The organism is Curtobacterium sp. JUb34 (assembly GCF_003755065.1).
GTDB lineage: Bacteria > Actinomycetota > Actinomycetes > Actinomycetales > Microbacteriaceae > Curtobacterium.
The window spans coordinates 1-112,545 of sequence record NZ_RJVH01000005.1; the positions used below are offsets into that span (position 1 = coordinate 1).

Annotated in this window: 107 protein-coding genes and 2 tRNA genes (1 of these 109 only partly in view); 50 read left to right on the forward strand and 59 right to left on the reverse strand. The window is 70.1% G+C overall.

The genetic code is table 11. From position 1 onward, the window contains the following. Positions 1-89: 89 nt before the first annotated feature. From chvE to mmsB, 3 genes are all read left to right on the forward strand, one after another. Positions 90-1,217 carry a multiple monosaccharide ABC transporter substrate-binding protein gene (gene chvE / locus EDF63_RS16550; protein WP_123314107.1) on the forward strand — a complete coding sequence of 376 codons (1,128 nt, stop codon included), beginning with the start codon at positions 90-92 and terminating at the stop codon, positions 1,215-1,217. Between the two features lie 102 nt (positions 1,218-1,319). Continuing rightward, the gene (gene mmsA / locus EDF63_RS16555; RefSeq protein ID WP_123314108.1) at positions 1,320-2,870 is read left to right on the forward strand and encodes a multiple monosaccharide ABC transporter ATP-binding protein; all 1,551 of its coding nucleotides are present in this window, start codon (positions 1,320-1,322) and stop codon (positions 2,868-2,870) included. Continuing rightward, positions 2,857-4,038: a multiple monosaccharide ABC transporter permease gene (gene mmsB / locus EDF63_RS16560; RefSeq protein WP_111086259.1), complete on the forward strand. Its 1,182-nt coding sequence runs from the start codon at positions 2,857-2,859 to the stop codon at positions 4,036-4,038. Before mmsA ends, mmsB begins: the two co-directional genes overlap by 14 nt. Before the next feature lie 77 nt (positions 4,039-4,115). Here the strand turns inward: mmsB and EDF63_RS16565 are convergent, their stop codons facing one another. Beyond that, positions 4,116-5,453, reverse strand: a complete 1,338-nt coding sequence (locus tag EDF63_RS16565; protein ID WP_260233147.1) for an alpha-amylase family protein — start codon at positions 5,451-5,453, stop codon at positions 4,116-4,118. Positions 5,454-5,534: 81 nt separating this feature from the next. Between EDF63_RS16565 and EDF63_RS16570 the strand changes: the two genes are divergently transcribed. The 3 genes from EDF63_RS16570 to EDF63_RS16580 all read left to right on the forward strand — a co-directional run bounded on the left by EDF63_RS16570 (position 5,535) and on the right by EDF63_RS16580 (position 7,354). Then, complete coding sequence (locus EDF63_RS16570; protein ID WP_123314109.1) at positions 5,535-5,933, forward strand: DUF3253 domain-containing protein; 399 nt, start codon at positions 5,535-5,537, stop codon at positions 5,931-5,933. A 37-nt stretch (positions 5,934-5,970) separates the two neighbouring features. Then, positions 5,971-7,071 (forward strand): SDR family oxidoreductase, encoded by a 1,101-nt coding sequence (locus tag EDF63_RS16575; RefSeq protein WP_123314110.1) that lies wholly within the window; start codon positions 5,971-5,973, stop codon positions 7,069-7,071. 106 nt (positions 7,072-7,177) lie between these two features. Further along, entirely contained in the window at positions 7,178-7,354 is a 177-nt protein-coding gene (locus EDF63_RS16580) for a CsbD family protein (protein ID WP_123314111.1), read from the forward strand. 60 nt (positions 7,355-7,414) lie between these two features. On the opposite strand, the gene EDF63_RS16585 is transcribed toward EDF63_RS16580, so the two are convergent. Beyond that, a complete protein-coding gene (locus EDF63_RS16585) occupies positions 7,415-8,488 on the reverse strand; it encodes a spore photoproduct lyase family protein (protein ID WP_123314112.1) in 1,074 nt (357 codons plus the stop codon). A gap of 44 nt (positions 8,489-8,532) precedes the next feature. On the opposite strand from EDF63_RS16585, the gene EDF63_RS16590 reads away from it, so the two are divergent. Beyond that, the gene (locus EDF63_RS16590; protein ID WP_123314113.1) at positions 8,533-8,838 is read left to right on the forward strand and encodes a biopolymer transporter Tol; all 306 of its coding nucleotides are present in this window, start codon (positions 8,533-8,535) and stop codon (positions 8,836-8,838) included. Between the two features lie 93 nt (positions 8,839-8,931). On the opposite strand, the gene EDF63_RS16595 is transcribed toward EDF63_RS16590, so the two are convergent. The 4 genes from EDF63_RS16595 to EDF63_RS16610 all read right to left on the reverse strand — a co-directional run bounded on the left by EDF63_RS16595 (position 8,932) and on the right by EDF63_RS16610 (position 14,146). Further along, positions 8,932-10,761: a beta-galactosidase family protein gene (locus EDF63_RS16595; protein WP_123314114.1), complete on the reverse strand. Its 1,830-nt coding sequence runs from the start codon at positions 10,759-10,761 to the stop codon at positions 8,932-8,934. A gap of 87 nt (positions 10,762-10,848) precedes the next feature. Next, entirely contained in the window at positions 10,849-12,183 is a 1,335-nt protein-coding gene (locus EDF63_RS16600) for a sugar ABC transporter substrate-binding protein (RefSeq protein ID WP_185021482.1), read from the reverse strand. Positions 12,184-12,230: 47 nt separating this feature from the next. Further along, positions 12,231-13,202, reverse strand: coding sequence for a carbohydrate ABC transporter permease (locus EDF63_RS16605; protein WP_221180584.1), 972 nt, complete (start codon positions 13,200-13,202; stop codon positions 12,231-12,233). After that, a complete protein-coding gene (locus EDF63_RS16610; RefSeq protein ID WP_123314116.1) occupies positions 13,199-14,146 on the reverse strand; it encodes a carbohydrate ABC transporter permease in 948 nt (315 codons plus the stop codon). The genes EDF63_RS16605 and EDF63_RS16610 overlap by 4 nt, the downstream gene beginning before the upstream one ends. A 188-nt stretch (positions 14,147-14,334) precedes the next feature. Between EDF63_RS16610 and EDF63_RS16615 the strand changes: the two genes are divergently transcribed. Next, positions 14,335-15,366 carry a LacI family DNA-binding transcriptional regulator gene (locus tag EDF63_RS16615; RefSeq protein ID WP_123314117.1) on the forward strand — a complete coding sequence of 344 codons (1,032 nt, stop codon included), beginning with the start codon at positions 14,335-14,337 and terminating at the stop codon, positions 15,364-15,366. Positions 15,367-15,872: 506 nt separating this feature from the next. Here the strand turns inward: EDF63_RS16615 and EDF63_RS16620 are convergent. After that, positions 15,873-17,378, reverse strand: a complete 1,506-nt coding sequence (locus tag EDF63_RS16620) for an alpha-N-arabinofuranosidase (RefSeq protein ID WP_123314118.1) — start codon at positions 17,376-17,378, stop codon at positions 15,873-15,875. Positions 17,379-17,662: 284 nt separating this feature from the next. Here EDF63_RS16620 and EDF63_RS16625 point away from each other — a divergent pair, with 284 nt between their 5' ends. The 3 genes from EDF63_RS16625 to EDF63_RS16635 all read left to right on the forward strand — a co-directional run bounded on the left by EDF63_RS16625 (position 17,663) and on the right by EDF63_RS16635 (position 20,981). Beyond that, positions 17,663-19,018 (forward strand): extracellular solute-binding protein, encoded by a 1,356-nt coding sequence (locus EDF63_RS16625; RefSeq protein ID WP_123314119.1) that lies wholly within the window; start codon positions 17,663-17,665, stop codon positions 19,016-19,018. A 75-nt stretch (positions 19,019-19,093) separates the two neighbouring features. Continuing rightward, positions 19,094-20,065, forward strand: a complete 972-nt coding sequence (locus tag EDF63_RS16630; RefSeq protein ID WP_123314120.1) for a carbohydrate ABC transporter permease — start codon at positions 19,094-19,096, stop codon at positions 20,063-20,065. 1 nt (position 20,066) lies between these two features. Further along, positions 20,067-20,981, forward strand: coding sequence for a carbohydrate ABC transporter permease (locus EDF63_RS16635; RefSeq protein WP_123314121.1), 915 nt, complete (start codon positions 20,067-20,069; stop codon positions 20,979-20,981). 200 nt (positions 20,982-21,181) lie between these two features. Here the strand turns inward: EDF63_RS16635 and EDF63_RS16640 are convergent, their stop codons facing one another. Then, positions 21,182-22,021: a siderophore-interacting protein gene (locus EDF63_RS16640; protein WP_123314122.1), complete on the reverse strand. Its 840-nt coding sequence runs from the start codon at positions 22,019-22,021 to the stop codon at positions 21,182-21,184. A gap of 28 nt (positions 22,022-22,049) precedes the next feature. On the opposite strand from EDF63_RS16640, the gene EDF63_RS16645 reads away from it, so the two are divergent. Genes EDF63_RS16645 through EDF63_RS16660 form a run of 4 tightly spaced genes read left to right on the forward strand, consistent with a single transcriptional unit; the run spans position 22,050 to position 26,123 of the window. Then, positions 22,050-23,129, forward strand: coding sequence for an iron ABC transporter permease (locus EDF63_RS16645; protein WP_260233148.1), 1,080 nt, complete (start codon positions 22,050-22,052; stop codon positions 23,127-23,129). Next, positions 23,126-24,202, forward strand: coding sequence for an iron chelate uptake ABC transporter family permease subunit (locus tag EDF63_RS16650; RefSeq protein ID WP_260233149.1), 1,077 nt, complete (start codon positions 23,126-23,128; stop codon positions 24,200-24,202). The genes EDF63_RS16645 and EDF63_RS16650 overlap by 4 nt, the downstream gene beginning before the upstream one ends. Beyond that, positions 24,199-25,101 carry an ABC transporter ATP-binding protein gene (locus tag EDF63_RS16655; protein ID WP_260233150.1) on the forward strand — a complete coding sequence of 301 codons (903 nt, stop codon included), beginning with the start codon at positions 24,199-24,201 and terminating at the stop codon, positions 25,099-25,101. The genes EDF63_RS16650 and EDF63_RS16655 overlap by 4 nt, the downstream gene beginning before the upstream one ends. An 11-nt stretch (positions 25,102-25,112) precedes the next feature. Beyond that, complete coding sequence (locus EDF63_RS16660; protein ID WP_123314124.1) at positions 25,113-26,123, forward strand: ABC transporter substrate-binding protein; 1,011 nt, start codon at positions 25,113-25,115, stop codon at positions 26,121-26,123. Positions 26,124-26,221: 98 nt separating this feature from the next. Here EDF63_RS16660 and EDF63_RS16665 read toward each other — a convergent pair whose 3' ends face one another. Beyond that, the gene (locus EDF63_RS16665) at positions 26,222-28,276 is read right to left on the reverse strand and encodes a transglycosylase domain-containing protein (protein WP_260233151.1); all 2,055 of its coding nucleotides are present in this window, start codon (positions 28,274-28,276) and stop codon (positions 26,222-26,224) included. A 148-nt stretch (positions 28,277-28,424) separates the two neighbouring features. Beyond that, a complete protein-coding gene (locus EDF63_RS16670; protein WP_123314126.1) occupies positions 28,425-28,871 on the reverse strand; it encodes an NUDIX hydrolase in 447 nt (148 codons plus the stop codon). Between the two features lie 42 nt (positions 28,872-28,913). Here EDF63_RS16670 and EDF63_RS16675 point away from each other — a divergent pair, with 42 nt between their 5' ends. Beyond that, positions 28,914-29,144 carry a hypothetical protein gene (locus EDF63_RS16675; RefSeq protein WP_123314127.1) on the forward strand — a complete coding sequence of 77 codons (231 nt, stop codon included), beginning with the start codon at positions 28,914-28,916 and terminating at the stop codon, positions 29,142-29,144. Here EDF63_RS16675 and EDF63_RS16680 read toward each other — a convergent pair. After that, the gene (locus tag EDF63_RS16680) at positions 29,141-30,097 is read right to left on the reverse strand and encodes a phosphotransferase (protein WP_123314128.1); all 957 of its coding nucleotides are present in this window, start codon (positions 30,095-30,097) and stop codon (positions 29,141-29,143) included. The two genes, EDF63_RS16675 and EDF63_RS16680, sit on opposite strands and share 4 nt — an antisense overlap. Positions 30,098-30,159: 62 nt before the next feature. Here EDF63_RS16680 and EDF63_RS16685 point away from each other — a divergent pair, with 62 nt between their 5' ends. Next, positions 30,160-30,399 (forward strand): hypothetical protein, encoded by a 240-nt coding sequence (locus EDF63_RS16685; protein WP_123291904.1) that lies wholly within the window; start codon positions 30,160-30,162, stop codon positions 30,397-30,399. A 4-nt stretch (positions 30,400-30,403) separates the two neighbouring features. On the opposite strand, the gene EDF63_RS16690 is transcribed toward EDF63_RS16685, so the two are convergent. Together EDF63_RS16690 and EDF63_RS16695 are read right to left on the reverse strand one after the other, a co-directional pair. Continuing rightward, positions 30,404-30,652: a hypothetical protein gene (locus EDF63_RS16690; RefSeq protein ID WP_123314129.1), complete on the reverse strand. Its 249-nt coding sequence runs from the start codon at positions 30,650-30,652 to the stop codon at positions 30,404-30,406. After that, positions 30,649-31,155, reverse strand: coding sequence for a MarR family winged helix-turn-helix transcriptional regulator (locus EDF63_RS16695; protein ID WP_123314130.1), 507 nt, complete (start codon positions 31,153-31,155; stop codon positions 30,649-30,651). The genes EDF63_RS16690 and EDF63_RS16695 overlap by 4 nt, the downstream gene beginning before the upstream one ends. Positions 31,156-31,247: 92 nt before the next feature. On the opposite strand from EDF63_RS16695, the gene EDF63_RS16700 reads away from it, so the two are divergent. Then, positions 31,248-32,177: an NADP-dependent oxidoreductase gene (locus EDF63_RS16700; RefSeq protein ID WP_185021483.1), complete on the forward strand. Its 930-nt coding sequence runs from the start codon at positions 31,248-31,250 to the stop codon at positions 32,175-32,177. 6 nt (positions 32,178-32,183) lie between these two features. Here EDF63_RS16700 and EDF63_RS16705 read toward each other — a convergent pair whose 3' ends face one another. After that, a complete protein-coding gene (locus tag EDF63_RS16705) occupies positions 32,184-33,029 on the reverse strand; it encodes a pentapeptide repeat-containing protein (protein ID WP_123314131.1) in 846 nt (281 codons plus the stop codon). An 82-nt stretch (positions 33,030-33,111) separates the two neighbouring features. Between EDF63_RS16705 and EDF63_RS18450 the strand changes: the two genes are divergently transcribed. Continuing rightward, positions 33,112-33,300: a hypothetical protein gene (locus EDF63_RS18450; protein WP_148061809.1), complete on the forward strand. Its 189-nt coding sequence runs from the start codon at positions 33,112-33,114 to the stop codon at positions 33,298-33,300. Between the two features lie 30 nt (positions 33,301-33,330). Here the strand turns inward: EDF63_RS18450 and EDF63_RS16710 are convergent, their stop codons facing one another. The 4 genes from EDF63_RS16710 to EDF63_RS16725 are packed head-to-tail and all read right to left on the reverse strand — an operon-like array spanning position 33,331 to position 37,074. Next, a complete protein-coding gene (locus EDF63_RS16710) occupies positions 33,331-33,987 on the reverse strand; it encodes a response regulator transcription factor (RefSeq protein ID WP_123314132.1) in 657 nt (218 codons plus the stop codon). After that, positions 33,984-35,273, reverse strand: coding sequence for a sensor histidine kinase (locus EDF63_RS16715; RefSeq protein ID WP_123314133.1), 1,290 nt, complete (start codon positions 35,271-35,273; stop codon positions 33,984-33,986). Before EDF63_RS16715 ends, EDF63_RS16710 begins: the two co-directional genes overlap by 4 nt. After that, positions 35,270-36,166, reverse strand: a complete 897-nt coding sequence (locus EDF63_RS16720) for an ABC transporter permease subunit (RefSeq protein ID WP_185021484.1) — start codon at positions 36,164-36,166, stop codon at positions 35,270-35,272. Before EDF63_RS16720 ends, EDF63_RS16715 begins: the two co-directional genes overlap by 4 nt. Next, entirely contained in the window at positions 36,163-37,074 is a 912-nt protein-coding gene (locus EDF63_RS16725) for an ABC transporter ATP-binding protein (RefSeq protein WP_123314135.1), read from the reverse strand. The genes EDF63_RS16720 and EDF63_RS16725 overlap by 4 nt, the downstream gene beginning before the upstream one ends. 113 nt (positions 37,075-37,187) lie before the next feature. Between EDF63_RS16725 and EDF63_RS16730 the strand changes: the two genes are divergently transcribed. Both EDF63_RS16730 and EDF63_RS16735 read left to right on the forward strand, forming a co-directional pair. After that, positions 37,188-38,183: an alpha/beta hydrolase gene (locus EDF63_RS16730; protein ID WP_123314136.1), complete on the forward strand. Its 996-nt coding sequence runs from the start codon at positions 37,188-37,190 to the stop codon at positions 38,181-38,183. A 9-nt stretch (positions 38,184-38,192) separates the two neighbouring features. Continuing rightward, a complete protein-coding gene (locus EDF63_RS16735; RefSeq protein WP_123314137.1) occupies positions 38,193-38,759 on the forward strand; it encodes a GNAT family N-acetyltransferase in 567 nt (188 codons plus the stop codon). Between the two features lie 78 nt (positions 38,760-38,837). Here the strand turns inward: EDF63_RS16735 and EDF63_RS18790 are convergent, their stop codons facing one another. The 6 genes from EDF63_RS18790 to EDF63_RS16765 all read right to left on the reverse strand — a co-directional run bounded on the left by EDF63_RS18790 (position 38,838) and on the right by EDF63_RS16765 (position 43,785). Beyond that, on the reverse strand, positions 38,838-39,410 hold the full coding sequence (locus EDF63_RS18790; RefSeq protein WP_185021485.1) for a TetR family transcriptional regulator: 573 nt from the start codon (positions 39,408-39,410) through the stop codon (positions 38,838-38,840). Further along, entirely contained in the window at positions 39,407-40,258 is an 852-nt protein-coding gene (locus EDF63_RS16745; RefSeq protein WP_123314138.1) for an MBL fold metallo-hydrolase, read from the reverse strand. The genes EDF63_RS18790 and EDF63_RS16745 overlap by 4 nt, the downstream gene beginning before the upstream one ends. After that, positions 40,255-40,983 (reverse strand): alpha/beta fold hydrolase, encoded by a 729-nt coding sequence (locus EDF63_RS16750; protein WP_123314139.1) that lies wholly within the window; start codon positions 40,981-40,983, stop codon positions 40,255-40,257. The genes EDF63_RS16745 and EDF63_RS16750 overlap by 4 nt, the downstream gene beginning before the upstream one ends. 38 nt (positions 40,984-41,021) lie before the next feature. Beyond that, positions 41,022-41,393, reverse strand: a complete 372-nt coding sequence (locus EDF63_RS16755) for a VOC family protein (RefSeq protein ID WP_123314140.1) — start codon at positions 41,391-41,393, stop codon at positions 41,022-41,024. 107 nt (positions 41,394-41,500) lie between these two features. Beyond that, positions 41,501-42,196 carry a YafY family protein gene (locus EDF63_RS16760; protein ID WP_123314141.1) on the reverse strand — a complete coding sequence of 232 codons (696 nt, stop codon included), beginning with the start codon at positions 42,194-42,196 and terminating at the stop codon, positions 41,501-41,503. A gap of 107 nt (positions 42,197-42,303) precedes the next feature. Continuing rightward, a complete protein-coding gene (locus tag EDF63_RS16765; RefSeq protein WP_123314142.1) occupies positions 42,304-43,785 on the reverse strand; it encodes a mannitol dehydrogenase family protein in 1,482 nt (493 codons plus the stop codon). Positions 43,786-43,969: 184 nt separating this feature from the next. Here EDF63_RS16765 and EDF63_RS16770 point away from each other — a divergent pair, with 184 nt between their 5' ends. The 7 genes from EDF63_RS16770 (at position 43,970) to EDF63_RS16800 (ending at position 52,362) form a co-directional block, all read left to right on the forward strand. Next, a complete protein-coding gene (locus tag EDF63_RS16770; protein WP_185021486.1) occupies positions 43,970-44,608 on the forward strand; it encodes a TetR/AcrR family transcriptional regulator in 639 nt (212 codons plus the stop codon). Positions 44,609-44,682: 74 nt separating this feature from the next. Continuing rightward, positions 44,683-47,352 carry an MMPL family transporter gene (locus tag EDF63_RS16775; RefSeq protein WP_123314144.1) on the forward strand — a complete coding sequence of 890 codons (2,670 nt, stop codon included), beginning with the start codon at positions 44,683-44,685 and terminating at the stop codon, positions 47,350-47,352. A 227-nt stretch (positions 47,353-47,579) separates the two neighbouring features. Then, positions 47,580-48,020: a MarR family winged helix-turn-helix transcriptional regulator gene (locus EDF63_RS16780; RefSeq protein WP_123314145.1), complete on the forward strand. Its 441-nt coding sequence runs from the start codon at positions 47,580-47,582 to the stop codon at positions 48,018-48,020. Between the two features lie 51 nt (positions 48,021-48,071). Then, the gene (locus EDF63_RS16785; RefSeq protein WP_173169183.1) at positions 48,072-48,284 is read left to right on the forward strand and encodes a hypothetical protein; all 213 of its coding nucleotides are present in this window, start codon (positions 48,072-48,074) and stop codon (positions 48,282-48,284) included. 40 nt (positions 48,285-48,324) lie between these two features. Further along, a complete protein-coding gene (locus tag EDF63_RS16790; protein WP_123314147.1) occupies positions 48,325-49,416 on the forward strand; it encodes an alkene reductase in 1,092 nt (363 codons plus the stop codon). A 252-nt stretch (positions 49,417-49,668) separates the two neighbouring features. Then, a complete protein-coding gene (locus EDF63_RS16795; protein ID WP_185021487.1) occupies positions 49,669-51,795 on the forward strand; it encodes an acyltransferase family protein in 2,127 nt (708 codons plus the stop codon). Positions 51,796-52,023: 228 nt separating this feature from the next. Beyond that, on the forward strand, positions 52,024-52,362 hold the full coding sequence (locus EDF63_RS16800; protein WP_185021488.1) for a DUF4190 domain-containing protein: 339 nt from the start codon (positions 52,024-52,026) through the stop codon (positions 52,360-52,362). 40 nt (positions 52,363-52,402) lie between these two features. On the opposite strand, the gene EDF63_RS16805 is transcribed toward EDF63_RS16800, so the two are convergent. Further along, entirely contained in the window at positions 52,403-52,777 is a 375-nt protein-coding gene (locus EDF63_RS16805; RefSeq protein WP_260233152.1) for an HIT family protein, read from the reverse strand. Between the two features lie 36 nt (positions 52,778-52,813). Between EDF63_RS16805 and EDF63_RS18795 the strand changes: the two genes are divergently transcribed. Next, positions 52,814-52,972 (forward strand): hypothetical protein, encoded by a 159-nt coding sequence (locus tag EDF63_RS18795; RefSeq protein WP_185021489.1) that lies wholly within the window; start codon positions 52,814-52,816, stop codon positions 52,970-52,972. 11 nt (positions 52,973-52,983) lie between these two features. Here EDF63_RS18795 and EDF63_RS16810 read toward each other — a convergent pair whose 3' ends face one another. Next, positions 52,984-53,415 carry a hypothetical protein gene (locus EDF63_RS16810; RefSeq protein ID WP_123314151.1) on the reverse strand — a complete coding sequence of 144 codons (432 nt, stop codon included), beginning with the start codon at positions 53,413-53,415 and terminating at the stop codon, positions 52,984-52,986. A gap of 1,200 nt (positions 53,416-54,615) precedes the next feature. Between EDF63_RS16810 and EDF63_RS18460 the strand changes: the two genes are divergently transcribed. Then, positions 54,616-55,236, forward strand: coding sequence for a hypothetical protein (locus tag EDF63_RS18460; RefSeq protein ID WP_148061811.1), 621 nt, complete (start codon positions 54,616-54,618; stop codon positions 55,234-55,236). On the opposite strand, the gene EDF63_RS16825 is transcribed toward EDF63_RS18460, so the two are convergent. The 6 genes from EDF63_RS16825 to EDF63_RS16845 form a co-directional block, all read right to left on the reverse strand. Next, positions 55,205-55,615, reverse strand: coding sequence for a hypothetical protein (locus EDF63_RS16825; RefSeq protein ID WP_123314153.1), 411 nt, complete (start codon positions 55,613-55,615; stop codon positions 55,205-55,207). The genes EDF63_RS18460 and EDF63_RS16825 overlap by 32 nt on opposite strands. Further along, positions 55,615-56,415 (reverse strand): hypothetical protein, encoded by an 801-nt coding sequence (locus EDF63_RS16830; RefSeq protein WP_123314154.1) that lies wholly within the window; start codon positions 56,413-56,415, stop codon positions 55,615-55,617. The genes EDF63_RS16825 and EDF63_RS16830 overlap by 1 nt, the downstream gene beginning before the upstream one ends. Positions 56,416-57,777: 1,362 nt before the next feature. Continuing rightward, positions 57,778-57,900, reverse strand: coding sequence for a hypothetical protein (locus EDF63_RS19015; protein WP_260233153.1), 123 nt, complete (start codon positions 57,898-57,900; stop codon positions 57,778-57,780). Between the two features lie 261 nt (positions 57,901-58,161). Beyond that, positions 58,162-58,234: transfer RNA gene (locus EDF63_RS16835), tRNA-Arg, on the reverse strand. A gap of 110 nt (positions 58,235-58,344) precedes the next feature. Then, on the reverse strand, positions 58,345-59,130 hold the full coding sequence (locus EDF63_RS16840; RefSeq protein ID WP_123314155.1) for a dienelactone hydrolase family protein: 786 nt from the start codon (positions 59,128-59,130) through the stop codon (positions 58,345-58,347). Positions 59,131-59,158: 28 nt separating this feature from the next. Beyond that, positions 59,159-60,580 (reverse strand): glucose-6-phosphate dehydrogenase, encoded by a 1,422-nt coding sequence (locus EDF63_RS16845; RefSeq protein WP_123314156.1) that lies wholly within the window; start codon positions 60,578-60,580, stop codon positions 59,159-59,161. A gap of 76 nt (positions 60,581-60,656) precedes the next feature. Here EDF63_RS16845 and EDF63_RS16850 point away from each other — a divergent pair, with 76 nt between their 5' ends. From EDF63_RS16850 to EDF63_RS16860, 3 genes are all read left to right on the forward strand, one after another. Further along, positions 60,657-61,814, forward strand: coding sequence for a Gfo/Idh/MocA family protein (locus EDF63_RS16850; RefSeq protein WP_185021490.1), 1,158 nt, complete (start codon positions 60,657-60,659; stop codon positions 61,812-61,814). Then, positions 61,811-62,746, forward strand: coding sequence for a sugar phosphate isomerase/epimerase (locus EDF63_RS16855; RefSeq protein WP_123314158.1), 936 nt, complete (start codon positions 61,811-61,813; stop codon positions 62,744-62,746). Before EDF63_RS16850 ends, EDF63_RS16855 begins: the two co-directional genes overlap by 4 nt. Before the next feature lie 66 nt (positions 62,747-62,812). Continuing rightward, positions 62,813-65,155, forward strand: a complete 2,343-nt coding sequence (locus tag EDF63_RS16860) for a bifunctional UDP-sugar hydrolase/5'-nucleotidase (RefSeq protein ID WP_123314159.1) — start codon at positions 62,813-62,815, stop codon at positions 65,153-65,155. Between the two features lie 329 nt (positions 65,156-65,484). Here the strand turns inward: EDF63_RS16860 and efeB are convergent, their stop codons facing one another. From efeB to efeU, 3 genes are read right to left on the reverse strand one after another with little or no spacing between them, the layout of a single operon-like run. Next, entirely contained in the window at positions 65,485-66,786 is a 1,302-nt protein-coding gene (gene efeB / locus EDF63_RS16865) for an iron uptake transporter deferrochelatase/peroxidase subunit (RefSeq protein ID WP_123314160.1), read from the reverse strand. Beyond that, on the reverse strand, positions 66,783-68,006 hold the full coding sequence (gene efeO, locus EDF63_RS16870) for an iron uptake system protein EfeO (protein WP_123314161.1): 1,224 nt from the start codon (positions 68,004-68,006) through the stop codon (positions 66,783-66,785). Before efeO ends, efeB begins: the two co-directional genes overlap by 4 nt. Continuing rightward, positions 67,993-69,588, reverse strand: a complete 1,596-nt coding sequence (gene efeU / locus EDF63_RS16875) for an iron uptake transporter permease EfeU (protein ID WP_123314162.1) — start codon at positions 69,586-69,588, stop codon at positions 67,993-67,995. Before efeU ends, efeO begins: the two co-directional genes overlap by 14 nt. Before the next feature lie 69 nt (positions 69,589-69,657). Here efeU and EDF63_RS16880 point away from each other — a divergent pair, with 69 nt between their 5' ends. Both EDF63_RS16880 and EDF63_RS16885 read left to right on the forward strand, forming a co-directional pair. Beyond that, positions 69,658-70,443: a trimeric intracellular cation channel family protein gene (locus tag EDF63_RS16880; protein ID WP_123314163.1), complete on the forward strand. Its 786-nt coding sequence runs from the start codon at positions 69,658-69,660 to the stop codon at positions 70,441-70,443. 225 nt (positions 70,444-70,668) lie between these two features. Further along, positions 70,669-71,274, forward strand: a complete 606-nt coding sequence (locus EDF63_RS16885) for a TetR/AcrR family transcriptional regulator (protein WP_123314164.1) — start codon at positions 70,669-70,671, stop codon at positions 71,272-71,274. Between the two features lie 162 nt (positions 71,275-71,436). Here EDF63_RS16885 and EDF63_RS16890 read toward each other — a convergent pair whose 3' ends face one another. From EDF63_RS16890 to EDF63_RS16910, 5 genes are all read right to left on the reverse strand, one after another. Further along, complete coding sequence (locus EDF63_RS16890; RefSeq protein WP_123314165.1) at positions 71,437-73,782, reverse strand: DUF3488 and transglutaminase-like domain-containing protein; 2,346 nt, start codon at positions 73,780-73,782, stop codon at positions 71,437-71,439. Further along, positions 73,779-75,110 carry a DUF58 domain-containing protein gene (locus EDF63_RS16895; RefSeq protein ID WP_123314166.1) on the reverse strand — a complete coding sequence of 444 codons (1,332 nt, stop codon included), beginning with the start codon at positions 75,108-75,110 and terminating at the stop codon, positions 73,779-73,781. The genes EDF63_RS16890 and EDF63_RS16895 overlap by 4 nt, the downstream gene beginning before the upstream one ends. Further along, the gene (locus EDF63_RS16900) at positions 75,110-76,102 is read right to left on the reverse strand and encodes a MoxR family ATPase (RefSeq protein ID WP_260233154.1); all 993 of its coding nucleotides are present in this window, start codon (positions 76,100-76,102) and stop codon (positions 75,110-75,112) included. The genes EDF63_RS16895 and EDF63_RS16900 overlap by 1 nt, the downstream gene beginning before the upstream one ends. 172 nt (positions 76,103-76,274) lie before the next feature. After that, a complete protein-coding gene (locus tag EDF63_RS16905) occupies positions 76,275-77,279 on the reverse strand; it encodes a sugar phosphate isomerase/epimerase (protein ID WP_123314168.1) in 1,005 nt (334 codons plus the stop codon). Beyond that, entirely contained in the window at positions 77,276-78,496 is a 1,221-nt protein-coding gene (locus EDF63_RS16910) for a Gfo/Idh/MocA family protein (protein ID WP_123314169.1), read from the reverse strand. The genes EDF63_RS16905 and EDF63_RS16910 overlap by 4 nt, the downstream gene beginning before the upstream one ends. Before the next feature lie 97 nt (positions 78,497-78,593). On the opposite strand from EDF63_RS16910, the gene EDF63_RS16915 reads away from it, so the two are divergent. Then, positions 78,594-79,595: a LacI family DNA-binding transcriptional regulator gene (locus EDF63_RS16915; protein ID WP_123314170.1), complete on the forward strand. Its 1,002-nt coding sequence runs from the start codon at positions 78,594-78,596 to the stop codon at positions 79,593-79,595. 64 nt (positions 79,596-79,659) lie between these two features. Here EDF63_RS16915 and EDF63_RS16920 read toward each other — a convergent pair whose 3' ends face one another. Continuing rightward, complete coding sequence (locus EDF63_RS16920) at positions 79,660-80,109, reverse strand: MarR family winged helix-turn-helix transcriptional regulator (RefSeq protein WP_123314171.1); 450 nt, start codon at positions 80,107-80,109, stop codon at positions 79,660-79,662. 157 nt (positions 80,110-80,266) lie between these two features. Here EDF63_RS16920 and EDF63_RS16925 point away from each other — a divergent pair, with 157 nt between their 5' ends. Next, positions 80,267-81,463, forward strand: a complete 1,197-nt coding sequence (locus tag EDF63_RS16925) for an MFS transporter (protein WP_123314172.1) — start codon at positions 80,267-80,269, stop codon at positions 81,461-81,463. Between the two features lie 160 nt (positions 81,464-81,623). On the opposite strand, the gene EDF63_RS16930 is transcribed toward EDF63_RS16925, so the two are convergent. The 4 genes from EDF63_RS16930 to EDF63_RS16945 all read right to left on the reverse strand — a co-directional run bounded on the left by EDF63_RS16930 (position 81,624) and on the right by EDF63_RS16945 (position 85,961). After that, positions 81,624-81,712 (reverse strand) — tRNA-Ser (locus tag EDF63_RS16930). A 456-nt stretch (positions 81,713-82,168) separates the two neighbouring features. Continuing rightward, the gene (locus EDF63_RS16935) at positions 82,169-83,362 is read right to left on the reverse strand and encodes an LCP family protein (RefSeq protein ID WP_260233155.1); all 1,194 of its coding nucleotides are present in this window, start codon (positions 83,360-83,362) and stop codon (positions 82,169-82,171) included. Positions 83,363-83,655: 293 nt separating this feature from the next. Beyond that, a complete protein-coding gene (locus tag EDF63_RS16940; RefSeq protein ID WP_185021491.1) occupies positions 83,656-84,336 on the reverse strand; it encodes a GntR family transcriptional regulator in 681 nt (226 codons plus the stop codon). A gap of 170 nt (positions 84,337-84,506) precedes the next feature. Next, positions 84,507-85,961: an MFS transporter gene (locus EDF63_RS16945; RefSeq protein WP_311316894.1), complete on the reverse strand. Its 1,455-nt coding sequence runs from the start codon at positions 85,959-85,961 to the stop codon at positions 84,507-84,509. Positions 85,962-86,224: 263 nt separating this feature from the next. Here EDF63_RS16945 and EDF63_RS16950 point away from each other — a divergent pair, with 263 nt between their 5' ends. Together EDF63_RS16950 and EDF63_RS16955 are read left to right on the forward strand one after the other, a co-directional pair. Further along, complete coding sequence (locus tag EDF63_RS16950; protein WP_123314175.1) at positions 86,225-87,610, forward strand: AAA family ATPase; 1,386 nt, start codon at positions 86,225-86,227, stop codon at positions 87,608-87,610. Continuing rightward, positions 87,603-89,603, forward strand: coding sequence for a VWA domain-containing protein (locus tag EDF63_RS16955; protein ID WP_123314176.1), 2,001 nt, complete (start codon positions 87,603-87,605; stop codon positions 89,601-89,603). Before EDF63_RS16950 ends, EDF63_RS16955 begins: the two co-directional genes overlap by 8 nt. Before the next feature lie 335 nt (positions 89,604-89,938). Here the strand turns inward: EDF63_RS16955 and EDF63_RS16960 are convergent, their stop codons facing one another. Genes EDF63_RS16960 through EDF63_RS16970 form a run of 3 tightly spaced genes read right to left on the reverse strand, consistent with a single transcriptional unit; the run spans position 89,939 to position 91,977 of the window. After that, positions 89,939-90,697, reverse strand: a complete 759-nt coding sequence (locus tag EDF63_RS16960) for an SCO1664 family protein (protein WP_123314177.1) — start codon at positions 90,695-90,697, stop codon at positions 89,939-89,941. Further along, a complete protein-coding gene (locus EDF63_RS16965) occupies positions 90,694-91,221 on the reverse strand; it encodes a DUF3090 domain-containing protein (RefSeq protein WP_123314178.1) in 528 nt (175 codons plus the stop codon). The genes EDF63_RS16960 and EDF63_RS16965 overlap by 4 nt, the downstream gene beginning before the upstream one ends. 33 nt (positions 91,222-91,254) lie before the next feature. Then, entirely contained in the window at positions 91,255-91,977 is a 723-nt protein-coding gene (locus EDF63_RS16970; protein WP_123314179.1) for a histidine phosphatase family protein, read from the reverse strand. 90 nt (positions 91,978-92,067) lie between these two features. Here EDF63_RS16970 and EDF63_RS16975 point away from each other — a divergent pair, with 90 nt between their 5' ends. The 3 genes from EDF63_RS16975 to EDF63_RS16985 all read left to right on the forward strand — a co-directional run bounded on the left by EDF63_RS16975 (position 92,068) and on the right by EDF63_RS16985 (position 94,982). Then, a complete protein-coding gene (locus EDF63_RS16975) occupies positions 92,068-93,273 on the forward strand; it encodes an MFS transporter (RefSeq protein ID WP_123314180.1) in 1,206 nt (401 codons plus the stop codon). A gap of 71 nt (positions 93,274-93,344) precedes the next feature. After that, positions 93,345-94,490: an AI-2E family transporter gene (locus EDF63_RS16980; protein WP_123314181.1), complete on the forward strand. Its 1,146-nt coding sequence runs from the start codon at positions 93,345-93,347 to the stop codon at positions 94,488-94,490. A gap of 63 nt (positions 94,491-94,553) precedes the next feature. Then, on the forward strand, positions 94,554-94,982 hold the full coding sequence (locus tag EDF63_RS16985) for a BLUF domain-containing protein (protein WP_111084665.1): 429 nt from the start codon (positions 94,554-94,556) through the stop codon (positions 94,980-94,982). Here the strand turns inward: EDF63_RS16985 and EDF63_RS16990 are convergent. The 4 genes from EDF63_RS16990 to EDF63_RS17005 all read right to left on the reverse strand — a co-directional run bounded on the left by EDF63_RS16990 (position 94,945) and on the right by EDF63_RS17005 (position 98,979). Continuing rightward, positions 94,945-95,577 (reverse strand): ScbR family autoregulator-binding transcription factor, encoded by a 633-nt coding sequence (locus EDF63_RS16990; protein WP_185021492.1) that lies wholly within the window; start codon positions 95,575-95,577, stop codon positions 94,945-94,947. The genes EDF63_RS16985 and EDF63_RS16990 overlap by 38 nt on opposite strands. 96 nt (positions 95,578-95,673) lie before the next feature. After that, entirely contained in the window at positions 95,674-97,047 is a 1,374-nt protein-coding gene (locus tag EDF63_RS16995) for a sugar ABC transporter substrate-binding protein (RefSeq protein WP_123314183.1), read from the reverse strand. A gap of 27 nt (positions 97,048-97,074) precedes the next feature. After that, a complete protein-coding gene (locus tag EDF63_RS17000; protein ID WP_123314184.1) occupies positions 97,075-98,016 on the reverse strand; it encodes a carbohydrate ABC transporter permease in 942 nt (313 codons plus the stop codon). 15 nt (positions 98,017-98,031) lie between these two features. Further along, positions 98,032-98,979: a carbohydrate ABC transporter permease gene (locus tag EDF63_RS17005; RefSeq protein WP_123314369.1), complete on the reverse strand. Its 948-nt coding sequence runs from the start codon at positions 98,977-98,979 to the stop codon at positions 98,032-98,034. A 231-nt stretch (positions 98,980-99,210) separates the two neighbouring features. On the opposite strand from EDF63_RS17005, the gene EDF63_RS17010 reads away from it, so the two are divergent. Then, the gene (locus tag EDF63_RS17010; protein ID WP_395872310.1) at positions 99,211-100,443 is read left to right on the forward strand and encodes a Gfo/Idh/MocA family protein; all 1,233 of its coding nucleotides are present in this window, start codon (positions 99,211-99,213) and stop codon (positions 100,441-100,443) included. Between the two features lie 74 nt (positions 100,444-100,517). Continuing rightward, positions 100,518-101,531 carry a LacI family DNA-binding transcriptional regulator gene (locus EDF63_RS17015; protein WP_260233157.1) on the forward strand — a complete coding sequence of 338 codons (1,014 nt, stop codon included), beginning with the start codon at positions 100,518-100,520 and terminating at the stop codon, positions 101,529-101,531. A 56-nt stretch (positions 101,532-101,587) separates the two neighbouring features. Here the strand turns inward: EDF63_RS17015 and EDF63_RS17020 are convergent, their stop codons facing one another. Next, complete coding sequence (locus EDF63_RS17020) at positions 101,588-102,043, reverse strand: helix-turn-helix domain-containing protein (protein WP_123314185.1); 456 nt, start codon at positions 102,041-102,043, stop codon at positions 101,588-101,590. An 84-nt stretch (positions 102,044-102,127) separates the two neighbouring features. On the opposite strand from EDF63_RS17020, the gene EDF63_RS17025 reads away from it, so the two are divergent. Next, positions 102,128-102,823 (forward strand): SDR family oxidoreductase, encoded by a 696-nt coding sequence (locus tag EDF63_RS17025; RefSeq protein WP_123314186.1) that lies wholly within the window; start codon positions 102,128-102,130, stop codon positions 102,821-102,823. Positions 102,824-102,866: 43 nt separating this feature from the next. Then, positions 102,867-103,268, forward strand: coding sequence for a hypothetical protein (locus EDF63_RS17030; protein WP_123314187.1), 402 nt, complete (start codon positions 102,867-102,869; stop codon positions 103,266-103,268). A 10-nt stretch (positions 103,269-103,278) separates the two neighbouring features. Here EDF63_RS17030 and EDF63_RS17035 read toward each other — a convergent pair whose 3' ends face one another. The 4 genes from EDF63_RS17035 to EDF63_RS17050 all read right to left on the reverse strand — a co-directional run bounded on the left by EDF63_RS17035 (position 103,279) and on the right by EDF63_RS17050 (position 106,805). Continuing rightward, on the reverse strand, positions 103,279-103,842 hold the full coding sequence (locus EDF63_RS17035; protein ID WP_123314188.1) for a GrpB family protein: 564 nt from the start codon (positions 103,840-103,842) through the stop codon (positions 103,279-103,281). Next, positions 103,839-104,381: a GNAT family N-acetyltransferase gene (locus EDF63_RS17040; RefSeq protein ID WP_123314189.1), complete on the reverse strand. Its 543-nt coding sequence runs from the start codon at positions 104,379-104,381 to the stop codon at positions 103,839-103,841. Before EDF63_RS17040 ends, EDF63_RS17035 begins: the two co-directional genes overlap by 4 nt. A 215-nt stretch (positions 104,382-104,596) precedes the next feature. Beyond that, positions 104,597-105,916, reverse strand: a complete 1,320-nt coding sequence (locus EDF63_RS17045; RefSeq protein ID WP_123314190.1) for a HEPN domain-containing protein — start codon at positions 105,914-105,916, stop codon at positions 104,597-104,599. 214 nt (positions 105,917-106,130) lie between these two features. Beyond that, positions 106,131-106,805, reverse strand: coding sequence for a hypothetical protein (locus tag EDF63_RS17050; RefSeq protein ID WP_123314191.1), 675 nt, complete (start codon positions 106,803-106,805; stop codon positions 106,131-106,133). A 253-nt stretch (positions 106,806-107,058) separates the two neighbouring features. Between EDF63_RS17050 and EDF63_RS17055 the strand changes: the two genes are divergently transcribed. The 3 genes from EDF63_RS17055 to EDF63_RS18465 all read left to right on the forward strand — a co-directional run bounded on the left by EDF63_RS17055 (position 107,059) and on the right by EDF63_RS18465 (position 109,969). Further along, positions 107,059-108,159: a hypothetical protein gene (locus tag EDF63_RS17055; RefSeq protein WP_123314192.1), complete on the forward strand. Its 1,101-nt coding sequence runs from the start codon at positions 107,059-107,061 to the stop codon at positions 108,157-108,159. Positions 108,160-108,990: 831 nt separating this feature from the next. Beyond that, positions 108,991-109,326, forward strand: a complete 336-nt coding sequence (locus tag EDF63_RS17060; RefSeq protein WP_123314193.1) for a helix-turn-helix domain-containing protein — start codon at positions 108,991-108,993, stop codon at positions 109,324-109,326. After that, the gene (locus tag EDF63_RS18465; protein ID WP_148061812.1) at positions 109,283-109,969 is read left to right on the forward strand and encodes a hypothetical protein; all 687 of its coding nucleotides are present in this window, start codon (positions 109,283-109,285) and stop codon (positions 109,967-109,969) included. The genes EDF63_RS17060 and EDF63_RS18465 overlap by 44 nt, the downstream gene beginning before the upstream one ends. Here EDF63_RS18465 and EDF63_RS17065 read toward each other — a convergent pair. Together EDF63_RS17065 and EDF63_RS17070 are read right to left on the reverse strand one after the other, a co-directional pair. Further along, positions 109,909-111,048: a hypothetical protein gene (locus tag EDF63_RS17065; RefSeq protein ID WP_123314194.1), complete on the reverse strand. Its 1,140-nt coding sequence runs from the start codon at positions 111,046-111,048 to the stop codon at positions 109,909-109,911. The two genes, EDF63_RS18465 and EDF63_RS17065, sit on opposite strands and share 61 nt — an antisense overlap. Next, the gene (locus EDF63_RS17070; protein ID WP_148061813.1) at positions 111,045-112,070 is read right to left on the reverse strand and encodes an ImmA/IrrE family metallo-endopeptidase; all 1,026 of its coding nucleotides are present in this window, start codon (positions 112,068-112,070) and stop codon (positions 111,045-111,047) included. Before EDF63_RS17070 ends, EDF63_RS17065 begins: the two co-directional genes overlap by 4 nt. A gap of 232 nt (positions 112,071-112,302) precedes the next feature. On the opposite strand from EDF63_RS17070, the gene EDF63_RS17075 reads away from it, so the two are divergent. Then, on the forward strand, positions 112,303-112,545 hold the 5' portion of the coding sequence (locus EDF63_RS17075) for an MFS transporter (protein WP_148061814.1). Its footprint extends 342 nt past the window's final position; the window shows 243 of its 585 coding nt (coding positions 1-243); the start codon lies at positions 112,303-112,305; the stop codon falls past the right edge of the window.

A 112,545-nucleotide genomic window follows, 5' to 3' on the forward strand; every position in this document is an offset into this window, starting at 1 on the left:
GAGCGCTCACACGAGCACATCCCTCGGGGCACAGCAGCCCCGGCACCTGAGCGCGTCGAGGACGACGCGAGAGGAACAGAGGTACTTCGATGACGAAGCGCAGGATCATCGCGGGCGTTGCAGCCCTCGGCATCGCGATCGCACTCGCCGGCTGCTCGGCCGGTGGCCGTGCGTCCACCGACGGCGGCGGCAGCACCGACAACAAGGGCGCCCTGGTCGGCGTCGCCATGCCGACCAAGGTGTCGGAACGCTGGATCAAGGACGGCGACGCCGTCAAGAGCGACCTCGAGAAGGCCGGCTACAAGGTCGACCTCGAGTACGGCGACAACAAGGTCCAGCAGCAGGCCCAGCAGGTCAGCAACATGATCACGAAGGGCGCGAAGGTCCTCATCATCGCGTCGATCGACGGCGGAGCACTCTCCGACCAGCTCGACGCCGCCGCCAAGGCCGGCATCAAGGTGATCTCCTACGACCGCCTGCTGACGGGCAACAAGAACGTCGACTACTACGTGTCGTTCGACAACGAGAAGGTCGGCGTCGACCAGGCGACGAGCCTGCTCACCGGCCTCGGCGTCCTCGACGACAAGGGCGAGAAGACCGGCGAGAAGGGCCCGTTCAACATCGAGGTCTTCGCCGGCTCGCTCGACGACAACAACGCCAGCTTCTTCTTCAACGGCGCCATGAAGACCCTCAAGCCGTACCTCGAGGACGGCACGCTGAAGATCCAGTCGGGTCAGGACCAGCTCTCGCAGGCCGCCACGCAGCAGTGGGACCCGGCGACCGCCAAGGCCCGCATGCAGAACCTGGTCGCGAAGTCCTACTCGGGCGGCACCACGCTCGACGGCGTGCTCTCGCCGTACGACGGCATCTCGATCGGCATCATCTCGGCGCTGCAGGGTGCCGGCTACGGCACCAGCGACCGCCCGCTGCCGACCGTCACGGGCCAGGACGCCGAGGCGGCGTCGGTCAAGTCGATCATCGCCGGTCAGCAGTACTCGACCATCTACAAGGACACGCGCAAGCTCGCCAAGCAGTCGGTCACCATGGCCGAGGACCTGCTCACCGGCAAGAAGCCCGAGGTCAACGACACGAAGAGCTACGACAACAAGGTCAAGGTCGTCCCGACCTTCCTCTTCCAGCCGACGGTCGTCACGAAGGACAACTACAAGGAAGTCCTCGTCGACTCGGGCTACTACACCGAAGCCGACCTGAAGTAGTCGCAACCCACCTGTCGGACAGGAGGCACGGGTCGACCCCGCCCCGTGCCTCCCGTCCGCCCCATCCGCGCGCCACGGCGCGCACCACGGAAGGCGGTCGACGTGACGGACACGATCCTCGAGATGCGTGACATCACCAAGACGTTCCCCGGCGTGAAGGCCCTGCAGGGCGTCTCGATCGAGGTCGAGCGTGGCCAGGTCCACGCCATCTGCGGCGAGAACGGCGCCGGCAAGTCGACCCTGATGAAGGTGTTGTCGGGCGTCTACCCGCACGGCTCCTTCGAGGGGCAGATCCTGCTCGACGGCGCACCGGTCTCGTTCGCGGACATCAACGACTCCGAGGCCTCGGGCGTCGTCATCATCCACCAGGAGCTCGCGCTGAGCCCGTTCCTGTCGATCGCCGAGAACATCTTCCTCGGCAACGAGCGGTCCAAGGGCGGCTTCATCGACTGGAACAAGACGAACCTCGCCGCCGCCGAGCTCCTGCAGCGCGTCGGCCTCAAGGACAACCCGGTCACGAAGATCGTGGACATCGGTGTCGGCAAGCAGCAGCTCGTCGAGATCGCGAAGGCACTGTCGAAGAAGGTCAAGCTCCTCATCCTCGACGAGCCCACCGCCGCCCTGAACGACGACGACTCCGCGCACCTGCTCGAGCTCATCCGCTCGTTGCAGGCCGAGGGCATGACGGCGATCATCATCAGCCACAAGCTCAACGAGATCAAGGCGATCGCCGACAAGGTGACGATCATCCGCGACGGCAAGACCATCGAGACGCTCGACATGCACGCCGACGACGTGTCCGAGGACCGCATCATCCGCGGCATGGTCGGCCGCGACCTGTCGAACCGGTACCCCGAGCACGATCCCCGGATCGGCGAGGAGCTCCTGCGGATCGAGGACTGGACGGTCCACCACCCGCTCGACGGGTCGCGCGAGATCATCCACCAGGTCAACCTGAACGTGCGGGCCGGCGAGATCGTCGGCATCGCCGGACTGATGGGCGCCGGGCGGACCGAACTCGCGATGAGCGTGTTCGGCAGGTCGTACGGATCCGGCATCAGCGGGACCGTCTACAAGCGCGGCGAGCCGATCAAGACCCACACGGTGTCACAGGCGATCGACCACGGCATCGCGTACGTCACCGAGGACCGCAAGCGGTACGGCCTGAACCTGATCGACGACATCAAGCGGAACATCTCCGGGTCGGCGCTCGGGAAGCTCGCGAACTGGGGCTTCGTCAACGCGTCCGAGGAGACCACGGTCGCCGGGCAGTTCCTGAAGAACCTCAACATCAAGGCACCGAACGTCGACGTCGTCACGGGCAAGCTCTCCGGCGGCAACCAGCAGAAGGTCGTCCTGTCGAAGTGGATGTACACCGATCCCGACGTGCTCATCCTCGACGAGCCGACCCGCGGCATCGACGTCGGTGCGAAGTACGAGATCTACACGATCATCAACAGCCTCGCGGACCAGGGCAAGGGGGTCATCGTGATCTCCTCGGAGCTCCCGGAGCTCCTCGGCATCTGCGACCGCATCTACACGCTCTCCGAGGGCACCATCACCGCTGATGTGCCCCGCTCCGAGGCCACCCCAGAGGTCCTCATGCAGTACATGACCCAGGAACGGGAGACCCCTGTCAATGAACGCGCTTAAGTCCGCCGCCGGCTACCTCACCGGGCAGCTCCGACAGATCGGCCTGTTCATCGCGCTGATCGTCATCGTCGTCTTCTTCCAGGTGACGACCAACGGCATCACCCTGGCCCCGATCAACGTCTCGAACCTGATCGTCCAGAACAGCTACATCCTCATCCTCGCCATCGGCATGGTGATGGTCATCATCGCCGGGCACATCGACCTGTCGGTCGGGTCGGTCGTCGCCTTCACCGGCGCGATGGCCGGCGTGATGATCACGCAGTGGCACATCCCGTGGCCGATCGCCGTCGTGCTCTGCCTGGTCGTCGGTGCGCTCGTCGGCGCCTGGCAGGGGTTCTGGATCGCCTACTTCGGGATCCCGGCGTTCATCGTCACCCTGGCCGGCATGCTCGCCTTCCGCGGTGCGGCGCAGATCGTGCTGCACAACCAGCAGATCTCGCCGTTCCCGGACGGGTTCCGTGCCCTCGGGTCCGGCTTCCTGCCGTCGTTCGGCACCACCGGCTACGAGCCGCTCACGATGATCCTCGGCTTCGCCGCCGCAGCCGTCATGGCCGTCACCGCGTTCCGCGGCCGCGCCACCCGCCGCAAGTACCAGCTCGAGAGCGAACCGTTCGCCTGGTTCATCGTGAAGCTCGTCTTCGGCGTGGTGCTGGTCGTCTACGTTGCCCTCCTGCTCGCGAGCTACAACGGCACCCCGATCGTGCTCGTCATCCTCGGTGCCCTCGTGGTGATCTACTCGGTCATCATGCGGAGCGCGGTGTTCGGCCGCCACGTCTACGCCATCGGCGGCAACGCCCTGGCCGCGCAGCTGTCCGGCGTGAAGACCAAGCGCGTCACGTTCATGCTCTTCGTCAACATGGGTGTCATCTCGGCCCTGGCCGGCGTGGTCTTCACCGGTCAGCTCAACCTGGCGGCCCCCGGTGCGGGCAACGGCTTCGAGCTCGACGCCATCGCCGCGGTGTTCATCGGTGGCGCGGCGGTCACGGGCGGCATCGGCACGGTCCCGGGCGCCATCGTCGGTGGCCTCATCATCGGCCTGCTCAACAACGGCATGTCGATCCTCGGCGTCGGCACCGAGTACCAGTCCCTGATCAAGGGCCTGGTCCTGCTCGCCGCCGTCGCGTTCGACGTGTTCAACAAGCGTCGGGCGGCCGCCGCGCGCAAGTAGGGCGTCGGTCCGGGGTCACCCCCGCGAAAGCGACAGAGTGCTGCGGAACATCCGCGCACTTCTGTCGCTTTCGTGCGTCAGCGGGACAGGACCGCCCACCCCCGGGCCGGGAGGCGCATGGTCCCGTCCCCGAGATCGGCACCGCCCGCCTCCACCTGCGTCGCGTCGGCTGCGGGAACCTCGACGGGGTCGGCCGACAGGTTCAGGGCGGTCACCACGGCCGCGGCCGACGTCGCGGTGCGCAGTACGACCGCGGTGTTCGTCAGGTGGACGACGTCGGTGTGCGCCCGGTGCAGCCACGGGTTGCGGCGGCGCAGGGCGATGAGCGCCTCGTACGCGTGCGTCAGCGCGCCCGGTGCGGGTGGTGTGGGCGGGAACTTCGGTCGGACGGCATCGTCGCCGCCCTCGCGTTCCTCCTTCACCCCGGTCCAGCCGTACTCGTCGCCCGCGTAGACGATCGGCGTGCCGGCGACGGTGAACAGCACCGCGGCGGCGTGGCCGGCGAACGGCTCCCCAACGGCGCTCGCGACGCGGGTCACGTCGTGGTTGCCGATGAAGGTCGTCGGGGCGAAGGTCTCGAGCAGGGCGTCGTGCCGCTCGATCGCGTGCGCCAACTCGTGGCCGTTGCCGTCCGCGATGCCGTGCCAGATCCCCTGCCACAACTCGTACTGCGTCAACGAGTCCATGGTCGACTCCCGGGCGATCGCCGCCGCGTCGCCGTGGATCACCTCGCCGCTGAACCACGCGTCCGGGAACCGCTCCCGCACCCGCGGCAACACCCTGGCCCAGAACGCCGGCGGCACCGCGTACGCAGCATCGAGGCGCCAGCCGTCGATCCCCCGCTCCAGCCAGTGCGTCATCACCTGGACGACGAGGTCCTCGGTCGCTGCGCTGTCGTGGTCGAGCGCCACGAGGATGTCGTGCCCCTCGAACAACCCGACGGGCACCGGCTGCCCCGGGGTCCACCCCGCCCAGTCGATCGCGAAGAGGTCAGCGGTCGCTGCGTCCGGCCCCCGCTCCTCGAGCGCCCGGAACGCCGGGTGCTCGCGGCCGACGTGGTTGAAGACGCCGTCGAGCAGGACCCGGATCCCCCGCTCCCGCGCGGCGGTGACCAGGTGGTCGAAGTCGGCGTCGTCGCCGAGCCGGGGGTCGATGCGGAAGTGGTCCACCGTGTCGTAGCCGTGCGTCGAGCTCGCGAACACCGGTCCGAGCACCAGGCCGTTCAGGCCGAGGTCCACGACGTGGTCGAGCCAGGGCTCGATGCGGCCGAGGCGGTGCTCGACGGCGCGTTCCTCGACAGCAGAACCGGGTCGGACGTCCGCCCCGACGAACCCGAGCGGGTAGACGTGCCACCACATGACGTGCTCGATCCAGGAAGGCTCGGGCTGACGGACGGGGACGGTGTCGGAGGTCACCGCTCCGATGCTGCCAGCCGGACCCGCGCCGGGTGCGCTCGTGCTGAGAACGGACAGGAGCAGCAGGACGAAGATGACGGCATGGGACGCGCGATCAGAACGGAAGCGGACGCTGCGGCGAACGAGGCGGAGCACGCCGAGCGCACGTGCGCGTCGTGCGGTCGGACGATGCCCGCGTCCGCGGCCCCGGAAGCGCGGTACTGCTCCGCAGCGTGCCGGAAGCACGGAGTCGACGCCACCGACCGGGCCCTCGAACAGCGCATCGACGAGCTCCTCGCCGCGCGGGCCCGGACCTCGAGCATCTGCCCGTCCGAGGTCGCGCGTTCGCTCGAGCCCGATGACTGGCGGCCGCTCATGGAACCCGCCCGTCGAGCGGCTCGACGGATGACGGCCCGCGGCGAGGTCGAGATCACCCAGGGCGGCTCCGTCGTCGACCCCTCGACGGCGAAGGGCCCGATCCGTATCCGTCGCCCGCGGTGAGGGAACACCTGTCGTCCATCGTCGGTTGGGCACGGAGATGACTGCAACCGGATCGACCGCACCGACCTCCGCCCAGCCCCGAGCCCTCGTCGTGGGAGCCAGCGGCATCACCGGGTCCGCCCTGGTGGGCCACCTGCTCGACCTCGACTGGGACGTGACCGCGTTGTCCCGCCGGCCGCTCGCCGAGCAGGGCGTCCGGACCGTCGCAGCGGACCTGCGCGACCCCGAGAGCCTGGCGACCGCGCTCGCCGACGAGCAGCCGACCCACGTGTTCTTCACCGCGTGGCAGCGCCAGGAGACCGAAGCGGAGAACATCCGCGTGAACGGCGGTATGGTCCGCGACCTGCTGGCCGCGTTGTCACACGCTCCGCTCGAGCACGTCGCCCTCGTCACCGGCCTGAAGCACTACCTCGGCCCGTTCGAGGCCTACGCCGCGGGCGAGATGCCGGACACGCCCTTCCACGAGGAAGAGCCCCGACTCGACACCCCGAACTTCTACTACGCGCAGGAGGACGAGCTGTTCGCCGCCGCCGAGCGCCAGGGCTTCACGTGGTCGGTGCACCGCTCGCACACCGTGATCGGGCACGCCGTCGGCAACGCGATGAACATGGGCCTGACCATCGCGGTGCAGGCCACGCTGGCGAAGGAGCTCGACCTGGACTTCGTGTTCCCGGGCAGCGAGGCGCAGTGGAACGGCCTGACCGACATGACCGAGGCCGGGATCCTCGCCGAGCAGATGGTCTGGGCAGCGACCGCACCCGAGGGTGCCGACGAGGCCTTCAACATCGTGAACGGCGACGTCTTCCGGTGGCGCTGGATGTGGCCGCGGCTCGCGGCGCACCTCGGCGTCGACCCGGCGCGCGTGGTCGGCTACGAGGACGAGCCGCGGCCGCTCGAGCAGCAGATGGCACCCTACGAGTCCGAGTGGGCCGGCATCGCCGAGCGACACGGTCTGGCAGAGGCGGACATCACCCGGCTCGCCTCGTGGTGGCACACCGACGCCGACCTCGGTCGCGCGATGGAGGTCGTCACCGACATGGGGAAGAGCCGCGACGCCGGGTTCACGGCCTTCCGCCGGACCGAACGCGCGTTCGCCGACCTGTTCGCCCGGTACCGGGCCGACCGCCTCATCCCGTGATCAGCGACGCGCCTGTCCCGCCGCAGTGAACGGGGTACAGGCGCGTCCGTACTGTCGGTGGCACACCGCCGGGACCGCCGGTGATGCCCCACCGGAAGGAATCACCATGTCGCTCGGAGACAAGGCCAAGGACGCCACGCAGAAGATCGTCGGCAAGGTCGAGGAGAAGGTCGGCGAGCACACCGACGACCAGGAGCTGCACGCCCAGGGCAAGAAGGACCAGCACATGGGCGAGGCGCGCATGCAGACGGAGAAGGCGAAGGACGCCGTCGACGACGCGTGAGCACCAGCTCGTGAACGCACCGACGGCTCGACGTCTGCTGACGTCGGGCCGTCGGTGCGTTCAGAAGGCGTACCGGATGCGGCAGGACGGCAGGTGCTCGGCGACGAGTTCGCGGAAGCGCTCGACGAGCTGTCCCTTCGTGCCGGACCGGTAGCGGACGTTCACTGCGCCGTTCTGCGACACCTTCTGCTCCTGCAGGTCGGGGCGCCACAGCAGGTCCTCGGCCTTCGGGTGCCAGCCGAGGTTGACCTCGTGCAGGGGTTGGTTGTGCGTGAGGAAGATCACTTCCGCCGCGAGCTGCGCCTTGGCGGCCGGGGACAGCACGTCGTCGACCTGCCGCAGCAGTTCGGCCCAGTCGGCTTCCCAGGTCGGGGTGACGATGACCGGCGAGAAGTTCAGGTGGACCTCGTACCCGGCGTCGACGAAGTCGTTCACCGCGGCGATGCGCTCGGCGATCGGGCTCGTGCGGATGTCGGTGACCTTCGCGGTCTCGTGCGGCATGAGCGAGAACCGGATGCGGGTCCGGCCCATCGGGTCCCAGTCGAGCAGGTCGCGGTTGACGTACTTCGTCGCGAACGAGGCCTTGGCCGTCGGGGTCATCCGGAAGAGGTCGCAGAGGTCACGCACGTTGTCGCTGAGCATCGCGTCGACCGAGCAGTCGCTGTTCTCGCCGATGTCGTAGACCCAGGCTTCCGGGTCGCACTGGTTCGGTTCGGTCTTCGGTCCCTGCTTCGCGATGTTCCGTGCGACGTGCTTCGTGATCTGGTCGATGTTCGCGAACACCGTCACCGGGTTGCTGTAGCCCTTGCGCCGCGGCACGTAGCAGTACGCGCACGCCATGGCGCAGCCGTTCGCGGTCGACGGCGCGATGAAGTCGGCGGAGCGACCGTTCGGCCGGGTGACCAGCGACTTCTTCACGCCGAGCACGAGCGCCTCGGTCTTGATCCGGACCCAGCGCTGGACGTTCCGTTCGTCGCCGTGCACCTCGGGGATGTTCCAGTGCGACTCGACCGGGACGATCTCGGCGTCCGGCCAGCGCCCGAGGATCTCCTGCCCGCGCTGCAGTTCGAGGGCGGCCGGCTCGGCGTAGATGCGTCGGACGTCGAGCATCGGGCGGACGCGGTCGTTGCTCATCGGCTCCTGTCTACCCGACACCACCGACGGTGCAGACTCGGACCATGACCGCCGAGCCCGACGACCACTTCTTCGTCGTGGACGGCCGACGCTGGCGCCGCACCGACCCCGCGCTGCCCGAGGACATCGCGGCGGCGCTCCGGAGCCACCTCGGCCGTGGGCGGAACGCCGTCAAGCAGGCCAAGCGTGCGGACGATGACGGAGCACTGGCTGCGGCGCGGCACCGGAACGGCCTGGCGAAGCACGGCCTCGGCGAACGGGGCCCGGAGTGGTGGACGCGGCCCGAGGCCGATCGGATCGCCGACGCCGAGCGTGCCCTCGCCGACCTGGACGCGCTCGACCGCGACTGATCCTTCCCATAACGCCCGCGGTGGAAAGCAGAATCGGGCGTCCCTGGTCGAAACTTCCGACCAGGGACGCCCGATTCGACCAGGTACGCGCGGCTACGCCTCGGTGTGGCCCAACGCCGGCTCGAGGAGCAGGTGCGCCGTGCGGGACGCCGATGCGTGCAGCTCGAGGACGACGAGGTCGTTCCGGCCTGAGCGCAGGACCGGGCCGGGGATCGCCAGGGTCTGCTGCGGGCCGCGCGACCAGTACCGGCCGAGGCAGAACCCGTTGACCCAGGCGACACCCTTGCGGAAGCCGTCGAGCGACAGGTAGCGGTCGTCCACCGCGTCGAGGTCGAACGACCCGGTGGCGAACGTCGGTCCGGCGAGCACCTCGCCGTCGGCCGGTTCCACGGCGGACAGCGCCTCGAGTGCGGACGGGGCGATCGGGTCGAGCGCCAACGGCGACGCGGTCCAGCGCGAGAGCGGGACCCCGTCGACGGCGACCCCGCCGATCAGGCCCTTCGGCTCGCCGATGCGGATGCCGTAGTCGACCCGCCCCTGGTCCTCGACGAGCAGTTCGAGCGTGCCGGTCACCGGCGGCAGGACGATCGCACGGTCGTGGTGCTCGCGCTCCAGGACGCCCACGACCACACCGTCGACGGACACGATCGCGCGGTCGCGGACCTCGGTGCCGACGGTCAGCACGCCGCCGGACGGCAGGTCGACCTCGGCCCGGTACAGGACGAAGCCGCTCGCCGCACCGAGGGCGTCGAACGTCGGCGGCTCGTCGTGCGCCGACCACGTCGTGAGCGTGGGCAGCAGGGAGCGGAGCGACGCGACGCGGTCCAGGCGGACGGCGAGGTCCGTGGCGGGGACGACCCGGGCCTCCCGGTCGGCTCCGTCCGCAGCATCGGACGCGAGCCGACCCGATCCACCCGGCTCCATCGATGCCGGCAGCGGCGGCACGGGCGCGTAGCGCTCGATGACCGCGCGGAAGGCGTGGAACTTCGGGGTGGGCCGACCGGCCTCGTCGAGCGGGGCGTCGTAGTCGTAGGACGTCGCGATCGGACGGTAGACGCCCTTGTCGTTCGCGCCGTTCGTGAAGCCGAAGTTCGTGCCGCCGTGGAACATGTAGATGTTGACCGAGCCGCCGGCGGCGAGCAGGTCGTCCAGGTCCGTTGCCGAGGCAGCCGCCGGCGTGGTGTGGTGGTGCTCACCCCAGCTGTCGAACCAGCCGTCCCAGAACTCGGAGCACATCAGGGGGCCGGTGGGCTGCGCCTGCCGCAGGCGCTCGAGGCGGGCGACAGAGCGCGAGCCGAACGAGCCGGTCTTGTGCAGCGACGGCAGCGAGCCGTCCTCGAGCATCGTGCCCATCGGCTGGTCGACGCTCGTGAAGGGGACGGTGAGCCCGATCGCCCGGTGCATCTGCTCGAGCTTCGACAGGTAGACGGGGTCGGAACCGTAGGCGCCGTACTCGTTCTCGACCTGCACCAGGACGATGGGTCCGCCGTTGTCGATCTGCCGCGGGACCAGCACCGGCGCCAACGCGTGCAGGTACGAGGAAACGGCTGCGAGGAACCCCGGCTCGTCGCGTCGTACGCCGACGGTGCCGTCGGCGAAGAGCCAGTACGGCAGGCCGCCGTTGGTCCACTCCGCGCAGATGTAGGGGCCGGGGCGGACGATGGCGTGCATGCCCTCGGCGGCGACCAGGTCGAGGAACCGGCCCAGGTCGAGCCCGCCCGTCAGGTCGAAGACCCCGGGCGACGGGGCGTGCGCGTTCCAGGCGACGTAGGTCTCGATGGTGTTCAGCCCCATCAGCTTCGCCTTGCGGATGCGGTCGGCCCACAGGTCGGGGTGCACGCGGAAGTAGTGGATCGCGCCGGACAGGACCCGGTGCGGCTCGCCGTCGAGCAGGAAGTCGGTGTCGCCGATGGCGAATCGCATGGTGTGACTTTCTCATGGCCGGCCGGAGCCGGGCGTGGAGCGGGGCCGTGCGGACGTGTCCGCACGGCCCCGCCGAGGGTGCGGTGCCTACTTGGTCGAGACCGTGAAGCCCTGGTCCTTGCCGTACTTGGCGAGGGCCTTCTGCCAGGCCTCGAGGCCGGCGTCGAGCGAGGTGCCGTTCTCGTACGCCTGACCGACGGTGTCGGCGTAGACGCTGTTCGCGTACACCTGGTACGGCAGGTAGGTGAAGTCGTTGTCCGAGGACTTCGACGCGTCGACGAGCACCTTGTTGATCTGCTGGCCGCCGAAGTACTCCGGCTTCTCGTCGAGGAAGGCCGACGAGTCGAGGTCGGCGGTGGTCGAGGGGAACCCTCCGGACTTCATGAAGACGTCGGTCGACGCCTTCGACGAGTTCAGCCACTTCAGGAAGCCCGCGGCGAGGGCCGGGTTCTTCGACTGCTTCATGACGACCTCGGCGCTGCCGCCGTTGTTCGCGGTCTGGGCGGTGCCGCCGTCGTAGGTCGGCATCGGGGCGACGCGCCAGTCACCCGAGGCCTGGGCGACGCCGGACTCCAGGTTGCCGGGCATCCAGGCGCCGGTGATCATCGTGGCGATCTCACCGTTGCCGAGCTGCTTGTACCAGTCGTCGGTCCAGCCGACCGTCTTCGACAGCAGGCCCTGCTCGACGAGCTCGTTCCAGGTGCTGGTCCACTTCTTGGTGCCCGCGTCCTGCAGGTTGATGGTGACCTTGTCGCCGTCGGTGGTGAACGGGGTGCCACCGGCCTGGGCGATCATGCTCGTGGTGAAGCCGGCGTCGCCGGAGTCGGCTGCGATGTACGCGTTCGGGTCGGCCTCGTGCAGCTTCTTCGCGGCGGTGACGTACTCGTCCCACGTCTTCGGCACGGCGATGTCGTGCTTGTCGAAGACCGTCTTGTTGTAGAACAGCGCCATGGGGCCGGAGTCCTGCGGCAGGCCGTAGACCTTGCCGTCGATCGAGACCGAGCTCCAGGTGCTCTTCGCGAACTTGTCCTCGAGCGAGTCGAAGCCGTAGCCGGACAGGTCGAGGAGCGAGTCGGACAGGGCGAACTGCGGCAGCGCGAAGTACTCGACCTGGGCGACGTCGGGGGCGCCGGAGCCGGCCTTCACGGTGTTCTGCAGCTTCGTGTACTGGTCGGCGCCGGTGCCGGCGTTGACGAGCTTGACCTTCACCTTGGGGTACTGCTTCTCGAACGCGGCGACCTGGGCCTTGGCGGAGGGGGTCCAGGACCAGTAGGTCAGGGTGCCACCGTCCTTCAGGGCCTTGTCGATGTCGTCGGACGAACCGCCGGAGGACGAGCCGCCGGACGCGCAGGCAGCGAGGGCGATCGCTGCGGTGACGCCGATGGCGAGGGCGCTGAGCCCGCGCCGGAGACGCTTGTTCATGGGGGTGCCTTTCACTTCTTCGTGGAGAGGGGGTGGAGCTTGCTGTGTCAGGCCTTGACCGACCCGGCCGCGAGGCCGGACTGCCAGAAGCGCTGGAGGAAGAGGAACGCGACCACGATCGGGATGATCGTGAGGAGCGATCCGGTGACGACGAGGTTGTAGATCGGCTGCGCGCCGGACCCGGTGGCCTGGGCGTTCCACTGGTTCAGGCCGACCGTCAGGGGGTACCACTTCGGGTCGCTCAGCATGATGAGCGGCAGGAAGTAGTTGTTCCAGGTGGCGACGACCGCGAAGAGCAGGACGGTGACGACACCGGGAGCGAGCAGGCGGAGCGCGATCGTGAAGAAGATCCGGAACTCACCGGCGCCGTCCATGCGGGCGGCTTCGAGGAGCTCGGCGGGGATCGCGTCGACCGCGTAGGTCCAGATCAGGTACATGCCGAACGGGCTGATGAGCGACGGCAGGATGATCGACCACGGGGTGTTGGTCAGGCCGACCTGCGAGAAGAGCAGGAAGGTCGGGACCGCCAGCGCCGTGCCGGGGACCGCGATGGCACCGAGCACGATGGCGAACACCGCGCGGCGTCCGGGGAACTGGAACTTCGCCATGCCGTAGCCGGCGACGGTCGCGAGCAGCGTGGCGCCACCCGCACCGACGACCACGTAGAGCAGCGTGTTGCCGAACCACTGCAGGAAGATGCCGTCGTTGTACGTGACGGTGTCGACGATGTTCTGCCAGAGGTTGAAGTCCCCGCCGAACCAGAGGCCGAAGGTCGACAGCAGCGACGCCTGCGTCTTCGTGCTGTTCACGAGCAGGTAGAACAGCGGCGCGAACGAGTACACGACGAAGACGACCATGACCGCGGTCAGCAGGCCGGAACGCTTCGGCTTGCGTCCGTCCACGTGCTCCTCGGCCTTCCTGGAGGCGCGGATCGAGCGGGTGCGCGGCGCACGTTGCGTCGTGGTCGCCTCGGTCACCGTGGCCGCTGCGGGCCCGGCGGGGTGCTGGATGGTGCTCATCGGTTCTCCTCGCGGGTGCCGCGGACCTGGACGACGTAGGCGATCACCGCGGTGATCACGCCCATCACGATCGCGACCGTGGCGGAGTAGTTGAACTGCTGACCGCTGAAGGACAGCGAGTAGGCGTACATGTTCGGGGTGAAGGCGCTGCCGATGACGTTCGGTGCGAGCGTCTTGAGCAGGTTCGGCTCGTTGAAGAGCTGGAAGCTGCCGATGATCGAGAAGATCGTGGCGATGACCATCGGGCCGCGGAGCGCCGGGAGCTTGATCGAGAACACCGTGCGCAGGGGGCCGGCGCCGTCGAGCTCGGCGGCCTCGTACAGCTCACCGGGCACCGTGCGGAGTGCGGCGTAGAAGATCAGCATGTTGTAGCCGAGGAACTCCCACGTGACCACGTTGCCGATGCTCGTCAGGACCCAGGTGGGGCTGAAGGGCTGCAGCAGGTCGATGCCGAGGGCATCGTTCGCGGCGCCGGTGAGACCGAACTGGTTGCCGTAGATGAAGCCCCAGATCAGGGCCGCGACGACACCGGGGACGGCGTAGGGCAGGAAGACCGCGATGCGGAAGAACGACGTGCCCCAGAGTCGGGCGCTGTCGAGCGCGAGGGCGGCGACGAGTGCGAGCCCGAGCATGATCGGCACCTGGACGACCAGGAAGATCGCGACGCGGCCGAAGCCGGACCAGAACTTGGCGTCCTGGAAGAGCTGCACGTAGTTGGCGAACCAGACGAACTGGTTGCCGCCGATGAGCTGGTCGCGGAACAGGCTGAGCCAGAGGGCGTAGCCGATCGGGACGATGAGCATGGCGACGAGGACGACCACGAAGGGGCCGACGAAGAGCCAGCCGGTCCAGCGTCCGCGCGCCTTGGTCCGACGACCGGCCGGGCGGGGTGCTGCCGGCTGCGCTGCGGCTGCTTCGCCGGGCCGCGCTGCGAGCGTGCTCATGTGACTCCTTCGTCTGCTGCGTTCGGGTGGTCGATGTCGACGTCGCAGCCCCGGACGGATCAGAGGTCCGGGGTGAACACCGATGTTGACGTCAACATCGAACGTCAGGACGATAGCATGGCAACGTCAACATGCACTACCGTCCGGGGAGGCAGACTGCGCGAACCCGCAACGGAAGGAGCGAGCCGATGACGACCGAGTCCCCCGCCGGCACCCGCCGCTCGCCCTCGATGGCCGCCGTCGCCGACGCAGCCGGGGTCTCCATGCAGACGGTCTCGCGTGTCGCCCGAGGGTTCGACAACGTCAGCCCGGACACCCGCGACCGGGTCCAGCGCGCGATGGACGCCCTCGGCTACCGCCCGAACCGCGCAGCCCGTGCCCTGCGATCAGGGCGCTTCCGCACCATCGGCGTGATCATGTTCACCCTCGCGTCCTTCGGCAACATGCGCACGCTCGAGGCGATCGCCGACGCCGCCGGTGCCGCCGACTTCACGATCACGCTGCTGCCGATGGCCTCGCGCACCGAGGAAGGCGTCCGCTCCGCGTTCTCCCGCCTGCACGAGCAGGCCGTCGACGGCGTCGTGATCATCATCGAGTCGCACATCATCGACACGGCCGAGGTCGTCCTGCCCGACGGGGTGCCGATGGTCATCGTCGACTCCACCGGCAGCACGGAGCACCCGGCGATCGACACCGACCAGACCGATGGTGCCCGCCAGGCAACGCAGCACCTGCTCGACCTGGGCCACAAGACCGTCTGGCACGTCGCCGGACCGACCTCGTCGTACTCCGCCGCACGCCGGTTGGCCGCGTGGCAGGACACCCTGTCGCGCGCCGGACGGGTCGTCCCGCCGGTCTTCCACGGCGGCTGGACGACCGAGCACGGCTACTCGGCAGGGCTCGAGATCGCTGCACGCCCGGACATCACCGCGGTGTTCGCCGCGAACGACCAGACCGCCCTCGGGGTGCTCCGCGCCGCACACGAGTCCGGGCGGTCCGTGCCGTCGTCGCTCAGCGTGGTGGGGTTCGACGACTCCCCCGAGTCCGACTCCTTCTGGCCGCCGCTCACCACCGTGCACCAGTCGTTCGACGAGGTCGGTCGCCGAGCGGTCGCGAACCTGCTCGCCCAGATCGACGGCGAGTCCGTGCCCTCCACCCCCGACCTGGTGCCCGTGCGCCTGGTGGAGCGGTCGAGCACCGCGCCCCCGCCCGCGCGCTGACGCGGCCCGCCCGCGGGCCGGCCGCTGGCCGCTGGCCGCTGGCCGCTGGCCGCTGGCCGCTGGCCGCGGCCGCCGCGGCCCTGGTTCGCGGCCCTGGTTCGCGAAAGCGACTTTGTGCCGCCAACCTTCCGCGGAGAACTGTCGCTCTCGCGGACAGGACGGCGCAGCATGCCGCACATCTGTCGCCTTCGCGACCAACAGGCGGACGGGAGGCACGGTGCGGGCCCGCCACGGGCCTCCCGTCCGCAGCTCGGGGCGCACCCGCGAAAGCGACACTGTGCCGCCAACCATTCGCGGAGAACTGTCGCTTTCGCGGGCTGGACGCCGCAGCATGCCGGGAGACTGTCGCTTTCGCGGACCGGACCGGACCGGACCGGACCGACACGCGACACGCGACCGCCCCGCCCCGCCCCGCCCCGCGCGGGAACGAGCAGAGGACGTCGGGCGCGAGCGCCCGACGTCCTCTGTGCTCACTCGACGCCCGCCGCAGCGCACGCCGAGGCGTCTCAGCCGATCGACACGGCGGTCCAGGACACGGGCGGCAGCTCGATCGTGATGGTGTCGCCGTCGCGGCTGACCGTCTCGTTCGTGCGGAGCCCGACGCGCTCGGTGGACGACAGGTCGTTCACGGCGTGGATGTCGTCGTCCCAGATGCCCTCGGCACGGACGTCACCCGAGGCCGCCAGGCCCGCGAGGTCGATCGTGACGGTGGTCGACTCGGACGGGTGGCGGTTGATCAGGAAGACCGCTGCCTTGCCGTCCTCGGTCACGGTGGCGGCCGAGTCCACGACCGGCACCTCGCCGTACTTGCCGCCGTCGACGGTGTCGCCCGAGGCCTTGACCTGCAGCGACGTGCCGTTCGCCAGGCGCGACGTCAGCGAGAACGGGAAGAACGTCGTCTGGCGCCAGGCCGGGCCGCCGGGCTCGGTCATGATCGGGCCGATCACGTTGACGAGCTGCGCGAGCGAGGCCGAGGCGACGCGGTCCGCGTGCCGGAGCAGCGAGATGAGCAGCCCACCCACGACGACGGCGTCGGCGACGGTGTAGACGTCCTCGAGCAGGCGCGGGGCGACCGGCCAGTCCTGCGGCCCGAAGGTCTTCTGCTGCTCGTTCCACTTCGTGATCGACCAGACGTTCCACTCGTCGAACGAGATGTCGATGCGCTTGTCGGACTTCTTCTGCGCCTGCACGTGGTCGGCGGCGGTGGTGACCGTCTTGATGAAGTGGTCCATGTTCACGCCCGCGGCGAGGAACGACGGCAGATCGTCGCCCTCTTCGTAGTAGGCGTGCGCCGAGATGTAGTCCACGTCGTCGTAGGTGTGCTCGAGGACGGTGCGCTCCCACTCGCCGAACGTCGGCATCGACGCTCCGGAGGAACCGCAGGCGACCAGCTCGAGGTCGGGCTGGATCTGCCGCATCGCCTTCGCGGTCATGGCGGCGAGCTTGCCGTAGTCCTCGGCGTTCTTGTGGCCGAGCTGCCACGGGCCGTCCATCTCGTTGCCGAGGCACCACATCTTGATGGCGAAGGGTTCCTGGCGGCCGTTCGACTTGCGGTACTCGGACAGTGCGGTGCCGGCGTTGATGTTCGCGTACTCGAGGAGTTCGATCGCCTCGGCGGTGCCGCGCGTGCCGAGGTTGACAGCGAGCATGAGCTCGGAGCCGACCTGGTCGAGCCAGTGCTGGAACTCGTGCAGGCCGACCTCGTTCGTCTCGGTCGAGTGCCAGGCCAGGTCGAGGCGCTTCGGGCGCTGCTCGACGGGGCCGACGCCGTCCTCCCACTTGTAGCCGGAGACGAAGTTGCCGCCGGGGTAGCGGATGGCGGAGACGCCGAGTTCCTTGACGAGCTCGACGACGTCCTTGCGGAAGCCGTGCTCGTCGGCGGTCTCGTGCGCGGGCTCGTGGATGCCGTCGTAGACGTGGCGGCCGAGGTGCTCGACGAACCCGCCGAACAGGCGACGTCGCACCGGCCCCACGGTGAACGCGGCGTCGAGGACGAGGTGGGTGCGGGGCATGGATCTCCTTCGATCGTGCGAGAGCGGGTACTGCGGGTCATGCGGTGGGCGGGCACGGTCCGGCGCTCGGGAAGCGAAGCGGACCGTCACGAAAGTGAGCGCTCACCTGACCGAAACGCTACCGGGTTCCACGCCGACGCGAAAGGGGTGGCGGACAGCGAACGCGAGGGCTAATGTGAGCGCTCACGGAACAGCGACCCACTGCTCCGTGTCCGGAACAGCGATGCTCCGGCGGGAGCACCGACCCTGTTCCCGAGCCCGGCCCATCCCGATGGAGTGATGCCATGCCGAACCGCCCAGCAACACCCGCGTCGCGCCTCTCGCGCCGCGGCTTCCTCGCCGCAGGAGCGGCGGCCGCGACGGTCCTGCCGCTCGCCGCGTGCTCGAGCCCGATCGCAGCCGGCCTGGCCGGCAGTGCACTCAACCCCGAGACGCTCGTCTTCTGGAACCTCTTCGGCGGTGGTGACGGCCTCCGCATGCAGGCGATGGAGGACGGCTACGCGAAGCAGCACGGCGGATCGAGCTCGCTGCAGGCCACCACGTTCGCGTGGGGCAACCCGTACTACTCGAAGCTGACACTGGCCACCGTCGGGAACAAGCCGCCGGACGTCGCGGTCGCCCACCTGACCCGGGCGAAGCCGCTGTGGGACGGCGACCTGCTCGACCCGATCACGTCCGAGGACCTGGCGAGCGTCGGCCTCAGCGCCGCCGACTTCAACCAGAAGGCGTGGACGGCACAGAAGACCGACGGCAACAACATCGCCATCCCGCTCGACACGCACCCCTTCGTGCTCTTCTACAACGTCGACGTGTGCAAGAAGGCGGGCCTGCTCGACGCCGACGGCAACCTCAAGGACCTGTCCGGCATGGACACGTTCGAGAGCGCCCTCGCCGCGGTCGCGAAGGTCACCGGCGGCACGGCTCTCAACGTCGCCAACGTCGTGCCGGAGACCGCCACCCCGTGGCGCTTCTTCTGGACGATGTACAACCAGATCAACGACGCGACCCCCTTCATCAGCGACGGCGGCGCGAAGCTCACGGTCAACGAGGACGCCTACAACGAGGTCACCAGCCGCACCCAGAAGTGGGTCAAGCAGGGCTGGATGAACAAGGCGCTCGACTACGCCACGGCGCAGTCCCTGATGTTCGACGGCAAGGCCGGCTTCTTCATGCAGGGCGAGTGGGAGATCAGCACCGCGCAGTCCATCAAGGGACTGAAGTTCGGCATGGCCCCGATCCCGCAGCTGTACGACAAGCCCGCGACGCAGGCGGACTCGCACACGTTCGTGCTGCCGAAGAAGGACCGCACCCCGGAGCAGCGCAAGCAGCACATGCTCTTCATCAAGCAGATGCTCGAGCAGAGCCTGACCTGGGCCGAGGGCGGGCACGTGCCCGCCTACATCCCGACGTTCGACAGCAGCGCCTACAAGGAGCTCAAGCCCCAGTCGAACTACGCCGCCGCAGCCGAGACCGCCGTGTTCGACGACCCCGCCTGGTACGGCGGCTCCGGCTCGACCTTCGAGGGCACCGTCGGCGCCCAGCTGGCACTCGTGCAGCAGGGCAGCTCGTCGCCCGCGCAGGCACTCCGTGCCATCAAGTCGCAGCTCGCGACCTACCTGAACACCCCGAGCCCACTGTGACCGGGCCCGCGACCACCGGGCATGCACCTGCCCGGCACGTGAACGCCGTGAACACCGCGCGAAAGGCACGATGACGTGACCACAGCACCTGTCCTCGACCGGGCGACCGACGCGACCACCGCGCCGCGTCCGCGCCGGAGCCGCACCTACGGCACGAGCCTCACCCGTGGCCAGGGCCGCAGCGGTTGGCTCTTCCTCGCCCCGTTCGGCCTGTTCTACGTGGCCTTCCTGCTCGGCCCGACGGTCTGGATGATCGTCTCGAGCTTCTTCAACACCTCGACCGTGCGCACCGGCCTCGGCAGCTTCGCCGGGTTCGCGAACTACGCGGAGATGCTCGGACGCTCCGACTTCTGGTCGTCGCTCTGGCACACCCTGCAGTTCACGCTCTACACGACGCCGCCGCTCGTCATCCTGGCGTTCGTCTTCGCCGTCCTGACGAACCGGATGAACCGCGGCCAGTGGTTCTTCCGACTGGCGTTCTTCCTGCCGTTCATCCTGCCGTCAGCGACCATCTCGCTGATCTGGGTGTTCATCTTCACGCCGGCGACCGGCCTGTGGGCCAGCATGCAGTCGGCCATCGGCCTCACCCCGGGCTCCGGCATGCTGTCCAGCCCGAACACGGCGATGATCGGTGTCGCGATCGCCACCGTGTGGTGGACCCTCGGCTTCAACTTCGTGCTCTACCTGGCCGGCCTGCAGGAGATCCCGCGCGAACTGTACGAAGCGGCCGCCGTCGACGGTGCGTCGAACTGGCAGCAGATCAAGTCGATCACGCTGCCGCTGCTCGGCCGCACCACGACGCTGGTCATCCTGCTGCAGATCATCGCGAGCCTGAAGATCTTCGACCAGGTGTACCTGATGACGAACGGCGGACCGGGCATCTCCACCCAGGTCTCGCTGCAGCTCATCACGGGCGTCGGCTTCACCGACAACCGACTCGGCGCCGCCTCGGCAGCGTCGGTGCTCCTGTTCATCGTGATCGTCGCGATCGCGGTCATCCGGCAGCTCGTCGAGCGCGCTGCCGCCAAGCGAGAGATCGGGGCCTGACATGACCGCCACCGAGAGCATCACCACCGGCCGCGCCAAGCTCCGCACCGGCGTCTCGGCCGCCGCGCCCGCGAACGCCGCCAAGATCGGCGTCTCCGGCAAGGGCTTCAACCTGGTCGCCGGCATCATCCTGATCGTCTTCGCGATCATCTGGCTCATCCCCAGCCTGTTCGCCCTGAAGACGTCGCTGTCCGACAACGGCGTCGCCGCCCTCGGCGCGAACTCGATCCTGTCGAACTGGAACCCGACGCTGCACTCCTACGCGGCACTGTTCCAGGCCGGCGACATCTGGAACTGGTACCTCGCCAGCGCCATCACGAGCGTCGTCACGGCCGTCCTGACCGTCATGTTCGCCTCGATGGCGGCGTTCGCGTTGTCCCGCCTGGTGTTCCGCGGTCGGAACATCGCGTTCCTGCTCATCATCCTCGGGATCATGATCCCGACGCAGGTCCTGATCATCCCGATCTTCCAGGAGCTCAACGCCGTCGGCCTGCTGAACACCTACTGGTCGGTCATCTTCCCGCAGGTGCCGGCCGTGATCGCGGTGTTCATCTTCAAGCAGTTCTTCGACGGGATCCCGAAGGAGCTGGAGGAAGCGGCACGCATCGACGGCGCCAACATCTGGAAGATCTACTGGTCGGTCATCCTGCCGCTGTCGCGTCCGGTGATCGCCGCGGTGACGATCCTGACGTTCGTCGGTGTCTGGAACAACCTGCTGCTGCCGCTGTTCGTGCTGTCGAACCCGGACCTCATGACGATCCCGGTCGGACTCGCCACGGTCCAGGGCAGCTTCGGTCAGCGCTACGCGGACATCCAGGCCGGAGCGATCCTGGCGGCGTTGCCGCTGATCATCCTCTACCTGATCTTCCAGCGGCAGATCGTGGAGGGCGTGACGGGTTCCGGCCTCAAGGGCTGACGCCACCCCACGACGGACGGGAGGCCCGGTGCCAGCTGGCACCGGGCCTCCCGTCCGTCGGTCGGTCGCGTCTCGGGCGTGGGTCGCCTGCCGAGAACGGGCGTACCTGGCGGAAACGGGCGTACCTGGCGAGAAGTTCCGGGAAGGTACGCCCGGGAGCACCAGGCATCGCAGGCGCCAGGGGAAGGAACGAGCGCCGCTCAGGCGGAGACGGACTCCTTGGCCTCGTGCTTCCAGAAGCCCGAGAACGTGATGCGTGACTTCGGCAGACCCGCACGGTGCAGGTGCCGGCGCCCCTCGGTCGCGAGGGTCGACTCGCCGACCACGAAGGCGTAGCCCCGGTCGTCGACGGGCACGTGCCGCTGCAGCTCGGCGAGCGCGGCGCGACCCGGCACGGCGTGGTGGTCCACCTCGTCGCGGACGATCCACGTGACGGTCACCCCGCTGGGTGCGTCGATCTCGCGGACGTCCCCGGCAGTGGGGACCTCTTGGATGATGCGGCCGACGGTGTCCCGGGGCAGCGACGCGGCGATGCCGAGCACGCCGGGCAGGCCGGTCTCCTCGGCCGCGATGACGACCTCGCTGGTGTCGTCCGGGCAGTCGAAGATGCAGCCCTGGTCGAGCATCGCCAGCTGGTCACCCGGTCGGGCCGCACACGCCCAGATGGCGGCCCGGCCCTCGGGCTCGCCGTCGGCGTCGGTGTGCACGACGAAGTCGATGTCCATCTCGGCGGTGCCGTCGGGCATCGGGCGGAACGCGGCGACGGTGTAGTTCGCGCAGTGCGGGCGGACGTCCTCGGGGATGGCCAGGAACGTCGGCCACCACTTCTTGCCGTCCAGGTCCGGCATCCGGAACGCGTCCTGGTCCGGACGCCCGGTGAACAGGCGGAACCAGTGGTCGAAGCCGAGGAACGGGAACTCGTGCAGGTCGTCGCCGGTGACGGTGACGCGGTGCATCGACGGCGTGGTCCGCTCGGTCCGCAGGACCCGGGCGCGGAAGAGCCGGGGATTCTCGGGCAGGAGCCGCGGAGTCTTCGCCATGAGGCAAGGCTAACCTAAGATGTTCTCCGTGCCAGCCCCCTCTCCCACTCTGGCTTCCGTCCCGGAGGCCCGCGTCCCCGATGCGACCACCGCCCTCGGCGCCCACCGCACCGCCGTCCGCCGCCGCGTCCTGGTGATCGCCGCGCTGGTCGTCGTGCTGGTCCTGGTGGCGGTCGCGAGCATGCTCCTCGGCAGCAACCGGATCGGCGTCGACCGGGTGCTCGACGGCCTGTTGCGGACCGGGTCGACCACCGACGAGGCGATCGTCTGGGGCTCCCGGATCCCGCGCACGCTCATCGGTGCCGCAGTCGGTGCGGCCCTGGGGATCGCGGGGCTCCTGATGCAGGGGCACACCCGCAACCCGCTCGCCGACCCCGGACTGTTCGGGGTCTCGTCGGGTGCCGGGCTGGCCGTCGTCCTCGGCGTCTACGTGTTCGGCGTGACCAGCACCGGCGCGACGGTGTGGTTCGCCCTCGGCGGCGCGCTGGTCGCGAGCGTCGTGGTGTTCTCCGTGACCGTCGCGGGCAGCGGTACCGCCAGCCCGGTCCCGCTCGCCCTCGCCGGCGCCGCGGTCTCGGCCCTGCTGGGCGCGCTGACCTCGTTCGTCGTGCTGACCGACCAGGACTCGCTCGACGCGTACCGACTGTGGGTCGTCGGCTCCCTCGCCGCACGGCAGCTCGACGTCCTCGGCGCGGTGTGGCCGTTCCTGGTCGCCGGGCTGGTGCTCGCGGTCGTGAACGTCCGGGCCCTCGACGCACTCGGGCTCGGGTCGGACCTGGCGAAGGGCCTGGGCGAGAACGTGCTCGTCGCGCGGCTCGTCGGGCTCGGCGGCATCACCCTGCTCGCTGCCGGCGCGACCGCCGCCGCAGGCCCGATCGGCTTCGTCGGCCTGACCGTGCCGCACGTCGCCCGTGCACTCGTCGGGACCGGGCACCGGTGGACGCTGCCGGTGTCGGGACTCGTCGGCGCCGCGCTCGTCCTGCTCGCCGACGTCGTGGGGCGGCTCATCGGCGGGTTCTCGGAGGTCGAGGTGGGCATCGTCCTCGCCGTCATCGGCGGTCCGGTGTTCGTCGCCGTCGCCCGTCGCCGATCGCTGGTGTCCCTGTGACGGGCGCAGCGGTCCGTGCGCCCGGCCGCGCCGGCGTCCGCATCGGACCGATCGGCCTCGCCTGGCGCCCCCGGGTGTTCTGGTACACGGTCGCGTCACTCGGCGCCGTCCTGGTGCTCGTCGTCCTCGGCGTCGCGATCGGCTCCACCTGGATCGCCCCGGGCATCGTCGTCCGCTCCCTGGTCGGGCTCGAGACCGGCCCGGACGCCTTCATCATCACCACACTCCGACTGCCGCGCGTCCTCACCGGGGCACTCGTCGGTCTCACGCTCGGCATCGCAGGGGCGCTGACCCAGACCTTCACCCGGAACCCCCTGGGCACCCCGGACATCATCGGCGTGACGTCGGGGGCGAGCGTCGGCGCCGTGGCGGCCATCGTGCTCGGCGGTGGCACGTACTCGGTGTCCTCGCTCGTGCTCAGCGGCGGGATCCCGGTGGCCGCGACGATCGGTGCGTTGATCGCCGCCGCCGTCGTGTACGGGCTCGGCTGGCGCGGTGGGGTGCAGAGCTACCGGCTCATCCTGGTCGGCATCGGCGTCAGCGCGACCCTCGACGCGGTGACGAGCTACCTGCTCGTCCGCGCCAAGATCACCCTCGCCGCCGCCGCGTCGCAGTGGCTCGTCGGCAGCCTGTCGAGCACCTCGTGGTCGAGCGTCTGGCCGCTGCTCATCGTCGCCGCGGTCGCGGTGCCGATCGCCCTGGCGACGAGCGCGGCGCTCGGCATCGGACAGCTCGGTGACGAGGTCGCCACCGGGGTGGGGCTCGCCGTGCAGCGGCACCGCCTGCTCGTGATCGCGCTGGCCGTCGTGCTCACCGCGGCTGCCGTCGCCGCTGCGGGGCCGGTCGGCTTCGTGGCGTTCGTGGTCCCGCAGGTGGGGCTCCGGCTGGCCGGCACGAACCGCCCGCCCCTGCTGCTCGCCGGGCTGCTCGGCGCCGCACTCGTCCTCGCCGCTGACCTGCTGTCGCGCGCCGCGTTCCCGTGGCAGGTGCCCGTCGGCATCATCACGACCGTGATCGGCGCCCCGTACCTGATCTGGCTCCTCATCCGTCACCGCAAGGAGATGTCCCGATGACTCCCCTGTCCAGCACGACGCCGTCCACCGCCCCGCTGTCCACCAACCCGCTGTCCGCCCCGGTCCTCGAGGCCCGCGGCCTGTCCGTCGGCTACGACCGGCACCCGGTGCTGACCGACCTGGACCTGCGGGTCGAGCGGGGCACCGTGACGACGTTCCTCGGCGCGAACGGCTGCGGCAAGTCGACCCTGCTCAAGGCCTTCGGTCGGGTGCTGAAGCCGCAGTCCGGCGAGGTCCTGCTCGACGGCGCCCCGATCCGCAAGGAGCCGAACCGCCAGGTCGCCCGGAAGCTCGCGATCCTGCCGCAGTCCCCCGTCGCCCCCGCCGGCACGAGCGTGCTCGACCTGGTGATGCGCGGGCGCAACCCGCACCAGTCCTGGGCGAAGCCGTGGACCGCGGACGACGCCGACGTGGCCGAGCAGGCCATCGCGGCGACGGGGCTGACCGACGTCGCGCACCGCGATGTCGCGAGCCTGTCGGGCGGGCAGCGCCAGCGTGCGTGGATCGCCCTGGTGGTCGCGCAGCAGGCCGACACGCTGCTGCTCGACGAGCCGACGACCTACCTGGACCTCGCACACCAGCTCGAGGTCCTGCGCCTGGTGCGCCGACTCAACCGCGAGCAGGGCTCCACCATCGTGATGGTCCTGCACGACCTGTCGCTCGCGGCCCGGTTCTCCGACCGGCTCGTCGTCCTGCACGACGGCGGCGTCGCCGCCGACGGCGCACCGCACGAGGTGCTGACCCCCGCGTTGCTCGAGCGCGCCTTCGGGCTGCACGCGCGCGTGTTCCCGGACCCCGTGACCGGCGCCCCGATGATCGTGCCCGAGGCCGACGAGCACGACCCGTCGCTGCACCGTGAACGCGACACCGTGCTGGCGGGCGCGACAGACTTAGGTTAGCCTCTCCTAACGTGAAGCTCTCCCGACGCGGCTCCCTCCGAGCCACCCTCCTGACCTCCGTGGCCGTCTCGGCCCTCCTCCTCGCCGGCTGCTCGAGCACCGACTCGAACGACTCCGACGGTGACACCTCGGCGTCGAAGGCCTGGTCCTACGAGGACGCCACCGGCACGACCGTCAAGGTCGACCACACGCCGAAGCGCGTCGTCGTGCTGAACGACATCGCGATCTCGTTCATCGAGTACGGCCTGAAGCCGGTCGGCACCTTCGGCCAGCTGACCATGGCGAAGGACGCCCGCTTCGACGACCTGGACACCGAGGGCATCACGCAGCTCGGCACCGGGTACGGCGACATCGACCTCGAGAAGCTCGCCGCGCTGAAGCCCGACCTGGTCGTGACCTCGGTGTACCCGACCGACGAGAAGGGCACGCTCGACGACACGCAGCCCGGCTACGGCTTCAAGGACAACGAGCAGGAGAAGCAGATCGAGGCCATCGCGCCGGTCGTCCAGGTCAAGTGGGGCGGCAAGGGCGAGGACGTCATCGAGAAGATCGCCGACCTGAGCGAGTCCCTCGGTGCCAAGGAGTCGACGATCGAGGCCGCCGAGAAGCGCTTCGACACCGCCGGCGACGAGCTCGAGAAGGTCGCGAAGGAGCAGGACCTGTCGGTCGTCTCCATGTACGCCGACGGTGACGGCGCCTACGTCACCCGCCCGACCGACGAGCCGCTGCTGCAGATGTACTCGTCGTTCGGTGTCGACTTCGTGAACCCGAAGCCGAAGGGCTTCTACTGGGGCATCTACTCGTGGGAGAACGCGGGCCAGATCAAGGCCGACGTCCTGCTGCTGTCCCAGCAGGGCTACCAGGTCGCGGACCTCGAGAAGCAGCCGACCTTCGCCGACAACGCGGCACTCGAGGCCGGCCAGGTGCACAGCTTCACCTTCCCCGCGCTCGACTACGCCTCGCAGGCCGGCTACATGACGGAGCTCGCGGGCTGGCTCGAGGACAGCAAGAAGCTCTCCTAGGACGCAACCAACGATCAGACGGGAGGCCCGTTGCCAGCTGGCAACGGGCCTCCCGTCCGTTCTGTGGTGCGTCTCGGGCACGTGACCCGCTGCTGTCGTCAGCCCACCGGCAAGGCGGCGTTCACCGCGGTCTGCGCATCGCGCCAGACGGCTGCGCGGGACCCCGCGTAGGTGCCGCCCTGACCGTTCGAGTAGTACCGCAGGTTGTGCTTCCCGCCGTCGGTGTTGCCCTGCCAGTACGCGGTCACCGCGCGCGAGCTCCCGCCGACCAACCACACCTGGTCGGCGGCGTCGGCCGTACCGGTCTTGCCGAACAGCGTGGTGCCGTCCGGGGTCTGGCCGCCGCTCGCCGTGCCGCCCCGGAACGCGCCCTGCATGACCTCGAACGCGGTCGCCGCGGTCTGCGGCGAGACCGCCTGCGAGCAGGTGCGCGGCTGCCCGCCGAGCTCCGTACCGTCCGGTGCGGTGACCTGGTCGATGACGACCGGCGCGCAGTACCGACCACCGTTCGCGACGCCCGCGTACGCCGCCGCCATCGTCAGCGGCGCGATGCTCTCGGTGCCGAGCAGCGACGCGGGATTCCACGGCAGCTCGCCGCCGGCGGCCAGGTGCACACCGAGGCGCTTCGCGACGTCGCGGATGTCGCACAGGTCGAGCTGCGCCGCCATCGACTGGTAGGCGGCGTTCACGGACTGGGCCGTGGCCGAGCGGACCGAGTACGGCCCCTTCTGGCCGGGCGAGTCGTTCTTCGGCTGCCAGAAGGCCGTCGTCTGCTCGCCGCACGCCGTCCACGTGCTCTGCGGGTGCGGCGTACCGTTCACGACCGTGTCCGGGCTGCGGCCGGCCTCGAGCCACGCCAGCAGCGTGAACATCTTGTACGTCGAGCCGGTCTGGAAGCCCGTCGAATCGCCGTCGGCCTGGTCGACGGCGTAGTTCAGCGACGTCGCCGTCGGTGGCGCCTGCTCCGACCGGTCGTAGTCGGTGTTCTGCGCCATCGTGAGCACCCGGCCGGTGCCCGCCTCGACGGTGTTCAGCGTCGCGCCCAGCGCGAGACGAGTCTCGGTCTTCGGGTCGTACCGGTCGAGCAGTTCCTTCTGCTTCGCGTTCAGGTCGAGGTCGAGCGTCGTCTGGATGCGGTACCCACCCGTCCGCCAAGCATCGGCGCGCTGCTGCTTCGTCGCGCCGAGCTGCGGCAGACGTGCGGCGACGCGCTTGGCGTAGTCGCAGAAGAACTCCGCCCCGGTCTCGACGGCCTCGCACCCCTGCTGCGGCGCGGTGATCCGGACGGAGTCAGCCAGCCGCGACAACCGTGCCGTGCGGTACTCGTCGGTCGTCAGGTGCCCCTGCTCGTGCATCGAGCGGAGGATCACGTTCCGCCGCGCGGCGTTGTCGCGGTAGTGGTCCGGCGTGGACAGGTCGCGGCGCTCCGGCCACTGCACGATCGCGATGAGCGACGCCGCCTCGGCCGGGGTCAGGTCGGTGGCGGACTTGCCGTAGTAGTGCTGCGCGGCCGACTGCACGCCGTAGGTCTGGTCGCCGAAGTACGCGATGTTCAGGTACGCCGTCAGGATCTGCTCCTTGGTGTACTTCTTCGCAAGGCCGATCGCGAGCTTCATCTCGGCGAGCTTCCGCTGGGGCGACCGCTTCGTCGCCTCCTTGTAGCCGGCCCTCTGCTCCTCGAGCGTCGGCAGCTCGCTCGCCCGCTGGATCTTGATGTTCCGGACGAGCTGCATCGTGAGCGTCGAGCCACCCGAACCGCCCTCGCCCTGCGATGCGGCGACGCTCACCAGGGAGCGGACCATCGACGTCGCGTCCACACCACCGGTCTCGTAGAACCGCTTGTCCTCGCCGTCGACCGCAGCGTGCTTCAGCTGGTCGCTGATCTGGTCGAACGACAGCTCCTGCCGGTCCTGCGCCCACACGTTCGCCAGGTGCACCGGTTCGCCACCGCGGTACGCCCAGACCTGGTTGCGCTGCGGCAGGTCCCCGATCTCGATGTGCTCCGGCAGCGACTCGAACATCCCGATCGCCGACGTCGTGCTCACTCCGGCGACCGCGATCATCGGCGTCACGCCGACCCCGACCATCAACCCGGCGAGCACACTGCCGCCCACGAAGCCGAGCGCGGCTCCCCCTGCACGTCTCATCGTCATCGCTCTGGATCCCCCGTGGTGCATCACCGCACCGATCTGGTGCGGTCGTTCGGGAGCGTCCCAGCCGATCTCGGGCGGCCGCCGGGACTTCGCCGCGGAACACCGCCGTGTCCGCTGGGAAAGCGCCCGTCGTGACGGGATCGTGACGTCAATGGGTCGAGTGGTCACCTTGCGTCGCCGGGACGGTGCCTGCGAGCAGTTCGAGCACGCCGTCCGGGAACACCGGGACGTCCGTGTCGACGGGCGCCCAGCGCACCGGGCTGCCCTCGTCCAGCACCACGAGTTCAGCGTCGAGCGGCACCGCGTCCAGGTCGGCCAACCGGACGGCGAACACGTGGACGTACTCGTGTCCGGGCTGCCCCTCGTACTCGAACAGGTTCTCGAGGACACCGAGCAGCCGGACCTCGTCAAGGGCGACGTCGAGCTCCTCGCGGAACTCCCGGCGGAGCACCTGGACCGCGGTCTCGCCAAACTCGATGCCGCCGCCGACTGCACGGTGGAACCGGAGGTCCCGCACTCCGTCGAACGACTCGGACAGCAGCACGTGGCCGTCCTTGACCGGCAGCCCGACCGCGATGTTCCGGATGCTCCCCATCACGCCACTCTGCCACCGGTGCGGGTTCGGTAGGTTCGGACGATGCACCACATCCGCTCGATCGTCACCCTCGCGATCGTCTTCCTCGGTCTGGGCTTCCTGCTCACCGCCGGTGGTTCCATCTGGACGATCCTCACCCCGGACGGCACCGGCGTGAACTTCGCCGCGGGGTTCATGTACATGGGCGGCATGGTCGTCGGCATCGCCGGGATCGCACTCGGGGTCGCCGCGCTCGTGACCGTCGCCCGGGCGGCGAAGCGCTTCGGCCGCTAACCGGCGAGCGCCTCGGCAGCAGCAGCCCACCCGGTGGGGTCGTCTTCCGGAGGGATGAACAGCATCGTGTTCCAGAGCACCAGGACGTCCCACCACGCGAGCTCGTCGGCAGTGAGCGCACGCACCGAGCGGTAGCCGTCGAGCAGCTGCCGATGGACAGCTTCGGGGACCGGCCCCCAGTCGTGGAAGAGCGTCCCGAGCAGGACGGCCGACCGCGCCAGTTCGACGATGCGGTGGTCGAGCCGCAGGTCCTCGAAGTCGATGACGGCGACGACGCCCGAGTCAGCGCACAGGACGTTCGCCGCCCGGTAGTCCCCGTGCACGATCTGGACCGGCAGGTCGTCGGACGGCGCGGCCGTCAGCAACCGTCGCAGCGCCACCCGGGCACGGTCCGGCACGTGCGTCGTCGCACCGTCGAGCCAGCCTGCGATCTGCTGCAGGAGCGGGGTCGGCGGCGGGCGCACGCCGGCTGCACGCGCCCGATCGGGGCTGTTGCGCAGAGCGTCGTGGATGCGGGCGAGCGTCGCCCCGGCGGCGTGGACCTGTGCCGGGTCGCGGACGTCCAGCGGTGTTCCGTCGATGACGCGTTGGAGCCCCATCGAGACCTCGTCGTGCTCGACCTGCAGTCGTCCGTCGAGCGTCGGCACCGGGGCCGAGACGGGCAGGCCGCGCTCCCCGAGCCACGCCGTGAGGTCCGCTGCGAACGCCAGGCGCTCGAATCCCTCCGGCGCGATCGACCACTTCAGGAGCATCCGCCCCTCGGCGGTCGAGACCCAGGCGAGCGCGTTGTGGTCGCTCATCACGATGCGTTCGCAGGTATCGACGCGCACACCCCACCGCCGCTCGAGTGTCCGGACGACCCAGTCGTCCGCCGCAGCGGCGTCCGTGAAGCCGAAGCGGTCGCGCAGGACACGGGCTTCGTCGCCCCGTTCCCACAGCAGCTCGAGTGTCATCAGCCCACCCTCGCAGGTCGCGCTACCATCCGGTACCGGTACACGCACGGAAGCGAGTCGCCATGACCTCCCAGAGCACGAGGGTCCTGCACGTGATGTGCACGGTGTTCCTGTTGGGCGCCTTCCTGTCGGTCGGGATCGGTGGGTGGTCGCTCGCGAACGACACCGGGGGCGGTGCGAACATCGGCGGCGGCATCCTGATGCTGTTCGGCTACCTGCTCGGTCTGATCGGCATCGCGCTCGGGGTCGCCACGCTCGTCGTTGACACCGTGTCGCGGCGACGGTCACGCACGCGCAGTTGACGGCTCAGCGGCGGCGGGCTCGGAGCCGCTGGACGCCCACCCATCCGGCGACCACGAAGCACCCGAGCGCCAGGACGTACGAGACGAGCAGGTCGGCCCACGTGCGCGGGTTGATCGATCCGTCGGGCAGCCGCTCCTGGAGTTGGAACGACGTCGGGAACAGCCAGTACGACGTCGCGTAGACCGTCAGTGCCAGCCCCACGACGACGGAGCCGAGGGTGATCCACCGTGCGGTGCGCCGTTCGAGGCTCATGCGGTCGCCGCCTTCGCGGCACGCCGTGATGCCGACCGTGGCGGGTTCGCGCGGAGGTGCTCGCTGATGCGTCCGAGGATCCGGGCGAGGTCGCTCGCGTCGTCGTCGGAGATCGGTGCGAACAGGAGCCCGTGCACCGTGGCGATGTGGCCGGGGAACACGTCGGCCAGGACCGCGCGCCCCGCGTCGGTGATGGCGACGACGGTGCTGCGTTCGTCGTCGGGCGATGGCGACCTGGTGACCAGGCCGCGCTGTTCGAGCAGTTGTGCCTGGTAGGTGAGCCCGCTGCGGCTGTAGACGACGCCGTCAGCCAGGTCCGTCATGCGCAGGTGCCCCTCCGGAGCATCCCCCAACCGGGCCAGGAGCTGGAACTGCACGGTACTCAGCCCGCCGACGTCGCGGAGCTGCTTCTCGACGGCCGGACGGAGCAGCGCCCCCACCTCGGTGAAGGCGAAGTACGCGCCGAGCTGCGTCGGGGTCAGTGCCGTCGGAGTGTCCGTCATGCATCGATCCTAACGGTTGCTTCGAGTTCGAATCAGTGTTAGCGTCTCCGACAAGCGCTTCGAATTCGAAGCAAACAGGAGAGGGCATCACCATGAAGGCAGTGCAGTTCCACGAAGTCGGCGGACCCGAGGTCCTCCAGTACGGCGAGATCGAGCAGCCGGTCCCCGCCGCAGGGCAGGTGCGACTGCGCGTCGCAGCCTCCGCCTACAACGCGGCCGACAACGGCATGCGAGCCGGCTTCCTCCCGATCCCGATCGAGCTGCCGCACGTCCCCGGCTACGACGTCTCCGGCACGGTCGACGCGATCGGCGACGGCGTGACCGGTGTGTCCGTGGGCGACGCCGTGATCGCGTTCCTCCCCATGGAGCGCGACGGCGGCGCCGCCGAGTTCGTCATCGCGCCGGCCGAGGCCGTCGTGGCCGCCCCCACGGGCATGCCGCTGGCCGATGCCGCCGCCCTGCCGTCCGTCGCACTGACCGCGTGGCAGGCGCTCTTCGACGACGGTCACCTGCGCTCCGGGCAGCGCCTGCTCGTCATCGGTGCCGGTGGGGTCGTCGGCAAGTATGCCGTCCAGCTCGCGAAGCGCGCCGGGGCACACGTCATCGCGACGGCCAGCCCCCGCAGCGCCGACGCCGTGCGCGCCGCCGGAGCCGACCAGGTCATCGACCACACCGACACCGACGTGCTCGGCGCACTCGACGGTCAGGTCGACGTGCTGCTCAACCTGGCGGCGATCGATCCCGAGCAGTTCGCGGCGGACGTCGCAGCGGTCCGCGACGGCGGGGTCGTCGTGAGCACGACGGCGTTCATGGCCACCCCGGGTGACGAGTCCCGAGGCGTGCGTGCAGCGACCGTGTTCGTCCTGCCGAACCGCGAACGCCTGGCGGAGCTCGTCGCACTGGTGGACGCCGGGGCCCTGACAGTCGAGGTCACGCGGCGCATCCCGCTCGCCGAGCTCCCCGCACTGCACGCCGAGGGCGCGGCCGGTCGGATCGCCGGCAAGGTCATCGTCCTGCCCTGACCCGGATCACGGGACGGACCAGTGCCCGGGGCGCTCCAGATCGTCGGGGAGCACCGTGGACGCGTCGCCCTGGGCAGCGTTCACCTGGGGCTGAGTCAGGAACACCGCGTTCGACAGGTCCGCTCCCCCGAGCCGGGCATCGCGCAGGTCCGCCCCGAGCAGGTCCACGCCCGACAGGTCGCAGCCCCGCAGGTCCGCGGCGATCAGGACCGCACCGCGCAGGTCGGCCCCGGCCAGGGAACGGGCACGGAGGTCGCAGCCGGCCAGGTCTGCCGACGGGTGCAGGTCACCGACCGCGTCGCCGGCGGCGGGGTACCCACCTCGGGCCTCCGCGCTGACGTCGATCAGGACAGAACGGACCTCGGACCGGAGCGACTCGACGTCCACCGCGAGGACGTCGGCCAACTCGCCGTCGAGGATCTGCTGGATGCGGACCCGGAGCACCGTCGGCACTTCCGCCGACCCCAGAGTCGTCGAGCGGGACACCGCCTCGGCCAGGTACCAGAGCATCTCGTGGAGCTGCCGGGCGACGGCGAAGGCCCGGAACATCTCGGGCTTCGAGTCGGGTTCGTCGACCCAGCTCGTGCCGTCGAACAGGACCTGCGAGACGTACTGGCCGGCCCCGAAGCAGTCGAAGGTGGTGCATCCGGTGAAGCCCCGTGGGCGGAGGGCCTGGTGGATCGTGCAGGAGAAGTCGTCGGCCAGGTTGCGGCACGGTGTCCCTGCGGGCTTGTCGATCGGGAAGTCGCTGGACCGCTGGAACCCGAACGCGGTGCAGCAGAGGGCGAAGCAGTCACCGCACGAAGCGCGGAGCCCCGAGCGGTCGGCGGAACTGGGTGGGCTCTGCGTCACAGAGCGGGAGAACGTGTCACTGCGGCCAGGCTAGCGGCGCGCGACTGCGCCCGTCCGCAGTCCCGTCGCGTACGGTGCACCTGTGACCAGAACCCCGGCAAGACCGCACCGCCTCGTGCTGATCGCCGCCGCCGTCGTGCTGGTGATCGGCATCGTGCTCCTGTTCACCCCGTGGGACGGGCTGATCCCCGTGCTCGCCTGGGTGCTCATCGTGGCGTCCATCACCCTCGGCGCGATCACCCTGTTCTTCTCGCGCGCTCCCCGCAGCTGAGCACGCCCGCGCCGCGCGATCGGCGCCCCGTCAGGACCGCGGCACCAGTCCGTGCTCGTAGGCGAAGATCACCGCGTGCACCCGGTCGCGCAGCCCGAGCTTGCCGAGCACTCGCCCGACGTGGGTCTTGACCGTGGACTCGCTGGTCACCAGGTGCGCGGCGATCTCGGGGTTCGACAGCCCGCGGGCCATCGCGAGCAGCACGTCGCGCTCACGCGGGGTCAGGGGCTCCAGCGGGTCCGGACCCGCCGGCCGGTCGTCCGGCAGCACGGAGCCGAAGAGCTCGAGCATCCGCCGCGTCACCCGCGGTGAGACGGCGGCCTCGCCCGCTGCCACCGACCGGACGGCGTCGAGGAGCTGCGCGGCGCTCACGTCCTTCAGCAGGAACCCGCTTGCCCCGGCACGCAGGCCACCGAACGCGTACTCGTCCAGGTCGAAGGTCGTCAGCACGAGCACGCGGGTCTCGGGGACCTGCTCGACGATCGCGGCCGTCGCCGTGACGCCGTCGACGTGGGGCATCCGGACGTCCATCAGCACGACGTCCGGACGCAGGGCACGGACGAGCCGCACGCCCGCACCGCCGTCGCCGGCCTCACCGACGACCTCGATGTCGGGTTGCGCCTCGAGCAGCAGCCGGAACCCGGTCCGGATGAGTTGCTGGTCGTCGACGATCGCGACGCGGATCATCGGTCCTCCGTCCTGACCGGGATCGTCGCCCGGATCTGCCAACCGTCGGTGCCGTCGCGGGAGCCCGCGCGAACCTGCCCACCCAGCGCGCGGATGCGCTCCTCGATCCCGATGAGCCCTCGACCCGACCCCCCTGGGGCGTGCGCCGACCCGTCGGGCCGAGCCGGGTCTCCCGTCCGACCGTCGTCGGTGACGACCACGGTGACCTCGGTGGCGGACGCGGCCACCTGGACGTCCACCGATCGGACGTGCTGCGCGTGCCGGGCGGTGTTGGTGAGGCCCTCCTGCACGACCCGGTACACGGCGAGCTGCAGGGCGTCGTCCTCGGGGACGACGCCGACGAGCTCGAGGGCGACGGGCGTGCCCAGCGCACGGAACCGGTCGACGAGTTGCGGGACGTCGTGGACGCCCGGCTGCGGCGCGAGCGCGGGTTCCCCGTCGCCGCCGAGCACCCCGAGCATGCGGCGCATGTCCCCCATCGCGCCGCGGCCGACGTCGGCGACTCCGCGCATGGCCGTCGTCGCTGCGGACTCGGCCCCGCCGGACGACGGCCCGGCGGAGGCCCCGGCCGCCGCGCCCTCGGCCAGCCGCACCATCACCGTGAGCGAGTGGGACACGATGTCGTGCATCTCGCGCGCGATCCGGGCCCGCTCCGCGGCGGTGGCGAGCTGCGCCTGCTGGTCGCGCTCCCGGGCCAGCTGGTGCGCGCGGTCGATCAGGGCCTGCGTGTAGCGACGGCGGTTGGCGACGTTGATCCCGATCAGCACCGCTGCGAGCAGGAAGGCCGTGGGCTGGGGGTACAGGACGTCGGCGAGCCCGCCGGACCCGGGCGCGACCACCCAGACGCGCAGGGCCGTTGCCCCGGCGGCCAGCACCGTGGCGACCGCAGCCGTCCACCATCCGGCGGCACGCGACCACCACACGGTCGCGGCGTAGACGGTGAAGAGCACCGGCGAGTACCCGGCCTGGGTCCACGTCATCGCGACGACGGATGCGAGGCCGAGCACGGCCGTCGCCGCGGGGTGCGTGCGCCGGAGCGGGATGCCGGAGACGGCGATGACCACGAGGACGACGACCGTGAGCCGAGCGGCGGGGCTCCCGTCGACCTGCCACGCACTCCGGAACGCCACGAGGACCTCGATCGCGCCCCAGAAGACCATGAGCAGCGCATCGGTCAGGACCGGGTGGCGCGCCCAGAACCGCCGGAGTCGGCCGGGTGCGTCGGGCAGGGCGATGCCCCCGGCGCCGTCCTGGACGGCACCGGGGGCGAGGTCGGCAGAGGTCACGCGTCCCGCTTCTCGACCAGGGCGAGCGCCGTCACCGAGGCGACGACCACCCAGGCCAGCAGTACCGCGAATCCGCTCCATCCCCCCAAGGCTAGGACGCCGTCGTGCCACCCCGACGTCACCTCGGTGCCGAACTGCATGAGCGGTTGGCCGGCGTTCTGCGGCAGCAGGTTGGTCAGCGTGCCGAGCCACTCCGCTCCGGTGAACGACTGCACCAGCTGCACCACGACCGGGGCGACGAGCATCAGCCCGAGCACACCCGCGATCGCCCCGGCGGTGGAACGCAGGACCACCCCGACCGCGAAGGCGAGCAGCGCGATGAGCGTCAGGTAGACCGAGGCGCCGAGCAACGGCATCGCGACGCTCGCGTCCAGCGACGCCTCGACGTTCCGCCCCGCCGCGATCGGCAGGGTGATGAAGGCGGTTGCCCACACGCTCACGGCGCTCGTGACGAAGACGACCACGGCGAGGACGATCGCCTTCGCCGCCAGCGCGACCGACCGCCGCGGGACCGCCGCGAACGAGGAGCGGATCATGCCGGTGCCGTACTCGCCGGTGACCACGAGAGCGCCGATCACCGCGACGATCAGCGACGAGAGCATCGTGCCGCTCGTGCAGTACTGCACCAGGGCGTTCCGCGCCGCGTCGCCGGTGAGCCCCTGCCGGCCGGTGTCCGCGAAGGCCGCCAACAGCACGCCGATGCCGATCGGCAGGACGAGCACCAGCAGGAAGCTCCACGCCGTCGACCGCAGCGAGCGGAGCTTGATCCACTCCGAGCGCAGGACGCCGGAGAAGTGGATGCCGGACGAGTGGATGCCGGACGAGTGGACGCCGGACGAGTGGCTGCCGGCTCCGTCGTGCCGCGGCGGGGTGTTGCTCGTGACCGCGCTCACCGGGCCACCTCCGATCGGTACTCGACCTGGTCGTGCGTGAGTTCGAGGTAGGCCTGCTCCAGGCTCGCCTCGGTGGTGGCGAGCTGGTGCAGGACGATGCGGGCAGCACCCGCTGCCTCACCGATCTGCTCGGCACCGAGGCCGCGGACCTGCAACGACCCGTCGCCCTCGTAGCCGATGGTGACGTCCGGTCCGGCGATCGCGTCGAGGAGCCGCTCGGGCTCCGGCGTCCGCACGGTGACCGACCGCTCCGTGGCGGCGGCCACCAGGTCCGCGATGTCCGTGTCCGCGAGCACGCGGCCGCGGCCCATCACGACGATGCGGTCGGCGGTCAGGGCCATCTCGCTCATCAGGTGGCTCGAGATGAACACCGCACGCCCCTCGGCGGCCAGGCTGCGGGCGAGCCGACGCACCCACACGACGCCCTCGGGGTCGAGGCCGTTGACCGGCTCGTCGAGGATCAGCGTCTGCGGGTCGCCGAGCAGGGCCGCCGCGATCCCGAGCCGCTGCCCCATGCCGAGCGAGAACCCGCCGACGCGCTTCTTCGCGACGTTCTCGAGGCCGGTCATCCCGATGACCTCGTGCACGCGGGCCGCCGGGATCCGGTGCGTCGCGGCGAGCGCCGACAGGTGGTCGAAGGCGCTGCGGCCCTTGTGGACGGCCTTCGCCTCGAGCAGCGCGCCGACGCGACGCAGTGGGTCGCGCAGTTCACGGTAGGGGCGCCCGTCGACGTGGGCGGTACCCGAGGTGGGCCGGTCCAGCCCGACGACGGCGCGCATCGTGGTGGACTTGCCGGCGCCGTTCGGACCGAGGAAGCCGGTGACGACGCCGGGACGCACCGTGAAGGACACGTCGTCGACGGCGACCTTCTCGCCGTAGCGCTTGGTGAGGTTCTGGATCTCGATCATGCGGCAACGGTACGGAGACGGCCGGGTCCGGCACATCGCCGTCGCAGACGATCTCCGCGGGGCGGTCGTGGTACCCCGGTACCACCCGCAGCGGTGCCGGATACGGTGGGGACATGGTCGTCCAGCGCTGGCACGAGGACGTCCTCGGGGCGCCCTACGAGCGACTCGAACTCCCGCTCGGCACCGACCCCGAGGGGCCCGTCGTCGCCACCCTGGTCCGTCGTCGCCACACCCCGACCGACCTGTTGCTGCACGGGCGCGGACCGCTGCACGGCGCTGACGTGCTGTACGTGCACGGGTGGTCGGACTACTTCTTCCAGACGGAGCTCGCCGAGCGGCTCGAACGGCTCGGTGCCCGCTTCCACGCACTGGACCTGCGGAAGTACGGCCGGAGTCTCCGCCCGCACCAGACCCCGGGCAACGTCGACGACCTGGCGGTGTACGACGAGGACATCGCCGCTGCGCTCGACGCCGTCTCCGCCGAGCACCCCGGCCCCGGCGAGCGGCGGCTCGTGCTGATGGGGCACTCCACCGGCGGTCTGACGCTGTCGCTCTGGGCTGCGCGGCACCCGGAACTCGTCGACGGGATCATCCTGAACAGTCCTTGGCTCGAGTTCCAGGCGACCGCCGTGGGCCGGGCGATCGTCGCGCCCGTCATCAAGCTCGGCGCGAAGCGGAACCCCCTCGCTCCGATGCCGGCCGTCGACCCCGGGTTCTACACGCGCACCGTGTCGGCTGCCGGCGAAGGCACGTGGACGTACGACCAGCAGTGGCGGCCGGACCGCGGGTTCCCCCTGCACCCCGGGTGGCTCGCGGCGGTGTTCGCGGGACAGGACAAGGTCGAGCACGGGCTCGGCATCCAGGTCCCCGTGCTGGTCATGCTCAGCGACAAGAGCATGTTGCAGCCCCGGTGGGACCCCGGGATGGCGCACGCCGACGTCGCGCTGAACGTCGACACGGTGGCGCACCGCGCGCTGTCGCTCGGTGACGAGGTCACGGTGCGGCGGCTCGCCGGCGCGGTCCACGACGTGGTGCTGTCCGCGCCCGACGTGCGGGAGCAGGCGTACGACGCGATCGGGCGGTGGGCCACGACGTTGCTCCCCCGCTAGCGTGGCGGGATGACCGACCGCTCCGTCCGGCTGACCCGCCTCGACCCGACCGGGGTCGACCACGACGCCCTCGTCGACTTCCTGTCGACCGAGGAGTTCCCCTTCCACGTGCGGCGGACGTGGAGCCGGGCGGACGCCGTCGAGGCATTGGACTCCGGGTCCTACCGCGACGACGAGCACGACTCCTACTGGATCGACCACGCGGAGCACGGTCGCGTCGGGTTCGTCCGGCTCGAGGACCTGGAAGACCCGGTCCCGCTGTTCGACCTGCGCATCGCCGGTGCGTTCCGCGGTCGCGGACTCGGCGTCCCGACGCTGCGCGCGGTCACCGACCACGTCTTCGGCACCCTGCCGTCGGTGACCCGGTTCGAGGGGCAGACCCGCGAGGACAACACGGCGATGCGCCGGGTCTTCGTGCGCGCTGGGTGGGTCAAGGAGGCGCACTACCGCGAAGGGTGGCCGATCGAGGGCGGCCGCGCGGTCGCGTCGGTCGGCTACGGGATCCTGCGCCACGACTGGGAGACGGGCGAGACGACGCCGGTGCCGTGGGACGACGACGTGCTCCCCGACGACTGAGCGGACGGGAGGCCCGGGTGACGCCCGCCACGCATCCTCCAGCCCGCAGGGCGGATGCGTCCAGTGCGCGAAGCGCGATCAGCCGCCGGTGGCCGTCCGGAGCGCGCTGCACGTGCGCCGGAACGCCGCGCTGAGCGACTCCCCCGCTGGGTGCTCCGCCCACGCGTCGAACGCGGCGCGCAGCGCGAGCAGGGCCAACGGCACCGCGAACCGGTCGGCGCCCTGCCACGCCGACTGCAGCTCGAGCGTCCGTGCGGCGTCCCGCTCGAGCACGGCGGACAGCAGTGCCGGGTCGGCGACGAGCAGTGCGCGCACCCGGACCAGGCGGTCGAGGTCGTCGCTCCGGTCGCGTTCGAACACCACGAGCACCTCGGCGATCACCTCGGTCAACGCGGCGAACGTCACCGGGCCGGTCACGGCGTCGGTGACGGCGTCGTGGACGTCGCGCGAGACGAACAGGAACGCGTCGACCTTCGAGGCGCAGTACCGGAAGAACGTGCGCTCGGTGATGCCCGCCTCGGTGGCGATCTCGGCGCCGGTGACGAGGTCGAACCCGCGCGCGCCGACCAGCGCGACCGCGGCGTCCTCGACGGCACGCTCCGTCGCCCGGCGGTTCTGCGCTCGGCGGTTCTGCGCCCGGACCTCCGTCACGACACCGACCGCGCGGAGACCGTCTCGCGCTGCCAGAGCGCCGGCAGCCGGAGGTCGACACCGTCGGCGTCCGCCAGCCGTGTGAACGCGCGCATCGTGACGTCGAGGCGGTCGAGCTTCTTCGGCAGGGGCGTGAGCGGACGGGTCAACGGACGCCAGAACGCGTCCCAGTGCACCGGCCGGACGACGCTCGGACGCAGGGCGCCGACGGTCTCCTGCCAGTACTGCTCGATCCAGGCCGTCGGCTTCGCACCGGCGGCGCCCGCACCCAGGTAGACGGTGTCGGCGTGGAGCCCCGCGAACGCTCCGGGGATGAAGTTCGCCGTGGGGTGCACCAGTACGGAGCCGTCCGGGTGCTCGAACAGGAACGAGGAACACCCGCCGGTGCGGAAGTCGCGCATCCGGGCCGGCAGGGTGACCGGCTCGGTGATCTCGCCCGGCACCGCATCGCCGTCGCTGTGCAGCGCGTGCAGCGGCGTGACCGTGAAGGCCCCCACCGCGAACGACTCGCGATCGTGGAGGTCCCGGAAGGGCACCCGGTCGAGCCCGTACCCGGTGGCGATCATCCGGGTGGACGCCGAACCGCCGAGTTCCGCCCCGGTGCGGTCCGCGACCACGGGGGCGTCGAGGGCGTGGTCGGCGTGCGAGTGGGACACGAGCACGGCATCGAGGTGGTCGACGTCGAACCGGGCGAGCGCGTCCTCGATCCGGGTGACGTCCGGGCGGAGCCGGCCGAGCATCAGCCGCGGGAACGAGGGCCGGCTGAAGAAGCCGTCCACGAGCAGCGAAGTCGTGCCGTCGGAGACGAGGACGTTGGACACCCCGCCGAAGACCGTGGTGACGCTCATGCGTGGGCACCGCCGAGCACGTCGTCGAGCAGCCGCATCGTGCGCGCGGCGTCCTCCATCGCGAGGTCGTGGTGCACCCCGGCAACCCGTTCGACGTCCCATCCGAGGCGCTCGTACACCGGCACCTCGGCCTCGGGCACCACGTGCCGGCCGTCGTCGGTCAGCACGAGCGTCGACCGTACGAACGGAGCGGTCGGCGCCACCGGGGTCGTCGCGACCTCGCGCAGGACGTCGCGCAGCATCGTGCGGTCCCAGTGCCGGTGGCTCTCCTCGGCACGGGCGACGTTCGCCGGACCCCACCGCGGATCGGTGCGGTCGTACGCCTTCACGAGCAGGGGCTGCAGACCCGGCAGCGCCCAGAACGCCCGACCGAGCACGCTCCGCCCCGGTGCCCGCAGGTGGAAGCCGGGGTCGAGGTACACGGCGCGGGCAGGGCGGAGCCGGTCGACGGCGTCGAACAGGACCCGTCCGCCGAGCGAGTGCCCGACCACGGCGTCGAGGCCCTGCGGCAGCGTCTCGGCGAGGTCGTCGGCGAACGCGGCGAGCGTGTACGACGCCGCGCGGTCGCTCTCGCCGTGACCCCGGAGGTCCGGCACGAGGAACGTGTACCGGTCCGGGTCGGCGTGGGACACGAGGTCGCGCCACACCAGCGCCGAACCGAGGATGCCGTGCACGAGTCCGACCCGGACCGGGCCGTGTCCGTGGGTCTCGACGTGGAGCTGCATGCGCACTCGATTCTGTCAGTGACTGACAGAATACATGCTCAAGCGGGGCGACTGAAGAGGTTCGCGAGGTTACGGTCGGGGTCGCGGAACAGCGCCGACCGGTTGCCCCACGGCATCGTCGTCGGCGGCAGCACCACGTCGTCGAGATCACCACGCAGCCCTGCGAACACGGCGTCGACGTCGGCCACCACGAACTCGAGGAACACGCCGCCGTTCGTGCCGGGCTCCGGCGCAGCCGGTCCGAGCATCGCCACGGTCGCGGGCGTCGCGAGCGCCAGGACCAGTCCCCCGGTCACGATCTCGGCGAAGACCGGGGCCGGCCGCCGTGCCGTGGTGCCGGTGACAAGCTCGTAGAACCGCACCATCCCGTCGAGGTCGTCGGTGATGATCCGGATGGATGCGAACTGCATGGTGAGCCCTCCTGGCCGGCCACCGTGACCGGACTCGTCGAGCCTGCGGGACCACCGCGACAGCGTCCTGTCGGTGTTTCGGTGGATCAGCACGCGGATCGGGCGGCTCAGTCGCCGAGCACCGGACGCAGCACGCCGTGCGGGATGTCGAGTTCGTCGAGGTGGACCACCCGCGGCGGTGCCGGCTCGTCGGTCTCCTCGACCGCCAGCACCCGGTCACCGCGGAAGGCCCGGACGCCGTCACGCAACCGGCACCACGCGACGAGGTACCAGTCCTCGCCCTTCCCGATGTACCCGAGCGGTTCGACGACGCGATCGGTCTCCGCGCCCGCTGCGTCGCGGTACCGCATCCGGACGACGCGCCCGCCGGTCAGTGCACCGGCGAGCGCCGTGGGAGCAGGTGTGCGCTCCCCCGACTCGAGCAGGTGCACCCGGCTCGCGAGCCGCGCTGCCCGTCGGGCGTCGTCCTCGGCCAGCACCGCGGTGACCTTGCGGGCGGCGCTGCGAGCCGCGTCCCGGAAGGGGCTGGAACCGAGCGTGCCGAGGCCGATCGCCACCGCGAGCGCCTCGTCGACGGTCAGCCCGAGCGGCGGGAGCGTCGCACGGGCGTCGATCGTGTACCCGCCGGTCCTGCCGGGCTCGGCCCAGATCGGCACGCCGGCCTGCTGCAGGGTCAGCAGGTCCCGCTCCACCGTGCGCACGCTCACCCCGAACCGCTCGGCGAGACGGCGTGCGCTCCGCAGGGCGGGCGCCGCGGCGCGGAGCTCCTCGACGAGCGCGTACAGGCGGTCGGTCCGGTTCACGACGCGACCATAGCCCGTGACGCGACCGGCATCGGACGGGAGGCCCGTGGCGACGCCGCCACGGGCCTCCCGTCCGCCATGCCGCCACGCGCAGGGCGCGGGTCGCGTCAGGAACGCGACAAGCGTTCGACCGTGGCGTGGGCGCCGTCGGCGATGAGCCCGTCGAGAGCGTCGCGGTACGCCGCGACGAACCGCTCGTCGTCGATCAGGTCGCCGAAGACCTGGCGGTTCGCGATGAAGGCGAGCCGGTCGTCGCGCTGGGTGAGCGCGATGCGGTGCAGCGGTTCGGCCAGCCGGTCGACGATCTCGATCGGCTCGCCGGACTCGTCCGTGCCCTCGTCGTAGCGCGCCCACGACGCGACGATGCCGGCGGACAGCGTGACGGGGCGGTCGGCGGCGAGGTTCTCGCGCACAACGGGCAGCAGCCACTTCGGGATCCGGTCGCTCGACTCGGCGCAGAGCCGGGCCAGGGTGTCGCGGACCTCGGGGTTTTGGAAGCGCTCGATGAGGGTGGACTTGTAGTCCTCGAGGTCGATGCCGGGTACGGGGTGCAGGGTCGGCGAGCCCTCTTCGTCCATGTACCGGCGCAGGAAGGTGGCGATCGCCGGGTCCTGCGTGGCCTCGTGCGCGTACCGGTACCCGGACAGGTACCCGAAGTAGCACAGGCCCTGGTGCGAGGCGTTGAGCAGCCGGAGCTTCATGAGCTCGTACGGCTCGACGTCCTCGACGATCTGCACGTCGGCGTCCTGGTACGGCGGGCGCCCCGCGGGGTGGTCGTCCTCGAGCACCCACTGGAAGAAGGGTTCGGCGACGACGGGCCAGGCGTCCTCGATGCCGAGCTCGTCGCGGACCCAGGCGCGGTCCTCGTCGGCGGTGACCGGCGTGATGCGGTCGACCATCGAGTTCGGGAACGACACGTGCTCGTCCATCCAGTCCGCGAACGCCGGGTCCTGCAGGCGCGCGTAGGCGGTGAACATGTCACGGGCGACGTGGCCGTTGCCCTGGATGTTGTCGCACGACATCACGGTGAACGGCTGCTCGCCGCGGTCACGCCGTCGACGCAGGGCTTCGACGACGAGGCCGAACACCGTGCGGGGCGGGCCGTCACCGCGCAGGTCGGCCGCGACGCCGGGTTCGTCCGCGACGAACTCGCCGGTGACGTGGTCGAAGTTGTAGCCGCCCTCTGTGATGGTCAGGCTGACGATCCTGGTGTCCGGGTGCGCCATCTTCTCGACCACGGCGTCCGGGTCGTCGACCGCGAGCAGGTAGTCGACGATGCTGCCGACGACGCGGGACTCGCGGGTGCCGTCCGGGTGCTTGAGGACGAGCGTGTAGAGCCCGCCCTGCTCCGCCATCGCGGTGGCCATCCGGCGGTCCTGTTCGAGGACACCGACGCCGCAGATGCCGTACTCACGCGCTTCGCCCTGCTGGAGCAGTCGGTCGATCACCATCGCCTGGTGCGCACGGTGGAAGCCGCCGACGCCGAAGTGCACGATGCCGGCGGTGATCCCGCTGCGGTCGTAGGTCGGGACGGCGACGCCGCTCGCGGCGATCTCGTCGAGGGTCTCCGGGGACAGGCGGACGGGCATCGGGTACTCCTTCGTACGGCGGGCGTGCTGGCGGTCGCGCCGCCGGTCGCACCGGCGGTCGTGCTGGGTGCAGTCAACCACGTGCACATCTGTTCAGAACCGTGTTTCCACCGCGGGGTACGAACCTGAAGATGTACTCCTGCTCGTTGCACCGAGTGCATCGATGCACCTAGTGTTCTCATCTGTGACCCTCACGACCGACCGCCGCGCCGCCCTCAAGGCGAAGCACCGTGCGGCGATCCTGCAGGCCGCTCGTGACCTGATCGACGAACGCGGCGGCCGTGAGTTCAGCGTCGACGACCTGGCGGCGCGGGCCGACATCGCCCGGCGCACGGTGTTCAACCACTTCGCCTCGCTCGACGAGGTCCTGCTGGCCGTGTGCGAGCAGGAACTGTCCGTGATCATCGACCGGTTCCTCGCCGACATGGCGCGCACCCCGATCGGCGACGGCAGCCGGGCCTCGATGTTCGACGAGCTCGAGTCCGCCGCACGCGGCGCCGACCTGGCGGCCGCGATCTCGAGCATGTACCGGATCCTCGGCGACCCGGGCAAGGACGACCCGAAGGCCGCGGTCCTCACCCAGACGGCGTTCTCCCGGGTCACCGAGCGACTGCGTGACGAGGTCGCACGCCGCTACCCGGCGGCCGATCCCCTCGATGCCGCCCTGCTCGTCGAGTCGCTCATGAGCGGCATCGTCGTGATCGCGGAACACTGGCTGGCCACCTCCGGCCCCGCGATCGACGAGCAGTCCGTCGCCGACTGGGACGCCCTGCTGGCACGACTCGTGCACAGCGTCCGCAGCGGCTACATGCCCACCGACTGACACGTCCCTCCCAGGGGTCCACCGGCGCACCCCGCTCCACACAGCACCTGCAACGAAAGGAACGGGGCAACCGCATGGCCGGTCTCCTCTACCGTCTCGGACGGTTCTCCGCACGACGCCACTGGCTCGTGATCATCACCTGGGTGGTGATCATGGCCGTCGCCGGCGTCACCTACAGCCTGTTCTCGGGCACGATCTCGTCGGCGATCTCGATCCCCAACACCAAGACGAGTCAGGTGCAGGACGAGCTCGCCGACAAGTTCCCGTCCGCGAACGGCGGCAACGGCACGATCGTCTTCGAGACGAAGAACGGCAAGGCGTTCACCGACGCGCAGAAGTCGGAGGTCGCGGACTTCCTGGCCGAGGTCGAGAAGCTCGACGGCGTCAAGGGCGCGACGAGCGGGTTCGACACCCAGGACCAGCTCGACGAGCAGCGCCAGAAGATCGTCGACGGCCGCAAGGAGATCACCGACGGCCGCGCGAAGCTCGAGACCGGCCAGGACCAGCTCGACGCCCAGAAGGCGCAACTGACGTCCGGCAAGCAGCAGATCGCCGACGCGCAGGCGCAGCTGGACGCCCAGAAGGCCCAGGCGCAGGCAGCCGGCTCCGCAGCGGTCCCGGCAGCGCAGGCGCAGGCCGCGGCGGCGCAGCTCCAGCAGGCGCAGGCCCAGATCGACGCACAGCAGGCGCAGATCGACGCCGGCGAGCAGCAGATCGCCGACGCGCAGAAGACGATCGACGCGAACACGAAGAAGCTCGACGACAGCGCCGAGGAGCTGGAGCAGGGCTCGAAGCTCCTCGACCTGTCGAAGGACGTCCGCTTCGTGTCGTCGAACGGCAGCGCGGTCATCGGCACCGTCCAGTTCACGAAGTCGACCTACGAGGTCCCCGCCGACACGAAGACGGCGATCGCGGACGACGCCGACTCGGCCGACATCAGCGGTGTCAACGTGTACGTGTCGAACGACATCGCCCAGGGTGTGCCGTCGATCCTCGGCCCGGGCGAGATCGTCGGTGTCATCATCGCCGCGCTCGTGCTCTTCCTGATGCTCCGCACGATCATCGGTGCGGCGATCCCGCTCGTCAGCGCCGTGCTCGGCGTCGGTGTGGCCTCACTCGCCTCGCTGTCGTTCTCCGGACTGGTCGAGTTCATCTCGGTCACGCCCGTGCTGGGGGTGATGCTGGGCCTGGCGGTCGGCATCGACTACTCGCTCTTCATCCTGAACCGACACCGCACGCAGCTGAAGCAGGGCATGCAGGTGCACGAGTCCATCGGCCTCGCGAACGGCACCTCGGGCAACGCCGTGGTGTTCGCCGGCGCCACCGTCATCGTCGCCCTGCTCGCGCTGAACATCACCGGGATCCCGTTCCTCGGCCTCATGGGCACCGTCGGTGCGGTCGCGGTGTTCTTCGCGATCCTCATCGCCACGTCCTTCACGCCCGCACTGCTGTCCCTGATCGGGATGCGGATCCTGCGGAAGAAGGAGCGCGCGAAGATCGGCAACACCGGCTCGACCCGGGTGCCGAACAAGCCGATGAAGACCTGGCGCGCGATCGTCACGCTCGTCGCCGGCGTCGCCGTGCTCGGTACCATCGCGCTCCCCGCGACGCAGATGCGCCTCGGCCTGCCGACCGGCGCGTCCGAGTCCGTCGACTCGAGCCAGTACAAGGCGTACAAGGCCCTCGACGAGGAGTTCGGCGCCGGTCAGAACGGTCCGCTGCTCGTCGTCGCGACCCTGCCGGAGTCGATCAGCAAGTCCGACGTCACCGCGACCGAGGTCACCATCGGCGAGGCCCTGGCGAAGAACGACGACGTCAAGGCCGTCCTGCCGATCGGTACCTCGTCGGACCGCGACATCATCGCGTTCCAGGTGAAGCCGGCCGGTGGACCGGACAGCATCTCCACCGAGAACCTCGTGAAGGACCTGCGTGAGCAGACCGTCACGACCGACGACGGCACCGTCTCGCTCGGCGTCGCGGGCAACGCGTCGGCCAACATCGACGTGTCCGAGAAGCTGTCGAACGTCCTGCCGCTCTACCTCGTGGTGGTCGTCGGCCTGTCGCTCATCATCCTGATCATCGTGTTCCGGTCCTTCCTGGTCCCGATCACGGCGACGGCGGGCTTCATCCTGTCGGTGATGGCGTCCTTCGGTGGCCTGACCGCGATCTACCAGTGGGGCTGGCTCGGCTCCGTGTTCGGCGTGCACGATCCGGCGCCGATCCTGAGCTTCCTGCCCATCATCGAGATCGGCATCCTGTTCGGCCTGGCGATGGACTACCAGCTGTTCCTGGTGTCCGGCATGCGTGAGGCCTACGCCCACGGCGCCTCGGCGAAGGTCGCGGTCCAGCGCGGGCTGCACGCCGGTCGCGCGGTGGTCACGGCAGCGGCGATCATCATGATCTCGGTGTTCGCGGGCTTCATCTTCTCGGACTCCTCCACCATCAAGCCGATCGGCTTCGGGCTGGCGTTCGGTGTGCTCATCGACGCGTTCGTCGTCCGCATGCTGCTCATCCCGGCCGCGATGCACCTGCTCGGCCAGAGCGCGTGGTGGTTCCCGAAGTGGCTCGACCGGATCGTGCCGGACGTCGACGTCGAGGGCGCGAAGCTCGAGCGGTCGCACCCCGTCGCCGGTCAGCCCGGTCAGCCCGGCCACGAGGACACACACACGGGGTCGCACGCCCTCCCCGTGGCGCCGGACGCCAACGCGCACGACTCGGGGCACCCGCCCGCGCACCGCGCGTAGTCGACGCACCCAGCCTGGAGGCCCGGGGCCGGTCCACGAGACCGGCACCGGGCCTCCCGTGCGTGCGCCCACCCCGCGCCCCGCGACCCGCGACCCGGAGCGCCTGCAACTCTTGCGTCCGCGCCAGTGCGACAAGATCGATGTCGTACGACGTCGATCTTGTCGCATCGACCCGCGAGCCCACAGCGCCCCGAGAACACTTCGTGGGCGAACGGTATCGTGGGCGCATGACCACCGATCCCGACCCGCTCGCGCTCGACCGGCAGCTCTGCTTCGCCCTCGCGGCGACGAGCCGGAGCGTCATCGGGCTGTACCGCGACCTGCTCGAACCGATGGGCCTGACGCATCCGCAGTACCTCGTGATGCTCGCGCTCTGGGAGCGGGACCCGCGGTCGGTGCGCGAGATCGCCGGCGAGCTCCGGCTCGACTCGGCGACGCTCAGCCCCTTGCTCAAGCGGCTCGAGGCCTCGGGCTACGTCCGCCGGACCCGCAGCGCAGCGGACGAACGACAGCTCGAGGTCTCGCTCACCACGGCCGGGCGGGCACTGCGCGACCGGGCCCGGGCGGTCCCGCTGGCCGTCGCCGACCGGCTCGGCTGGCCACTCGAACGCCTCGAGGCACTCAAGGACGACTTGACCGAGCTGCTGGATCGTGTCGACCAGGTGTGATCTGCGGCCGATGGTGCCATAATGGTTCGTGCACGAACGAAAGGATGCACCGTGGGTCGCTTCGGCAAGTGGTACGAACGGTGGAACACGACGCTCATCAACAAGATGGGTCCGTCACAGATCGGCGCCGGGCACCCCGAAGGTGTCGACGACCGGTCGGTGGACCGCGGCTGCCCCATCTGCGGCAAGCCCCTCTCGCTGCACCAGGTGATCCGCCCCGAGGGCCAGGTCCGCTCCTCGACGCTGGTGTGCCCGCGCGACTGACGGCGGGAATTGCACCGAGCAACACGACGTTGCTCCTCTCGTGAAGCTCTTCGAACCCACCTCCTTCGGCGCCCTGCGCCTGTCGAACCGCGTCGTCATGGCCCCGCTCACGCGCACCCGCGCCGGCGAGCACGGGATCCCGAACGACCTGCTCGTCGAGCACTACCGTCAGCGTGCGGGCCTCGGCATGATCATCACCGAGGGCACCTGGCCCGTGCAGGAAGGCCGCTCCTACCCCGGGCAGCCCGGCATCGAGACCGACGAGCAGATCGCCGGCTGGCGCCGCGTCGCCGACGCCGTGCACGCCGAGGGCGGCACCATCGTGATGCAGCTCATGCACGGTGGCCGCGTCTCCCACCCGGACATCTCGCAGACGCCGCGCATCGTCGCCCCGAGCGCCATCGCCGCCCCCGGACAGACCCACACCGCGACCGGCAAGGCCGACATGCCCGTCCCCCACGAGCTGACCACCGCCGAGGTGCAGGACGCCGTGCAGGGCTTCGCGCAGGCCGCCCGCAACGCGATCGCCGCCGGACTCGACGGCGTCGAGGTCCACGGCGCCAACGGCTACCTCGTGCACGAGTTCATGTCCCCGGTGTCGAACACCCGCACCGACCAGTACGGCGGCTCCCCCGAGAACCGCGCCCGCTTCGCGATCGAGGTCACCACCGCCGTCGCCGAAGCCGTCGGCGCGGACCGCACCGGCATCCGCCTGTCGCCCGAGCACGGCATCCAGGGCGTCATCGAGGACGACGCGGCCGACGTCCGCGCGACCTACACGGCGATCGCCGAGGGCCTCGCACCGCTCGGGCTCGCCTTCGTCGACGTCCTGCACGCCGAGCCGACCGGCGACCTCGTGCAGCACGTCCGCCGTACCGCGGGCGCACCGTTCATCGTCAACTCGGGCTTCAGCGCGATGACCACGCGTGAGGAAGCGATCACCGTCGTCCACGACCAGGACATCGCCGACGCGATCGCCGTCGGCCGTCCCGCCATCGCGAACCCGGACCTCGCCCACCGCTGGGAGCAGGACGCGGAGCTCAACGAGCCCCGCCCGGAGCTCTTCTACGGCGCGGGCGCCGAGGGCTACACCGACTACCCGTCGCTGGCCGAGGTGCGCGCGACCGTCTGACGCTGCGCGCGGTTCCGCCGGGGTTCCGCGACACCCCGCGCGCGTGCTGCCGAGGTTCCACGACACCCCGCGTGCGTTCCGTCGAGGTTCCGATCAGGACGGTGCGTGCCCGCGAGGTTCCGAGATCTCGGAACCTTACGGGGTGGGGGCAAGCGAACGACGGACGGGAGGCCCGTGGCGGGACCGCCACGGGCCTCCCGTCTTCTCGCATGCCGTCCCAGGGCACGACGCGCTTCTCGTAGGATCGTCGCAGTGAACACTGCAACGCCGGGCGAGCGGGGCCCCGCGCACCGCGCGCGCGACACGACGCGGTGGGACATCCAGGGCCTCCGCGCCTTCGCGGTGCTGGCCGTCGTCGTGTACCACCTGTGGCCGCACGCCCTGCGGGGTGGCTTCGTCGGCGTCGACGTCTTCTTCGTGATCTCCGGGTTCCTCATAACGGGACTCCTGCTGCGCGAACAGCTCGCCACCGGCACGATCCACCTCGGCCGGTTCTGGTCACGCCGGGCGAAACGCCTGCTGCCGGCCGCGCTCCTCACCATCCTGACCACCGGCGCCGCAGTGCTCGTCGCCGTACCGAGCGCGCTGTGGGGGCAGTACGGCCGCGAGCTCATCGCGTCGACCGTCTACCTGCAGAACTGGGAGCTGGCGGCGAACTCGGTCGACTACCTGGCCTCGGCCGACGACCCCTCGCCGTTCCAGCACTTCTGGTCGCTGTCGGTCGAGGAGCAGTTCTACATCGTCCTGCCCCTGCTGCTGATCGGGCTGGCGGTGGCCGTCCGCGGTCGCCTCTCGACGCTGACCTCCGCACGACTGTTGCTCGGTGCGGTCGTCGTCCTGTCCCTGGTGTGGAGCATCGTGCAGAGCAGCACGAACCCCGGCGTCGCGTACTTCTCCACCGGCACCCGGGCGTGGGAGTTCGCGCTCGGCGGCCTCGCCGCGACCGTGCACCTGCCCGAGGTCCGCACCGAGGTCGCCCGACGAGTGCGGATGATCCTGACGAGCATCGGCGCCGTGGCCCTCGTCCTGTCGCTGTTCGTCATCGGGGCGGAGACGCCGTTCCCCGGGATCGCCGCGCTGCTCCCCGTCGCCGGCGCGACCCTCGTGGTGCTGTTCGGCGGACGCACCGTGTTCGAGTCGATCGGAGCGCTCGGCCCGGTCGCGTTCACCGGACGGATCTCGTACGCCCTGTACCTGTGGCACTGGCCGCTCGTCGTGATCCTGCCGATCATGCTCGGGCGCCCGCTCGACTGGGCGACCAGCACCTCGGTGCTCCTGGTGTCGGTCGGGCTCGCCACGGCCACGACCATCTGGTTCGAGGAACCCGTCCGGTTCTCGAGCTGGCTGCGTGACCTGCGGCCCCGCGGGGTCGTCGCCCTCGGCGTCATCTGCACCTTCACGGTCGTGACCCTCGGCGCCTCGACCCTGACCGCGGTCTACGTGCAGGAGGTCCACGCGGAAGGCGCCACCAAGCAACTCACGAAGCAGCTCGCGACCGAACGGGCGCAGCACGACGAGTCCTGCATCGGCGCCGCGGCACGGATCAGCTCCGCCGACCCCTGCGTCGACCCGGCACTGGCCGACACGCGCGTCCCCGACCCCGCCGCTGCCGAGGACGACGACGCGAACCGCCCCGAGTGCTGGAGCGGCACCTTCCGCACCTGCGTGCTCGGCAAGGCGACCGGCTGGTCCAAGCGCCTGATCGTCATCGGCGACTCGCACAGCAACGCCCTGCTCGGCGCCTACGAGAAGATCGCCGACGACAACGGGTGGCGCATCGACCTGGCCGGCATCGGCGGGTGCTACCTCACCACGGCGCAGCAGAACTCGGTGAACGCCGGCTCGCTGCGCGGCTGCAACGCGTGGAAGCACGCGGCCATCGACTACGTCCGCGCCCACCGCGACGCCGACGCCCTGGTCGTCACCCACTCCGCCACGCAGATGCCCGTCAGCCTGCCGGCCGGACCCTCCCGCGACATCGCGACCCGCAACGGCCTCGTCGACGCCTGGGAGCAGGCCGCCGGCGACGAGCTCCCCGTCATCGCCATCCGCGACAACCCGGTCCCCCGACCCGACGTCATCGCGTGCGTGAGCAAGATGTCCGGACCGACGAACGCGTCGTGCGACCGGCCCCGCTCCGAGGCCCTCGCCCAGACCGACTCATCGATCGAGGCCGTCCGGGCGTTCAAGGCCGCCGGAGGACGAGCCGCGGTCATCGACCTGACCGACTACTACTGCACCGAGACGACGTGCCCCGCGGTGATCGGCGGCGTGCTGGTCTACCGGGACACGACGCACATCACGGCAACGTGGGCGACGTCGTTGGAGCCGTACCTCGAGCGTGGGCTGCAGAAGCAGCTCACGGCGCTCGGGCGCTGAGCTGAGCGCGTGCGCTTCGTGAGCGCTGAGCGCGAGCGCTGAGCGCTTCGTGAGCAGAAATGGTCGAGTCCTGTCGACGACACCCGACCATTTCTGCTCACGAAGTCGCGGCGACTGGCTAGCTGGACCCGAACGCGGGCCTTCGCTGCGGGCGCCGTCCCTCTACTCTTGGGCCGGACCTCGCACGCCCGCAGTTCAGCACGTGCGCCGACTGAACGGAAGACACCCGTGACCGACCTCGCCCCCGAGCCTTCCGCGCCGGCCACCTCCGCCCCGGCCGTCTCCGCCCTGGCAGCCTCCACTCCGAGCACGGACGGGACGCCCGCACTCGCCCCGCTGAGCCTCCTCGCCGTCGTGGCGATCGCGCTCGCCTTCGTCGCCCCGATCGGCGGCGTCGTCGTCGGGTTCATCGCGCGGCACGAGGTCCGACGGACCGGCGAGCGCGGTGACGGACTGGCGTTCGCGGCCATCCTGATCGGCGCGACGCTGACGCTGTTCGGCGTGCTCGTCCCCGGAGCCCTCGCGCTGTCCGGCGTCATCGACTCGACGATCCACCCCTGGGGCTGACTCGACGCCCCGTCCTTCCACCGGCCACTGGCCACCGCGCTCAGTAGTGCCCGCGCCCGATGACGGCGTGCCGCACTCCGCCTGCCGGCGCCGGCACATCGCCGGCGAAACGCGGGATGACGTGCAGGTGGGCGTGGAACACGGTCTGGCCGGCGGACGATCCGTCGTTGAACCCGACGTTGTAGCCGTCCGGATGGTGCTGCTCGTCGAGCCGGGCCTTCAGCAGCGCCACCATCCGGGTCATCGCGGCGAGCTCTCCCCCGGTCGCATCGAACCAGCTGGTGATCCGCCGCTTCGGGATGACGAGCGTGTGACCAGGTGACACCGGGTGTGCATCGAGGATCGCGAAGACGAACTCGTCGTCCGCGACCCACTGCGCTGGTGGGACCTGTTCGAACACGGACGTCGTCGTCATGTTCCCCATCCAACCTCGCCGTGCTTCACTCGGACCATGACCTCGACGACCGTCCTCGCCTCCTGTGCTGTCGGGAACGTCGACTGCCACGACACCGCGTCGGTCGACCTGTTTCCCCCGCTCGTCGTCGTCGGGCTCGTCATCGTGGCCCTGGTCGTGCTGGGGATCGCGCTGCTCGGGCGTCGGCGCCGGTGATCTGAAGCGGGTCAGACGCTGACGATCTCCACCTGCCGCGCGGGAAGAGCGCCGTGCGACGCGGTCGCCAAGCGTGCCGGGAGCACGATGCCCCCAGCGCAGTGCGCCAGGTAGTCGAGGAACGCTCCGACGGTGCTCGACGAGCTGGGCTGCTCGCCGGGTTCGCGCATGTCCTCTGCTGCACGCACGTCGAGCGCACCGTCGACGTCCATGACGGCGATCCGACGGATGCCTCGCCGCGCTCGCACGAAGACGTTGGCGTACCCGCCGACGTTCTCGATCCGACGCAGGAGCACCGGCAGGCGTTCGTGCTCCAGTGCAACGACGACAGGACAGTGTCCGTCGACGTCGACAACCTCGAGTACGAGTTCTGCGAAGGGGCCGACCGCGAGGGCGCGATCGACCTCGACACGGAAGATGTCGAGCTCGGCAAGTTCAGTCATCACTGCCTCTCATGTCCCGGATTGTAACGGCGTACGCCGTCAGGCGGACCAGCGCAGCGTCCAAGTGTTCAGCGACGTCCGCGACACGGTGCAACGGTCCGATCGAGCTGACTGTGCCGTCCTCGTGGTGAAGGTGCACGTGTCCGTGGCAGCAGTCCACGCGCGCGACCTCCCGCCACGCTCCGTCGAGCTGCAGAGCGATCACGATCAACGCGAAGTCGACGAGTCGACCGTCTGCCCGGTAGAGCCGGTGGTCCAGCCGCATCGTGTCCGTGTCGTCGAGGCTCTGGTACCAGCTCCGTTCGACGCAATCTCGTCGATCGGGCGGGCGGAAGCGGCCGCGTTCTTGATCCGCGGCGGCACGTTCCGCAGCGAGGCGCGCGCGGCGCACGTCTCGCCGTGGTTGCTGACCTCGCCGAACCATGCAAGGAAGGTAGACCCGGAGGCACCCGAACCCCAAGGACTTCGAATGCAACATTCGAACTCGCGCACGAACCACCACCAACGACGAAGGGCCCCAGCGGAATCCGCCGGGGCCCTTCATCTGTTCGGTGTCATGCCGTTCAAACGGCACTGCGCGCTCGAAGGGACTCGAACCCCCAACCTTCTGTTCTGTAGCCCAGGCGGCTCGCGACGCCACGCACCGCGGCACAGTGACGCCCATTCGCCGTACGGCACCAGCGGCCCCAACGCCTGTCCCGGCACGAGCGAAGCCCGCGGCATAGCGATGCCTGGGGCCACGCCGTCGTACCCGGTTGCGTAGTGGGGCGACATGTACGAGAACACGCGATCACGTCGCGGCGTGGCCCGCAATGCGGCTGGTCGCTGGTCGTGCATGAAAAGGGCGGCAAACGCCGCGTGGTGTCGGTCACTCGCGGCTTCGCTGCAATTCTTCGCGATCAGCCGTACGGATCCTGTTCCCGGGGGACGAGGACGGACACCTGTCGCCTCGCTGGGTCGGGAAACTCGTCAATCGGCTCCTCGACCGAGACTGGGCCATCCACTCATCGCGGCACCGCTTCGCGTCACGTGCACACCGGGTTAACCGCGACCTCGCCGTCGTTCAAGACCTGCTCGGACATGCTCCCCTGCGACGACCCGCATCTACGTCGCGACCGACGACACGGATCGACGTCGCACCATCGAGGCAATAGCGTCGTAGGACTCACTCTGGCCTGTCGTGCGCCTAAGGTGACACCCATGTGGAGTAGAAAATCACTTCGACTCGCCCTGCGAGCAACGCGCCCAAGTTTGATTGGGGTTCTGTGGGTGGTTGTAGTCGCCGGCTTCGCTCTAGGCGTCGCGAGTCTGCTGGTGAAGCATCTTCACAGCACCACTGGCGCGGCGGCAACGATGCTTGCGGCGAGTATTGCCGGCCTCGTGGCGTTGCGCCTGAACGAGACGGTCGACGCTCGCCGTCTACGCGAGCTCCGGGAACGCCGACAGGAGCCCTACGAAGATCTCGTCGTACAACTGCTGGGATCATTCGCTGGAGCTAACACTGCCGAATCGAAGCGGCGAGCCCGCGTTGCGGTATGGGGGTCACCCGAACTGATCAGGCTGATTACCCACTGGAACACTTTGGTATCGCCGCTTGCAGATCGAGGGCCTGTGCGGATTCCCCCGGAACTTCGCCTGGAACTCATGCGTGCCGTTGCACAAATCGCTCTAGAAGTTCGAAAAGACACAACGAGCGAAAGTCTTCCGGGGGCACTTGACGTCGATTCCATGGCGGCTATGTTCTTCAACGATTTCAGCGAAGCTCGCGACACACATGTGGCGCCCGAAATCAGCCGAGAGCATCTTCCGGTTCAGCCTTGAGGACATCGGGAAAGCCAGCGCTGGTTGTTAGTTTGGAGACGTCGTCCAGCTCCGGGTCTTCGAGCGCTGTGGCCCGGGACACCGATCCGGCACCGATGTGGGTAAGCCACGTGTTGACCAGCGGGATCGCCTTGAGCTTGGACAGGGCGGGGGCGATCGCGACGACGAAGGCGAACGCGCCACCGAGCCTCGTGAGCCACGAGCCGGGCAGGACGTCAACTAAGGCGGCAAGTACCTTCGGGGCCAAGGCTTGGAGCACGGCCACGGATCCGCCGAGGCCAACGAGAAACGCGAGTGCGGTCTGCACAGCGGTGCGCATCCACCTTTGGCGGGTGTACCAGATCGGTTGCACCGTGACGGTGCGCTCGTGGGCGCCCATCACTTGTTCCGGTTCAGGTAGGTGCGGACGATGGCCGCTTCGGCGGCCAGCATCTTGTCGCCGCCCTCGTTGTCGCGCCACCGCTCCAACAGCTCCTTGTGGTCCAGGCTCTGGATGGGTGCGGTTTTGCCCGTGATGGTCCTGCAGACGTAGATCGCCTTCGGCTTGTCGCTCGACTTCTGGACGAGCGGAACGAATGTGTACATGCGGTGCCGCCTAAGGGCGGTTGCTGGTGGGGTGGCGGTCTGATCCGGGGGCGCGGGGGCGAGCCTCCAGCGGCGTCGGAAGCGGCCGAGGATGTAGCACTTGGGTCGGACCCGGTAGGCGGCGGGGCGGGTGTCGGAACCGTTCGCGCCGAACGTGCGGACGTAGCCGTTGCAGAGGTCGGCGACCATGAACTCGACGTGGTTGCCGACGCCGTTGGCGTCCCAGTCGAACAGGAGCACGTCCCACGGCTGGAGGTCTCCGGATCCGGCGGCGTAGGTGCCGTCGCCGGCCGATTTGAAGCCGTCGACCCAGATGATCGGTCCGGGCTTGCCGCCCCAGAGGACGTGCGAGCAGAATGCGGCACAGTCGTCCGTGACGGCCGAGGCTGTCCAGGGCACGGGGAGCTTGTCGCGGGTGCGACCCGCGAGGCTGAGCGCGTACGCCGCGACGCTGGCGACGGTGTAGCGGGCGAATCGGCCGGAGGGCATCCACGCTGGTCCGTGGCCCTTGCGGCGGAGGTCGGCGAGCTGGCGTTTGCTCATGCCGAGCCAGGTCGCGGCGTCGGCCTCGCTGATGAATCCGGGCTCGGTCACGATGTGGCCTTCCTGACGGCGTTCTCCAGGGCGGGGGTGAACCTCGTGGCTCGGATGCCGATCCCGAGTTCTCGGGGGGTCGAGCCGATCCCGAGAGGCCGGTTGCCCGCTTCGCCGTCCCTGCTGGGCCGCGAGCGGCCTCTTCCACCTGGCGGTCTGTCAGCCCTTCGCACACGAACCGCTCTAGAGTCCGTACGGACTGCCAGCCATGTCGGGTGTGGGCGTCCTCTCGGACGCACTGCAGTCGGTCAGCCACGTCGATGCCCCTTCCAGACGACGACGCCCCATGCAGTCCAGCAGATCACTGCTGCAAGAGCGATCCCTACAAGCGGTGTCGTGTCGGTCATTTGTCGTTCTCGCTAGCCTCGTTGACGTGAATGGAGATGTATGGGCAACCCTTTTGGCCACAACGGCGGCTGTCGTGAGCGCAATCGGCGCGCTGCTCTCGTGGCGCTCCAGCGAGCGAATTCGTCGGCTCGCAACTGATGCGCAGTTCCGCTTTGCATGGGCACGAGATCAAGACGGAAGCCTCGTAGCGGTTCTCGACAACATCGGCTCGGTCGTCGCCTATAGCGCTCTGATTGAAGGTCATGACGTTCGCGGCTGGGTGCACTTGCACGGGCCAACAGACATGAAGCCGAAGGCCTACATAGCCCTCACCGGCGTGACGCGTAGAGACCGATACGTCCGGGTTACGTGGATGACGGTTGATGGGCTTCGACGTCGTAAGAAACTCCAAATGGTGGAGCCGACCAAGAGGACGGTCCGAGCCGGTCGCACTGGCTAGGGATCAGAAGTAGCCCACGTCGCCACGGAGGCGGATGCACCAGAGCAACAAGATGAGCGCCCCGATTGCAAGGGATGCGACGACGACGAATTCGGTCATGCGACCGCTCCAATCTGCTCGGCGACGCGGACGCCGCACTCGTTGAGGCACCAGACCGAGGCGGTGTCGGGGTTGTGGACGCCCGATCGGGATGCGGAGCAGCGCTCGACGCTTCCCTGAGCGGAACCTGGGAACGCACCTGTACTTATGTTGAGTAGGTGACCAATGGGGTTCTTACCCTGGTCTTCTGGTTGTTCTTCTGAGGAAAGTCCTTCTGTAGTCGTACGATCTTCCGTGGACGGCTTTTCCGCGTCATGGGATCCCGTGGACGGAAAGTCGCACGACGGCTCTGAGCTGGGGTTTTGCGACTCCGACGGGTCGTCACCGTCCGGATCGGCCTCCAGGACAGCCGGAGCGGCCGAGCGGTTCTCCACAGGTCCCGACGCGGTGTCCCACGGGTCGGAGAAGGTCCAGACATTGCCACCGAACTTCGCGCCGCCCGTGCCGCCCGCCTGCTCGCGTGAGACGTAACCCCATCACTCCAGCTCTTTCAGAGCCGTACGGACAGCAGACAGGCCTTCGCGGGCGCTGTCGTCGTCCTCGCGGAGGCTGGCGGCGAGGTCGCGGATGGTCTGGCTCCAGCCCTCCTTGTGCGACATGAGGTGCACGAGGATCCCGATCGCTCGGTAGCTCAGGCGGCGACCGCGTATCCAGTCGTTGGGAATGCGGGTGAACCCGCGCTGCTCGAACGACAGTCCGTTGCGAGCCTGGGCCCGTCAAGCCGCGCAGGATCGGCATGATTGCTTGGTCAATGGCGACGGGCGTGCCGAGCCAGTGGCTCCAGACAGGCACGACCCCAACAGAAAACGCCCCCGGTCCCGATGACGGGACCGAGGGAGTTGACCGGTTCGGTGATGCTGTGCGCTCGAAGGGACTCGAACCCCCAACCTTCTGATCCGTAGTCAGATGCTCTATCCATTGAGCTACGAGCGCGTGGCCTTGCGGCCGTGGAAGACTCTACAACAGCTCCGGCCCGGGCGCCAATCGAGGCCACCCGACCGCTCCACTCGGCGTGTCGCGAGGCGACAGCCGAGTCCCCGACGTCACAGCGCCGCGGCCTCCTCGCCGAACACCTCGGCCAGGAACACACGCAGGGCCTGCCACGATCGACGGTCCGCGCGCTCCTGGTACTGGGCGCCGTGGTCGGGGGCATCGGTGCCGGGAACGGCGAACGCGTGCATGGCCCCGGCGTACGTGACGACCTGCCAGTCGACGCCGGGTTCGGTCCGCATCTCGTCCTGCCAGGCGTGCACGGCGTCGTCGGGCACGACGGGGTCCGCTCCGCCGGTCAGGACGAGCAGCTTCGCCCGGATCGCCGAGGCGTCGGCGGGGTCGTGCGTGATGAGGCCGCCGTGGAACGACACCGCTCCGACCAGGTCGGCGCCGGTGCGCGCGAGCTCGATCGCGGTGGAGCCGCCGAAGCAGTAGCCGATGACGACGATGCGGGCGGAGTCGACGTCGGGGTCCTGCCGCAGCCGCTCGAGTCCGGCGGTGGCGCGTGCCCGGAGCAGCGGCAGGTCCTGGTAGTACGAACCGGCGACCTGGCCGGCGGTGTCGTCACCGGGCCGGACGCCGGCGCCGTAGATGTCCGCGCCGAAGGCCACGTAGCCGAGGCGGGCGAGCATCGTCACGCGCGCTTCGACGTGCTCGTTCACGCCGTGCCAGTCGTGCACCACCAGGACGGCGGGGCGGGGCCCGGCGATGGCCGCGTCCTTCGCGAGCACGCCGAGCAGGTCGGTGCCCTCGTGGTCGTAGTGGACGGGCTCGACACGGATGTCGGCGCCGGCGGGTTCGGGAACGGTCTGCAGGACGTCGTCGATGGTGGTCACGTCGTCCGACGGTACGCCGCCGTCCGGGTCAGGCGTCGATGTTGTCCCAGTCCTCAGGACCGCTCGAGCCCGCCGGGTACTCGTCGAGGGGCGTCGTGCCGGCCTTCCACGCGTCGAGGAACGGCCCGACGACCTTCCAGCCCTGCACGGCGCTGTCGCCACGGACCGACAGGGTCGCGTCACCTTCGAGCACACCGGCCAGGACCTCGCCGTAGGCGCTGAGCCGTCCGGGGTTGAACGTCGTCTCGAGGCTGGTGCGGTCGATCGTGTACGGGTCGCCGGGGCCGTTGACGTTGAGCTCGAGCTGCATCTCGTCCGGGGCGATCCAGATCCGGAGTCGGTCCGGCTGCGCGGCGCCGGACAGACCGACGGGCACCTGCGGGGAGTCCTTGAACGTGATGACGATCTCGCGGCGCTGCTTCGCGAGCGCCTTGCCGGACCGCAGCGTGAAGGGCACCCCGGCCCATCGCCAGTTCGCGATCTCGAGGGTCAGCTGGGCCAGGGTCTCGGTGCCGAGCGACGGGTCGACGCCGTCCTCGTCGGCGTACGACGGCAGCTTCCGGTCGCCGACCGTGCCCGCGGTGTAGCGGGCGCGCTTGCCGGCGGCGACGACGTCCCCGCCCCAGGGTCGGACGGCGCGGAGCACGAGCTCCTTCTGGGTCCGCAGGTCGTCGGCGTCGATCGACGCCGGCGCCTCCATCGCCACGACCGCCATGACCTGGAGCAGGTGGCTCTGGATCATGTCGGTGAGGGCGCCGGCCTTGTCGTAGTAGCGGGCGCGTCCTTCGAGGCCGAGGGTCTCGTCGTACACGATGTCGACGCGTTCGACGTGCTGCGAGGACAGCAGCGGCTCGATGATGCGGTTCGCGAAGCGCAGCCCGATCAGGTTGAGCACCGTCGAGCGACCGAGGAAGTGGTCGACCCGGTGGATGCGCTCCTCGGGGATGAACGAGTGCAGCAGGTCGTTCAGGTGTTCGGCGCTGGCGGCGTCGGTGCCGAACGGCTTCTCGAGCGCCAGGCGGGTCCGCTTCGGCAGGTCGAGGTGGGCGAGCTGTTCGCAGCTCTTCTCGGTCACGGCCGGGGGCAGGGCGAAGTAGATCGCGGGGTCGTGGTCGCACGCCCCGAGCAGCGCGCGCAGGTCGTCGGGACTCGTGACATCGGCCTTGCGGTACGAGGACGCGTCGATGACTGCCTGCAGCCGCGCGGACAGCGACGTCTCCCCTTCCGCGCCTTCGTCGCCCTCGTTCTTCGACGCCTGCGCGTTCTCGAAGGACTCGCGCACCTGCGCCTTCCAGTCGGCGTCGGAGAGGTCTTCGACACCCGCCCCGATGAGCTGGACGTCCCAGTCGTCCTTGACCTCGAGCAGGGTCGCGAGACCCGGCAGGAGCAGGCGCTTGGACAGGTCGCCGCTGGCTCCGAGGATGAGCAGGCTGGTCTGGAGGCTCGACATGCCCCCGACGGTACTCATCGGCCCCGGTGGATGGCCGGGCCGCTACGGTGGTGTCAGTCCGGCGCGAGGGAGCACCATGAGCAGTGGGTACGAAGGACGACGCCTCCGCGTCGTCGTGGTCGGCACCGGCATGATCGCGGGCGTCCACGCCCGCGCGGCCCGGGCTGCGGGTGCCGAGGTGCTCGGCGTGCTCGGCCGGAACGCGTCACGCTCCGAGCAGGTCGCGGCGCAGCTCGACCTGCCGCGCGGGTACGCCTCGCTCGACGACGTGATCGCGGACGCCCCGGACGTCGTGCACATCTGCACGCCGAACGACCAGCACCACCCGCAGGCCATGGCGGTCATCGCCGCCGGCATCAACGTGGTGTGCGAGAAGCCCCTCGCGATCGACCCGGCGCAGGCCGCCGAACTCGTCGCGGCGGCTGCCGACGCCGGCGTGGTCGCCGCGGTGCCGTTCGTCTACCGCTACCACCCCATGGTCCGCGAGATCCGCGCGCGCATCGCCGACGGGGAACTCGGCCGGCTGCTCGCCGTGCACGGTCACTACCTGCAGGACTGGATGCTCGACGAGGACGCCTCGAGCTGGCGGGTCGACCCGACCTCGAGCGGATCGTCCCGGGCGTTCGCCGACATCGGCTCGCACTGGTGCGACCTGGTCGAGTTCGTCACCGGCGAGCGCTTCACCTCGGTGTCCGCGGCGACCGACATCGTGTACCCGACCCGGCCCGCGGCATCGGGCCCCTCGTTCTCCGGCTCACCGGATCCCGACCCGGTCGCCGATGCCGCCGAACGGGCCGAGGTCACCACCGAGGACACCGCGGTCGCGACGTTCCGCACCCGCACCGGCCGGATCGGCAACGTGGTGATCTCGCAGGTCGCCTCGGGTCGGAAGAACCGTCTGTGGTTCGAGGTCGACGGCACCCGCGGCAGTGCTGCCTTCGACCAGGAGCAGCCCGAGTCCGCGTGGTTCGGCAACGAGCGCGGCGCGCAGATCGTCGTGCGTGACCCGTCGCAGGGGTACCCGGACCAGCGGCGTCTGGCCATCGTGCCGTCCGGACACCCGCAGGGGTACCTCGACGCGTTCGCCGCCTTCGTCGCCGACACCTACACCGCGGTCCGCACCGGTGTGGCACCGGACGGCCTGCCGACCTTCGCGGACGGCGCTCGCTCCGCCGACATCATCGACGCCGTGATCGGCAGCGCCGCCGAGACCACCTGGCGGGAGATCCGGTGAAGCTCGGCATGCTGACGGCCTGTCTGCCGGCCTGGCCCCTCGACCGCATCGCGGAGTTCGCCGCTGGACAGGGCTACGAGCGCCTCGAGGTCGGCGTGTGGCCGGGCACCGGTGGCCGCGACTTCGAGGCGGCGCACCTTCCGGTGGCGACGTTCACCGACGAGGACGCTGCGACGACCCGAGACCTGCTCGAGCGCACCGGGCTCGAGATCTCGGCACTCGCGTACTACGAGAACAACCTGCACCACGACCTCGCCCGGCGCGAGGAGGTCCGCACCCACCTCAGGCACGCGATCGACACCGCGCAGCTGCTCGGCGTGCCGTACGTGGGCACGTTCATCGGCCGTGACACCACGAAGTCCGTGCGCGAGAACATGGCCGAGGGCGACCGGGTGCTGCCCGAACTCGTCGACTACGCCGGCGAGCGGGGCGTGCGGTTGATCATCGAGAACTGCGTCATGGAGGGCTGGCACCCCGACGGGTACCCCGGCAACATCGCGTACTCCCCCGAGCTCTGGGGCTGGGTCACCGGACTCGGCTTCGGGCTGAACTGGGACCCGTCGCACCTGACCTGGATCGGCATCGACCCGGTCGAGACGATCCTGCCGTTCGCCGAGCACATCGTGCACGCGCAGGCGAAGGACCTCGAGCTCTTCCCCGCGAAGCGCAACGAGTACGGCTTCTTCGGCAAGGTCGACAAGGGCGACGACCCGTGGGACATGGGATGGTGGCGCTTCCGGGTGCCGGGCCGCGGGGTCGTGGACTGGCCGCACGTCGTCGACCGTCTGTACGAGGCCGGCTTCGACGGCACCCTGTCCGTCGAGCACGAGGACCCGCTCTGGGGCGGCACGGACGAGAAGGTCCTCGAGGGGCTGCGCATCGCCCACCGCACGCTCCGCCCCCTCATCGCGCAGGAACCCCCGTCCATGTGAACGTCGTGTGACGACTTCGAGGTGACACTGGCGGGTCGGCTGTGCGTCCTCATAGGTTCTCCGACGATGAACCTCCACTCCTCTCCGCGCCGCCGACGGCGCATCGCCAGCGGCGCGGCCTTCGCCACCGCGGGTGTGCTCGTCGCACTGTCCGTCCCCTCCACCGCCGTCGCCGCCGAGGGCGACACGACGATCGACATCATCGACGTCAACGACTTCCACGGCCGCATCGAGTCCGAGGGCACCGCCGTCGACAAGGCCGCGGGCGCAGCGAAGCTCGCCGGCGTCGTGCAGTCGTACCGCGAGGCCAACCCGAACACGATCTTCGCCAGCGTCGGCGACAACGTCGGTGCCTCGACGTTCACCTCGCTGATCCAGCAGGACATCCCGACGATCGACGCACTCAACGCCATGGACCTCGACGTCAGCGCGATCGGCAACCACGAGCTCGACAAGGGCCAGGACGACCTGACCGGCCGCATCGAGGACCGGGCCGACTGGCCGTACGTCTCGGCGAACATCGTGGAGGAGGGCACGACCGACCCCGCGTTCGAGCCGTACTCCATCGTGGAGAAGGGCGGCGTGAAGGTCGGCTTCATCGGCGCGACCACCGAGGACCTCATCCCGGGGCTCGTCAGCCCCGGCGGTGTCGAGGGCCTCGCGATGGCCCCGATCGTCAGCCAGGTCAACAAGTACGCCGAGCAGCTCACGGACGGTGTCGACACCAACGGCGAGGCCGACGTGCTCGTCCTGCTCGTGCACGAGGGCGCACCGACGAACGCGCTCGCCGACGCGACCGGCTCCGGCGTGTTCGGCGCGATCACCTCGGGCGTCTCGTCGAAGGTGTCGGCGATCGTGTCGGCGCACACCCACGCGACGTACAACCACTCGATCGCGGGTCCCGACGGCACGAAGCGTCCGGTGATCCAGACCGGTTCCTACGGCGTGAACTACGGACACCTGCAGCTCACCGTCGACGCCGACAAGCAGCTCACCGGCATCACGTCCGAGGTCGAGTCGGTCAACGGTGAGACCCGTGTGCCGGCCGACCCGACCTCGGTGGACGCGGTGGCCGACATCGTGACGGCTGCGAAGGCCGTCGCCGACGTCGAGGGCAGCAAGAAGCTCGGCGAGATTACCGGCGACCTGCGTCGTGCGGTGCAGTCGGACCGCACGACCGAGAACCGCGGTGGCGAGTCCGTCCTGGGCAACTCCATCGCCGAGGTGCAGCGCTCCGCGACCGAGCGGAACGGCTCACAGGTCGCCTTCATGAACCCCGGTGGCCTGCGCACGGACATGCTCTACGCGTCGAGCGGCGCGGGCGACCCCGACGGCACGGTGACCTACAAGGAAGCCGCGCTCGTCCAGCCGTTCGCGAACACCCTGGTCACCGAGGACATGACCGGCCAGCAGATCAAGGACGCCCTCGAGCAGCAGTGGCAGCCGGACGGCCTGCCGCGTCCGTTCCTCAAGCTCGGCGTCTCGGACGGCTTCGCGTACACCTACGACCCCGCGAAGGGCCGTGGCGAACGCATCACCGGCATGACCCTCGACGGTGAGCCGATCGCCCTCGACGACACCCTCAAGGTGACGGTCAACTCCTTCCTGTCGACCGGTGGCGACAACTTCGCCGCCTTCGCGACCGGCACCAACATCGCCGACTCGGGCCAGGTCGACCTGCAGGCGCAGGTCGACTACTTCCTGGCCAACCCGACGGTCACGCCGCCGTCCGACCAGCGTGCCGTCGGCGCCACGGTCACGCCGACCCCTGAGGGCGGGTTCCGGCCCGGAGACGAGATCACGGTCGACCTGTCGTCGCTCGTCTTCAGCACCGACGACCCCGCCGCGGCCGGCACCGTGTCGGTCAGCGTTGGCGACGTCGAGCTCGCCACCGCCGAGATCGACCCGACGATCACCGACACGAACGACGAGCAGGGTCGTGCGACGCTGACCTTCGCCGTGCCGACCACCGAGTCGTCTGCGGACGCAGCGACGGTCCGGTCGGCTGCCCGTGCCGCCGCCACCACGGACGAGCCGCTCGTCGTCACCCTGCCGGGCGGCCAGACGATCACGCTCGCCGTGACCATCCCGCTCGCTGCGGCCGTCGACCCGACCGACCCGACCGAGCCCACGGACCCGACCGACCCCACGGAGCCGGCCGACCCGGGCGCGGGGAACGGGGACGGCCCGGGTGCCGGCAGCGACCCCGGAGCGGGTACCGGGACCGGCACGGACCTGGCAGGCGACCCGTCCGACTCCACGAACGCGGGCGGTGACCTCGCCTACACGGGTGCGGACCTGACCGTGCCGGGGATCGCGGCGGGCCTGCTCCTCCTGGCGGGCACCACAGCGCTCGTCGCCGTGCGCCGGAAGCGCGCACGGACCGACGCGAGCGTCGGGACGGACTGAAGCCGAGCCTCCAGTCCGACGCGAACGGGCCGTCCCACCACCGTGGGCCGGCCCGTTCCGGCGTTCCGGGAGGCACGGATCACGTCCGTCGCGCACCGCGCGCGGATCCGCTGCCGCGCTCACTGTCCCATAGCAGCACCGGCACTGCGGATCCGGGGATCCGCGGGGTACTGTCAGCCCTGTCGCATCGCGACGCGTCGCGCCGGGTCGCCTCTCAGGTCGGCGGTGGTTCCGTTCGACGAGACTCCGCGACGCGGGCGCCCTCCGCCTCCAGGGAAACGGCGGAGGGTGCCCACCCTAAAGGCGACGTCAGCGCGCGCCGTGCACGCTCAGCGGAACAGCTGCTCGCCGATGTACGACCCCTTGCGCGGTGCCGGCGGGATCGCGAACACGGCGGACCCGATGTGCGAGATGTACTCGTTCAGTCGGTCCGAGGCGCCGAGCTTCCGCTGCAGCTGCGTGAAGTGCTCCGGGTCGTTCATGTACGCCAGGAACAGCAGACCAGCGTCGAGCTGGCCGTACTCGTTGAGGCCGTCCGTGTAGTTGTACGGACGGCGCAGGATCTTCACGCCGCCGTTCGCCTCGTGGGCGGCCAGGGCGATGTGCGACGTCGCATCGATCTTCGTGTCGCCGTCCGTGCCGGTCGCCGCGAAGTCCGGCGTCGTGTGCTCGGTCCCACCGGACAGCGGTGCGCCCTCGATCTTGGTCCGGCCGAACACGCGCTGCTGGTCGCTCACGACGTCGGCGTCCCAGATCTCGATGTTCATCCGGATCTTCCGCACCACCTGGTACGTGCCGCCGGTCATCCACGCCGCACCGTCGCCCGGCTCGTCGACCCAGACGAAGCGGTCGTGGTCCTCGTCCGTGGTGATGTTCCGGGTGCCGTCCTTGAAGCCCATCAGGTTGCGCGGCGTCGACTGGTGCGGGCCGGCCGACGCGCGGCCGAAGCCGAGCACCGTCCAGCGCACGGTCGCGGTACCGCGGGCCATCCGGGCCAGGTCGCGGACGGCGTGGTACGCCACCTGGGGGTCGTCGGCGCAGGCCTGCAACGACAGGTCGCCGCCGGTCAGTCCGGCCTGCAGGTTGTCGCTCGGCAAGCGGGGGACGTCGGCGAGCGCGGCCGGTCGCTTGTCGGCCAGCCCGAACCGCTCGTCGAAGACGCCGGGGCCGAGTCCGACGGTGACGGTCAGGGACGCCGGCCCGAGGTCGAGCGCCTCACCGGTGTCCGCGCCGACGCCGTCACCGTGGGCGGGCTCGACGCTGCCGACGGTCTTGCCGGCCTGCAGCTGGGCGATCGCCGCCGACCAGCGGGCGAGGAGCACCTGCAGTTCGGTCGTGACGCTCGTGGACAGGTCGAACGTCATGAACACGCAGTACCGCTGGGGCGCGGTCTGCACACCGCCCTGCGGCTGCCGTGCGGCGGTCGCGTAGAACGGGTGGCTCTGCGACAGGTCGATGGACTCGTCGCCGTTCGCGGCCGCCGTGAACGGGTTGACGCCCGTCGCGGCCGTCGCGCCGCCGATGCCGGCAGCGGCGCCAGCACCGGCTCCGGCCGCGGCGAGTCCCGCGCCGAACAGCCCGCGCCGGGAGACCCCGGTACGGGCTGCGCGGTCGTCGTCGGGGTGCGTCACGCGGTGGCGACCTTCTCGGCGAGGCGGGACAGCGGGTCCTGCAGCGCCTGGATCTGCTGCGAGACCGTGTTGGCGTCGGACTTCTTGGTCGCGGCGTCCCACGTGTCGAAGCCGCCGAGGTCGTCGGCGTTCCGGTAGCCGTCCATCAGCGTGTTCGTCGCGTCGAACTGCTTCGCGATCTGCTTCGTCAGCGTCGGGTCGAGCTTCGTCAGGCCCGGCTTGAGGTAGGCGAAGGCCTGGCGGGCGCCCTCGACGTTGGCGGCGAGGTCGACGAGGTCGATGTGGCTGTACGCCTCCTCCTCGCCGGTGACCTTGTTCGACTGGACCTCTTCGAGCAGGCCGGCCGCGCCGTTGGCCAGGTCCTCCGGCTTGTAGTCCAGGGTCGGGACGAGCTTCGCGAGCAGCTGGACGTTCTCGGTCAGGTCGGCGGCGGTCTTCTTCGTCGAGGCGGTGATCTCCCCCGCCTGGAACAGGTCCTTCTCGACGGCGTGGAACCCGCTCCAGCCGACGGCCGGGTCGAGGTTCGACGCGCGCATGTCGATCAGGTAGTCGAGGTTGCCGGCGTTGTCGGTGGCCTTGAACCCCTTCTTCACGAAGCCGTCGACGTCGCTCTCGACGTGCTCGTAGAACGGGCGGGCGTTGGCGTAGTCGGTCTTCGCGGCGTCGAGGTCGCCCGCGTCGACGTCCTCCTGCAGCTGCTGCACCGCGGTGACCATGTCGGTGACCTGGCCGTCGACGTAGTCGGCGTAGCCCTTCGTGCCCTCGTCGAGCAGGGTGGCGGCGCTGCTGTTCGCGGTCGAGGCGACCTTGCCGGTGACGGTGAAGTCGGTGAGCTCGGTGTCGGCTCCGGGGCAGTACACCTGGTACTTCCCACCGGTCAGGGTCGCGGTGAACTGCACGGCGTCGAGCCCGGGTGCGAGGTTCTCCTTCTCGCCCAGGATCCGTTGGTCCTGCAGGAGTTCGACCTCGGTGATGGCGGTCGAGGACTCGTTCTCCACCGAGAACGTGACGGGGCCGGCCGGCACCTTCGTCTCGGAGACCTTGCACTGGTCCGAGCCGTCGTTCGTCAGGGTGATGGTGACGCGGGAGACCTTCGCGGCGTCGGTGGAGCTGTCGGACGCACCGTCGGAACTCGCGCAGCCGGCGAGTGCGAGGGCGGTGACGACGCCGAGGGCGCCGAGGGTGATCAGGGGTCGAACGGGGGGCTTACCGAACGGCATAGTCGTTGCTCCTTGCAGGGTCCCCGGCGGGTGGGCCGCGTGTCGGGACGGTTTCGGGGGTGGGGGTCACGGGTGCCGTCCGACGACGGCGGTCACGGAGTGCGAGCACTGCCTGGGCGGCGGCCGCGACGCCGAGGGCGATCGGCAGCCAGGCCTTCCAGAGCAGCAGCTCGGCGGCCCGCGTGTCCGCGGTCGCCACCGCAGTGGCGGACCGCTCGACGCGGGAGTCGGGGACGGACCACACGGGGCGGTCCAGGGTCGTGGTGCGCGCGGACGGGAGGCCCCCGTCGCTCAGCGTCAGCACCGTGCGTTCGTCGCGGGTGGCGTCCAGGACCCCACCACCGACCGTCCAGAGGGTCACGGTGTCGCGCACCGCCCAGCGGGCGGTGAACGGACCGGGGTTCGTCGACGGTGAGATGCCCACCGGGATCCGGCCGAACAGGTCGACGAGGTCGTCGAGCGTCAGCGTCGCGGGGCGGTCCGCGGCGGTGGCCGACGTGCGGATCCGCCACCGGTCGGCGGCCACGCCCGCGCGGGTCACGCGGCGGTGGGCCGACGTCGGCAACGTCAGCCGCGCCTCCTGGCCGGTGGTGGTGCCGGCCACGCGGAGGACGCCGGACGCTCCGTGGACGTCCGCCGAGACGGACGTGGCGTCGCCGCCGACCGCAGCGGTGCGCGGCAGGTCGACCCCGCCCGTCGGCACGGCGACCGCCAGTGCCGCGGCTGCGAGAGCGAGCGCGCCGGCGACGGAGGCGCGGACCACGGGGACGCGTGCCGGTGACGGACGCCAGGCGCGGGGCCAGAGCGTCAACGCCAGGACGGGCACGACGTACAGGACCCAGCCGAGCACCTCGATGACCCGAGGGTCGGGCGGGATGCCGAGGACGCCGGTGACCAGGGCGCCCTGCACCGAACCGTTCGGGGCGAGCCAGGACAGGTCGACGGTGCGCTGCTGCCCGATGACGACCCAGCCGGCCTCGTGCGCCCGGCGGAGGACCGTCAGCACGAGTCCGCCGGCGACGAACACCAGGAAGACCCCGGTGCCGGTGAAGAACTTCGACAGGTTCAGTCGGACGCCGCCGGTGTAGATGCCGTACCCGACGACGACGGCGCCGGCGATGCCGATGACGGCACCGAGGGCGGCGAGGCCGGTGTCGGACGATGCCTGGAAGGTGGCGAGGAGGAAGACCGCGGTCTCGAAGCCCTCCTTGAGGACGGCGAGGAACGCCATGCCGGCCAGGGCCCAAGCGGTACCGCGGCCGAGCGCCTCGGTCGCGCTCGCCTCGAGTTCCTTCGTCAGCGTGCGCGCGTGGGTGCGCATCCAGACGATCATGCCGGTGACGAAGATCACGGCGACGATGCCGATGACCGCCTCCATGCCCTCCTGCTGCGCTTGCGGCAGCGCCTGCTCGACGACCTGCAGGCCGAACCCGACGGCGATGCTGAGCACGACGGCGACCCCGACGCCGAACCACATGGGGGCGAGGGGGACACGGTTGCGACGCAGGAACGCGGCGATGATGCCGACGATGAGCGTCGCTTCGAGGCCTTCACGGAGGCCGATGACGAGGGTGGCGAGCATGACGTAGGTGAGGCTAACCTAACCGCCGTTCGGCCCGCCAGTCGTCCGGCGTGGGGTTTGATGGTTCTCATGAACCTGCTGTCCGTCGAGGGCCTGGCGTCGGTCACGAACGTGCTCGACCTCGCCGGGGTGTTCGCGTCCGCCCTGCTCGGCGGATCGATCGCCCGGGCGATGGACTTCGACCTGTTCGGATTCCTGGTCGTCGGGTTCGTGTCGGGGCTGGGCGGCGGCATGCTGCGCGACACCCTGCTGCAGAACGGTCCGCCCGTCGCGCTCGTCGACCCGCTCTACGTGCCGGTCGCCCTGGCCGGGGCGCTCATCGCCTTCTTCGTGTCGTTCTCCGAGATCACCTGGGACCGCCTGTTCACCGTGCTCGACGCGGCCGTGATCGGCTTCTGGGCGGTGGTCGGGGTGCAGCGCACCTACGACGCCGGCCTCGAGTGGCCGGCCGCGATCATCATGGGGACGATCACCGCGGTCGGCGGCGGCGCCATGCGCGACCTGCTGCTCCGCCGCGTGCCCGCGGTGTTCGGCGGGAACGCCCTGTACGCCACCGTGGCCGTCGCGGCGTCGGCGGTGATGGTCGTCGCGTCCGCGCTCGGCTCGCCGACGATCGGGATCGTCGCCGCGATCGCGCTGTCGCTCGGACTCCGGTGGGGTGCCGTCCGCCGTGGCTGGGGGCTGCCGAACGGCCGCGACTGGCAGCCGAAGTCGACGCTCGGCTCGCTGCTGCGGCGTGGGCGGAGCCTGCGACCGGACGCACTCCGGCTGCTCCGACGCCCCGGACGACGCACCGGGGCTGGCAGCGTCCGCGAAGAACACGACACGTCGACGGATTCCTCGTTCGACGGCTGAGGGGTGTCATCTGTCCGGGCTCCGGCGTAGCATCGCTACCGTCGGGTATCGACCCGGCTCATGTCGTCAGCACCGAACCGACGCGACCCGAACGCGGCGGTTCCGCGCAGACGTGGTGATGGGGGCTTCGCTGATGCCGCGCGGGTTCAGACGCGCGGCGCGGCAGGTCTCCCGCCCCCAGCGCTCCGCGCCCTCCGATCCCGGTGCCCCGCCCCTGCAGGAACGATGAACGACGACGTCTCCGACTCCCCCACGCCGCGGACACCACGCGCCGAGGTCCGAGAGCGCCTGCTCACCGCCGGCGCCGCCGTCTTCGCCGAACAGGGCGTGCACGGTGCACGGCTCGACGACGTCGCCGCCCGTGCCGGGTTCAGCAAGGGAGCGGTCTACTCGAACTTCTCGTCGAAGGAGGACCTGCTCGCGCAGGTCATGCAGCGCGGGACGAACCTGGTGCTCGAGTCCTTGCGCGAACTCGTCCGCGCCGACATCGCGGCGACCGACATCGGCGACGTCGTCCGGGCGGCCTTCGGGCGGCACGACCAGCGCGCACAGTTCGCCCTGCTGTCGGAGTTCCGCGCCTACGCGATCCGGCACCCGGACTTCCTGCCCGAGTTCGTGCGGCAGCGACGGGTGCTGCAGGACGGTGTGCACGAGCTGGTACGGCTGTGGTTCGGGGCGCACCCGGAGGTCGACGCCGGCATGCCGCTCGACACCTTCGCCACCGTGCTGATCGGGGCGAACGTCGGCATCGTGTTCGACGGCCCCGCGCTGCCGGGCGTCGATCCCGGTGAGACCATCGCGGCTCTGGTCGAGGCGGTCGTCCGCCGCTGATCTGGTGGGGCACGGTGCTGCGGCGCACGGTGCGGCGGCGCACGGTGCGGCGGCGGCCATCCCGTGCCGTGTTGACCGCTCGGTGACTGGCTGTCGCGCCGCACGGAGCCGCCAACCTCGCACCAGCCGGCGATCCCCGCACGGTGCCGCGGCCAGCCGGGGTCAGGCCGGGCGACGGGAGCGGCGACGGCCCTCGTGCGACCACGCCGACGACGGCAGCAGGCTCGGCGGCAGCAGGCGCGACCGCACCACCCTCCCACCGGACGCCGCGGCGTCGAGGGCGTCCCGCGCCTGCTGGACGTGCCGCACCAGCGCGTCGCCGTCGACCGAGGCGACCCCGGCACCCGCGAACCGTTCACGGTCGACGGCATCGACCACGGCGTCGAGGTGCGGGATCACCGAGGCCGGCAGCACCGGACGGAGTCGCCCGAGGACGGCTCGGGCGGTCCGGGCCGCAGCCGCTGCGTCGCCCGGTGGAGCCAGTCCCGGGGCGTACCCGTGGTCGGCGACGTCGTCGAGGGCCTCGCGCCAGGCGTTCACCGCCGGGGAGCGCCCGGCAGCGACGGCGGACAACCGCGATCGCCGCCGGAGCGCGCGGACCAGACCGGGCGCGACGAGCAACGCGAGGACGAGTGCCGCGCCGAAGAGCAAGCCGGCCGGACCGCTGCCGCCCGCGGCCCCGGACGCACCGGGCAGCGCCGATGCCGAGGGGGTCGGCGTCGCGGAGGACTCGGCGGGGGCGGACTGCTCGGGCGCGGGGAGCGGCGATTCCGGGGTCGCAGGGGTCGGGGTCGCCGTCGGTTCCGTCGACGGCTGCGCTGCCGCGTCGGAGTCCGGCGTCGGCTCGAAGGCGACCCACCCGGCGCCCTGGATGTACAGCTCGGGCCAGGAGTGCAGCTGCCGGTTCGACACCGCGTACTCACCGTCGGGCTGCGCCGACCCGGCCCGGTACCCCACCGCGATGCGGGACGGGATGCCGAGCGTGCGGGCCATCACGGCCATCGCCGACGAGAAGTGCACGCAGTACCCCTCACGCACCCGCAGGAAGGTCGAGACGACGTCCATGCTGTCGCCGTCGTAGCCCTGCTCGACGGGGGCGGTCTCGGAGTAGGTGAACAGGTCGCTGCGGAACCACTGCTCGAGCGCGCGGGCCCGGGCGTAGTCGTCGGACGAGGCCCCGGCCACCCGTTCGGCCGTCGACGAGATGTTCCCGGGCAGGTCGTCCGGCAGCGTCAGGTCGGTCTGCAGCTGGTCGCCGCTCGGCTCGCGGAAGCCCCGGCCGTCGGCACGGGACAGGGCGCCCGAGGCCGCGACGGCGTCGAGGTACGCGTTGGCGAAGGTCGAGGCGCCGTAGACCTCGTACGTGGCACCGCGTGGCGTGGCCGGACCGGTCGACCGCACGGTGCTCGAGGCACCCATCCAGCGCCACTGGGACAGGTCGAGGTTGGTGGACCGCGAATCGATCGACACCGCGCCGGACGGCACCGGCAGGTAGGTGCTGGACAACCCGGTGATCCGGACCGTGACGTCGCCGCGCGTCGCCAGCCGGGGGTTCACGCCCTCGGCCCACTGCTGCTGGTCGGCGGTGTCGGCATCGGCGGCGTTGGTGACCGTCGGTACCCAGTCCCCGGTACCGAACTCGTCCAGGTCGGCGAGCTTGAGGTACTCGGGCTGGCCGTCGGACGACCGGTAGCGGAGCACCTCGAGCTCGCTCGGCTGCCGCAGGTCGTTGCCCAGCTCGAGCAGGGTGCCGGGGCGACCGGGCTGGATCGGCGACTGGACGGCACCGGTGACGCCGGACAGCCAGCTCGCGTTGAGCGGCACGATCGCGGGCAGGCCGATCGCCACGACGAGTCCGATCGCGCCGACGACCGCGGCCGGCACCGCACGTTGCACGGGCCGGACCGACAGCCACAGCAGGGCGAGGAAGGCGACCGCCGTGGTGACCACGAGGGCGGTGCCCGCCGGCTGTCCGGTGATGATGCCCGGGACGATGAGGATCACGAGCGCGGGCGCGGCCGCGAGCGACGGGATCCGGGCGATGGCGGCGAGGAAGAGCGAGACGCCCGCCACCCAGGCGATCGACACGGTCACGACCAGACGGATCGCGTCGGTCTGCGGCAAGGGAGCGGGGTTCAGGCGGATGGCCGCGAGCGTCTCGCCCAACGCCCCGTCGGCGTCCAACCAGCCGAGGGGTTGCACGTCGTTGACCAGGGCGGCGGCGCACGAGCACAGCACGAGGGTGGCGACGAGCGCGACGAACCGGATGCCTGGGGGCCGGCGGCGCACCGCGAGCATGACGGCCACGAGCACCGCGACGACCACGACGCCGGACACCCACCATGCGGTTCCCTGCACGAGTGGACGGATCGCGAGTGCGGCGACGAGCACCGGGACGGGGGCGAGTGCGACGACCCAGGTGCTGGGGGTGTCGCGGGTGTCGTCGTCGCGGTCCAGGACCTCGCGCACGTCGACGGGTCGTCGCGACGGCGCAGCGGTGCCGCTCACCGGGCGGCTCCGGCCGCGGTCGCCCCGACGACCGGCACCACCAGGGTGCGCCAGCCGCCGCGGTCGAGGATCCCCCGGACGACGGGGTCGGGCGGCACGATCGTCGCCATGATCCCGCGGCTCGATCCGCTCGTCGCCGCCACGAGTTCGGCCGCCTGCTCGGCGGTGCAGTTGCCGGTGACGACGGCGGTCATGCCGTGCACGTCCCGTCCACGCACCTCGGGCAGGACCTCGGTCACCGGGCGGGCGTCGCTGCGGAGTCGGACGTCGGCGAGTCCGACGAGCACGTCGGTGAGGCCGCCGACGTCGCCGGCGTGGCGGGTGCTGCCCGACGGGCCGTCGCTGACGAGCACGACGCGCGACGTCCGGGCAGCGAGGGCGCGGGCCACACTGGCAGCGACGACGACCGCGTGTTCGAAGGCCTGGTCACCGCCCAGGTCGGACAGCTCCGCCAGGTCCTCGCGCCCGAGGCCCTGGTACGACTCGCGCCGGACGTCGAGGGCGATGACGGCCTCGGGCGGTTGCGCCTGCGTGGTCTGCCGGACGTGCAGTTCGCCGCGACGAGCGCTCTGCGCCCAGTGCACCCGACGGATCGGGTCGCCGGGACGGTACGGCCGGAGTTCGCTGTCGTCGGCGGACCCGCCCTGCCCGACCCGCCCTTCGTCGGCGGAGACGGCACCGGCCAGGGCGCCGGTGTCGATGGCGGTGAGGGGTGCGCTCGCTGGGACGACGACGACCTCTTCTGCCGGGACGACCGGGCGGTCGATGCGGAGCAGGCCGAAGGGGTCCTCGACCCGGATGGTGACCGGTCCGACCAGCGTGCGGCCGCGGTGCATGGCGAGCGCCTCGACGTCGAGCACCGCCGGCGGCAGCCCGGGTCCGACCTGGGCGTACGTCTCGGCCTCGGACACGCTCGCGAAGGCGTCCTCGAGCTGTTCGCGGACGAGCAGGGTCGATCGCGGACCGATCGGCAGACTGGTGCTGCCGAGGGTGATTCGCTCGCGGTAGACCTCGCCGACCTGCACGATCGCGCGGGCCGTGCTCCGGCTGCCCCGGAGCGGCGCGGCGACCACGAACGCCATCACGATGCCGAGCACGACGAGCACGAGCAGCAGCAGACCGGCCGACACGGCGACGCTGGTGGTGCCCACGAGCCCGCCGCCGACCAGCCCGATGCCGATCGCGATGACGGTCCAGCCGCGCACGGTCGGACGGGGGAACGGCGTCCGCCGGAGCAGCGACAGCCCGCGGCGGCCGAAGCGCCCGAGCGTCGAGCGCGCGGCACCGGTGCGCCGCAGCAGCGACGACGGTGCCGATCGGCCGGGCATCAGGAGCGGACGGGGGTCGCCGTGAACGGCACGGCGGTGTCGGAGACGATGCGGACGACGATCTCGCGCACGGTGTCCTCGCCCGTGCCACCGAGCCCGCGGGCCACCGGCACGAGCCGGTGCGCGAGCACGATCGGTGCCAGGGCGGCGACGTCGTCCGGGGTGACGAACGGCCGGCCGAGCAGCGCCGCGTGGGCACGAGCCGCCTGCGCCAGGTGCAGTGTCGCGCGGGGGCTGGCACCGAGCACCAGGTCGGGGTGGGTGCGGGTGGAGCGGACGATCGCGATGACGTACGCCTCGACGTCGGGGGCGATGTGGACGTTCGCGACGGCCTCGATGATCGCGCGCAGGGTGGTGACGTCGACGATCGGACGCAGGTGCGACAGCGGATCGCCACCGCCACGGTTCGCCAGCATCTGCCGTTCGGCGTCGACGCTCGGGTACCCCATCGCGATGCGCGCCATGAAGCGGTCGCGCTGCGCCTCGGGCAACGGGTAGGTGCCCTCCATGTCGATCGGGTTCTGCGTCGCCACGATCATGAACGGCCGGTCGAGCTGTCGGGTCACGCCGTCGACGGTCACCTGCGACTCGGCCATCGCCTCGAGCAGGGCGGACTGGGTCTTCGGGCTCGTGCGGTTGATCTCGTCGCCGATGACGACGTTCGCGAACACCGGCCCCGGTGAGAACCGGAACGTGCTCGAGGACTGGTCGAAGATGTTCACCCCGGTGACGTCCGACGGCAGCATGTCCGACGTGAACTGGATGCGGTTCACCGAGCCGCCCACCGAGGCGCCGAGCGCCTTCGCGAGGACCGTCTTGCCGACGCCGGGGACGTCCTCGACGAGCAGGTGCCCCTCGGCGAGCATCACGGTGAGCGCGGTGCGGATCGCCTCCGTCTTGCCGTCGATGACCGTCGACACGGACGCGACGATCGCGTCGCCGACCTCTCGGATGCGCTCGAGGGGGAAGGCGGGGTCGGTCGGCTCCGGCACGCAGGGCTCCTCGTCTCGGGACAGGTGTCGTGCATGCTACCTCGGTCCGGTGACAGCGCCCGGTGGGCGTGTCACCGATGCGCAGTGGACGGGAGGCCCGTGGAACGTTCGCCGGTCGGCGCACGTGCCACGGGCCTCCCGTCCGGATCGCGTGGTGCGTCTCAGGAGCGGCTCACGCGCGCGTCGCGAGCGCTGCGTCGGCTGCGCGCAGGACCTCCGCGGCGACCGCGACCCCTTCTTCGCGACCGAGTTCGGTGTCCTCGTGCTCGATGTTGACCCACATGTCCGGGTCCACCTCGCGCAGGGCCTCGAGGAACGCCGACCAGTACGCCTCGTCGTGGCCCTTGCCGAGCGCGACGAAGTCCCACGCGGACGGCTTCGGCCACTCGTTGGCCCACTCGTCGCCACCGAGGTTCGTGCGCGGCTCGTCCGGCGACAGCCGACGGAACGAGTTGTCGAGCACGCCGTTGATCGCCGCGTGCGGGTTGATCCGGACGTCCTTCGCAGCGGCGTGGACGACCAGGTCGCCGAGGTCGCGGACGACCGCCACCGGGTCCATCTGCTGCCAGAACAGGTGACTCGCGTCGAGTTCGACGCCGACGTTCGTCAGGCCGCCGCGCTGCACGAGCTCGCGGATCGTCGCCGGGTTGAACACGACGTTCTGCGGGTGCAGCTCGAGCGCGACCTTCACGCCGTGCTCGCGGGCCAAGGCGTCGATCTCCTGCCAGAACGGCACCGCGATGCTCCACTGGTACTCGATGACGTCGAGTGCGGCGGAGTTCCAGGCGTTCACGATCCAGTTCGGTCGTGTGCCGCCGGGCTCGCCCGCGGGCAGCCCCGACATCGTGACGACGCGGTCCTGGCCCAGGCGTGCGGCGAGGCGGATGCTGCGCCGGACGTCCTCGGCGTGGGCGTCGCCGATCGCACGGTCCGGGTGCAGCGGGTTGCCGTTGCAGTTCAGGCCGGCGATCGAGACCCCGGTGCCCTCGAACTGGGCGAGGAAGGCGTCGCGGGCTTCGTCGGACTCGAGGATCGCGTCGATGTCCGGCACGTGCACCGGGGGCAGGAACCCACCGGTGTTCAGCTCGATGCCCGTCAGGCCGTTGCCCGCGATCGCCGCCAGGGCGTCGGCGAGCGGTCGGTCGTGGAAGATCGCGTTGTACAGCCCGAGCTTCATGCGTGTGCTCCTTCGGTGGTGCGGACGGGCGGCACGTCGAGGGCGGCCCCGCCGGCCGCGGCGGACCGGGCCACCGCGTCGAGGATCTCCATGTTGTGCACACCGTCGTCGAACGTGGCGTTCGCCGGCAGCGGGTCGGCGACGCCGGCGACCTCGTCGAGGAACGCGCGGGCCTGGTACTCGAACATCTGGTTCTGTCCCCAGCCGACACCGGGGGCGTCCATCGCCATGCCGCCGGCGACGTAGGGGTGGTCCGGGCCGAGGACGACCTGGCGGTACCCGCCCAGGCGCGAGCCGTCGGACTGCAGCGCGAGGCCGATCTCCGAGGCGCGCTCCTGGTCCCAGCGGGCAGCACCGTTCTCGCAGAAGACCTCGACGACCAGACCGTTCGGGTGCGCGGTGGCGACACGGGACACCTCGAGCGAGCCCACCACGGAGCCGTCGCCGAAGCGTGCGTTGAAGGTGGCGTAGTCGTCGTTCTCGACGTCCGCGAACTCCCCCGTCAACGGGACGGCCTGCCCGCGCAGGGCGAACCCGGCGGCGATCGGGCGCTTCGTGACGGCCGTCGTGAACATGCCGCCGTTGACGCTCTGCACCTCGCCGGCCAGGAACTCGGCCACGTACGCCAGGTGCGAGCCGACGTCGGCGAGGGCGCCGGTGCCGGGGGCACCCGCGAAGCGCCACGAGAAGGGCACGTCGGGCGAGGAGCCGTAGTCGGTCCAGTAGCGACCGGAGACGTGCAGGACGCGACCGAGCGTGCCGTCCTCGACGAGCTGCTTGATCGCGGCGAGGCCGGGAGCGCGACGGTAGGTGAAGCCGACACGGGCGACGAGCCCGCGCTGCGATGCCTCGGTGGCCGCGGTGGCCATCGCCCGTGCGTCCTCGAGCGAGTCCGACAGCGGCTTCTCGCACAGGACGTGCTTGCCGGCGGCCAACAGGCCCTCGACGATCTCGCGGTGCAGCGTGTTCGCGACCACGACGCTCACGACGTCGATGTCGTCGGCCTCGGCGATGGCTCGCCAGTCCGTGTCGTGCCGTGCGAAGCCGAAGCGCTGCGCGGCCTCGGCCGCGAGGGGCTCGTAGACGTCGCCGATCGACACGAGCCGCACGGGCGGCAGCGTCGGGGCGAAGAGTGAGGGGGCGTTCCGCCACGCGGCCATGTGGGCCTTGCCCGCCATGCCCGCCCCGATGACGGCGACGCCGATGCTGTCGCTCATGGTTCTCTCCTTCGAGAAGTACGGTGCGATTCTGGAACGTTCCAGAACGCGTCGGTAGACTGTAGCCCGACCACCCCATGTCCTGTCAAGGAGCCGCGTGTCACGACCCCCGACGATCATCGACGTCGCGACCCGTGCCGGCGTCTCGAAGTCGCTCGTCTCGATGGTGCTCCGCGACGACCCCGGGGTCTCCGACGCACGCCGCTCGGCTGTGCTCGCAGCGGCCGCCGAACTCGGCTACCGCCCCAACCGTGCCGCCGCGATCCTCGCCGGCACCCGGACCCGCACCATCGGGGTCATCGTCGACGACTTCCGCAACCCCTGGTTCGTCCCCCTGCTCGACGGCATCCGCGACGCGCTCGCACCGCACGGCCTGCGACTCACCCTGGCGGACACCCGCGCGAACGCCCACCTCGACTCCTCGCCGTTCGACGACCTCGTCTCCCTGCGGGTCGACGGCGTCGTGCTCGCCGCCGAGGGCTTCCCCGACCTCGTCGTCCCGGCCGACACCCCCGTCGTCGTCGCCGGCGCACGAGCCGACGTGCCCGGCGGACTCGACGTCGTCGCCTCGGACGAGGCCGCCGGCGGCCGGTTGGCAGCGGATCACCTGATCGGCCTCGGTCACCGCCACATCGTCCACGTCACCGGCTCGGGAGGCCCGGCTGCGGTCCGCCGCGAGGGCACCGTCGCGCAGATGGTCGCGTCCGGCATCGAGCCACTGGTGTACGGCGACGGCCCGACCTCCGAGCAGACCGGGTACCGGGCCACGGTGCGTGCACTGCAGGACCACCCCGACCTGACCGCGGTGTTCGCCGCGAACGACCTCATGGCGATGGGCGCGATCGCCGCCGTCCACGAAGCCGGACTCCGGGTACCCGAGGACGTCTCGGTGGTGGGCAACGACGAGACACCCCTCGCCGCCTCACCCCTGCTGCGCCTGACGACGGTGGACCCGCACAACGACGAGGTCGGACGGCTCGCGGCCGCGCGGTTGATCGACCGCATCGCCTCGCCGGCGCCGGACTCGGCGGGGCCGATCCGGACGCTCGTGCCGCCGACGCTCGTCGTGCGGTCCACGACGGCGCGGCCGCGGGCCTGAGACGCGACCACCCGCCGACCCCAGCACGCGAGGCGGCGGCGCTCCGAGCCTCCCGGTCGACGGGTCAGACGGTGGCACCCTCGAGCCGGTCGACCGCGACGGCGAGCTCCTCGAGCTCCGGCACCTCGCGCGCTTCGGCGAGCGCCCCCTCGAGCGCCGCGGCGTGGATCGGTGTCGCGCGGTCGAGCAGCACCTGACCCGCGTGGGTGAGCTCCGTGTACATCCCCCGGCGGTCATCGGCGCAGAGGACGCGGGTCAGCAGGGCACGCTCCTCGAGACGGTTGACCAAGCGGGTGGTCGCACTCGGGCTGAGGGCAGCGGCCCGGGCGAGCTGCTGCATGCGCATGTGGAAGCCGTCCTGTCGGCGCAGCGCGTCGAGGACGGTGAACTCGACGACGGACAGGTCGACGTCCCTCAGCGCGCGCTCGAGCCGCGTCTCGATCAGACCGTGCAGCGCCGCCAGGGTGCGCCAGCCGTGGGCGCGGACGGCGGTGGAGGTGTCGTCGACGGACATCGGGCTCCTTCTGGTCGGCTGTGCGATCGGTGCCGCGGTCGTTGCGGGCGCACGCAGTTGCTTGCGCCGATAGTCCGCGTGTGCAACTATCGATATCCCGCGCCTGCAACAACCAGCGTACGCGGCACAGCTGCACCGCACAACGGAAGGAACCCCCATGCCCGCGGGACTCATCGCCCTCGCACTCGGCGGATTCGGCATCGGACTGACCGAGTTCGTCATCACCGGCCTGCTGCCCGAGGTGGCGGCCGGCTACGGCGTCACCGAGACCACGGCCGGCTGGCTCGTCACCGGCTACGCACTCGCGGTCATCGTCGGAGCGCTCGGCCTGACCGCCGCCACGACCCGACTCCCCCGCAAGCCCGTCCTGCTCGGGCTGCTCGTGCTGTTCATCGTCGGCAACACCCTGTCCGCGATCGCGCCGACCTACGAGGTGATGATGTCCGGACGCGTCATCGCCGCCCTGTGCCACGGTGCGTTCTTCGGCATCGGCTCCGTCGTCGCCACGAACATGGTCGAGCGGTCGAAGCGCGCCTCGGCCGTCGCCCTGATGTTCACGGGGCTGACCGCGTCGAACGTGCTCGGGGTGCCGTTCGGCACGTTCCTCGGCCAGGCGCTCGGCTGGCGCTCGACCTTCTGGGCCATCGTCGTGATCGGCGTCGTCGCCCTGGTCGGTGTGCTCGTGCTCGTCCCCACTGTCCGCGCGGCCGAGACCCCGTCACTGGCACGCGAGCTCGGCGCCTTCCGCTCCGGCCAGGTGTGGCTCTCGCTCGGGATGACCGTGCTCGGCTACGGCGGGATGTTCGGGGCCTTCACCTACATCGCGTACACGTTGACCTCGGTGTCCGGCTTCCCGTCCTCGGCGGTGCCGTGGCTGCTCGTGGTGTTCGGCGTCGGGCTGTTCGTCGGGAACTTCGTCGGCGGCAAGCTCGCCGCACGCTCGATCGACCGGACCCTGCTCGTCGTGCTCGTCGCCCTCACCGTCGTGCTCGGACTGTTCGCCCTCGTCGCGACGTCGCCCGTGCTCACCGTGATCGCACTCGTGCTCATGGGTGCCTTCGGGTTCGCGACCGTGCCAGCCCTGCAGACGCGCGTGATGCAGTACGCGGACCACGCGCCGACCCTGGCGAGCGGGGCGAACATCGCCGCGTTCAACCTCGGGAACGCGCTCGGCGCCTGGATCGGCGGGCTCACCATCGCCGCCGGGCTCGGCTACACCTCGCCGATCTGGGCGGGCGCGGGCATCACGCTCGCAGCCGTGGCCCTGACGCTCGTCGCGATGGGTGCCGTTCGGCGCGGGCGTTCGAGGGGCGTCGCGGTGCTGACCTCGACAGGGAGCGTCGCGACGGCCTGACGGCGGCCCGACGGCCTGACGGCAGCCCGACGGAACCTGGTTCCGGACACAGCACCACGCCGTTCCGCGGTGCCGTGTCCGGAACCAGGTGCGCGCGATGCGCAGACCACCACGGAGACGACGAAACCCCGGTCCGATCGGACCGGGGTTTCGTGGAGTGCGGAGACGGAGGGATTTGAACCCTCGGTCCCCTAAAGGGGACTCCACCTTAGCAGGGTGGTGCACTCGGCCGGACTATGCGACGTCTCCAAGCACTCTCGCGAGCGCTCCGACCACCATACAGGAGGACCGGGCGACTCTCGACCCGACCGCACCCCGCGCGTGGCACGGTCTCGGAACACGGGTCCCCCGAATTGGGGACAGCTCGGCCTTGTCGCCGCGTACCCCGGTGCATAGCATCGTCGAGACGCGGCAATCACGTTCCGGGGCTCGTCCCCGTCGTCGCGACACAGCACCGACGTCGCTCTCCGAGCCGGGCCCGGCGCGCCCGGTTGCCTGGCGCCCGCTCGGGGAGCGGCTTCCGGGGGCGCGGTCCACCACCGCGCCCCCGTTTCTGCGTCCGGGCATGGCGGCCGACCAGTACGCGAAAGCGACAGTGTCCCGGCACGGCCCGCGGTCTGTGCCGTCAGCGCGACAGTGTGCCGCGGATGTTCGGCGGCAGACTGTCGCTTTCGCGAGACGCGGGGCGGGGCCAGACCCGCCGGGTCAGTAGCCGAAGGCCTTGGAACAGGTCTGCTGGTCGGCGGACTGCCCCTCGAGCCCGTCGATGGTCTCCGGCGTCGCGGATGCCGTCGGAGCAGCGGCGGCAGGTGACGACGGCGCGGCAGCCGCGGGCGAGGACGCCGGAGCCGACGGCGCGGCAGCAGCAGCCGACGACGAGGCAGCCGCCGACGGCGCCGCGTTCGCCTCGGACCCGATGCCCGTGCTGTCCTCCCCCAGGGAGAACGACTGGTCCGCCTTGATCTTCGCGAACAACCGGTCGGCCAGGTACGTCGTCGGCTGCACCTTGCCCTCGTAGACCCCGGTGCCGCCGGTCGTGCCCGGGTACTGCACGAAGTTCACCTGCGACAGCGGGAGGTCCTGCAGCGCTCGACCCATCTGCACCATCGTGCCGATGTCGTTCAGGCTCTCGGACAGCTGCATGTTCGACGCCGCGGCGCGGGCCAGCTTGTACAGGGTGGTCGGCGAGGTGAGGGTGTCGTTCGACTTCACGGTCCGGAGCAGCGACGACAGGAACACCTGCTGGCTCGAGATCCGGCCGAGGTCGGAGCCGTCACCGACGCCGTGCCGGGTCCGCAGGAAGGCGAGGGCCTCGTCGCCCTGCAGGGTCGAGGTGCCGGCGGGCAGGTCGAGCCCGGTGTACGGGTCCTCGATCGGCTGCGCCACGCAGACCGGCACACCACCGATCGCGTTCGACATCTCGATGACACCGTTGAACGAGACCGCTGCCGAGTACTGGATGTCCAAGCCGGTGAGCCCCTGCACGGTCTGGGTCACGCAGTTGAGCCCGCCGTCGCTGAACGAGGTGTTGATGGGTTGAGCGGCCATCGCCGACGCCGTCCCGGACCCGTCGGTCTTCTTGCACGCGGGGATCGGGGTGACGAGGTCGCGTGGGATGCTCACCGCGGTCGCGTTGGTGTGGTCCGCCGAGACGTGGAGCAGGATGTTGACGTCGTTGAGGGTGGCGTCGCGCTCCCCGAACTCCGCGGACTGGTCCGGGTCGTTGTCCGTCCCGACGACGAGCATGTTGAAGCCGCCCTTGTAGGCGCTGAGCGACGGAGCCTTGGTGCCGTTCGACCGCGGCGCCGGCTGACCCTCGATCTGCACGCCGTCGCCGAGGTCGTCCGTCACCTGCTTCGCTGCGATGGCCGCCACGGAGGCGGTACTGACGAACGCCACTGCGACCACGCTCGCGACCAGCGCAGCAACGGTCCGGAGTGGTGCAGACCGTCGGAGACGTCCGTGGCGTGCGATCCCGTCGGCTCGGTTCAGGCGGTGGGAGCGATCGCGGACGTCGTGCACGGGCTCTCCTGTCGTCGGTGGACGCGCCGGGGTGGCAACCGGTCAAGGCTGCCACGGAGCTCCCTGGCGATCCAGTGCGAACGACGTCGAACCCGAGTGCGCGATCCGCCACCGGCCCCCGGATCCGTGCGCCGCGACGCCGACCTGTGCGAACCCGCAGCCTGGCCCGCTCAGGAGGCCACGGAGACCCGGAACCGGTCCGGCAGGGCGATGAGCGCCGCGGCGAGCTCGAGCAGCACCGCCGCGCAGTCGTCGACCGCGTCGCGCTCCGCTGCCCGCACGGCCTGGTCGACGAGGTCGAGTCGCCGCGCTCGGTCGACCACGGCGTCGATCCCGTTGGCCAGGGCGACGTCGTCCGTGAAGAACATGTCGAGGACGGTGCGCTGGGACAGCATCCAGTCGGCGCTCACCGAGGCGCCGCTTCGGCGCAGGAACCACGCGGCGAGTTCGACGAAGGCCCCCGCTTCGGTCCAGCACTCGCGGAGCCAGCTGTGGTCGAAGCGATCGTCGGGCCCCGTGCCGCTCGCCGCCGGGTCGACGATCATCGCGCGTGCGATGCGCAGCCGCTCGGTCATCTGGTCGACCGACCACTGCGTGATCACCACGCCGACGTACCGCTGCACCGTGACGAGCTGGTGCGACTCGAGGGAGACGAGGGCTTCGCGCACCGGGGTGCGGGAGACCTGCATGTCCTCGGCGATGGTGTCGAGCCGGAGTCGCTGCCCACGCCGGTACTCGCCGCGCAGGACGTTGTCGAGCAGACGGAGGAACACCGCGTCGCGCAGCAGGCTGCGCCGCAGCCCACGGGGATCGAGGTCGCCCCGACCGATGCGCAACGGTGACTTCTCCATGCGGCCAGCCTCACGCACGGCGGATGCCCCCGGCGGGGGCGCCGCCACCATCGTGGATCGTCGTCGTCGGGGTCGCGCTGTGGAGGAGTGCCATGCGGGCACAGTGGCACCCTGTCGACGGCGCCGCTAAACACTCTGCATACAGAATGTTGCATGGCCAAGGCCGTGCGTCAGCGCCGCTGCTCCTCCGCGTCGCCGGTCAGGACCGAGAGCGGTTGCGTCACGTCCTCGAGCCCCTTCCGGGCGGCATCGACCCCGAAGACCAGGGCGATCACCCCACCGCCGATCATCACCGCGGACCCGAGCAGGTACCCCCAGAAGAGCGGCTCACGCGAGGATCCGTCCCCGATGAACGCCCCGTAGATCAGCGGCGCGATCGCACCGAAGACCTGCGCGAGGGCGAAGAAGTACGAGATGGCCTGCGACCGCAGTTCGAGCGGGAAGATCTCGCTCACCGTCAGGTACGCGCTCGAGGCGCCGGCCGAGGCGAAGAAGAACGACACGCACCAGAAGGCCACCTGCACCGTCGCCGAGATCGCGTCGGCGCGGAACAGGAACGCCGAGGTCGCCAGGACGAGCCCGGACACCAGGTACGTCAGGAAGATCATCTGGCGCCGGCCCCAGGTGTCGAAGAACCGACCGAGGATGATCGGCCCGAGCAGGTTGCCGATCGCGAAGGGGAAGAAGTAGATCGACGTCTGCGCGGTCTTCAGGCCGAAGAAGTTCGTCAGGACGAGCGCGTAGGTGAAGAAGATGGCGTTGTAGAGGAACGCCTGCGTGATCATCATCGACGCCCCGACCAGCGTGCGCGTCGGGTACTGCTTGAGCAGCACGCGCGCGATGGTCAGGAACCCGACGCGGTCGGTCGGCGTCACGGTCATGGCCTTCGACTCGTCGACGTCCGGCAGCCGCTTGCCCGTGGACTTCTCGACCGCCTCCTCGATCTGGGTGACGGTCGCTTCCGCCTCTTCCTCCCGCCCGTGGGTCATGAGCCAGCGCGGACTCTCCGGGATGTGCCGCCGCAGGAAGATGATCGCGATGCCGAGCACCGGGCCGAGGAAGAACCCGATGCGCCAGCCGATGCTCTCGGAGAAGTTCGCCGTGTCGAGCAGGTAGATGTTCGCGAAGGCGCCGAGCGCTGCGCCGCCCCAGTACGTGCCGTTGATGGCGATGTCGACGTGGCCGCGGTACTTGGCCGGGATGAGTTCGTCGATCGCCGAGTTGATCGCCGCGTACTCGCCGCCGATGCCGAGGCCCGCGACGAACCGGAACGCGGCCAGGAACCAGAAGTCCTGGGCGAGGCCGGCGATGCCGGAACCGATCAGGTAGATCGCGAGCGTCAGGATGAAGAGCTTGCGGCGCCCGAGCCGGTCGGACATCCGCCCGAACACCAGCGCTCCGACGACCTGGCCGACCAGGTAGATCGTGCCAAGGGAGGTCACCTGCTGCGTCGACAGGTCGAGGTCGGCCTGGAATCCCGCGTTGGAGACGATCTGGATCTCCAGACCGTCCAGGATCCAGGAGACCCCGAGTCCGACGACGACACTCCAGTGGAACCGTGTCCACGGCAGTCTGTCCATCCTGGCGGGGACCAGGCTCTTGATCGCCCCGTTCGTGCTGCTCACGAGAGGGGAACCTACGCCGAGATCGGCGAGATGGTTCACATTCGGTACGACGGGGCCGGCTCGGAGCCGGATCCCCCTATCGAATCCGGCTCCGATGCCGGAGCCCCAATCATTGCGGTTGCTATGGAAACCCACAAGCGGACGGGCGCGCCCCGCTCAGCGGCAACGCGAAGCGTTGCGCGGGGCGCGCCGACCGAGCCTGCGAGGGAGGACGGGCCAGCTGGCACCGTGCCTCCCGTCCGCAACGGCGTAACGTCCAGAACGTGACCCGACCCGACATCCGCACGGTCGGCGAGCTCCGCACTTCTGGCCACGTCCAGAAGCCGGTCCGCGCCGAGATCCGCGACAACCTGCTCACCGCGCTGCGCGCGGGAGACGACCCCTGGCCCGGCCTGCACGGGTTCGAGACGACCGTGATCCCACAGCTCGAACGTGCCCTCATCGCCGGCCACGACATCGTCCTGCTCGGCGAGCGCGGCCAGGGCAAGACCCGCCTGCTGCGGACGCTGCAGGGCCTGCTCGACGAGTGGACCCCGGTGATCACCGGCTCCGAACTCGGCGAACACCCGTACGAGCCCATCACCACCGCGAGCGCCCGCCGGGCAGAGGACCTCGGTGACGCCCTGCCGATCTCGTGGCGCCACCGCGACGACCGCTACGTCGAGAAGCTCGCGACACCGGACACGAGCGTCGCCGACCTGATCGGCGACGTCGACCCGATGAAGGTCGCCGAGGGGCGCAGCCTGGGCGACCCGGAGACCATCCACTTCGGACTCGTCCCCCGCGGCCACCGCGGCATCGTCGCCATCAACGAGCTGCCGGACCTGGCCGAACGCATCCAGGTCGCGATGCTCAACGTGATGGAGGAACGCGACGTCCAGATCCGCGGCTACGTGCTCCGGCTCCCCCTCGACGTGCTCGTGGTGGCCAGCGCGAACCCGGAGGACTACACCAACCGCGGCCGGATCATCACACCGCTGAAGGACCGCTTCGGCGCGGAGATCCGGACCCACTACCCGATCGAACTCGAGGACGAGATCGCCGTCATCCGGCAGGAGGCGCAGCTGACCGCCGAGGTGCCGGACGCGATCATCGAGATCCTGGCCCGCTTCACCCGTGCGCTGCGCGGGTCGAGCGCGGTCGACCAGCGCAGCGGTGTCAGCGCCCGGTTCGCGATCGCCGGCGCCGAGACGGTCGCCGCGGCGGCCGTGCACCGCGCGGCGCGGCAGGGTGAGCCGGACGCCGTCGCACGGCCGATCGACCTCGAGACGGCGGTCGACGTGCTCGGCGGCAAGATCGAGTTCGAGAACGGCGAGGAGGACCGCGCGGACGAGGTGCTCGAGCACCTGCTGCGGACCGCCACGGCGGAGACGGTGCGTGCCCGGTTCCGCGGGCTGGACTTCGGGGTGCTCGTCGAGGCGCTCGACGGTGGGACGATGGTGACGACGGGCGAGCAGGTCGGGGCACGGGCGTTCCTCGAGGGGCTGCCGTCGATCGGCGAGTCCGACCTGTACGACCAGGTGTGCGAGCGCCTCGGTGCCACGAACGACGGCGAGCGCGCGGGTGCGATCGAACTCGCGCTCGAGGGGCTCTTCCTCGCCCGCCGCATCAGCAAGGAGTCCGGCGGGGGCGAAGCCGTCTATGGCTAGGCAGAACCGTCGCCTGACGCGGGACACCCGGTACGGCAGGTACACCGACGGTCCGGACCCGCTCGCGCCGCCCGCCGACCTGGCCGAGGCGCTCGACGCCATCGGGCAGGACGTGATGGCCGGCACCTCGCCCGAGCGCGCGATGCGGGAGTTCCTGCGCCGTGGCGGCCGGACCCAGCGCGGACTCGACGACCTCGCGCGCAAGGTCGCGGAACGGCGACGGGAGCTCACCGCGAAGAACAACCTCGACGGCACGCTCCAGCAGGTCCGCGAACTGCTCGACCAGGCGCTCCGTGCCGAACGCGGCGAACTCGCCCGCAACGTCGACCTCGACGACGGGGACCGCGCCCTGGCGGAGATGCAGCTCGACAGCCTGTCCCCGTCGCCGGCCGCCGCCGTGCAGGAGCTCGGCGACTACGACTGGACGAGCCGCGAGGCCCGGCAGAAGTACGACGAGATCAAGGACCTGCTCGGACGCGAGGTGCTCGACCAGCGCTTCGCGGGCATGAAGCAGGCGCTCGAGGGTGCCACGGACGAGGACCGCGCCGCCGTCAGCGCGATGATGCAGGACCTCAACCAGCTGCTCGAGGACCACCGCGCCGGCACCGACACGCAGGAGCAGTTCGACGAGTTCATGGCGAAGCACGGCGAGTACTTCCCGTCGGGCCCCGCGAACGTCGAGGAGTTGCTCGACGACCTCGCCGCACGGGCCGCAGCCGCCCAGCGGATGCGGAACTCGATGACGCAGGAGCAGCGCGACGAACTCGACGCGCTCGCCCAGCAGGCCTTCGGCTCCCCCGACCTGATGGGGCAGCTGTCCCAGCTCGACGGCACCCTGCGGTCGCTGCGCCCCGGTGAGGACTGGGGCGGGTCCGAGCGCATGGACGGCGAGCAGGGCCTCGGACTCGGCGACGGCACCGGGGTCTTCCAGGACATCGCCGACCTCGACGCGCTCGCCGACCAGCTCGCCCAGTCCGGACCCGGCTCCGAGCTCGACGACCTGGACCTCGACGCCCTGACCCGGCAACTCGGCGCCGAGGCGGCCGTCGACGCCAAGACCCTGCAGCAGCTCGAGAAGGCCCTGCGGAACTCCGGGGCGATGCGCCGCGGAGCCGACGGACAGCTCCGGCTCACCCCGAAGGCGATGCGACAGCTCGGCAAGAGTCTGCTCCGCGACGTCGCCGAGCGGATGTCCGGCCGACAGGGTGCACGGGACATCCGGCAGTCCGGCGCGGCCGGCGAACCGTCCGGTGCGACCCGGCAGTGGGCGTACGGCGACACCGAGCCGTGGGACGTCACCCGGTCGATCACGAACGCCCTGACCCGGACCGCCGCCACCGGCCGGGTCGGCCCCGGCGTCCGCCTGACCATCGACGACGTCGAGGTGCAGGAGACGGAGGCCCGCACGCAGGCCTGCGTCGCGCTGCTCGTCGACACGTCGTTCTCGATGGCGATGGAGGACCGCTGGGTGCCGATGAAGCGCACGGCCCTGGCGTTGCACACCCTGGTGTCGACACGGTTCCGCGGCGACGACCTGCAGCTCATCGCGTTCGGTCGCGAAGCCGAGGTGGTGGACATCGAGCAGCTCGTCGGTCTCGACGCCATGTGGGACAAGGGCACGAACCTGCACCACGCGCTGCTGCTCGCCAACCGGCACTTCCGGAAGCACCCGACCGCGCAACCCGTCCTGCTCATCGTCACCGACGGTGAACCGACGTCGCACCTCGAGCCGAACGGGCAGGTGTGGTTCGACTACCCGCCGGACCCCGTGACGATCGCGCTGACCGTGCGCGAACTCGAGAACGCCGGGCGACTCGGCGCCCAGACGACGTTCTTCCGCCTCGGGGACGACCCGGGCCTGGCGAGGTTCATCGATGCCATGGCGAAGCGGGTGGACGGCTCCGTCGTCGCTCCGGAGAACGACGACCTCGGCGTCGCCGTCGTGGGGTCGTACCTGGGCTCGCGCCACGGCGGGCCGTCGCTGTTCGACTGATCACCGAGACGGTCTCGACAGGGGCTGTTGCGCGAGGTGCCGCAGACGTATGCTGAGCGCCACCACAGTTGCCCCAGACCCCGGCCGCCGTGATCGTTCTTCCTGCGCCGACGTCGTCGGCGTGCAGGAAGCGGTCGGCCGAGTGCACCTGATCCGTTCTCGACCGGTCGACTCCCGCGGGGTCCCGGAGTGCAACGGCGCACGCCACCGGACGCCACGGGTGTCCGCGTCCACGGATCACGGACGCGGACCGGTCGGTGGGGTCCGGACCCGACGGGCCCCACCGACCCGCATCCGACGGGCCACGGGGTCCGCCAGGTCGGCCGGGTGTCGTGTCAGAACAACGGCCACGGCACCGCGGGGCCGTGCCCCGGCGGTGGCGGGAAGATGCCGACGGCCCGCAGTGCCGCGCACCGCGCACGCAGCGTGTCGACCTCTTCCGGTGTCAGGTGCTCGGCGAGTTCGTCGCCCAGGGCACCGCGGAGCGCTTCCGACACCCGGTCGAGGCCCTCGAGTTCGTCCGGACCGAGCGGCTCGCCGATCCACCCCCACAGCACCGTGCGGAGCTTGTGCTCGACGTGGAACGCCAGCCCGTGGTCGACCCCGAACCGGTGACCGTCGGGCATGGCCAGCACGTGCCCGCCCTTGCGGTCGGCGTTGTTCACGACGACGTCGAAGACGGCCATGCGACGCAACGCCTCGGAGTCCTCGTGCACGAGCGTCACCGGCTGGTCGTGCTCGTCGATCGCCTCGAGGACGGGCAGCCACGGTGACCCGTCGGCCTCGGCGACCTCGGGCGCGACGAGGTCGACCGCGTCCTGATCCGGGTCGATCGTCTGCCAGCGCTGCACCATGCCGGGGCCGAACGGGCCGTCACCGAGCCAGGTCGGCGGGACGATCCCCCAGCCGAACGCCTCGGACACCAGGTGCGCCCCGATCTCACGACCGGCGAGTGTGCCGTCCGGGAAGTCCCAGAGCGGGCGCTCCCCTTCGATCGGCTTGTAGACGACTGCCTCGCCGTCCAGTTCGGCCAGGAACGTCGCGTTCGAGGCCTCGCGGATCCGCGCCGTGATGTTCAGTGAGCCGTCGCTCATGCGTCGCCGGGCCGACGGCCGGCGGCGACGATCTCGCGCGTGCGCTCGACGAACGCACGGGCGGTGCCGACCGGGATCTTGACCTGGAAGAGCTCGTCGGGTTCGGGGATCTCGACGACCGCCTCGATCTCGATGCCGTCCTCGCTCTCCTCGGACACGATCTCGACGTCGTCGTCGATCGGGTACGCCTCGATGACCACCTGCGCGGTCGACGGGTCGAAGCCCAGGCTCAGGGCACCGGCACGGAACTCCGGTTCCACCGGCTGGTCCAGGGGCTCCGGGTCACGGAGTTCGACGGGAGCGGTGTCCGGCACGCTGAAGCGGTTCGCCTCGACCGTGGCGACCTCGTCCAGCAGCTCGTCGATCTTCTCGGCGAGCACCGCGGTCTGCTCCTTCTCGAGGGCGACGCTGGTGACGCGCTTGCCGGATCGGGCCTGCAGGTAGAACGAGCGCTCGCCCGGACGGCCGATGGTGCCGACGACGAGGCGGTCCGGCCAGTCGAAGCCGTGGACGATGGAGGGCATACCCGCATTGTAGGAGTGCGGGCCTGCGCCCGTTCAGGGTCTGGCAGGACCTGGCTCGGACGGGGCCTCCGGGTGTCCGGCCCCGCCGCCGACCGCCGCGTCCCCGCTCGGCGCCGGAGCGGTCGCGAGCCACGACAGATCGCCGGACTCGGTGTTCGTCGCGACCACCTCGGGGCGGTGCTCGCCGTACCGGACGACGGACACCGACGCCGGTCCGACACCGATGCGCTGGAACAGGTCCAGGTGCATGCCGAACGCGTCGGCGAGGACGGACTTGATGATGTCACCGTGGCTCACCGCGACCCAGACCGCGCCGGGACCGTGCGCCGCCTCGACCTCGGCGTCGATGCGGCGGACCGCCGACACCGCCCGGGACTGCATGGTCTGCATGGACTCGCCGCCGGGGAACACCACGGCGCTCGGGTTCGCCTGCACCGTCCGCCACAGCGGCTCCTTCGACAGGTCGACGAGCTTCCGCCCCTGCCACTCGCCGTAGTCGGCCTCGGTGATCGCCCGCTCGATCGCCGACGCGGGGTCGCCCGACTGCCGCTCCAGGATCGCCCGGGCCGTCTGCCGGCACCGTTCGAGCGGGCTCGAGACGACGGCGGCGAGGGGGACGGCGGCGATGCGGTCGGCGGTCCGGGCGGCCTGCTCCCGCCCGACGGCGTCGAGTCGCACGCCGGCGGTGCGTCCGGCGAGCACGCCCGTGGCGTTCGCGGTGGTGCGTCCGTGTCGGACGAGGAGGACGGTCGCCATGTGCCCGATCCTAGGCGGCACCTGGCACGACGGGCGTCGGCGAGCGCGGCTGCCCTTGACGGGCCGTCGGTCGACCGATCAGATGGTCACATGACCCGGCACCCTCGAGGGGCCCTGTTCGCCACGTCGACGATGACCGGCTTCGGCATCGCCACGTGGGTGACCAGGACGCCCGCCATCCGCGACGAACTCGGGGCGTCGATCGAGGCGATGGGGCTCGTGCTACTCGGGCTGTCGATCGGGTCGATGATCGGGATCCTCGGTGCCGGTGCGCTCGTCCGACGGCTCGGGACGCGACCGTTGATCCTGCTCGGTGGCGCGCTGCCCGTGATCGGCATGGTCCTCGTCGCCCTGCTGGCCCCGGCGCAGGTGCCGGCGGGTGTCTGGGCGGGGCTGTTCCTGATCGGGTTCGGGTCCGGAGTCGCCGAGATCGGCCTCAACGTCGAGGCCGCCGCGGTCGAACGGCACATCGGTCGCCCGGTGGTGCCGGTGCTGCACGCCTGCTTCAGCCTGGGAACCGTCGTCGGCGGGGTCGTCGGCATCGCGATGACGGCTGCCCGGACACCGGTGGCCGTGCACCTGCTGGTGGGGGCGGTGGTGATGGCGGCACTCGCGGCGTTCGCTGCGCGCAACCTGCAGCCGCTCCCGCGTGCCGCGGCACAGGCGGACGGAGCCGACGCCGCAGACGCCGTCGGCGCGTCCCGCGTCACCACGGCGACCCGCCGATCCGTCATCACCGTGCAGCTCGCCCTCGTCGCGGTGATCACGCTCGCGATGGCCTTCGCCGAGGGGGCCGCCAGCGACTGGCTCCCGCTCCTGATGACGACCGACCACGACGCGCCGGAAGCGGTCGGTTCGCTGGTCTTCACCGGGTTCGCGCTCGCCATGCTCGTCGGCCGGTCGGCCGGTACCCCGCTCGTCACGCGGCTCGGGCGGGGCCCGGTCGTCCGGCTCTGCGCCGCGGTCGGCGGGATCGGGGTCCTGCTCGTGGTGGTCTCGCCGAGTCCGGTCGTCACGGCGATCGCCGCGGCCGTGTGGGGGCTCGGCATCGCCCTCGGGTTCCCACTCGCGATCTCGGCAGCGGGTGACCACCCGACCGACGGGGACCGCCGCGTGTCGGTCGTCGCCACCGCCGGGTACATCGCGTTCCTGGTCGGGCCACCGCTGCTCGGCTTCGTCGGCGAGCACCTCGGGCTGCAGGCGGCGATGCTGGTGCCCCTCGTGCTGCTCGTCGCCGCCTTCGTCGTCGCGCCCGCCGCCCGTGACGCCGACGTGCGGCGGACCGTCCCCACCTGATCCGCGACGCCGGGCGCGCGTCCGGGCGCGGGTCCGGGCGCGCCGCCCCGCGGATCGGTACGGTCGGTCCCATGCCGTTCTTCCGCGACAGCCCCCAGCCGACCACCCCCTCGAAGATCCAGGCGGCGTGGTCCGACTCGGCGGGCCGCCTCGCGACGCGCTGCCTGCAGCTGATCATCGTCGTGGTGGTCATCGCGGGCGTCGTCTACGCCGGCAGCGTCCTGAGCGTCGTCACCATCCCGGTGCTGCTCGCGCTCATCATCGCCTCGGCCATGCACCCGGTCGTGTCCTGGCTCCGCAAGCACCGGGTGCCGTCGGTGCTGGCGACCCTCGCGGTGCTCATCGGTGTCCTCGCGGTGCTGGGCCTGGTCGGCTGGCTGATCGTCGTCGCGGTCGAGAACCAGTGGTCGCAGCTGCAGAAGTCGGCCGTGGACGGGTTCCAGCAGTTGCAGGACTTCGCGAAGAACCTGCCGATCTCGATCTCGGACAAGCAGGTCGACGACGCGGTGGCGTCCGTCACCGACTTCGTCACGAGCGCGCAGTTCGGCTCCGGCGCCCTGGCCGGCGCCTCGGCCACCGCGAACTTCCTGACCGGCCTGGTGCTGATGATCGTGGTGCTGTTCTTCTTCCTCAAGGACGGCCCGAGCATCTGGGAGTTCCTGCTCCGTCCGTTCACGGGTGAGCGGTACGCGCGTGCACGCCGGGTTGGCGACCGCGTGGTGTCGACCCTCGGCGGGTACGTCCGCGGCACGGCCACGGTCGCCGCCGTCGACGCCATCGGCATCGGTGTCGGCATCGCGATCGTCGGCGTCCCGCTCGCGCTCCCCCTGGCCGTCGTCGTGTTCATCACCGCCTTCATCCCGATCGTCGGTGCGACCGCGGCCGGCATCCTCGCGGCCCTCGTCGCACTCGTCGCGCTCGGCCCGGTCCAGGCGCTCATCGTGGTCGGCATCGTGATCCTGGTGAACCAGCTCGAGGGCAACTTCCTGCAGCCGGTCCTGATGGGTCGCACGCTGAAGCTGCACGGCCTGGTCATCCTGATCGGCCTGACCGCGGGCACCGTCCTGGCCGGCATCACCGGGGCCATCATCTCGGTGCCGCTGCTGGCCGCGGCGTGGGGCGCGATCCTGGTCTGGGACGGCCCGAACACCCCGGCGCGTCCGTGGCGGAAGAAGCGCAACGAGGACGTCACGGCCCACGAGCTCCCCGCCGACTGAGTCCCGGGGCGTTCTGCGGACATCCGTTTCGCGCAATCGGGACCGTCGCACGAAGATGGACCCGTGCTCGTCTCCATCGTCTACATGAGTCGCGCCGTCGTCCCCTTCGACGACGGCGACCTGGCGACGCTGCTGGACGGCTCACGGCTCCGCAACGAGGCGCTCGGCGTCTCCGGATTGCTCGTCGTGAAGGGCGGCCGCTTCATGCAGTTGCTCGAGGGTCCGGCGTGGAGCGTCGACGACCGGTTCGCCGCCATCAGCCGTGATCCGCGGCACGGCGAGGTGAAGTCGCTCATCCGCGAGGACATCGAGCGACGACGCTTCGACGGATGGTCGATGGCCTACCGCTCGCTCGACGACGCGGACGTCCACGCGGAGCCGGGCTTCAGTCCGTTCCTGTCCGGCGAGACGGACTTCCCACGGTCGTTCGACCGCACGAGCGCCGCGTGGCTGCTCAAGTGGTTCCGCGACCGCGAACTCCACGACCGCTGAACGTCTCGTCCACCACCCCGAGCAGTCGGTCGCGGTGCGCCGGGTCCGCCGTGGCCGTCAGCACGACCCGCCACATCGTCGCGACGGCCGGGAACAGGTCCGAACGCCCGGTGCGGACGTCGGACACGAGTTGCACCCCGGTGAAGTACGGCACGACGGTGGCGCCGAGCTGCTCAGCGGTCAGGTCGGTGCGGAGCTCACCGGCCGCGATCGCCAGCCGGAACACGTCGACGATCCCGCCGATCCACTGCTCGTAGAAGCTGACCGTCGCCGCGTGGAACTCGCCGCGCTCCAGCGACAGCCGGATGCCCGCCCGCACGATCGGGTCGGTCCGCAGCAGGTCCGCGATGGCGTGTGAGGCGCCGACCAGGGCGGCTGCGGGCGACTGCTCGGTGTGGCTGACGACGTCGAAGGTGCGGACGTTCTGCTCGTCGATCACGCCGAGCGCCAGGGCCAGCTTGGTCGGGAAGTGGAAGTACAAGGCTCCCTGCGAGACGCCCGCGCCGCGGGCGATGGCAGCGATCGCCGCGGCGGCGAAGCCGACGCGGTCGAACTCCTCCGCAGCGGCCACCAGGATCTGCTCACGTCGTTCCACGTGACCAGTCTCACGGACGGGAGGCGCGGTGCGGGCCCGCACCGCGCCTCCCGTCCGATCCTGGTCGCGTCAGACCGCGTCAGGCGACCCGCGCGCTCAGGTGAGCGCCAGCAGGTTGTTGACCTGCTCGTTGGTGCCGGTCAACGTCGAGATCGGCTTGCCGTTCGCGTAGACGTTGTCGAAGGCCGGCTGCAGCAGCGCCTGCACGTCCGCCGGGTTGCGGGTGACGGGGAACAGGAAGGTGGTCTCCTCCTCCACCTGCCGGGTGAAGGCCGACACGTCCAGCCCGCGCTTCCGGAACGACGCGACCGCCGCCTCGGTACCGGCGGGACGGGCCGGGAACACGACGCCTGCGCGGCCGACGATCTCCTGCGCGGTGTCGCTGCCGAGGAACGCGACCCACTTCGCCGCCGCCTCCGGGTCCTTCGCCTGCTTCGTGATCGAGTCGCCGAGCCCGTTGAACATCGACGCCCGCTTGCCCGTCGGCCCGATCGGCGTCGGGGCGACGGCGATGTCGAGGTCCTTCATGTTCAGGTACGTGCCGATCATCCACGAGCCGTTGAACGACAGCGCACACTTGCCCGCGCCGAGCTGCACGTCCGGACCGGTCGTGGTCGAGAAGACGCCGTACTTCGCCATGTAGCCCTTGTCGGCCAGGCGGTAGTACCAGGCGAGGGTGTCCTGCACGGTCTGTTCGTCGTAGCGGAACCTGTCGCCCCACGGGTTCTCGTTCGTGTAGAACCAGTCGGTCGATCCGGTGAAGGGCGACCACTGCGTCTGGCCGAAGCCGTCGCCGCCGGAGCCGTTCGACGAGATGCCGTAGACCTCGACGTTCTCCTTGTCGAAGCCGGGCTCGTCACCCCGCCGCCCCTTGGCGTCGATCGTCAGGTGCGCGAGCATCCGCTCGAACGAGCCGCCGTCGTCGGGGTTCCACTCGAGCGTCGCGAGCTCGTCGTCGGAGACGCCGGCCTTCTGCATCGCCTGACGGTCGTAGAACATCCCCACGGTGTCCCAGTCCTTCGGCGAGCCGTAGCGGTGTCCGTCCTGGCCCTTCCACAGCTCGGCGAGGCCGGACTGGTAGTCGTCGTCGCGGATCGACTTCGTCGCCTCGAGCTCGTCGAGCTTGTACAGCACGTCGAGGTCCGAGTACTGCGGGAACTTCGTCAGGTGGTCGGTGAAGACGTCCGGGGCGGTGCCGGCGATGAACCCGGCCGTCAACTTGGTCCAGTAGTCGGCCCACCCGAGCTGGGTGATCTGCACCGTGATGTCGGGGTTCTCGCGGTGGAACGCCTTCGCGACCTGCTGGTACGCGGGCAGCTGGTTGGAGTCCCAGAGCCAGTAGCTCACGGTGCGGGGGCCGCGCTTCGACGCGGTCCCCCGGCTCGGTGACGAGCAGGCGGCGAGTGCACCGAGGGCGAGGGCTGAGGCGCCTCCTGCGAAGAGTGCGCGGCGGGAGAGGGTGTTCGTCATGGTGTGGTGGTCCTGTCCGAGCCGGGGCTACTTGATCCCGGAGAAGCCGATGGAGTTGACGATCCGCTTGGCGAAGACGCCGAACAGCACGATCATCGGGAGGGCCGCGACGAGGGTCGCGGACATGAGCCCGGCCCAGTCGGTGCCGGACTGCGGGGACTGCGACTTGAAGACGCCGAGCGCGACGGTGAGCACCCGCGAGCTGTCGGTGTACGACACCATGAGCGGCCAGAAGTAGTCGTTCCAGCTCGTGATGTACGTCAGCACGGCGAGCGTGGCGATCGGTGCGGCGGCCATCGGGATGACGAGTCGGAAGAACACCCGGACCTTGCCCGCACCGTCGATGAGTGCGGCCTCCTCGACCTCCTTCGAGATGCCGAGGAAGAACTGCCGCAGGAAGAACACCGCGAACGGGGTCATGAACATCGTGGGCAGCGCGATGCCGAGCAGGTTGTCGACGAGCCCGAGCTGCTTGATGAGCGTGAAGTTCGGCAGCAGCGTGAAGATCGCGGGCACCATCAGGCCGGCGAGGAACACCCCGAAGACCTTGTCGCGTCCGGGCCAGCGCAGTCGGGCGAAGGCGTACGCTGCGGCGGCCGAGAAGAACACCTGGCCGACCGTGACGAGCGTCGACACGATCACGGAGTTGAGCAGGTACCGCCAGAAGTTCAGGGCAGCGCCGGAGCCGCCCTGGGCCAGCGCCTCCTCGGTGGACTGCAGGCCGAGGACCCGCTCGAAGCCGCCCAGGCTGAAGCCGACCGGCAGCAGGGACGTCGGGTCGGAGTTGATCGCGCCGTTCGACGACAGGGCGGTGCGCAGGATCCAGTAGAACGGGAACAGGGTGACGACGATGACGAGGATCATCGCGACCCAGGCGAGGACGCGGCCGAGCGACGGACGGCGACGGTGGCCGGCTCCGGGACGGGGCGGACGCTTCGTGGTGACGGAACGGGTGAGGGTCGTGGTCATGGTGCGGCGCTCCGTTCAGTCCAGGTCCGACTCACCCGAGCGGGTGAGGCGGTACTGGATGATCGTGATGATGCTGAGGACGATGAGGAGCGCGACCGAGACCGCGGACGCGTAGCCGAACTGGAACCGGCCGAACGCCAGGTTGTAGATGTAGTTCTGCACGACGTTCGTGGCGTTCGCGGGGCCGCCCTGCGTGGTGACGGCGACGGTGTCGAACACCTGGAACGAGCCGATCACGGTGATGATGAGCACCAGGGACAGGATCGGGCGGAGCAGCGGCACCGTGATGCGCCAGAACATCTTCCACTCGCTCGCCCCGTCGATGCGGCCGGCCTCGTAGACGGTCTCGGGGAGCGACTGCAGGCCCGCGAAGATCAGGAGCGCCGTGTAGCCGACGTGCCGCCACACGTTGATGAGCGCGATCGACGGGATGCCCCAGACGTCGCTCTGCAGGAACGGGATGCGGTCGAGCCCGAGGGCAGCGAGCATCTCGTTGCCGATGCCGAGCTGGGTGTCGAGGATCCACAACCAGACGAGCGCCGCGACCACGTTCGACACCAGGTACGGCGCCAGGACGATGCCGCGCACGAAGGTCGACTTCGTCAGGCGGTGCATCATCACCGCGATGAACAGCGCGACGACCGTCTGGATGACGATGTTGATGAGCACGTACTCGACGGTGACCACCATCGAGTGCCAGAAGATCGAGTCCTGCACGAGCCGCGCGTAGTTCTGCAGCCCGGTGAACTCCGGTTCGGTGAGCAGGTTGTACGACGTGAAGCTCAGGTAGATGCCCCGCACGGTCGGCCAGGCGAGGAACACCACGAAGCCGATCGCGGCCGGCGCGATGAAGACGAGCGCGAGCCACAGGTCGTTCCGGGGACGGCGGCGGCGGGGGACGGTGGTGCTGGCGAGCGGGAGGTCGGCTGCCCGACTCCTCCGTCTCGTGCTGGCGGTCGTCAAGGGTGACGACACAGGGCTCTCGGTGGCCATCGCGACTCCTTCGTCTGCGGTGGACTGACGTGCAGCAGTCCGTGAGCCGGGAATCTACACGTGGGGACACGGGGTGGCAAGGGGCTTCTTCCCGGTTCGAATCGGGGGTTGTCACGTGTAGACGATCGTGTCAGGATGGCGGTCGATCGCATCGGCGCGACCTGCCCGGCGACGCATCCCTCACCCCTGGAAAGGTCACTGATGATCTCTGTCGGAATGGTCGGCGCGGGCCAGTTCGCCCCCCAGTTCGCCAAGCTGTTCAAGCTCCACCCGGACGTCGACCGCGTCTTCGTGACCGACCTCGTCGACGACCGCGCATCGGAACTCGTCCAGTCGCAGCACCTCGACGGCACGTTCGCCGACTTCGACGCCGTGCTCGCCTCGGACGTCGACGCGGTCGCGATCTTCACCCAGCGCTGGACGCACGGGCCGCTCGTCGTCAAGGCGCTCCGGGCCGGCAAGCACGTGTACTCGGCGGTGCCGATGGCGATCTCGGTCGACGAGATCCGCGACATCATCGAGGCCGTCCGCGAGACCGGGCTCACCTACATGATGGGCGAGACGAGCTACTACAACCCCGCGACGGTGTTCGCCCGCAAGCAGGTCGCCGACGGCGCCTTCGGCCGGGTCTTCTACTCCGAGGGCGACTACGTGCACGACATGGACCTCGGGTTCTACGCCGCGTACCAGTTCAGCGGTGGCGAGGACTGGAAGCGCACCGCCAGCTACCCGCCCATGCTCTACCCGACCCACTCGGTCGGCGGCGTCCTCGGCGCCATCCCCGGACACGCGGTCAGCGTCAGCTGCATCGGCGTCAAGGACGACCGCGGCGACGGCGTCTTCGACAAGGACGTCAGCCAGTTCGACAACGACTTCTCGAACGCCACCGCCCTGTTCGAACTCGACAACGGCGGCGTCATGCGCATCAACGAGATGCGCCGCGTCGGCTACCCGTCGCACATCCGCGAGTCGCGCTTCCGCTACTTCGGCACCGAGGCGAGCTTCGAGCAGCTCGCGAAGGTCAGCGTCTGGCAGGACAAGGAGGACTCGCACGACATCAGCGACAAGATCAACACGCAGGCGACGATGGACCTCGACGACCCGCGTCTCGCCGGCGTCGACCCCTCGCTGCGCGACGCGTTCGTCTCCGGGTACGCCGAGGTGCACGACACCGACCGCCTGCCCGCCGAGTACGCCGGCGTGCCGACCGGACACGAAGGCTCGCACCAGTTCCTGGCCGACGACTTCGTCCGCGCCGTCGTCGACCGGACCCTGCCGCCCGTGAACGCCTGGACCGCCGCACGCTTCACGCTGCCCGGCATCATCGCCCACCAGTCGGCCCTGCAGGGCGGCGTCCGCCTCGAGGTGCCGGACTTCGGCGACGCCCCGGACACCGTCGAGGCGGCGCCCTCGTCTAGGATCGCCAGCGAGTAGCACGTGGTGTTCGGGTGCCGGTCCGCACGGACCGGCACCCGAACGCCGTTCCCGAGCCGACGAAGGTGGCACCCGTGACCGTCCCGACGACCCCGAGGGCGGTCACCCGCGCCGACGTCGCCCGGTACGCCGGCGTGAGCACCTCCGTCGTCAGCTACGTCGTGCACGACGGCCCCCGGCCCGTCGCGGCCGCCACCGCCGCCCGGGTCCGCGACGCCATCCGGGTCCTCGGCTACCGCCCGAACGCCAGCGCCCAGGCCCTGCGCACCGGGTCGTCGAAGATGCTCGGCCTCATCGTCCCCGAGCTCGACAACCCGTTCTGGTCGGAGCTCGCCGTCGAGGTCACCCACGCCGCAGCCGCCCGCGGCTACGACGTCCTGCTCGCGAACAGCGACGGTGACGCCACCCAGGAGCGCGAGCGGCTCCGCAGCCTGTCCGCCCGGCAGGTCGACGGCATCATCCTGACGAGCATCATGACGCACCCGGACCTGTCCAACGTCTCCGACCCGGGCATCCCGCTCGTCCTGCTCAACACCTTCTTCGAGGTCCCCGACTACGCCAGCATCGGCGTCGACGCCCTGCGCGGCGCGTACGACGGCACCCGGCACCTGGTCGAGCACGGGTACGAGTCGATCGGCCTGGTGATGGGGCACGCCGGGTCGATGGAACTCCGTGAGCAGGGGTGGATGCGGGCCCTGCGCGACGCCGGGCTGCCCGACGGCCCGATCGTCCGGTGCGACTTCACCCGACGGGGCGGCTACGAAGCCGGGCTCCGCATGTTCGGCGACGAGACCGGACCCCGCGCCGTCTTCGTCAGCTCGGACATGCAGGCCGTCGGCGTCCTGCGGGCGCTGTGGGAGCTCGGCCTGCGCGCGCCGGAGGACGTCGCGATCGTGTCGTTCGACGGCGGTGCGGAGGCGGACTACACGAACCCGCAGCTCACGACGGTCCGGCAGCCGATCGAGACGATGGCGATCGCCGCGGTCGACCGCGTGCTCGGACTCGACGCGGACAACCAGTGGCACCGCGACCTGGTGCCCGCCGAGTTGGTCCTGGGCGCGAGCTGCGGGTGCGACGTGCGTCGCTGACGCACCCACCGACGGTCGGGAGGCCCGTGGCGGAGCCGCCCCGTCCCTCCCGTCCGTCAGATCGCCGGGTCCATGACGGCGGTGAGCCGCTGGAGCGGCACACGCTGCTGGGACTCCTGCGTCACCGCGACCGCTTCGACCGGCTCGCCGGAATCGGTGTCGACGAAGCGCAGGTCCGAGGTCAGCTCCGTGGGGCGGTACCGGTCCGCCCAGCCACCGAGCGCCAGGAGTACCAGCGAGAGATCGCGGCCGGCGTCGGTGAGGACGTACTCCTCGCGCGCCCGGGCACCCTCCGGCTTGTAGGTCGTGCGCTCGAGCACTCCCCCGTCGACGAGTGAGGCCAGACGCGCCGTGAGCACCTCGCGCGGGACGCCGAGGCTCTGCTGGAACTGACTGAAGCGCGTCGAGCCGGCGAGGGCGTCGCGCACGATCATGAGCGTCCACTTCTCGCCGAGGACGTCGAGGGACCGTGCGATGGGGCAGCGCTCGTCGCCGCCGAGGATGCCGAGCATGCGTTCATCCTAGCTGGGTTCGATTTCCGGACACAACGTGCTAGGTTCGGTTTCCGTACTCAACTTCTTCGTTTGGAGCCCCTCATGACCGACCTCACCAATGCCGTCGTCCTCGTCACCGGAGCGAACGGCGGCCTCGGCGCCGAGTTCGTCCAGCAGGCCCTGGACCGCGGTGCCGCCAAGGTCTACGCGACCGCCCGCACCCCGCGCACCTGGGACGACGAGCGCATCGTGCCGCTCGCCCTCGACGTCACCAGCCAGGAGAGCGTCGACGCCGCCGCTCGTGCCGCAGCCGACGTGACCGTCGTGGTGAACAACGCCGGGATCGCTGGCGCCGACCCGCTCGTGGACACCTCGGTCGAGGAGGTCGAGCGCATCTTCGCGACGAACGTCTTCGGTGCGCTCCGCGTCGCCAAGGCCTTCGCCCCCTCGATCGGCGGCGGCGCACTGATCGACGTGCACTCGGCCCTGAGCTGGGTCGCCCTCGCCGGCGCGTACTCGGCGTCGAAGGCGGCGTTCTGGTCCATCACGAACTCGCTCCGCCTCGAGCTGGCGCCCCAGGGCACCCAGGTCGTCGGCGCGCACCTCGGCTACACGGACACCGGCATGACCGCGGGGCTCGACGTCGAGAAGTCCGACCCGGCCGACATCGTCCGGCTCATCTGGGACGCTGTCGAGGCCGGTGAGCACGAGGTGCTGGCCGACCAGGTCAGCCGTGACGTCCGCGCTGGACTCAGCGCGCCGCTGACGGCGCTCTACCCGGCGCTCGCCACCGCCTGACACTCGTGGACGACCCGGCAGCCCCCGCCGCTACCATGACCGCATGGGGACGGCGGGGGCAGTGTCGGAGCGGCGCACGGGGTGGACGTCCGCGGGGTGGGCGGCCCTGTTCTGGGTGACGGCAGCGCTCGGGACGGTCGCGGGCTTCGCCACGTGGTTCTGGCTGTACCTGGCGTCCGACGTCGACAACCGACGTTCAGCTGACGACTTCTCGCACCCGAACGAGGGCGCGCTGTCCCTCGGCCTCCCGGTGGTGGTGGTCGCGCACGTCATCGGTTTCGGGTTGCTGCTGCTGACCGCCCGGAGGGCACGCCGCGGCCGCCGATCGGCGTGGTGGTTCGCCGCGGTCGCGCTGGTCACGAGCTCCCTGGTCGGGATGGCGGCGCTGATGCCGCTCACCGACGGCCAACTCCTGATGCCGTACCCGCTGCCGTTCGTGCCGTGAGCGGGACGGGTCAACCGCCGGCCCCGCGGCCGGTGATCCGGCGGTTCGTGGCCGTGATGGCGGCGCGTTCCCGGTCCGACAAGCCGCCGGCGAGCAGGATCCGGGCCAGCACCTCGCTCTTGCGCTCGATGTAGTCGTCGATGTCCTGGGCCTCGGCAGCGGCGCGGCGCTTCACCGCGGCGTACTCGTCCCGGAGCTCCGGGTCGGCGCGCAGGACGTCGCGGACGGCCAGGTGGTTGCGGAGCGCGAGCGACCCGGCCACGACGACGTAGGTGTTGGTCGGGGCGAAGTGCTCCGGTGTCCGGAAGGCCTGCCGGTCGGGGACACCGAGGTCTCCTCGTGGCCCGAACCCGATCGTGGTCAGCGCTGCGACCGCCGCCGCGACTTCTTCGGGATCGACCACGATGTCGACGTCGATCACGGGCTTCGCGGCGAGGCCCGGCACCGAGGTGCTGCCGACGTGCTCGATGCTGCGATAGGGCGCGCCGGCGGCGTCGAGCGCGGCGGCGTACGCGTCCCGCAACACCGTGAACCGCTCGGGCCACGACGGCTGGTGGTCGACGACCTCGATCATCGAGTGCGCCGCGTGGCCGGCGGTGGTGCGAGGAGCTGGAACATGACGTGGTCACGCCAGGCCCCGTCGATCTTGATGTACTCCGGCGCGAACCCGTAGCGGGTGAACCCGGCGGACTCGAGCGCACGCTGCGACCCGACGTTCTCCGGAAGGGTCTCGGCCTGCACCCGGTGGAGTCGGAGCACGTCGAACGCGTGGCCGGCGGCAGCGGCGACGGCGCGGGAGGCGTGGCCCTGGCGGAGTCGGTCGGCGCGGATCCAGTACCCCATCGCGCACGACTGCAGGGCGCCGCGGGTGATACCGCTCAGCGTGATGCGCCCGAGGAGCTCACCGTCCGTCGAGTCGATCACGAACGGGACCGCGGTGCCCGCGCGCTCCGCGGCGAGCGACTGCACGATGACGTCGTGCTGACCTTGCTCGGTGAAGTACGCCGGCGCCCGGGTCGGCTCCCACGGTCGCAGGTGCTCGGCGCTCGCGGTGATGACGGCGGCGAGCATCGCCGCGTCGTCGACGCGGAGCAGGCGCAACCGGGTGTCCATGGCGGGGCTTTGCGGATTTGAATCTAGACGCCTGAGCGCTGGGCTCTGCTCAATCGCACCGCGATTGTTGCATACGTCGGAGTGCTGCTCTTGCATACGATCAGGCTAGCGAAAGGTCATTCCGTGCGAGCGCGTGCGCTCACACCGGGTTGAATCGTGGCTCTGGACATCCACGGACCAAACCAGCGCGTCCCCACAACGGTCCTGTTTGGGCGCTATCGGCGGATGAATGGCACCGCCTGCGGATCCTCGAGCACGCGCTGTCGCAGACTCGCGGAGTCCGCCCCCAACTCGAGTGCGCACCAAGCTCGCACCACGAGGATGCCTTCTCGTTGCGCGTTGACGACATCCAAATCGTCCGGGAGCTGACGATTTGCGTGCTTGATGCCGTTGTAAGCGGAAGTGAAGCGATCAACCCACTCGGTCTCGTCAAACGGCATGACCTGGTTTACGTCCGCGAAGATCCGTTCCAGGCGAGCGCCGAGACTCATTTTGTTCGCGCGTGACCTTGCGAGACCGTCTCGAAGCAGCAGGTAGTAGCCGAGCGCTTCGAGGGCTGGACCCGTCTGCGCCAGGATTGTCGTTGGCGTCGCGTTGCGCAGCGAGATGCTGGTGACGACCGGGTCGATTACCCGCATGTATCGCTCTCGCAGGCAGAACCATCGTCGGATACCGTCGACGCCCAGGTCCGCCCAGGTGATCAGATGGTTACGAGCACGGGGGCGATCGCCCACCGAAACATCGGCGGAGACCACCGGGCGCCACCAGGGTAGTTCCTGCCCGGAGGCTGTGGGGTGTGTGTCGCTGGGATGGTGGACCGAGATCATCCCGACGTGCTCTCGGTTCCATCCGCTGATCACGAGGAGGTCGTGTAGCGCGCGTGACGGTCGCAGGTGACGGTCCCAGCTGGTCGCGTACGAGCGTGTGGTCTCGACGGAAGTCTGGCTTTCGAGTTGGACGACACCTTCATCGAGATTCCGTTGGATGGCACTGGTCTTCAACTGTGTGCGAGTGCCACCCCACATGCCGAGGTCAATGGCCTCCGGCAGCGTCGCCTCGAACGCCAACTCGGTGGTGCGCCCGCCTTCGCCCTTCTCGTGCGCCTGCCACGCTTTCACCCCCAGCCATCCTTGCAAGTGGCTCACCGACGAGCGAGCACCGCCAATGTGGTCAAAATCGGTGTCTCTCGGTGCGTCGAGTACTGCGAAGCTGGCGCGGATGGTTCCCGATGCCAGGCCACCGTGCCGGATCGTGTACCCGCCGCTGTAGCAGCCGAGCAAGGTGACGAAGCCTTCCGTGTCGTGGAACCGGAGACGACGAGGTGGTGACGGCCGCGCGCCGCTCTCGGTGGACGGGGCTGCGCTTTCGGTGACAAACCAGGACGCGAATGCGGCGTCCTCCGATGACGCCCACGTGACCGTCAGGCTGATGCCCGTGTCAGTTCGTTCCAGGAGGACTTCAACGGGGCGCCCGTCGGCTCCAAGGCCGAGGAGTTGTCCGAATCTGCGGTCGCCGACGTCGAGGGTGTTTGCCATTTGTTCTCTCCGTGTTGTGGGGTGCCACACCATCCTCTGTCGGTGCAACTTTGCGGGTTGACCTGGCGGCCCACGGTGGACGACATCTCAAGGGGAACTGTGCGCGGTCAGCTCTGACCCGCTGATGCGCGATGACGGATCGAGCTACCGCTCCAGGCGCGATGACAAGCTCAAACCGAACTACTTGGTTGGATGACCTCAGTCGCGTCTCGGGTTAGACGATTGTGATGGTTGCGACGGATTCCCCTCCTGCTCCGGGTCCGCCGACCATCGGGATCAGGACCTGACCGTTCGCTTGCCCTGAGCGGCGGGCTCGGACGAAGTCGTAGTCGGGCGCCGAAGCTGCCATGATGCGGATATCTCCGAGTTGATGCAAACCTGATACGTCGAGATCATCGTGCGCAAACTTCACCGCCAAGCGCGCGGCCTCGATCTGGTCGGCCAGTGCGTCGCGCACTGTGGCGACGAGGAGCATCATGTCGACAACGAGACTGCGTTGGATGTGCGCGCGGAATGCGAGACCTCGAATACTCGCCAGCTCAGGCCAGTTTTCTGTCTGTCCGGTGACCACCGCTTGGCTCATCGCGTTGACGGAGTGGCCAGTGAACTTGTCTCGGAGGGCAAGGATGAGCTGGTGCACTATGAGGGCGTCCTCCGGTACGACCTGCTCCGTGAGGTGTGCCCTGCGCCCCTTGCTGAAGCACCTCGCGTAGCTCATGATCGCTGCTTCCCCAAGACCGGACGTCACCGTTGCGGCGTTCTCGGATGCAGGGTCGACGCTTCGTGCGGCGCTCAGAAGCTCGGTCGCGAGGCGCAGATCCGCCCAGCATCCCGCTAAGTCGGCAAACCGGTCGGTCTCAGTCCCCGAGGGCAGAGCCTTCGTACTCATGGACAAACGATCGCACAGTGATCCGCCGGAGGATGATCGTCATCCTCGCCATCGAACGCTGTGCTCGCCTGATGCGCCAACCGGCTTCTATGTTCGTCCGTCTCGTGGGTCGCAGCGTCCAGAGGTGGCAGCCGAGAAGGCTGGCGTATCCATGTGCCGCCCGTCCAGGGTTGCCCTCCGCAGGGCTCGAATAGGCGCTATTCGCACCGCACGAAACATGGTGACGAGCAGACGGCAGCGGCAGGATGGTCTTGTGAGCGGGAAGTCGGCGAAGGCCAAGAGGAAGTCCACGGTTGAGACCGCTGAGCAGCGGCGAGAGTTGGACGCAACGATGGTCCGCGACGATGTGTCGTGGTGGACGTCGCTAGTGACGTCGGCGGTCGGCACGGTCTGGGAGCCGACTGTTGGGTTGGCGATCATCCCGCAGGTGGCACGTATTCTTCACGAGGGCTTGGAGCAGCTGAAACGTGTCGACCCGGACGCTGCCGCCCGCCTGACCGTGGGGTGGGATGTTGACATTGCCACAGCTCGTCACACGGTGAAGCTCCTCGACGACAACAAGAAGTCTGTTGACTCGGTACTGGATCAGTTCGCCTCGATCGCCGCCGAGCATTCGGCGGCGCTGTCGTCCCTCAACGATTTCGCGTTGCTGGAGAGCGACGACCGCGTGCTTGCTTCCACGAGGTTGGCGTCGTATCAGGCGGTGACGAGCCTCGACGATCGCGGGGTCGCTGATGAGGAGTCGCGGTCGTTCACGCTGGGTCAGACGATGGGTCGGCGCACGGTTGATCTTCAGCGCGCCTTCGGAATGGGTGATCCGCTGATTCGACAGGTTCCGCTCCCAGACGTTGCTGAGCCACGCCTGGTTGACACGACGTCGGTGCTGTTCGATGCGACCTCGTACGGCGACTTCGCTTCCCCATCCGTGAAGGACGTCTTGCTGATGGTCGAGTGCTCGGTGAACGCCGCACTCTGGGTGTTCGCTCCGACGGCCACGACGCATCGGTCAAGCCTCTTCCGCGTCCGGTTTGTTGCGGTGACGCATGCGTTGAACGCACTGGCGCAGATCCTTGAACGATCCGGTTCGGACACGGGGTCAGCTGCGCAGCGCGAGGTGGAAGCTGTCCTGCAGGCCGAGGAGGCCCAGCAAGTCCTTCGCATGCGCGGTCTGCGAAACCGGTCCATGCACTACGGCATCCCGAAGACGCTCGCGGGACTGTCCGGAACAAAACCCGCTTATGGCCTCGTGGAAGCGACAACTTCGGGGGCCTCGAAGTACGCCGACATCGAGGCGGATGTCATCGAGCTGCTCACCGAGCTGTCAGACGCGCTTCGCGCTTGGCGCCGCAGCTGAGAGGACTGGTGCACCAACAGGCGCGAGCTGGGAGCGCGGCGACGGTGAGCGAAGAGTCCCCGTCAGATGTGAAGGGTTCAGGTCCGTAACTGCGAGCACTCGTTGCGCACGATCGCGGCATCCAGTGATGCGAGGGGCCGAACCGTCCCGCCGATCCTGACCTGCGCCTCCGGGCTCGCGGTGTTGTGCCGGAGTTTCGTTCCCAAGCTCGATTCGGTTGATTCACGCCCGGGTTGCAAGTCCGCGCCGGCCTCCCAGTCGCCTAGACGCTGAGTCGAGAGCCCTCCCGGCGCAGCGACCCTTCATCGCAACACGACAATCGGTGCGTCCGGGGTACGACAGCACGTCGAACGCCCATCCTCTTGAGGCACGACCAAGGCCAGCTCGCGGACGTCAGTGGGGCATGCTTCGAGTGTCTCCAGATCCCAGAGGCCCCGGAGGCCTTCAGGCGCGGCGAGACGTGAGGCCAAGGCGCGGGTCGGCGCGACTGCGGTCGAATCTCTGTGCCCCGCCCTGACCCGCATCGGTTCACGCCCGTCCGGGAATCGCTGATCTTCCGGTGCAGCATCGCCGTCTTCGAGCTGCGGTGTCACTATCACGCCCTTGTCGACGTGTTTGAGAGGCCGGGGTGGGACCCGATGACCCGCCGATCGGCGTCTGTCGAGACGTACGCCAGCCATTCACTATCACGCCCTTGTCGACGTGTTTGAGAGGCCGGGGTGGGACCCGATGACTCGCCGATCGGCGTCTGTCGAGACGTACACCAGCCAGGAGAAACCAAGCAGAGCCTAGATCCTCGATTCCAGAATCGAGATTCTGTATACTCGAAACATGGGGTCGTTGACGGTGCTGTCGAAGACGCTGTTCGGCAACGATCACCTGCTTGACATCGCGTGGGCGGTTGCGTCTGGCGCCCGTGAGTTCGACAGCCCCCGGGTTCAGAAGACGACAGGCCTTGCTCCGTCAACGGTGCATCGGACGCTACGGAAGCTCGAAGAGGTCGATCTGGTTCGGCGGATTAGCTCCAGCGTCGTCGAGCGGGTACAACGGTACGAACGCCTCCCGCATCCGATGTGGAAGGCGGTAGAGGTGTTTGTCACGGCAGCGGAAGGGAAGGTCGACGATGCAGATCGACGCGGCGCCGCTGCACGGACTTCCGATGGATGACGCGCAGCCGAGGTGGATGAAGTCCTCGTGGCGGCGGCTGCCATTCGCACTGCGGTACGCGATCGACGTCGGGGAGGATCATCGACGCGGCTGCCTCGGGATCGGTGCAGTCACCGAGGTCGCCACCCTCGCGGCTGCGTTGTCTCTGCCGACGTCGACGATCGGGCCGGTGAGTCTTGGCGGTTCGACGGAGATCGAAGCATTACTCGGCACGGGTCTCGTCAACGCGGTGTACGACGTCGACGGGTCTCCGTGGGGTAATCGCGTCGGAACCGTTCCCCTTGCACCGCTCGAGGCGGTCGTCTCCGCACGTTCGCTTGATGCAGGGATTGCCCGCGCGGACCGGCTGGCCGGGTACGCGTCCAGGTCGGTGTTGATGCCTGATGGCGCCGCGGTGTCCGATCAGGACCTCGCGATGGCCGATCTGTACGGAATCGGTGTGCGGCAAGGATCGTCTGCGGCGGAGAGCGTTCTCCTGTGCCCCCCTGGCGAGCTACAGGTCGATCGGGTCACCGCAGAATGGTGGGCGTTCTGCGAAGGGCTCTACGCCGAGCACTTGACCGTTGCGGGCTTTGTGCGGGCTCAGCGCAGTTCGTTGAACCAGTTGTGGACGTCGGCGGGCGGCTTGAGTCCCGGGCGCTGAGCCCGAATGCCGAACGTGGCGATTGCGTCGACGGCGCTGCGGATGCGGGTGCGCCACCAATCGCGGGCGAGGTCCGGATCGGTCGGCATCGAGCGGTGATCGTCGAGGAACGCGAGGACGTTGTGCATGTTGCCTGCAGCGATGTCGGCGGCGCTGTCGGTGAAGCGGACGGGGCTGTCGCCGAAGCAGGGTGCTGAGGCGCAGCCCGGTGCGTCCGTGGTCGCGAAGTAGTTGCGGCGCAACTCGCTGGCCTTGCCCCACATCATCAGCGTCGCGACCCAGACGTTGGGGTGCTTGTCGTGCGGGGTCCGGGAGAATTCACCCTGCACGGAAACGTGTCGGTGGGAGGCGAGGACGCCGATGACCGCGGCCGGAGCCCCGAGGGCCATGGCGCCGAGTCCGTTGTGGTCGATCCGCCAGGGCATGGCGTCAGGGACCTGCTCGAACAGCTCGCGGAAGCCGGTGAGGCAATCGGGGTCGCTGAGCGCGTTGCCGCGGTGATTCAGTCCGATTGCGACGGGGATGGGCGACGTCTTCAGGATTGCGATGAACTGCTTGCGGTTGGCGCGCTTCAGCCAGCTGAAGTCCGCCGGCACCATGAGGATGGCGTTGGAGATGCCCTCCGCCTTGATCTGCGCGATGGCCGCGCGCAGCGGCTCCGGGTCCTCGGCCGCGAGATAGGCCATGGCGAGGACGGCGAGGGTCGCACCCTCGGCGAGTTGCCCGTCGACGATGTCGCGGAGCGTCGGTGTCGGCAGCAGCTGGTCGGTGCGCTCTGGGAGCGGGAAGGGCGCGTCAGCGGTGGCGGTGGCGGAGTCGTAGGGGGCGCGGTCGACCAGAATCGGGAGGTCCGGGTACGTCTGGCGGAGCTTCCGGAGCATCCTGCTCTCGCTCTTACCGAGCAGGACGATTCCGTTCCTGGTCGCATCGAGGCGCGATGCGACGGCGAAGCTGTCGCTCGCGGCGCCGATAAGGAGTCGGTGACGGATCCCGGCGAGACTGTCGCCGGACGTGCGACGCTGCGGTTCGGTGCCGCGCGCGAATGCGCTGGGGGCGGGGGCGATGATCGGGGTGCTCATGGTGCCTCCACGTAGGAGCGGATGAAGGAGTCAACGCTCATTCCGGCGCGCGCCGCGATGTCGTCGAGGGTGGTGCCGGTTCGGGTGATGCGTTCAAGGGTGTTGCGGATCAGGGTCGGGTGTTCGGTGGGGATCTCGACCGGTTCCTTCCGGTGCATCCCGGTCGTGCTGAGCTGGATGTTGAACTCGCGGTACTCGCGGTCGGTCATGAGCCCGAGGTCGCGCGCGCGCCGCCCGAGCGCGGCGATTGACATTCCCCATCGGGCCTTCAGCGCCACCAACGTGCTAAGCGTCGGGTTCTGCAGCTCGGTGCGGGCCATCGCGGGCGGCAGGAGGAATGCGGACGCGAACTGGTCCGCCTCGGCCTCCTGGTTGTCGCCGGCACCATCGTGCAGGACCGCGTGGCCGAGTTCGTGTGCGAGGGTGAATCTCTGCCGGTCACCTGGAGCGTGCGTTGACACCAGAATGATGGGCGCCCCGTGCTCCGGCCAACCTCCGATCGCGTCCAACTTCACGGAATCGAGGTTCACCGGGAGCACGATCACGCCCGCTGATTCCAGGACCGCGGTCATCGACGGGATCGGCTCGACACCGAGCCCGAGCAGCCGCCGCAACTCGGTGGCCCGGTCCGCCGGCGAGTAGGTGCCGTCATCAGGAAGCGGATCATGCGCGATCCGCACGGCGGGAAGCACCTCACCGAGGGCTCGGCGCACCTGGAAGCGGCGGACGGCGGCGTCGGCGCGGACCTGGCGGTCCACCTTCACCGGCAGACTCGCGCGCTTCCGGTGGAAGACCCTGGCAGAGGTGAACTCCTCCGCCCGCACGCCGAGCATCTCGGGCCGTACGTCGAGGGCGGCTGCAAGCCCCGACATGGCGGATGCCGGAACGACCTCCAAACCCTGCTCTATTCGGGACAGGCGGCTCTGCGGAATGCCGGCCGCAGCAGCCAGCGCCGCTTGCGAGAGCCCACGGGCAGCACGGAGCATCGAGACAGTGTCTCCCTGCACCCCTGCGTTCTCCACAGGGCCAACTGTAGCATCAAAAAATCATTCAGCGTCTGATTCCGAATTTCAGTTCGACGTCGACTCGCGCCACGCCCGCTCTGCGGCAGCGTGCAGCCATGGCGTCGCGAGCGATCCGGCGCGCGCAGCGCCGCGGAGGTCGGTCATTGCTTTGGCACGTACAACTCGGGTGTTCCTCGCCTGAACGACCAGTCGTAGCGTCCGCGCCCGCTACGGCACGCTTCCGACTTCCGTGCTCCGCACAGTCGCGACGAGCCGACAAGTACGCGTCACGATGCTCATCGGCGCGGCAACGATGGCCGTGTTCACCCTGTTCTGGACAGGCATCACGTTCCTGCTCTCCGCCGCCCCCTATTCGTTCACCGCCACCCAGATCGGCCTCGTCGGCCTCCTCGGCGTCGCCGGCGTCGCCGGAGCGGTCGCCGCCATGCGCGCCGGACGGCTCTACGATCGCGGCGACTCACTTCCTGCGATC

Excerpts from the sequence above, each read along its gene's own strand:
- EDF63_RS16635 (WP_123314121.1), top strand. The coding sequence starts at position 20,067 with ATGACCGCCACCGAGAGCATCACCACCGGCCGCGCCAAGCTCCGCACC.
- EDF63_RS17060 (WP_123314193.1), top strand. The coding sequence starts at position 108,991 with ATGGGGTCGTTGACGGTGCTGTCGAAGACGCTGTTCGGCAACGATCAC.
- EDF63_RS17035 (WP_123314188.1), bottom strand. The coding sequence starts at position 103,842 with ATGATCGAGGTCGTCGACCACCAGCCGTCGTGGCCCGAGCGGTTCACG.
- EDF63_RS16570 (WP_123314109.1), top strand. The coding sequence starts at position 5,535 with ATGGGACGCGCGATCAGAACGGAAGCGGACGCTGCGGCGAACGAGGCG.
- EDF63_RS19015 (WP_260233153.1), bottom strand. The coding sequence starts at position 57,900 with ATGTCGCACAAGGAGGGCTGGAGCCAGACCATCCGCGACCTCGCCGCC.
- efeO (WP_123314161.1), bottom strand. The coding sequence starts at position 68,006 with ATGCCGTTCGGTAAGCCCCCCGTTCGACCCCTGATCACCCTCGGCGCC.
- EDF63_RS16765 (WP_123314142.1), bottom strand. The coding sequence starts at position 43,785 with ATGCCCGTCCGCCTGTCCCCGGAGACCCTCGACGAGATCGCCGCGAGC.
- EDF63_RS17045 (WP_123314190.1), bottom strand. The coding sequence starts at position 105,916 with ATGGCAAACACCCTCGACGTCGGCGACCGCAGATTCGGACAACTCCTC.
- EDF63_RS16590 (WP_123314113.1), top strand. The coding sequence starts at position 8,533 with ATGACCGCCGAGCCCGACGACCACTTCTTCGTCGTGGACGGCCGACGC.
- EDF63_RS16810 (WP_123314151.1), bottom strand. The coding sequence starts at position 53,415 with ATGACTGAACTTGCCGAGCTCGACATCTTCCGTGTCGAGGTCGATCGC.
- EDF63_RS16670 (WP_123314126.1), bottom strand. The coding sequence starts at position 28,871 with ATGGGGAGCATCCGGAACATCGCGGTCGGGCTGCCGGTCAAGGACGGC.
- EDF63_RS16725 (WP_123314135.1), bottom strand. The coding sequence starts at position 37,074 with ATGATCGAGATCCAGAACCTCACCAAGCGCTACGGCGAGAAGGTCGCC.
- EDF63_RS16695 (WP_123314130.1), bottom strand. The coding sequence starts at position 31,155 with ATGACGGACACTCCGACGGCACTGACCCCGACGCAGCTCGGCGCGTAC.
- EDF63_RS16895 (WP_123314166.1), bottom strand. The coding sequence starts at position 75,110 with ATGCCCGGCCGATCGGCACCGTCGTCGCTGCTGCGGCGCACCGGTGCC.
- EDF63_RS16960 (WP_123314177.1), bottom strand. The coding sequence starts at position 90,697 with ATGAGCGACGGCTCACTGAACATCACGGCGCGGATCCGCGAGGCCTCG.
- EDF63_RS16655 (WP_260233150.1), top strand. The coding sequence starts at position 24,199 with ATGACTCCCCTGTCCAGCACGACGCCGTCCACCGCCCCGCTGTCCACC.
- EDF63_RS18465 (WP_148061812.1), top strand. The coding sequence starts at position 109,283 with ATGCAGATCGACGCGGCGCCGCTGCACGGACTTCCGATGGATGACGCG.
- EDF63_RS16700 (WP_185021483.1), top strand. The coding sequence starts at position 31,248 with ATGAAGGCAGTGCAGTTCCACGAAGTCGGCGGACCCGAGGTCCTCCAG.
- EDF63_RS16575 (WP_123314110.1), top strand. The coding sequence starts at position 5,971 with ATGACTGCAACCGGATCGACCGCACCGACCTCCGCCCAGCCCCGAGCC.
- EDF63_RS16775 (WP_123314144.1), top strand. The coding sequence starts at position 44,683 with ATGGCCGGTCTCCTCTACCGTCTCGGACGGTTCTCCGCACGACGCCAC.
- EDF63_RS18795 (WP_185021489.1), top strand. The coding sequence starts at position 52,814 with ATGACCTCGACGACCGTCCTCGCCTCCTGTGCTGTCGGGAACGTCGAC.
- mmsB (WP_111086259.1), top strand. The coding sequence starts at position 2,857 with ATGAACGCGCTTAAGTCCGCCGCCGGCTACCTCACCGGGCAGCTCCGA.
- EDF63_RS16910 (WP_123314169.1), bottom strand. The coding sequence starts at position 78,496 with ATGAGCGACAGCATCGGCGTCGCCGTCATCGGGGCGGGCATGGCGGGC.
- efeU (WP_123314162.1), bottom strand. The coding sequence starts at position 69,588 with ATGCTCGCCACCCTCGTCATCGGCCTCCGTGAAGGCCTCGAAGCGACG.
- EDF63_RS16925 (WP_123314172.1), top strand. The coding sequence starts at position 80,267 with ATGCCCGCGGGACTCATCGCCCTCGCACTCGGCGGATTCGGCATCGGA.
- EDF63_RS17010 (WP_395872310.1), top strand. The coding sequence starts at position 99,211 with ATGATCTCTGTCGGAATGGTCGGCGCGGGCCAGTTCGCCCCCCAGTTC.
- EDF63_RS16885 (WP_123314164.1), top strand. The coding sequence starts at position 70,669 with ATGAACGACGACGTCTCCGACTCCCCCACGCCGCGGACACCACGCGCC.
- EDF63_RS16825 (WP_123314153.1), bottom strand. The coding sequence starts at position 55,615 with ATGGGCGCCCACGAGCGCACCGTCACGGTGCAACCGATCTGGTACACC.
- EDF63_RS16755 (WP_123314140.1), bottom strand. The coding sequence starts at position 41,393 with ATGCAGTTCGCATCCATCCGGATCATCACCGACGACCTCGACGGGATG.
- EDF63_RS16780 (WP_123314145.1), top strand. The coding sequence starts at position 47,580 with ATGACCACCGATCCCGACCCGCTCGCGCTCGACCGGCAGCTCTGCTTC.
- EDF63_RS16615 (WP_123314117.1), top strand. The coding sequence starts at position 14,335 with ATGACGACCGAGTCCCCCGCCGGCACCCGCCGCTCGCCCTCGATGGCC.
- EDF63_RS16675 (WP_123314127.1), top strand. The coding sequence starts at position 28,914 with ATGCACCACATCCGCTCGATCGTCACCCTCGCGATCGTCTTCCTCGGT.
- EDF63_RS16665 (WP_260233151.1), bottom strand. The coding sequence starts at position 28,276 with ATGACGATGAGACGTGCAGGGGGAGCCGCGCTCGGCTTCGTGGGCGGC.
- EDF63_RS16970 (WP_123314179.1), bottom strand. The coding sequence starts at position 91,977 with ATGGCGACCGTCCTCCTCGTCCGACACGGACGCACCACCGCGAACGCC.
- EDF63_RS18460 (WP_148061811.1), top strand. The coding sequence starts at position 54,616 with ATGTGGAGTAGAAAATCACTTCGACTCGCCCTGCGAGCAACGCGCCCA.
- EDF63_RS16745 (WP_123314138.1), bottom strand. The coding sequence starts at position 40,258 with ATGAGCGTCACCACGGTCTTCGGCGGGGTGTCCAACGTCCTCGTCTCC.
- EDF63_RS17030 (WP_123314187.1), top strand. The coding sequence starts at position 102,867 with ATGGGGACGGCGGGGGCAGTGTCGGAGCGGCGCACGGGGTGGACGTCC.
- EDF63_RS16965 (WP_123314178.1), bottom strand. The coding sequence starts at position 91,221 with ATGCCCTCCATCGTCCACGGCTTCGACTGGCCGGACCGCCTCGTCGTC.
- EDF63_RS16585 (WP_123314112.1), bottom strand. The coding sequence starts at position 8,488 with ATGAGCAACGACCGCGTCCGCCCGATGCTCGACGTCCGACGCATCTAC.
- EDF63_RS16955 (WP_123314176.1), top strand. The coding sequence starts at position 87,603 with ATGGCTAGGCAGAACCGTCGCCTGACGCGGGACACCCGGTACGGCAGG.
- EDF63_RS16850 (WP_185021490.1), top strand. The coding sequence starts at position 60,657 with ATGAGCAGTGGGTACGAAGGACGACGCCTCCGCGTCGTCGTGGTCGGC.
- EDF63_RS16735 (WP_123314137.1), top strand. The coding sequence starts at position 38,193 with ATGACCGACCGCTCCGTCCGGCTGACCCGCCTCGACCCGACCGGGGTC.
- EDF63_RS16845 (WP_123314156.1), bottom strand. The coding sequence starts at position 60,580 with ATGTCGAGCCTCCAGACCAGCCTGCTCATCCTCGGAGCCAGCGGCGAC.
- EDF63_RS16625 (WP_123314119.1), top strand. The coding sequence starts at position 17,663 with ATGCCGAACCGCCCAGCAACACCCGCGTCGCGCCTCTCGCGCCGCGGC.
- EDF63_RS16995 (WP_123314183.1), bottom strand. The coding sequence starts at position 97,047 with ATGACGAACACCCTCTCCCGCCGCGCACTCTTCGCAGGAGGCGCCTCA.
- EDF63_RS17020 (WP_123314185.1), bottom strand. The coding sequence starts at position 102,043 with ATGCTCGGCATCCTCGGCGGCGACGAGCGCTGCCCCATCGCACGGTCC.
- EDF63_RS16710 (WP_123314132.1), bottom strand. The coding sequence starts at position 33,987 with ATGATCCGCGTCGCGATCGTCGACGACCAGCAACTCATCCGGACCGGG.
- EDF63_RS16860 (WP_123314159.1), top strand. The coding sequence starts at position 62,813 with ATGAACCTCCACTCCTCTCCGCGCCGCCGACGGCGCATCGCCAGCGGC.
- EDF63_RS17025 (WP_123314186.1), top strand. The coding sequence starts at position 102,128 with ATGACCGACCTCACCAATGCCGTCGTCCTCGTCACCGGAGCGAACGGC.
- EDF63_RS16880 (WP_123314163.1), top strand. The coding sequence starts at position 69,658 with ATGAACCTGCTGTCCGTCGAGGGCCTGGCGTCGGTCACGAACGTGCTC.
- EDF63_RS16600 (WP_185021482.1), bottom strand. The coding sequence starts at position 12,183 with ATGAACAAGCGTCTCCGGCGCGGGCTCAGCGCCCTCGCCATCGGCGTC.
- EDF63_RS16640 (WP_123314122.1), bottom strand. The coding sequence starts at position 22,021 with ATGGCGAAGACTCCGCGGCTCCTGCCCGAGAATCCCCGGCTCTTCCGC.
- EDF63_RS16685 (WP_123291904.1), top strand. The coding sequence starts at position 30,160 with ATGACCTCCCAGAGCACGAGGGTCCTGCACGTGATGTGCACGGTGTTC.
- EDF63_RS16580 (WP_123314111.1), top strand. The coding sequence starts at position 7,178 with ATGTCGCTCGGAGACAAGGCCAAGGACGCCACGCAGAAGATCGTCGGC.
- EDF63_RS16605 (WP_221180584.1), bottom strand. The coding sequence starts at position 13,202 with ATGAGCACCATCCAGCACCCCGCCGGGCCCGCAGCGGCCACGGTGACC.
- EDF63_RS16805 (WP_260233152.1), bottom strand. The coding sequence starts at position 52,777 with ATGACGACGACGTCCGTGTTCGAACAGGTCCCACCAGCGCAGTGGGTC.
- EDF63_RS17000 (WP_123314184.1), bottom strand. The coding sequence starts at position 98,016 with ATGACCACGACCCTCACCCGTTCCGTCACCACGAAGCGTCCGCCCCGT.
- EDF63_RS16980 (WP_123314181.1), top strand. The coding sequence starts at position 93,345 with ATGCCGTTCTTCCGCGACAGCCCCCAGCCGACCACCCCCTCGAAGATC.
- EDF63_RS16920 (WP_123314171.1), bottom strand. The coding sequence starts at position 80,109 with ATGTCCGTCGACGACACCTCCACCGCCGTCCGCGCCCACGGCTGGCGC.
- EDF63_RS16680 (WP_123314128.1), bottom strand. The coding sequence starts at position 30,097 with ATGACACTCGAGCTGCTGTGGGAACGGGGCGACGAAGCCCGTGTCCTG.
- EDF63_RS16905 (WP_123314168.1), bottom strand. The coding sequence starts at position 77,279 with ATGAAGCTCGGGCTGTACAACGCGATCTTCCACGACCGACCGCTCGCC.
- EDF63_RS16620 (WP_123314118.1), bottom strand. The coding sequence starts at position 17,378 with ATGCCCCGCACCCACCTCGTCCTCGACGCCGCGTTCACCGTGGGGCCG.
- chvE (WP_123314107.1), top strand. The coding sequence starts at position 90 with ATGACGAAGCGCAGGATCATCGCGGGCGTTGCAGCCCTCGGCATCGCG.
- EDF63_RS17050 (WP_123314191.1), bottom strand. The coding sequence starts at position 106,805 with ATGAGTACGAAGGCTCTGCCCTCGGGGACTGAGACCGACCGGTTTGCC.
- EDF63_RS16595 (WP_123314114.1), bottom strand. The coding sequence starts at position 10,761 with ATGCGATTCGCCATCGGCGACACCGACTTCCTGCTCGACGGCGAGCCG.
- EDF63_RS16690 (WP_123314129.1), bottom strand. The coding sequence starts at position 30,652 with ATGAGCCTCGAACGGCGCACCGCACGGTGGATCACCCTCGGCTCCGTC.
- EDF63_RS17065 (WP_123314194.1), bottom strand. The coding sequence starts at position 111,048 with ATGAGCACCCCGATCATCGCCCCCGCCCCCAGCGCATTCGCGCGCGGC.
- EDF63_RS16730 (WP_123314136.1), top strand. The coding sequence starts at position 37,188 with ATGGTCGTCCAGCGCTGGCACGAGGACGTCCTCGGGGCGCCCTACGAG.
- EDF63_RS16750 (WP_123314139.1), bottom strand. The coding sequence starts at position 40,983 with ATGCAGCTCCACGTCGAGACCCACGGACACGGCCCGGTCCGGGTCGGA.
- EDF63_RS16975 (WP_123314180.1), top strand. The coding sequence starts at position 92,068 with ATGACCCGGCACCCTCGAGGGGCCCTGTTCGCCACGTCGACGATGACC.
- EDF63_RS16610 (WP_123314116.1), bottom strand. The coding sequence starts at position 14,146 with ATGAGCACGCTCGCAGCGCGGCCCGGCGAAGCAGCCGCAGCGCAGCCG.
- EDF63_RS17040 (WP_123314189.1), bottom strand. The coding sequence starts at position 104,381 with ATGGACACCCGGTTGCGCCTGCTCCGCGTCGACGACGCGGCGATGCTC.
- EDF63_RS16940 (WP_185021491.1), bottom strand. The coding sequence starts at position 84,336 with ATGGAGAAGTCACCGTTGCGCATCGGTCGGGGCGACCTCGATCCCCGT.